Raw genomic sequence first — 115,343 nt, forward strand, 5'->3', positions numbered from 1 at the left:
TTGAAAGCAGGCTTGACCTTGATTTCAATCGGTGGATTTTTCTTGTCCTGACCCGTTGGCAAGTCCATTTGCTTCAATGAGCCTACAAGCTGTTTAAGATATTGTGGCTCATTCATGGTGTGGTAGTGCAACGTTTCTAGGAACAATTGCTTGTTTGAGGTGTCGTTATCAAATCTACGTTGATAGCTTTTCACACCGTCCAATTCAAATGGATAATACCTTGCACCACGCCCAATGAGTTGCGCTTCAACCATTGTGGCATTTTTGTTTGTCGCAGCTTCCTGCTCAATACGGACAATATCATAGAGGTTGAGAACATCCCATCCCTCGGTCAGTTTTGCGACCGCAAAAACCACACGATAGAGGTTGTTTGGGCTTTCGAGCGTGTTGAGTGCCTCATACTGCCCCTTTTCAAGCATATTTCCGCTTGTGTCATTAGCATTTAACACGTTTCTCGGGTCAAAGTCTTGCTTAATCTCACGGACGATTTTTGCAAGGTCATCTTCATTTTTGAGATAGTAATTGTAAGCCAGTTCCAAAGCTGAGCTGTCGTTGCTATCTAGGACTTGTTGGCGCTTGATAAATGCGAGCAAATCCGTAACGTTGAGATTTTGAATCAGCTCATTAAAGACCTTGTTGGCTTCCAGTGATACCGCAACTTTTGCGGACTTAAACATAATCACGGGCTTAAATGTTCCTGTGACACCCTCGGCATAAGCACAGTATTTTCTAAACTGCGAAAGCAAGACCGCGTTTAGCATTTTATCTTGGTCGCTTGCGGACGTTTCAATTCGCTTAACCTGCTTGGAATAGCCATCAAACATGAATTGATTCAACGGATAGCGGTAGACCACCTTATCCCGATACTTGTTATATATGACTTCTTTATCAAAATCGACTGTTGCCGTAAATTCAAGGAGGAGATTCTTTTGTTCCTTATCATCACGGGCACGCAAGATTTTGTTAATGGCTGATTCCCAAGTATTTTCAGCTTCCTTTTCAGACTTGGTGCTTGCGGAATAATGGTGTGCTTCATCCGCTAAGACTGCAACAGGTTGGTTTTCATAGTCTGAAAGCCCCATGGTATTTTCTTTCAAGACAAACAGGTCATCCGATACTTTTTGAACCGAAGATAGCTTAATGTAAATGGTGTTGTCTTGTTGAATCCGTGGGAAACGTTCGACTTGCTTAATGAAAATATGCTTGCCGTCGATTTCAATTTTGTCTTGGAACAGGTATTTTTCACTATTTTCGTTGACCAAGTTGTCCTTTGTTTTCATCAAGACTGAGTTGGTATTGACGGTAAACAAGAAGTTGCGATAGCCATGCTCTTGATAAAGGTAGAGGATAAGCCCTGCCATCAAGTCGGTTTTCCCTGAACCAGTCGCCATATTAAAAAGGACGTGTTGAGGGTTGGGCTTAATCTGCATTTGCGTATAGTGATAGTTTCGGATAGCTTCGTCCTGATAGTCGCGCAAAGTATGAATTAAGTTAGCATTGATGTATTCGGGAATTTCATAACCTTGGTGCTGACTGAACAAATCTTTTTCAGCTTGTTCCGCCTGATCCACAAGGGGAAATTGACGAGCGTTAGTAGGCGTTTTCTTTGCTTTTGCCATGCTAGTCACCACCCTCATAGAAAGTCTTGTTGAAGGTGTAGTCTTCATCAGAGATTAAGTCACGGACGTTCTTATCGTCAATTTCTGAGAAGTTGTAGTAAAGCCCGTTTTTATCAAGGAGTTTCACAAGTAGGCGTTTATTTTCGTCAAACCCCTGTAACCAATCAATTTTGGATAAATCAGCACGGAACGAAATATCGGCAGGTTCGGTCGTATCTGTTCCAGCAAGCATACGCTCATAGACTGACTTCAATTCATCAAGGTTTTTGGCATGGATAACATCTTGCAAGTAGCTCATATTTTTAGGGAATAATTCGGCGTAGACAAATGAACCACCACCTTGCCAATTAACGTCTTTTGATATTCCGCCTTGTTCGCCCTCAATGACTTTTTCAAGACGTGGAACTGCGACAGTATTGATATAGTCCATTTGTTCAATACCAATGAACCGGCGATTCATCTTCATTGCAACAGCTTGAGTAGTAGCAGAACCCATGAAGAAATCCAAAATCAAGTCATTTTCATCTGACCCAAGTGTCAAAATTCTTTGAATCAGCTTTTCAGGTTTTGGAGTTCCAAAAGAAGCAGTTCCTTCAAATAAGTTCTTTATTTCTTTTTTAGCATCTTGATTATGCCCAACTTCTTGATATGTCCATAGTGTCTGAGCAACAACCCCTGCATTCACTTCGCTAAGAAATCTTTTATATGATGGACTACTATTTCCATCCTTGCCAAAATAAACACGATTATCAGCAAGTAATTCTTCGTAACGTCTTTTTGAGTATAACCATGAACGCCCAGATGGAGGTAATACTTTTCTACCTGATGGAGTTGTAATTTCATAAATATTCTTTTCTACAGCTGGCCCTACGGAAAAATTATCTGCTTTGTAAACTCCTCGTGGGTCATTGTCAGGATTTTTATATGAAGCAACCATCTCAGCTTTTCGAGGTAACCTATTCAGTTCTTTTGCCCCAGAATTATTTTTTGCGTAAACCAAGATATAATCATGACTTTTCGAAAATGTCTTTTTCAGATTGATAGGTGCATACGCACGTTGCCACACAACCTCATCAAGGAAGTTATCCGCACCAAAAACACTGTCAGCCAGTACTTTCAAATAATGACTTTCATACCCATCAATCGAAATCCAAATTGTTCCATCATCAGACAACAACTCCCAAGCAATCTCCAACCTGTTCTTCATGAAAACTAACCAACTGGAGTGATTAAATTTATCATTGTAGTTAAATGAGTCTTTACCTGTGTTGTAAGGTGGGTCGATATAAATTTGACGAACTTTTCCTGCAAATTCATTTTTCAGCGTATGCAACGCCAACAGATTATTTCCTTTGATAATCAGATTGTCTTTCTCTTTATCAAAAGAAACAATCCCATTATCTACCTCTGTACTGTACTGTGCTGTGTTGTGCTGTGCTCCCTTATTATCGCCAAAGCGTTTGACATTTACAAACACTTTCTTGTCAAAAAGACGGTCAATCTCGTCTTTCTCGATAACCTCATTCAAGAAGGCATCATCGTAGCCTTCTTCGTTATTCTCCTTGGTCATGGAAGCAGTAAGCACACAATCTTTGAACGGAAAATCTAAGACAACATCTTGGCTGTCTTCTAAGAATTTTCCTTTTGAAGCCAAGCCAACACGATTTTCATATTTGGTGTAGCTTGTGTCCCAGTAATCGTTATAGAGAACGGCTTCTTCAAGTTGTTCAATTTGAAAGAGCTTTTGCCCTGCCACCTCCTTAATAAAATGATTCTTAATGAAATCTACTTCAAACAACTTGCTCAAAAGTGCTTCATCATAATTTCGTAAATCATCCGTGAGTTTGGAACGGTTCAATTCTTCTCCGACAAAATATTTGTCGCCAAAAGATACCAAAGCCGTTTTCAACTCGTCAAAAATTTTCGGTTCAATTTTTGCCATATGTGTCGTCTCCTTAATAGTTTATCTCTTAAATTATAGCATTGAACACCTTACACGTGTTAGCGAGAGCCAAAAAAAACCTCCCACCGACAACCATTCAGTGAGAGGATTTTTGGCGACAGTTTTGGAGACAATTCAAATCATTTTGTGTCTCCGAACCTCACTTGATTTTTAGCTAAATGCAGTAAAATCAACGTTTCTGGTGTTATAAAGTGTCACTATTTTATTCCCACTCTACAGTTGCAGGTGGTTTACTTGTAATATCGTAGACGATACGGTTAACGTGATCAACTTCGTTAACGATTCGAACAGAAATCTTTTGGAGAACCTCCCATGGAAGTTTCGCAAAGTCAGCTGTCATACCGTCAATTGAAGTGATAGCACGGATAGCAATAGTATAGTCGTAAGTTCGTCCGTCACCCATAACACCGACAGAACGTACGCCTGTGTTAACAGTGAAGTATTGCCATACATCACGGTCAAGACCAGCCTTAGCGATTTCCTCGCGAAGAATAGCATCAGACTCACGAACGGTTTCAAGTTTCTCTTCAGTGATTTCACCCATAACACGGATGGCAAGTCCTGGTCCTGGGAATGGTTGGCGCCAAACGACCTCGTCAGGCATTCCCAGTTCAGTACCAAGAGCGCGCACTTCATCTTTAAAGAGAGTGTTAAGTGGTTCAATCAATTCAAACTGCATGTCTTCTGGAAGACCACCAACGTTGTGGTGAGATTTGATTGTTTGCGCTGTTTCAGTACCTGATTCAATGATATCAGTGTAGAGTGTTCCTTGAGCTAGGAAGTCAACACCTTTAAGTTTGCTTGCTTCGTCATCAAAAACGTGAACAAATTCGTTACCGATGATTTTACGTTTTTTCTCAGGGTCATCAACACCAGCCAAGAGATCAAGGAAGCGTTTAGAAGCATCAACACGGATAATGTTAAGGCCAAATTTACCTCCCAGCATCTCCATAACCTGGTCGCCTTCACCTTTACGGAGAAGACCGTGGTCAACAAAGATACATGTCAATTGATCACCAATAGCTTTTTGCAAGAGCACACCGACAACAGATGAATCAACTCCACCTGATAGTCCAAGAAGGACTTTGCGGTCGCCAACTGTTTCACGAATCTGTGCAATTTGCATATCTACGAAGTTAGCCATTGACCAGTCACCTTTGGCACCACATATACTAAAAGCGAAGTTTTTCAAAATGTCGTTACCATATACAGTGTGACGAACTTCTGGGTGGAATTGGATACCATAAAAGTTTTTCTTAGTATCTTCCATCGCAGCGAATGGGCAATCCACTGAGTCACCAACAAGATGGAAACCTTCTGGAATTTCTGTAACAGCATCACCGTGGCTCATCAGAACGACTTGTTCTTCAGGAGTTCCAGCAAAGAGCTCTGATTGGGCACGAAGGCGAAGTGTTGATTGGCCATACTCACGGTTACCTGCTTCACCAGCCGGAACAACTTTACCACCGAGTTTGTGGGTCAAAAGTTGCATTCCGTAACAGATACCAAGAATTGGGATACCAAGCTCGAAAATTTCTTCGTCAATACCAAATGCATCTTCGGCATAAACAGAGTTGGGACCACCAGAAAGTATGATCCCGATGGGATTGATGGCACGTACTTCATCAGCAGTAATTTTATGGCTCTTCAATTCAGAGAAAACGCCAAATTCACGAATACGACGTGCAATCAGCTGATTGTATTGGCTACCATAGTCTAGAACAATGATTTTCTGCACATCATTCAAAGTAGAAATGTTAGTCATTATTACCCTTTCTTTTTGCATCACATGTAGATTCTTTCTTATGCAATCATTGTATCACAAATTCATGGACTTAGCACCTAGATTTATACGAGAAACTGTAAATCTCTTACTTATATTTACAATTTTGTCACTTTTTTTGTAAAATAGGGAAAAAGGAGGGGAATTGGATGTTACCAGCGTATATTCGCATACATGATAAGATTAAGGAAGATGTTGATGATGGTACTTGGAAAATTGGGCAACGTCTTCCTAGCGAGCGAGATCTTTGCGAGACTTTTGATGTGAGTCGGATGACTGTGCGCCAGGCGATAACACTTTTAGTGGATGAGGGGATTTTAGAACGCAAACCAGGCAGTGGAACCTTTGTTGCTAGTAGTCGAGTTAAGGAAAAGATGCGTGGAACTACGAGTTTTACTGAGATTGTCAAATCCCAAGGGAGGAAGCCATCTAGTGAGCTTATTTCGTATCAACGTCTACATCCAAATGAGTTTGAAATCAAGAATTTAGGTGTCTTGCCACAGTCCCATGTCATTCGTATGGAACGTGTTCGTTTTGCTGATGACATTCCGGTTGCCTATGAAATTGCCAGTATCCCTGAGAAAATTATCCGAGGTTTTAAGGAATCAGAAATTACCGAACATTTCTTCAAGACATTAACTGATAATGGCTATGAAATAGGAAAAAGTCAGCAGACAATATCAGCAAGTTTGGCCAATAGTAGTCTAGCCAAGCACCTCAAGGTTAAGACTGGTGATGCTCTTTTGAGTCTGACACAAATTTCCTTTCTCCAAGACGGGCAGGCTTTCGAATATGTACGAAGTTACTATGTTGGCGACCGTTTTGAATTTTATTTGGAGAACAATTAGAAGTCACTGCTTTTTTCTGCACAAGTATGGTGCTAACACCATGATTTTATGGTAAAATGTAGCTTATGGAAATTGAAAAAACCAATCGCATGAATGCCCTCTTTGAGTTCTATGCAGCTTTGTTAACAGATAAGCAGATGAACTATATTGAGCTATATTATGCGGATGATTATAGTTTGGCAGAAATTGCCGAGGAATTTGGTGTGAGTCGTCAGGCCGTATATGATAACATCAAGCGCACTGAGAAGATTTTAGAAGATTACGAGATGAAATTACATATGTATTCAGACTACATCGTCCGTAGCCAAATTTTTGATGATATCATGGAAAAATACGCAGACGATAGCTATCTCCAGGAACAAATTGCAATCCTGAGCAGCATTGATAATAGAGATTAGATTCAAGCAGAAAGTAAGAGAGGAAATGGCATATGGCTTTTGAAAGCTTAACGGAACGCTTGCAAGGCGTTTTCAAAAATTTAAGACGTAAAGGAAAACTTTCAGAGAAAGAAGTTCAAGAAGTCACTAAAGAGATTCGTTTGGCACTTCTTGAAGCAGACGTAGCTCTACCAGTTGTTAAGACATTTATCAAACGTGTTCGTGAACGTGCTGTAGGTCACGAAATCATTGATACTCTTGATGCTTCACAACAAATCATTAAGATTGTTAATGAAGAATTGACAGAAATTCTTGGATCTGAAACATCTGAGATTGAGAAATCTCCAAAGATTCCAACTATCATTATGATGGTTGGTCTTCAAGGGGCTGGTAAAACAACCTTTGCAGGTAAATTGGCTAATAAACTGATTAAAGAACAAGAAGCTCGTCCAATGATGATTGCTGCAGATATCTATCGTCCAGCAGCCATTGATCAGTTGAAAACTTTGGGACAACAAATCAATGTTCCTGTTTTTGATATGGGAACAGAGACACCAGCAGTTGAGATCGTCAGAAATGGTTTGGAACAAGCGCGTGCTAATAAAAATGACTATGTCTTGATTGATACGGCTGGTCGTTTGCAGATTGACGAAACCCTCATGAAAGAGTTGCGTGATATCAAAGATTTTGCTCATCCAAACGAGATTCTCTTGGTTGTAGATAGCATGATTGGTCAGGAAGCTGCTAACGTTGCCAAGGAGTTTAATGAACAACTAGATATCACAGGTGTCGTTCTTACTAAAATTGATGGTGATACACGTGGTGGTGCGGCTCTTTCAATTCGTGAGATCACTGGTAAGCCGATTAAATTTACAGGTACTGGTGAGAAAATTACGGATATCGAGACTTTCCACCCAGACCGTATGTCAAGCCGTATCTTAGGTATGGGTGACCTTCTTACCCTTATTGAAAAAGCTTCTCAGGAGTATGATGAGAAAAAATCTCTTGAGTTAGCTGAGAAGATGCGTGAAAACACCTTTGATTTCAATGATTTTATCGACCAATTAGACCAAGTGCAAAATATGGGTCCTATGGAGGATTTACTAAAGATGTTGCCAGGTATGGCTAACAATCCAGCCTTGGCTAATGTTAAAGTAGACGAAAAGCAGATTGCTCGCAAGCGTGCCATTGTATTATCAATGACACCAGAAGAACGTGAAAATCCAGATCTCTTGACTCCAAGTCGTCGTCGCCGTATTGCCAATGGTTCAGGGAATACCTTCATCGAAGTAAACAAGTTTATTAAAGACTTCAATCAAGCAAAACAAATGATGCAAGGCGTTATGTCTGGCGATATGGAGCAAATGATGCGTCAAATGGGTCTTAACCCAAATAATCTGTCCAAAAACATGCCAAATATGCCTGATATGGGGAATATGGACATGTCTGCTCTTGAAGGCATGATGGGTGGCACTGGTATGCCAGATCTTGCAAATATGGATCTAAGCCAAATGCTTGGTGGTGGTCTTAAAGGTAAGGTCGGTTCATTTGCCATGAAACATATGATGAAGCGTCAAGCTAACAAGATGAAGAAAGCTAAGAAAAAACGTAAATAAGAAAGGACTAGAGCTTATGGCTCTAGTTTTTTTATGGCATATTGACATATAGGTATATATAATGTAATATACTATTGTATATACAGAAAAAGGAGAAGATTATGAAGCCGAAAAAAAGAATTCAAGAAATGACCTTTGCAGCTTTGTTAACTGCGATTGCTATCCTTATCCCAAGTATTATGCCAATTAAACTAATCATTCCACCGGCTTCTTATACCTTAGGGAGTCACGTTCCATTATTTCTAGCTATGTTTATATCTCCCTGGGTGGCAGCTTTTGTTATCTTAGCGTCTAGTTTAGGCTTCTTTATGGCCGGCTATCCGATTGTTATTGTTTTTAGGGCATTCTCGCATATCATCTTTGGTTGTTTAGGAGCGCTTTATTTGAAAAGGTTTCCTCAAACAATAGAAAACCATAAATCATCTTTAATTTTTAACTTTGTTTTAGGGGTTATTCATGCTCTAGGTGAAGTTATTGCTTGTGTGATTTTTTATTCAGTAACGGGGGAGGACTTCCAAAAACTATTTTATATCTTGTTTGTTTTAGTTGGATTTGGTACTATTGTCCATAGTATGATAGACTACGTTATAGCATTAACGATTTTCAAAAGTATTCGAAAAATTCGATAGTTGTAAGAGGAGTTGTTTAGTCTATGACTTTAAATCGCAAGCAAGAATTATTGACCCTATTAAAGCAGTCTAAAGAAGCGATTAATGGGCAGAGTTTGGCAGAACATTTTGGTGTTACTCGTCAAATCATTGTCCAAGATATTGCACTTCTGCGAGCAGATGGTTCTCAAATTATCTCAACTAACAGGGGTTATATTTATAAGACTAGTGATGATAATTCTTATGCACATCGACTGTTTAAAGTGAATCATACGGTGAATAATATGGAAGAAGAGCTTCTAGCCATTGTCGATAATGGGGGACGTATTCAAAATATCATGATTGATCATCCAGCCTATGGTGAAATTCAAGCCTTGTTGAAGTTGACTTGTCGTCGAGATGTTAGACATTTTTTAGAACAAGCAGCGTCAAGTGACTTTCGACCACTATCTGAATTAACCAACGGTGTTCACTATCATCTTGTTGAAGCTGATAGTCAACAAGATTTAGATTATATTGAAGAGGCACTCGATAATCTTGGATTTTTAGTCAAAGATTAATACAAAAGAGAAATATAAAAGTAGTTAATTTCACTTGAAGTCAACTGCTTTTTTTGATACACTTATGTTAGTTTATTAACTTACGGAGGTAGCTATGTTTTCAGGACAAAGGCTTAAAGAGATTCGAGAAGCACAAGGAATGAGTCAAGCATCAGTAGCTAAGCATCTAGGGATTTCGCGCTCCTCTTATTTTAACTGGGAAAATGGTAAGACGAAACCAAATCAAAAGAATCTATCGGTACTGGCTGAACTATTTGGTGTAGCCGAGACCTATTTTCTGTCTGAACACGAGATTGTTGAAGTGTACTTGGAATTAACTGAGGAAAATCGTCAAGAAGCTTTGCGATTCACTAAAGCTCTTCTGGAGGAACAAGAAGCAGAAAAGAAGAAAGCACCCGTTATCCCACTTTACTCTTATAAAGTTTTCGAGCGTTTATCAGCCGGAACAGGTTATACTTATTTTGGTGATGGCAATTATGATGAAGTTTTCTACGATGAAGAAATAGATCATGATTTTGCATCATGGGTATTTGGAGACTCTATGGAACCTACCTACCTAAATGGTGAAGTCGTGCTGATCAAACAAACAGGTTTTGATTATGATGGCGATGTCTATGCTGTAGACTGGGATGGTCAAACCTATATCAAAAAGGTTTATCGTGAGGAGGATGGTCTTCGTTTGGTTTCTCTTAATAAACGGTATGGTGACAAATTTGCTCCTTATGATGAAGACCCTCGAATCATCGGTAAAATTGTTGGTAACTTCATGCCTATTGAGGCTTAGCCAAGTGATAACAATTGGGCATCCCAAACTAAATCTGTTATAATATAACTAAAGCAAAGCCAATGATTTGGCTTTTTTTAAAGATTTTAAATGATATTTTGCTAAGAATACAAAAGGAGAAGCATACATGGCTACTATTCAATGGTTTCCAGGTCACATGTCTAAGGCCCGTCGACAGGTTCAGGAAAATCTTAAGCATGTTGATTTTGTAACGATTTTGGTGGATGCACGTTTGCCACTTTCAAGTCAGAATCCTATGTTGACCAAAATTGTTGGCGATAAACCAAAGATTTTAATTCTCAATAAAGCTGATCTTGCTGACGATAATCGTACGAAAGAATGGCGTACCTATTTTGAGAGTCAAGGGATTAAAACCCTGGCCATTAATTCCAAGGAACAATCTACAGTTAAATTGGTAACAGATGCTGCTCAGAGTCTTATGACTGAAAAGATTCAACGACTACGTGAACGTGGTATTCAGAAAGAGACCTTGAGAACCATGATTATTGGGATTCCAAATGCAGGAAAATCTACCTTGATGAACCGCCTAGCTGGTAAAAAGATTGCTGTTGTGGGAAATAAGCCTGGCGTTACAAAAGGTCAACAGTGGTTGAAGTCTAATAAGGACTTAGAAATTCTTGATACTCCAGGGATTTTATGGCCTAAGTTTGAAGATGAATTGGTTGGATTGAAACTCGCTTTAACTGGTGCCATCAAGGACCAGTTATTACCAATGGATGAAGTCACGATTTTTGGTCTCAACTACTTTAAAACTTACTACCCAGAACGACTAGAGGAACACTTTAAAGGGATTGACCTTGAAGAAGAAGCACCAGAAATCATCATGGAAATGACTCGAAAACTTGGCTTTCGTGAAGATTATGACCGTTTTTACAATCTTTTTGTCAAAGATGTTCGTGATGGAAAACTAGGCCGTTATACTCTTGATATTGTTGGGGTCGATACTGATGGCGACAATTAAAGAAGTCAAGGAACAATTGGCTATTTTGAGGGATCTTGACGACCCTAGATGGGCAAGTTTTGAGGAAGATAGTCGGACTGGTGTACAAGCTGCCATTAGGCAACGCCGTAAGGCTATCCTCGCTGAACTTGCTGAGGAAGAACGTTTAGAAACGCTTCTTAATTATGAGAAATCACTCTATGCTCGAGGAATAGAACTCATCGCAGGTGTCGATGAAGTTGGACGTGGTCCTTTAGCTGGCCCAGTTGTAGCGGCTGCGGTCATTTTACCAAAGCTTTGCAAAATAAAAGGTCTAAATGACAGTAAAAAGATTCCAAAATCTAAACATGAAGCTATCTATAATCAGGTAATGAAGGAGGCAGTAGCTGTCGGTATTGGTATGAAGGATAATTATGTGATTGATGACGTCAATATTTATGAAGCTACCAAGTTAGCCATGATAGAAGCTATTGAAAAACTCAATCCCCAACCTGAACATTTGCTAATTGATGCCATGAATTTGGACTCACCTATAGAACAAACCTCAATCATAAAAGGGGATGCTAATTCTCTATCTATTGCAGCAGCTTCTATCATAGCAAAAGTAACTCGGGATAAGATGATGGCTGATTATGAGCAGGAGTTTCCTGGATACGCCTTTGCCAAAAATGCAGGCTATGGCACCAAAGAACATTTGTCTGGCATAGATAAGTTTGGTGTCACGCCAATTCATAGAAGAAGCTTTGAACCAATAAAGTCAATAATAAAAAAGTAGGTGAAGTGGAGTGATTTTAGCTATTGATATCGGAGGGACCTTTATCAAATTTGGATTAGTTGATGATGATTTTAGAATTAGCAGTCAATCTAAAGAGTCAACTCCAACGACAATTGACGACTTTTGGCGGATTTTAGAAAGCATAGTCTCATCATTTAAGAATGATATCTCTGGTATTGCCATTGCATGTCCAGGCAAAATTAATAGTAAACATGGCTTTGTTTTCAAGGGTGGCCTTATCCCTTATTTAACATCTATTCCTCTTGGGACACGCTTGTCCAAAATATTTCAACTGCCTGTAAAAGTTATTAATGATGCAGATGCGGCAGCTTTGGCTGAAGCAAGATATGGTAGTTTACAAGATTTAGATTGTGGTGCTGCCTTGGTTTTGGGTACTGGTGTTGGCTTAGGACTTGTCTCACAGGGAGCCTTGTTAACACCTCTGTCGGTTACCCAATATTTGCGTGCTCCAAGTCCCCAAAGCTTGGGTCAAACCGTTCTCCCTTCCAGTTGGGGCTATTTAAGCAAGCTCTATTTAGTCTTGTCGCTAATAAAGGTTCTGCGGTAGGTTTCGTTCATGAAGCTAGTCAAATACTTGGTTTAGAACAGGACGATGGTTTAGCTGTTTTCTCCGCTTTAGATGATAATCACTCTGGACAACTAAAACGTCTATTTAAGGACTATTGTCATGAAATTGCTGTTCTGATTCTTAATTTGCAGAGTTTCCTCAAGTTGGATAGAGTTGTTATTGGTGGAGGCATTAGCAGACAAAATTCTTTGATAGAAGGTCTTGTTAATGCTTATGAAGAGTCATTTAATGAAGATTCCGAATTAGGTTTTGATCCGATATCAATTCAATCTTGTCATTTCCATAACGATAGTAACCTCTTAGGAGCAGCATCATATTTTACTTCTGAAAATGCCTTATAGTCAAAAAAAGTTCCATAAAGGGACTTTTTTGGTTTTTTCTTGCGAATAATGAAATGGAGGTAGTTAGATGAATAACTTTGAACTTTTTAAACTAAAAGCTGCTGGATTGACGAATTTAAACATCCTTAACATTTTAGACTATCAAAAAAATCAAGATAAAAAATTGAGCTTACGTGATATGGCAGTGGTATCTAAGTCTAAAAATGCCGTTCTCTTTATGGAAAAATACAAGAATTTGGATGTTAAGCAGCTTAAGGAAGATTTTCAACGTTTTCCGACCTTATCAATTTTTGATAAGGAGTATCCCATTGAGCTGAAACATTCCTATAATCCTCCTGTTCTCCTCTTTTATCAAGGGAATATTGATTTGCTAAGTAAACCCAAGTTAGCAGTAGTTGGTGCCAGAAAGTGTTCTGAAACAGGCAAACAGTCTGTTCGAAAAATTGTTCATGAACTTGGGAATGCCTTTACTATTGTAAGTGGCTTGGCGCGTGGAATTGATACTTGTGCTCATATGGAGGCCTTAAAAAATAAAGGTAACACCATTGCAGTTATCGGGACTGGGCTAGACGTATATTATCCTAAAGAAAACAAAGCTTTACAGGACTATATGGCTAAAAATCATTTAGTTCTTACAGAATACGGACCGGGTGAACAGCCACTTAAATACCATTATCCTGAACGAAATCGGATAATTTCTGGATTGTGTCAAGGGGTTATGGTGGTTGAAGCCAAGCTTCGCTCGGGAAGTCTTATTACTTGTGAGCGTGCAATGGAAGAAGGAAGAGATGTTTTCGCCATACCAGGAAATATTTTAGATGGAAAATCGGATGGATGCCATCACCTCATTCAAGAGGGCGCAAAGTGCATTACTACAGGATTTGACATCATTTCAGAATTTTCATAAAAATCAAACTTCTCCTATAGAAAAAAAGTTTCTTATTGACAGTTAAAGAAAAGGACGGTATCATGTTAGTTGCTTGGTCCAAGATGTTTCATTTTTTAATGTCTTGTGACTATATTTTAGACAGATTAGTGGCGCAGCCAGTTTATAACATTATAAGGAAATAGTCTATGGCGACAGCAACGACAACAAAAACTAAAGCAAAGAAGAAAACAAAGGCTAAAAAGGCGACTAAAAAGAGAGCGACACCGAAGAAAAATTTGGTTATCGTGGAGTCTCCAGCCAAAGCGAAAACCATTGAGAAGTACCTTGGGCGCAACTATAAAGTTGTTGCTTCAGTAGGGCATATCCGTGATTTGAAAAAATCAAGTATGTCTATTGATTTTGAAAACAACTACGAACCACAGTATATCAATATTCGTGGTAAAGGACCCCTTATCAAAGAATTAAAGAAAGAAGCTAAGAAAGCCAAGAAAGTCTTTCTCGCAAGTGACCCGGACCGTGAAGGGGAAGCTATTTCATGGCATTTGTCACATATACTTGGATTAGAGCCAGAAGATAAGAATCGTGTAGTTTTTAACGAAATCACTAAAGACGCGGTGAAGAATGCCTTTGCAGAGCCACGCGCCATTGACATGGACTTAGTAGATGCTCAGCAAGCTCGTCGTGTTTTGGACCGAATTGTGGGTTACTCTATCTCACCACTTCTATGGAAGAAGGTTAAGAAAGGTCTTTCTGCAGGTCGAGTGCAATCGGTAGCTCTTAAGCTTATTATTGACCGTGAGAATGAAATCAAGGCTTTTAAACCAGAAGAATATTGGACAATTGATGGTGCCTTTAAGAAGGGTGCTAAGAAGTTTCAGGCTAGCTTCTATGGTCTTGATGGTAAAAAGCTCAAGCTCAACAATAATGACGATGTTAAAGACGTTCTCTCTCGTATCATAAGTGACGACTTTAACGTTGATAAGGTAGAGAAAAAAGAACGACGTCGTAATGCGCCATTGCCATATACAACATCATCACTACAACAGGATGCTGCTAATAAAATCAACTTCCGTACACGTAAGACTATGATGGTTGCACAACAGTTATACGAAGGGATTAATCTTGGTTCAGGCGCTCAAGGTTTGATTACCTATATGCGTACGGACTCAACACGTATCAGTCCAGTGGCTCAAAATCAAGCGGCTGAATTTATTACAGAACGCTTTGGCTCTAAGTATTCTAAACATGGAAGCAAGGTGAAAAATAGTTCAGCGGCGCAAGATGCTCACGAGGCTATCCGTCCTTCAAATGTTTTCCAAACACCAGAAAGTATTGCTAAGTATTTGGATAAGGATCAGCTTAAGCTCTATACCCTTATTTGGAATCGTTTTGTGGCTAGTCAGATGGCGGCTGCAGTATTTGATACGATGAAGGTGACCTTGTCTCAAAATGGTGTCATTTTCACTGCAAATGGTAGTCAAATCAAGTTTGACGGTTATATGGCCGTTTACAACGACTCTGATAAGAATAAAATGCTTCCTGAAATGGCTGAAGGTGATACGATTAAGAAGGTTGTGACAACGCCTGAACAACACTTTACGCAACCACCGGCACGCTACTCTGAAGCGACATTGATTAAGACTTTGGAAGAAAATGGCGTTGGTCGTCCGTCAACTTATGCACCAACGCTTGATGTTATTCAACGTCGCTACTATGTCAAATTGGTGGCTAAACGTTTTGAACCAACTGAACTCGGTGAAATCGTTAATAGCTTAATTGTAGAATTCTTTCCAGATATCGTGGATGTTAAATTCACTGCCGAGATGGAAGCCAAACTCGATAAAGTTGAAATCGGTAAGGAACAATGGCAGAAGGTTATTGATGAATTCTTCAAACCTTTCCAAAAAGAATTGGAAAAAGCTGAAGAAGGTATTGAAAAAATCCAAATCAAGGATGAACCTGCTGGTTTTGATTGTGACCTCTGCGGCCATCCAATGGTTATCAAGCTAGGTCGTTACGGTAAGTTTTATGCATGTAGTAACTTCCCAGACTGTCACAATACTAAGGCTATTACTAAAGAAATTGGTGTGACTTGTCCAACCTGTGGGCAAGGTCAGGTTATCGAGCGTAAGACAAAACGCAATCGTGTCTTTTATGGTTGTGATCGCTATCCAGACTGTGAATTTACCTCGTGGGATATCCCTATTGGACGTAACTGTCCTAAATCAGGCGATTACCTCGTGGAGAAGAAAGTACGTGGTGGTGGCAAGCAAGTTATCTGTAGTAAGGAAGAGTGTGACTACAAAGAATCTGTTATAAAATAAAGAAGAAAGCTATCCCAAGTTTTGACTTGGGATAGCTTTCTGTATTTTGTCAAAAAAACTGATACTTTCCTTAAATTTGTTTTTTATACTAAGAATGAAAAGAAAGGAGAGTTATTATGAAACGTTTAAGTTTATCAGGTTTCCAACTCAAATATATAGCCCTAATTACTATGGTATTCGACCACATTCATTATTTTTTTGATTATACAGGGAAAATCCCTATTTGGTTTGCTATGATTGGTAGATTAGCGGCCCCATTGTTCCTTTTTTGTGTGATTGAGGGTTTTATTCATACCCACAACCGGAAGAAATACTTCCTAAAGATTTATTCTTTAGCAATTGTGATGGGACTGATTCAATTTGGATTCTATAATTTTCTACATCCTCTAGTTAGACCAGATGGTTTCTTTCCACAAAATATGATGCTGTCGTCATTCGCAATTTTGCTCGTTGCTCTTCAAGGGATTGCATGGATTCAAGAAAAGAAATACCTTAAAGGGATACCAACTTTACTTTTTCCATTGTTGCTTCCATGGTTAATGGTGCCTTTTTATCTGCTAAGTGTGAACAAACCTATGTTTGGTTTTCTACTAAATTTACTCAATTTCACAGTATTGCCAGTCCATACATTTATCAATGATGGAGGAACGTGGTTGCTTTTGACCGGTATCGCTATGTATCTTTGTCATAGGAATCTTAAGAAAGAAGTGCTTGCTTTTATGAGTGTTAGTCTCGTTTGGCTGCTAATGGCGATTGTTTTAAGTAGACCTTCTTTTCACGATTTAATATTCAAATACTTTGAATGGATGGAAATATTTTCAGCACCTTTAATGCTTTCTTATAACGGTCAAAGAGGGAAAGGGTCAAAATATTTGTTCTATGTTTTTTACCCAACCCATATTTATCTACTTTACGCCTTGTCAGTTATCTTCTATAGATGATATGATAAAGATAACTTTGAAGGAAAGGAAAGGCTATGGCTCGAATACTTGTTATTGATGATCAAAAAGATATTGTTCAATTGGTTGTAAAGGCTTTAGAGCTCCAAAACCATAATGTGACAGGGCTTACAAGTGTTTTGGTTTTGGATAAGAACTCTTTACCTCGATTTGACCTGATTTTACTGGATATTATGATGCCTGATGTTGACGGTCTACAGTTTTGCCATGAGATTCGAAATCAGGTGGATTGCCCAATCCTCTTTATTACAGCTAAAACGCAAGAAGCAGACATTGTCCAAGGGTTGAGTTATGGTGCGGATGATTACATTTGCAAACCATTTGGGGTTAAAGAACTCCAAGCGCGTGTTGCAGCTCACTTGAGACGTGAACATCGTGAGCGTCACCAAAAGCTTTCACTTGGGGAGTTTCAGTTTGACTTGTCTGCTCAAGAGCTTTATATTGAGAATCAGTTGTTAGATTTGACAAAGTCGGAATATGGTATTTGCCAGTTTTTAGCTGAAAATAAGGGCCAAGTCTTTTCAAAAGAACAAATCTACACGCATTTGTACGGCTATGAGGATAAAGGCAGTCCGGCAGCAGTGGCTGAACATATCAAGAATATCCGTGCAAAGCTTAAAGAAGTTGGGCAAAATCCTATTGAAACAGTTTGGGGGATTGGTTACAAGTGGCACTAATAAAAAAACGAGAACACTCTTTAAGAACAATCTTGTTATCTTATGTCGTCAGTCTTACAATTCTCTCTGTAATCAGCAGTCTTCTTATTTTGTATTTATTCAGCTTGTCTTATCGTTTTGGAGTTGTGATTCCAGCAAATCAAGTTGAGAGTGATTTGTCTGCTGTGAGAAGTGATATTGAAACTTCTAAGGTCTTTAATCCCGAGATTTTACCTGATGGTACGAGTTATGTCTTTTTAACTAGGGATTTTAAGCTTAAAAAGTCTAACATGCCTGTTAACTTGCAAGAAGAATCCTTACTAAATTACCAATTCAAGAATGCTCACGGTGAGAAATACGGCTATTTTCAGTCTTTTGAACGATCAGATGGCATAGTCATTGTCAATTATCAACTATCACCTCGGTACCGTAATGAGTGGATGAACCAGCATTTCCCCAATGCTGATCTTATGATAATTAGTTCAATGTTTGTATCTATCTTAATCATATTTATTATTTTAACTTTTTATTATGCAAATAAATTGAGTCAGCAACTTAAACCTATATTAAGGGTTACTGAAAAAATTTCCCAACAAGATTTGGATTTTCAAACTTCTCAGTCTACAATTAAGGAATTTAATCAGGTTTTAAGTGGTTTGGATCATATGCGTATAGCACTTCGTGAGTCTTTGATGGAAAATTGGAAGGCAGAGCAAGATAAACAAAATCAGATTTCTGCCCTGACACATGACTTAAAGACGCCCCTAACAGTTGCTCGTGGAAATGCGGAACTCTTAGCTATGACGTCCTTGGATGAAAATCAAACGGAGTTGTTAGAGCATTTTCAAAAAGGTATTGCACAGGTTGATGCTTATGTAAAAGAGTTGTCAGAACTCAACAAAATGAGTTTGAAGAAGACCCTGACGCTTGAAGAAGTTCCAGTTAAGGAATTTGTTGAAGACATTTACGATCAAACCTTGTCATTAGCTCAAACGAAACAAATCAATGTGGTATTTGACAAGGAGGAAATTGCGAAAGAAAGCATAGGCAATTGGGATAAGCCCTTGTTGAATCGAGCTATTATGAATATTGTTTCAAATGCCGTAGAGCATACACCCAGTGGCAGTCAGTTGCTCCTGACCGCTAGGGTAGAAGAAGATGAATTCAAGTTTATATGCCTTGATTCTGGTCCTGGATTTTCCCTTGAATCTCTTGAAAACGCTACTCAGCTATTTTATCAAGAGGATAAAAGCAGACAGAGTCGCAATCATAGTGGCCTTGGTCTGACTATTGCCAATGATATTATTCGTTTACACTATGGTAGTCTTTCTCTTGCAAATGACAATGGCACGGGTAGTGCTAAAGTGACTATCATTTTACCCCTTTTAAATACAGATGACTCCTAGTCGCCAGATGAGGAGTTTTTTGCTATACTACTAAGAGTAAAAATGAAGAAAGATTTGTGGGAGCAGGATTTCATCTTGTTTCCGAAGAGGTATTAGTGTCATGTCTCAATCAAAAGCAGATTATATTAACGTGATTGGAGCTGGTTTGGCCGGATCCGAGGCGGCTTATCAGATTGCCAAACGTGGTATTCCAGTAAAACTTTATGAAATGCGTGGGGTCAAAGCAACACCACAGCATAAGACAACAAATTTTGCAGAATTGGTTTGCTCTAACTCTTTCCGTGGAGATAGCTTGACCAATGCTGTAGGGCTTCTAAAAGAAGAAATGCGTCGTTTGGACTCTATCATTATGCGTAATGGAGAAGCTCACCGTGTGCCAGCAGGTGGTGCCATGGCGGTGGACCGTGAAGGCTATGCAGAAGCAGTGACAGCTGAAATTGAAAGTCATCCCTTAATTGAAGTTATCCGTGAAGAAATCACAGAAATTCCTGATGATGCTATTACAGTTATTGCTTCAGGTCCCCTAACTTCTGATGCTTTAGCTGAAAAGATTCATGAGCTTAACGGTGGAGACGGGTTCTATTTCTATGATGCCGCTGCACCAATCGTTGATAAAGCAACTATCGACATGAACAAGGTTTACCTTAAGTCACGCTATGACAAGGGTGAAGCAGCTTATCTAAACTGTCCAATGACCAAGGAAGAGTTCATGGCCTTTCATGAGGCCTTGACTACAGCTGAAGAAGCTCCTTTGAATTCTTTTGAAAAAGAAAAGTATTTCGAAGGGTGTATGCCTATCGAGGTTATGGCTAAACGTGGTATTAAAACAATGCTCTACGGTCCTATGAAACCAGTTGGTTTGGAGTATCCTGAAGATTATATGGGTCCACGTGATGGTGACTTCAAGACACCTTATGCGGTTGTTCAGCTTCGTCAGGACAATGCGGCTGGTAGCCTCTACAATATCGTTGGTTTCCAAACCCACCTCAAATGGGGAGAGCAAAAACGTGTCTTCCAAATGATTCCAGGTCTTGAAAATGCAGAATTTGTTCGTTATGGGGTAATGCACCGTAACTCTTACATGGATTCGCCAAACTTGCTTAAACAGACCTTCCAATCAAAATCAAACCCTAATTTGTTCTTTGCTGGACAAATGACTGGTGTTGAAGGTTATGTTGAATCAGCTGCCTCAGGTTTGGTTGCTGGAATCAATGCAGCCCGTCTCTTTAAGGGTGAAGATGAAGTTATTTTCCCTCATACAACAGCAATCGGTAGCCTTCCATATTATGTGACACATGCTGAAAGCAAACATTTCCAACCAATGAATGTTAACTTTGGTATTATCAAAGAATTAGAAGGCCCACGTATTCGTGACAAGAAAGAGCGTTATGAAAAAATCGCAGAAAGAGCTCTTAAGGATTTGCAAACTTTTATAGATGCTTGATGCTAACATAAAAAGCCCTCACAAGAGTGAAGGCTTTTCGTTTTAGAGAGGAGCGAATAGAAATATCGATTAGCCAAAGAATTTCTTAGCGATGTCTTCGTAAGTTCCTTCAGCAGCAGAACGGCTTTCATAATTACCACGACAGTTGTGTGTCCAAAGCGTTAAACCAAGTTCGTGAGTATAGTCAACAACCTCGTTATTGATAGCAACAAATTCATCGGCCAATTCTGCCAAATCACCATTGCCGTCTGAGTAGAAACTTGCAGGGTTTGATGGGACAAAAAGTTCCCAGAGGCAGTCGTCAAATTGAACGATTTTACCACCAACAGCCTTGTATTCATCCAAGAATTCTTTATAGGCATTAATCAAACCTTTTTTGAGTTCTTCGTTTGTTTCATAGACTTGTCCAGGAACAGCCAATCGATCAAAGATAGCAAGTTCAGTGTAGGCATGAGCAGGTCCCCAGATAGTTTGTTTGGTATCTTCATCACCAGCTTCAGCCTTAACCAATTTGTAAATATCTAGGTAGTGGTGGTTTTTACCTGAGAGAGGCTCAGTGATACGAATACCGATATCTTTACGTGTTTCATATTGACCACCATCATGGTCTTTAAAAGTATAACCATGCTCAGCAATGTAGCGTTCAATACCTTTGAGTCCCCAGACAAAGTCCTAGTGCCACATAGAACGTCCAAACTCCCCATCGGTAAGGATGTCAATTCCGTTAGCTTTTTGGTCAGCCACAATTCGCTTAATATATGCAGTTTCAGTTTCTTGATAACCAGGAAGGGCATCATAGAAAGGATACTGGATGTCGTCACGATGCTCGATTTCGTCCTTGTATTTACGGAGATCCGCAGGACGAAGAAGAGAACCGACTAATTGGAATTTAGATTTTGTCATTAAATTTACCTCGAAATGTCTATTTACATCTATATTATTTCTTATGGGAACTAATGAAAAATTGTTAATTTCTTGCTGTGGATATAATTTTAGACTATATAAGGTTTAGCTCTGCAAAATGATACTTCTTATGATAAAATGGAAAGAAAACGATGAAGGTTGGGAATATGCAAAAAACATTCTTTATTATTAAACCAGATGCTGTTAAACGCCATCTAATTGGTCAAGTGCTTGATCGAATTGAGCGACGTGGCTTCGTTATTGAGCGTATGGAGATGCTGATGCTTGACGAAGAACGTCTTAAAGAACATTATGCCCAATTGGCTGATAAACCTTTTTTCCCTAGTATTTCTGAATTCATGATGAGTGGTCCAGCAGTTATTGGTATTATGTCCGGCCCAGGTGTTATTAAGTCATGGCGTGATATGATGGGAGCAACTAATCCTGGGGATGCTGCTCCTGGAACGATTCGTGGAGACTTTGCAACAGCACCAGATGGTGACATGATTCCAAATATCGTTCATGGCTCTGATTCAGAAGAATCTGCGGCTCGAGAAATTAAGATTTGGTTTGGTGAGTAGGATGGATATAGCACAGATTCAATCAGAATTAGCTCAGGATGGACTATTAATTGATGTCAGGACTCCAGAAGAATACGCAGAAGGTCATGTTAAGGATGCTTTATTAATACCTCACACGCAGTTTTTCACAGCTGACATTCCAGCTAAAAAAGACGATTCAATTTATCTTTATTGTAAAATGGGATCTCGTGCTGAATTTGCTGCAGGAGTACTGAAAGAACGAGGATATACTAAGGTGACTAATCTAGGTGGCTTGGACGATATGGAAGCACTAGGGTTTAAGTTTGAAAAATAATACACATAAGGTCACTAGTGGTGATCTTATTTGCTTTCAAAAAGCATGACAAATTATTAACAACGCTTTCATAAAGTGGTAAGATTCTAAATGAGTTAAGACAAAGCCTATGAAAATGACTTTGCCAGAACTTGACTAACTTAGCGTATTCCAATTGAGATAAGGCTTCTTACTAAGCTTGTGACTCCAATTGGTAGAGGGGGATTTCGTATGTCAAAAGTTGCTATTATTACAGGTGCAGGTCAAGGTATTGGTTTTGCGATTGCAAAACGTTTGGTTGAAGATGGTTTTAGAGTCGGAGTATTGGACTACAACGCTGAAACTGCAGAAAAAGCTGTTGCTGAATTGTCAGCAGATAAAGCATTTGCAGTTGTAGCTGATGTATCTAAACAAGCTGAAGTAGCAGCTGCTTTCCAAAAAGTAGTTGATCACTTTGGCGACTTGAATGTTGTTGTTAATAATGCTGGTGTGGCACCAACAAAACCCCTTGACACTATTACTGAAGAACAGTTTCAACTTACATTTAACATTAATGTTGGTGGAGTTATCTGAGGTGCACAAGCTGCCCAAGCACAATTTAAATCACTTGGTCATGGTGGTAAAATTATCAATGCAACTTCACAAGCAGGTGTCGTAGGGAACTCTAACTTAACTGTATATGGTAGAACTAAATTCGTAGTTCGTGGTATTACTCAAACTTTGGCGCGTGACTTGGCTGATTCAGGTATAACTGTAAATGCTTATGCACCAGGTATCGTTAAGACTCCAATGATGTTTGACATTGCCCACGAAGTTGGTAAAAATGCTGGTAAAGATGATGAGTGGGGTATGCAAACTTTTGCTAAAGATATTACCCTCAAACGTTTGTCAGAACCTGAAGATGTTGCAGCAGCAGCTAGCTTCCTAGCTGGACCTGACTCAAACTACATTACAGGTCAAACAATCATCGTTGATGGTGGTATGCAATTCCATTAAGGTTAAAAGGGAGAGCGAATGGCTCTCTTTTTTGCTTGATAAAACATAATGTTTCTGATAATATAGTTATAAATAATTATGTTTTTAAAGGTGGATTCCCATGTCAGACATCTTACACTATATTGCTGAGCACCCGTTTTTTAGTCTTATTCTATTGGGAATTATTGTACTAGCCTTTGGTTTAGCTCCATTTTCAAGTAGTTCAATAGAGAACAAGCGTTCAGCTATTATTAGTAAGCACTACAATGATAATTTTAAGAAATAAGAAGGACTAAATGCAGTCATAAAGCAGATATTAGAGATAGGCAAATGTCTGTCTTTTTTGTATAATAGGAGGTGACGGTTCGTTTTTTAACAATCACAAGTAAGAACTAGGAAAGAATAAAATGCCAAATATTGAAGAATTAAAACAAAGACAGGAGAAGATTCGCAACTTCTCGATTATTGCTCATATTGACCATGGTAAATCAACGCTTGCTGACCGTATCTTGGAAAAGACTGAAACTGTATCAAGTCGTGAGATGCAGGCACAACTCCTTGATAGTATGGATCTTGAGCGCGAACGTGGTATCACTATCAAACTGAATGCCATTGAGCTTAACTACAAAGCTAAAGACGGCGAGACTTATATTTTCCACCTTATCGACACACCGGGACATGTGGACTTTACTTATGAGGTGTCACGTTCCCTTGCCGCCTGTGAGGGTGCTATCTTGGTGGTAGATGCAGCTCAAGGGATTGAAGCACAAACACTTGCCAATGTTTACTTGGCACTTGATAATGACTTGGAAATCTTACCAGTTATCAATAAAATCGACCTTCCAGCGGCAGATCCTGAGCGTGTACGTACAGAGATTGAAGATGTTATCGGATTAGATGCCTCGGAAGCTGTGCTTGCATCAGCTAAGGCTGGCATTGGTATCGAAGAGATTCTCGAACAAATTGTTGAGAAAGTTCCTGCGCCCCAAGGTGATGTGGAAGCACCTCTCCAAGCCCTTATCTTTGACTCTGTTTATGATGCGTATCGTGGCGTCATACTCCAAGTGCGTGTGGTTAACGGAATGGTTAAAACGGGCGATAAGATTCAAATGATGTCTAATGGCAAGACCTTTGACGTTACTGAGGTTGGTATTTTCACTCCTAAAGCTGTTGGCCGTGACTACCTTGCGACTGGAGATGTTGGTTATGTAGCAGCTTCAATTAAGACAGTTGCGGATACTCGTGTCGGTGATACAGTGACACTTGCGGATAATCCAGCCGCAGAACCACTTCATGGTTATAAGCAAATGAACCCAATGGTCTTTGCTGGTCTTTATCCAATTGAGTCAAATAAATATAACGACTTGCGTGAGGCTCTTGAAAAGCTCCAATTGAATGATGCCAGTCTTCAATTTGAGCCTGAAACGTCTCAAGCCCTTGGTTTTGGTTTCCGTTGTGGTTTCTTGGGCCTTCTTCACATGGATGTTATCCAAGAGCGTTTGGAACGTGAGTTTAACATCGATCTCATCATGACTGCACCATCAGTAGTTTACCATGTTAACACTACTGACGGTGAAATGCTTGAAGTGTCCAACCCATCTGAATTTCCAGATCCTACACGTATTGATACCATTGAAGAGCCTTATGTCAAAGCTCAAATTATGGTTCCTCAAGAGTATGTTGGTGCTGTTATGGAGTTGGCGCAACGTAAACGTGGTGATTTTGAAACCATGGAATATATTGATGATAATCGTGTTAACGTTATCTATCAAATTCCACTTGCTGAAATCGTCTTTGACTTCTTTGATAAATTGAAGTCATCAACTCGTGGTTATGCAAGTTTTGACTATGAATTGTCAGAGTACCGTCGTTCACAATTGGTGAAAATGGATATTCTCCTTAATGGTGATAAGGTCGATGCCCTTAGCTTTATTGTCCATAGAGAATTTGCCTACGAACGTGGAAAACTTATCGTTGATAAACTTAAGAAAATTATTCCACGTCAACAATTTGAAGTTCCTATCCAAGCGGCTATTGGTCAAAAAATTGTTGCCCGTACAGATATCAAAGCTCTTCGTAAAAACGTCTTGGCTAAATGTTACGGTGGTGACGTTTCACGTAAACGTAAACTCCTCGAAAAACAAAAAGCTGGTAAGAAACGTATGAAAGCCATTGGTTCGGTGGAGGTACCACAAGAAGCCTTCTTGTCTGTGCTTTCAATGGACGAAGATGAGAAATAAGAATGATAGTCAGAATGTGATGTTCTGGCTATTTTTGTAAAAAGTTATGATAAAGAAGATTTTAAAATTTACCTTCTCAAAGTGTGGAAGGATTTATGCTACGATTATACTAAATACTTTTCTTTTTAGGGAAATGACGATACAAAGCATGTAGCAGAATTATAGACTGACCTAAAAGCAGATAAGGTAACTTCCAATGAGATTTTTGGTAGTCGTCAACAATATGTTGTACTTAGTCATGTAGAACACACTTACTACATTACGATAAACACTATAAAATCAGACTTTAGAGAATATAAAGAAGCTAGATAAGGATTCATGGGAGGTAGTCTTATCAGGAATCCCTTCGCAAGCATTTTTCTCAGCTTTAGGCTATAATATACAAAAGGAAAGTTGGGAGGGCCACTATGGATATCACAAATTTTATTCCTAGTCAGCGACAGGCTATGTTGGAACGTTTTCAGCAAGTGGATGCCTTAGGAATAGGTGCAGTTCGTATTGAGTTGAAGGTTGCTAATCCTGTTGGTATTATTTATGCGTGCTACATTATAGCTGGCGATAATTATTTTTCTGATCAAGCTGTGGTGTCTTTCCGTATTCTATACGAAAAGGACTTGGATAGGATTTCTTTGGACGTAGTGGACATCCCTGGGCGATCAAGTTTGTCAAATTACCTAAAGTTATTTGAAATTTTTGAAGGCTTACAAAATTATCTCAATCGAGAATTTGCAAAGGTAAAAAATAGTTAAACATCTGATAGCAATCAGGTGTTTCTTTTTAGGTTTGAAGTGCAAAAATTCACAATAGTCAACCTCCATTTGATAATAATTCCACCAATCGTTACGATTTTCGTCGAAGAAGTAACTAGTAGGAATATGTGCAAACGTCTCAGCAATTAACCGAATTTGCAAAGGGTTCAAAAAACCAACTGCTTGGAACCGCTTTAAATACATAAAATATCGTTTAGCGATTAGTTCTCCTGGCTCACCTGATACATTCTTACGTTCTTTGGCTAGTTTATGCCTTTTTTGCTTCATTTTTTTATGTTTCATAACTTTTTCCTTCCTAATTGACTGACCTATATTGACTTTTAATATCATATATGCTATAATTATATCAAATAATCCCTCAAAAGGGAAATAAATGAAAGAAAGGCCTTCCGCTCGTCGGAAAGGTAATGGTGTCCAATGGACAATACTAAGGATCTCTCAAATCCATAAACAGCAAGTAATAAAGCCCCCTCTAAACTAACCTTTATTTATTATGACGAAGACGAATTTGCAGCGTTTTTAGATTCCCTCCCCTTAACTGTAGCGTCAAAGGTTATCGCAAGGATACGAGAGGTTTCTGCTATCGGTATAGCAGAAGCCATGGCTCTAAAGTTAGTCAGAAAAGTAGATAGAAAAAAAGATATCTTTGAGCTTAGAATTAATACGGAAGGCATTTTCGCCCGTTCATTATTTTTCCGTTTAGAAAAAGCTAACGAAGAAGAAGACAATGTGGCTTCACCTACTTATATCATCACAAACTCCTTTAAGAAAAAAACAAATAAAACACCATCTAAGGAATTGAAGAAAGCTATCAAACGAAAATCGAACTATAAGAACAAGCGATGACACAAACTGGATTCTCGCAATCCAGTTTTAAGGGCTGAAAAAGATTCAACCTTTAAAACTGGACTGTAAAGTTTAGTATGGATATTGACTATATTTTATTAAGGAGAGATGCACATGAAGGAAATCAAACTTACACCACTTGATAAAGTGGATAGAAACGGGTTTCTTGCTTCATACTTGGCAGAAAGGAGTAAAAAGGAACCTGAAATTCTACAGCACTATAACAATGAAATCGAGTGTATAAAGCTATCGCATAAAATTAAACAATTAAGAGAGAATATCAATTTAACTCAGCAAGAACTTGCTGATCGTATGGGAAAAAGTCAGGCTAGTATCGGACGTATAGAGAATGGCACCACTAATCCAACATATAAAACATTGGAAGAAATTGCCGCTGCAACCAATACTAGATTAGTTGTTGACTTTGTTCCAATAAAGAACTAGTTTTTGTATACACTCAAAAAGCTCTATAATCTCTATAGTGGTTTTACCTATTACAGAAATCATAGAGTCTTTTTTATATTATACCCTTATTAGAGAACAACATCATACCTTAACTACACCACAAAAGTTAGACATCGAAAGTCTAACTTTTGTGGTGTCTTTATTTTCTATTTGTTTAGCCAACAGCAATTACAATAATGCTTTCAAAAATTAGAAGTAAGATAGCTAAAAAACTTTCTTTATTCATAGAAATTAACCTCCTATCTCACTATATGATATAATACTTTTAAGTTTATCTGGGAAATTCTCGTATATGCAAAAGAGGTGCTTTTTATGAAAGATTATGGAAAATTATTTAAGAAATTTAGAGAGTCTAGGGGATTAGTCTTAAAAGATATCGCAAAGTTAGGCGTATCAGTATCTCATATTTCCCGCTTTGAACGTGAAAATACAGATTTGACAATTAGTAAGTTTATGTCAGCTTTAAATGCGATAAATATGCCTATTGATGAGTTTATGTATGCAGCAAACGACTTTCAGAGAGATGAGTTTAATGAAATCTTAGAAAAGATTAGTTTATTTGTTTCAGCAAGGAACGTGTCAGGTATGGAAAAGTTATTAATCTCTCAAGTAGAAAAAATCGAAAAGCGTGAGACTTTTTATACTCTAAATACTATTTTAATAAAAATTCGTTTATAGGACTTATCAGACAAAAGTTACTATGATGAATCTGATATCCAATATTTATCAGACTACCTATTCTCTGTAGAATATTGGGGTTGTTACGAACTACTGTTATTTGCGAATACTGTAGATGTATTGAATCATCAAACAATGATGCTTTTATCAAGAGAAATGTGTAAACGTTCAGAATTTTACAAGGATTTACCAAACTACCGAAGGTTACACTCAACAATGCTATTAAATTGTTATATCATAAGTATTGAAAGAGATGAGTATATTGATGCGTTGTATTTTGAAAAACAGTTAAATCATAGTTGTTTTACGGAAACTGAGATTTACGAGAAATTAGTGTTTTATTATTCAAAAAATTTATATGAATTAAAGAAGAATAGGAGCAATAAAGCTATTCTAGAAATGAAGAAGTGTATTGCTGCAATGAAGCTGGCTAATAGTGAGAATTTAGCTATAAAATTTGAAAATCATTTATCTGGAGTGTTAAAAATGTAGTTGGATTTGTGTATATGGTATAAATTATCAGTGTCAAAATTAAATGATATATTATTGATATGAGAATTATTAAATTTCCTGAACAGATTTCAGAAGATATCATTCATTATACGTTTCTAGATGATATTATCTCTTATAATTGTGAAAAGTGTAGAGGATCTTGTTGTCATGTGAATAATTCTTTATTACTTGATGCAAAGACAGCAAGTTTTCTAAAACGCACGTATCTTAAAGATTTTATTGTTAGTGATGATAGTGTTTCATTGTTGAGTTGTGGTAAAAAGTGCTGGTTTCATTCTGAATTGGGTTGTACGATAAATGATTTAGGCTTGAACAAGCCATTAACTTGTGAATTATATCCTTTTCATATTAAGAAAATTCAGAACTTCTATATTGTTTCTTTTACTCCTTGTCCGACATTTCAACTGAACCTTGGTGAGGGGCAGAGGTACAAGGATATAGAGGATGTAGTTTTACGATATATTAAAACTGGGGTGCCAGTTTTTAGTCCGTCTTTGCATGTTTCAGAGGAAAGGCTGAAATATGAGATTGAGTATCAAAACAATTTTAAAAACACTTTATCAGAGTATTATCGAACAAAGACTGCCGATGGCACTACAGAGTTTAAAGAATATGAAAAATGGTATATATATTATTTAGATTTTAGATGGGGAAGTATACCCTTATCTTATACAAGTTCACAAGCAAATCAATTTTGGAATCTTTACAAGAGAGTTTGTGAAGATGTTTATAAAAAAATATCATATATACGAACAGATAACATATACTTTATTATTGCAAATCAGTTTAATAAGATAATTTCAAAGCATTTTCAGCTAAATTTTATAGATAAAGAATGATTTCTATGATTTGTTATGGGTACTTATTGATTCTTAAATAAATAATGGAGGATATTACGATGCAAGTTAGTGATGCTATTGCACAAATTGAATTAGAAGAAGAAGAAGTTGTTTCTAGCGGTCTATCTATTGACATTATGGAAATTAAACCTTCTGTTGCTACAGAGTTGATTGATGGACTCAAAGGTCGTTGCCCACCGTCTGTCTAATAGAACTGATTGTAGGATTAGAGTCTATTTCTAATCCTTTGGTTTTTATATTAATATTTTTGGAAGATTGCAGGGAATTAATATGACGAGCAATGTTTACTCGATTTTTTTTAATTGGTACAATAAGCAAGGAATACTCAGGAATAATAGGAATAATAAACTATTTTCATTAAATTTAGCTACATTTTTAGCTTTAAAATTTATGTACCAATTTTCATTGAAAAAGTTTTCTGATTCAAAGAGTCAGGTAATAAAAAATGTTATAGATTTTCTAAATAACAATGAAATATCACTCTCTAAGACCAACACTAAAATTGTTGAATTTTCAACGAAAATACCATTAAAAGTGATACAGATTGAGGTCACGAACAAATGTAACCTAAGATGTATGCATTGTTATTTACCTGATTATTCAAAGGAGCTCGATAGAAAGAAAATTTCAAGTATAGTATATGAAGCTAAGCAGCTAGGAGTAATGGATGTTGATTTCACTGGAGGCGAACCATTATTATTACAGGGATTAAGTGAAATTATCGAGGAAGTATTAAAAGAGGGAATGTGTACAACAATTTTTACAAATGCTGTATATATTCCTGAAGATTTTAAAATATTGATTCAAAGATATGATGGTATAAGACTAAAAGTTAGTTTAGATGGTTGGAATGAAACAATACATGATTCAATTAGAGGAAGAGGTACATTTAAGAGAACAATTAAGAATATTGAATATTTTAGGAGTTTAGGAGTACCTGTTACTGTTAATGTTGTTTTGAATAACAAGAATATTAGTGGAGTGAAGTATTTTTTGGAGTTGTTTGATCGATTAGATGTGAAATATGCTTTTGATAGGTTTTTACCTTTTGAAAGGAATAATCGACTATCAATTAGTGATGAAGAATTCAATAATGCTATTTTGTGTATTCCCAATATTCAAGCAAATTGTAATAATATATCCGAATCCACATTTGAATCATTTTATTGTGGTGCTGGCAATTCTTATGTGTTTATAAATTCGTCAGGTGATGTTGGATTTTGTCCGACATTATCCTCCACTAAATTTTGTGGAGGTAACATTAATGAAAAGACTTTAAATGATATTTGGATTAATTCGAAGTTCTTCAATCATATTCGAAATGTACGATGTAAGTATTATAATGAATGCCCTGCAAATTATGTTTGTCAAGGTGGGTGTAGAAGTCGAGCTCAGTTTTTCGGAGGTTCTATTGGGAGTCCCGATATACAGGAGTGCAAGTTAGCATATAATTTAACTGGGATTAAGCCAAAGTCAATGAGTTTATGAAAATATTATCTATTATTTATGATGGTGGAAGTAGAATTCCAGGAGCGAGATTTGCTCCCACAAAATATTATCAAGAAGCGATGTTATATGATAGGAAAGATTCTGATATAATTACAATTAATTTAGGTAATCAAGATTTATTTTCTATTGATTTAGAAAGTCTAAGTCGAACTATTGCTGAATCTAAAGTTCAGATTGCTTTAGGAGGAGATCATTCAGTTACTTATCTATTAGCAAAGGCCACTGTTCGAGAGGGAGCATATTTAATTGTTTTAGATGCTCATTTAGATTACTTCAAAGACTTTGAAAGTGTTGTAAAAAATTGGAATTTTTTAAGTTTTTTAACCGATATTTTTGAAAAAATAATTATCATTGGGGAAAGGAATTTTGAGTTTCCTAGTTCATTTGATAATAAAATAATCATCCTCTCAATGGAGGAGTATTGGTTAAATAAGAGTAGAGTTTTGAAAAAGTTAGATAGTTATATTGATGAGTCAAAAGATATTTACTTATCAATAGACATTGATGTTTTGGATCCATCTGTTTTTGATTCAGTATCATATCCTATTATTGGAGGATTTCAAATGAACGATTTTCTTGGAATAATTTCCAAAATTTTATGTTCTGATAAGGTATATTTTTGTGATATAGTTGAGTACAATCCGATGGTTGGAAGTGATAATGCTCACATTTTTTACCAAATGATTCAATTTGTTAAATCAAAATTAAGGAGGATATAGGAAATATTGAAAATAAAAAAATATGCAGCATTGAGTATTTATTTTAATCGTTTCTCATCGTTAATCTCAGAGTATGGTTATACTATCTTGATCAACATTCTATTGTCTAGAATTTCTGTGCAATTAGTTATGTATTTTTGGGTGGTAAAGTGTTTAGCTGCAATAGTTACAAATAGGATTAATATCTCAAATAGTAAACTGAGCAGAAAATACCTGCTTATTCTGTTAGAAATTACAAAGGCAATCTTACTTTTCTTACTAGGTTTTGGATTAAACCATATAATTGTCCTATTAGTTGTATTCATAATTGAGGTTGTCAATGTATTGTTTTCCAGTTTATTATATAGTTGTGTACCAATTATTATAGACAAGGATTCATTGATTAAGTTTAACGCTAGGTATACAAGCATTGGTTCAGTATCTTATTTTTTAGCACCGTTGTTTGTTGGTTTATTTATTAATAAAAGTCACTTTTTATTGTTTGCAGTTTATGCTCTTCTTTTGATAGTGGGAGCTACTAGTCTTTTATTTTTACCAAATATTTCGACTTTAAATTTGAAAGAAGAAAGAAAAAAACAAAATTTAAACATTACATTATTTAACATTCTGAGATCCAAAAAAATTGCATTAGTTCTATTATCTGGAGTTATTGTGGGATCAATTGGAGTTGTTTATGATACTTATGAAGTTGTTTATTTAACAAAGTATCTCGGTATTAGTGATTCTATGTATTCCTTTTCCTTATCATTTTTAGCAGTTTCATTCTTAGTAATGAGCTTCCTTCTTAGCTTCGTGAAACAAATAAGTTCTCATATGAAAGCTTTCGCCTTAGGTCTTTCATTTTATGTTCTATATCTACTTTTATTTAGTACATCTTCGAACATTTATACAGTACTAATGAGTTATGTTTTTCTAGCGATAGGTCAGACAATGATGGGGATAATCGAAACCAATTATTTTCAGTTGTCACTTAACATGAAAGAATTACAGAAACTATATATTTACTCGGAGACCTTACATTCTGTATTTTCAGGCATTGCTGTTTTAGTAATAGGAAGTTTTGCCTTTTTAAGTAGTCATCTTGTTTTAGTTTTCAGAAGTCTTGCTGTTTTTGCTCTGTTTATTCTTCTGTGTTATTGTGTGTTTGTAAACCTCAAAAAACTAAGCATTGATAAGTAATATTTATAAATCAGAAAACAAGCAAATGAGATAGTTAATTTATAAAGTAGACAAACGCTATTTTGAGTGTTTGTCTTTTTTAGTCACCTAGTCTGCCTTTTTTCACAAGATTGTCTGAAAACTGTGCTATAATGATAACAGAATTGTGAATTGATGAAAGTTTGTGAAAAAACGAGCAGACTTTGACACTTTGTGACTTATACTTGAAAGGAAAGTTGGCTCTACCATTTTAGGGCTAGAAGGACTGTGTTCATGTCAGAAGAAAAGCAATTGTATGGTGCAGATTTAGTGGTTGATAGTTTGATCAACCATGATGTTGAGTATGTCTTTGGGATTCCAGGCGCAAAAATCGATAGGGTTTTTGATACCTTGGAAGATAAGGGACCTGAATTGATTGTTGCCCGTCATGAGCAAAATGCTGCTTTTATGGCTCAAGGTGTTGGACGTATTACTGGGAAACCAGGTGTAGTATTGGTAACATCTGGTCCAGGTGTCTCCAATTTGGCTACTGGTTTGGTAACAGCGACGGATGAAGGAGACCCTGTTCTTGCTATTGGTGGTCAGGTTAAGCGTGCAGATCTCTTGAAACGTGCCCACCAATCAATGAATAACGTTGCTATGCTTGAGCCAATTACCAAATATGCTGCTGAAGTACATGATGCTAACACCCTTTCTGAAACGGTTGCTAATGCCTATCGTCACGCTAAGTCAGGGAAACCAGGTGCAAGCTTCATTTCAATTCCTCAAGACGTGACGGATGCTCCGGTCAGTGTTAAGGCTATTAAGCCTATGACAGATCCAAAACTTGGTTCAGCATCTGTTTCTGATATTAACTATCTAGCACAAGCCATTAAAAATGCAGTGTTGCCAGTCTTTCTTTTGGGAAATGGTGCCTCATCAGAAGCCGTAACTTACTCTATTCGCCAAATTTTGAAGCATGTTAAATTGCCAGTTGTTGAAACTTTCCAAGGTGCCGGTATCGTGTCACGTGACCTTGAAGAAGATACTTTCTTTGGTCGTGTAGGTCTTTTCCGTAACCAACCCGGAGACATGTTGCTTAAAAAATCCGACTTAGTTATTGCCATTGGTTATGACCCAATCGAATATGAAGCACGTAACTGGAATGCTGAAATTTCAGCACGTATCATCGTTATTGATGTTGAGCCGGCCGAGGTGGACACTTACTTCCAACCGGAACGTGAATTGATTGGTAATGTAGAAGCGAGCTTAAACTTGCTTTTGCCCGCTATTCAAGGTTATAAATTGCCTGAAGGTTCGGTTGAATATCTTAAAGGTTTGAAAAACAATGTTGTTGAGGATGTTAAGTTTGACCGTCAGCCTGATGAAGGTACGGTGCATCCGCTAGATTTAATCGAAGTTTTGCAAGAACAAACAGATGATGATATGACTGTTACGGTTGATGTTGGTAGTCACTATATTTGGATGGCACGTTATTTCAAATCGTATGAACCACGTCATTTGCTTTTCTCAAATGGGATGCAAACGCTAGGTGTTGCTCTTCCATGGGCTATCTCTGCAGCTTTGGTTCGTCCTAAGACAAAAGTGATTTCTGTTTCTGGTGATGGTGGTTTCCTCTTCTCAGCACAAGAATTGGAAACAGCAGTTCGTTTGAAATTGCCAATTGTCCATATTATCTGGAACGATGGTCATTACAATATGGTGGAATTCCAGGAAGAAATGAAGTACGGTCGTTCATCTGGGGTTGACTTTGGTCCTGTAGATTTTGTAAAATATGCTGAGAGCTTTGGAGCCAAAGGTTATCGTGCAACAAGTAAAGCAGCGTTTGCTAGCTTGCTTCAAGAGGCTTTGACTCAGGCTGTAGATGGACCAGTCCTTATTGATGTTCCAATTGACTATAAAGATAACATTAAACTCGGCGAAACTATTTTGCCAGATGAATTTTACTAAAAAGAGGGTGTAGACATGTCTGAAGCCATAAAATTATTTCAATATAATACTTTGGGAGCCTTGATGGCTGGGCTTTATGGAGGTACTTTAACCGTTGGAGAGTTGTTAGAGCATGGAGACTTGGGTCTCGGAACATTAGATTCTATCGATGGTGAGTTGATTGTTCTTGACGGTAAAGCCTATCAAGCTAAAGGCTCTGAAGGTAAAGTCGAAGTGGTAGAAGTTTCTCCAGATGAAAAAGTTCCCTATGCAGCAGTCGTACCTCACCAAGCTGAAGTTATCTTCCGTCAACGTTTTGAAATGACTGATAAAGAACTTGAGGATCGTATTGAATCTTACTATGATGGGGTTAATCTCTTCCGTTCCATCAAGATTAAAGGGCATTTTAAGCACATGCATGTCCGCATGATACCTAAGTCTACTCCTGATACGAAATTTGCTGAAGTTGCGACTCATCAACCAGAGTATGAATCTGATAATATTTCAGGTACAATCGTTGGTATCTGGACACCTGAAATGTTCCACGGTGTGAGTGTTGCTGGTTACCATCTCCATTTTATTTCAGATGACTTGACATTCGGTGGTCACGTTATGGATTTTGTTATCGAGAATGGTATTATTGAAGTTGGACCAGTTGACCAACTCGATCAACGCTTCCCAGTTCAAGACCGTCAATATCTCTTTGCTAAATTCAATGTTGATGAAATGCGTAAAGATATTACTAAGGCTGAATAAGCATATAAATAAGATACTGTCTCTTTGTCAACTGTAGTGGGTGACGAAAAGCTAACATCTAGAGAGGACCGGATAGGTCCTCTTTTTATGTATGTTCAGTGTGATGAAGACACGTTTCTTAAAGTTGATGAAGTTTCTAAAACCGAAGCCCAAGCGTTTAATGTCTTTAATTAACTTATTAGTAGCTTCCAGTTTTGCGTTTGAATAGTCTGTTTCTAGTGCATTTTGGATGTATTGCTTGTGTCTAAGAAAAGTCCTAAAGACCGTTTGAAAATAGTGATTGACCTTGCTTCTATTTTCCTCTATCAGGTCAAAGAACTCACCTACTCTCTTCTCCTGAAAGTGAAAAAGCAAAAGCTGATAAAGTGTATAGTAGTCAGTAAGCTCTTTTGAAAAGACTAGTGTCTTCTTAACAACTTCATGTGGTGCTAAAGTTTGGCGGAAAGTCTTTGAATAAAAAGAGTTGAGAGATAACTTACAGCTGTCCTTTTGGAAGAGTCGCCAGTGATTTTTCAAGGCTCGATAGGGTAGTGACTTTTTATCGAATTGGTTCATAATTGCAATTCTTGTCTTTAAAAAGGCACGTCCAAGGTGCTGGATGATGTGGAAACGATCAAGAACGATTTTTGCGTTTGGAAAGAGCTTGCGAGCCAGTGGAATATAAGCTCCAGACATATCCATCGTGATAAACTGTACCTGTTGTCGGACTTTCAATGGATACTTCAAAAAGTAGTTTCGTATAGTAGTTTGGCGGCGATTATCAAGGATGGTTATGAGTTCGTTTGTCTCATAATTCTGCGCCACAAAAGCCAATTCCCCTTTCTTGAACCCAAACTCATCCCAGGACATAACAGCAGGGAGTTTGTCATAATGTTCCTTGAAAGTAAACTGATCAAGCTTACAATAGACAGTGGACGTCGACACGCGAAGTCTTCTTGCAATATCAGTTAGTGACACTTTCTCAGTTAGGAGTTGTGTAACTTTTTGTCGGACTAGATTGGAGATTTGGCAGTTTTTCTCAACGATAGATGTCTCAGCTACCGTGACACTTCTACAATTTTTACACTGGAAACGACGTTTTTTCAGACGTAGTAGAGTTGGTGTTCCCGCTTGCTCGAGAAGAGGGATTTTAGAAGGCTTTTGAAAATCGTACTTGATCATCTTTCCATGGCAATGAGGACATGATGGTGCAGGGTAATCGAGTTTTGCTTGAATCTCGATACGAGTATCAGTTTCAAAAACAAGTGAAATCTTGATATTTTGGTCTTTAATTCCGATTAATTCTGTGGTATTCTTAATAAGCCTCATGAGTTTTTCCTAATGATGGTTTGGTTGCTTTTCATTATAGTTCTTATGGGACTTTTTGTGTACACTCAAAAAGCTCTATAATCTCTACAGTAGTTTTACCCACTACAGAAATTATAGAGCCAAGATACTCCCCTATTCGACATAGGGGAGTATCTTGTTTTAAAACGACGAAGTGGTCCTAACTCTTCCGTTTTATTTATTAAGTTATAGCATATCTCACTCAACAGATTTTAGAGCCTCGAGCATATTGACTTTCTTAAGGTGTTGGTTCACAAAGATACCCAGACCTGTCAGAATGATAATGATTACTAGTGTTGGAACAGCGTAGATGAGCCAGCCAAGATTTGGATTGAACATAATATTTTCAGGTGGGATAACATCTACCATGTATTGATGCAGTCCCAAACCAAGTCCGAATTCAACCAAGATACCAATGATAGAAAGATAAATTGTTTCTCGATAGATGTAGAGCGTCACTTCTTTATTAAAGAAACCTAGAACCTTAATGGTTGATAATTCGCGGATACGCTCTGCCACATTGATATTCGTTAAATTGAAGAGAACAACAAAAGCAAGAAGAATAGAAACACCAATCAAAACTCCCATAACACGGCTAAGTGAGTTGACGATGGTCTTAATTTGTGCCTTTAGAGTAGTATTTTGGACATCCCCTTTTACACCATCAAGAGACATAAATCGACTGGCTGTTTGCTCAACATTTTTGTCTGAATGATCTTTTAGTGTAAGTATCGTAGCATTTTGGCTAGCCTCTTTTCCGAAAGCATCCTTATAAGTAGATTCGTTCATAAAGATGAAGTGCCCCATGTACATCTCAGAAATACCAGCAACTTTGAGTTTGATGTCTTTGTCCTGGCTATTTTGAACGGTTACTTCATCACCTACAGAAATACCAGCTAGGTCCGCCAATTTCTCTGAGATAATAATGCCTTTTTCAGTCAAATCAAGCTTCTGACCAGTTTCACGATGATTGAGTTTGATGTAATTTTGAAGTGTTTTTTGATCTTTATCATTGACAACAAGTGTTGTGATATCTTGACGATCGTTATTACTTCCTACATCTAACAGGTGCTACGGACGGTATCGGTAAGCATCTAGCAAAGAAACCGTCTAGTGAAGGCTATCATATCATCCTCCACGGTCGCAATCCTCAAAAGCTGGAATTGGCTACTCAGGAGGTTCGGGCAGTCTCCTTGAGAGGCAGAGTGTCTAGCTACTTGGCTGATTTTTCAAAATTAGATAATGTTTATCGATTTGTGGAGGAAATCAAGCGAGACTTTCAAAGGATTGATATCTTATTTAACAATGCAGGTCTGTATGCAGGGAAAGAGCGAAAAGCGAGTGGTGAAAATGTCGAACTAACTTTCATGTTATCCGTTCTGGTTCCCTATATTTTTATAACAGAGCTAATCCCCTTGTTAGAAAAATTGCCTGATGGCCTTGTTATCAATACCTCTTCCTATATGCACCATTTTGCGAAAGTGAAGGATTTGGACTTTGGCTTTGAGAAAGAATACAATCCCGGTTTGGCCTACAATAATTCCAAGCTCTACACCATTTGGATGACACGCTATCTAGCAAGAGATTTCTTTTTAAAAGGTTCAAATACCACTATTAATGCCTACCATCCCGGCTTGATTTTAACCAACTTAGGGAATAATTCTAGTGATAAAAAGACGGAAAAGTCTCTCTTCGGACGCTTGATGAAGTCTCTTTCAAAAGATCTAGATCAGGGAATCGAAACAGGCTATTATCTCACCTTATCAGAGGAAGTCAGTGGCTTGACTGGCTACTACTTTGATGAAAAGAAAGTCAAGTCGGTATCTGAAAAAGTCTACTCATTTGAAAAAACACAGAAATTAATGAATTACTGCCAAGAAAAGGTCAAAATGTTTAAAGAAAAGCAGAATGTTTAATATCATAAATATAAGAAAAAAGCTCAAGTTTTCATTAATAAAACTTGATCTTTTCTTATACAAGAGTTAATAAAATCGTAATTACCAGAGCGATTCCGATCCGAATCAGGTAGTGGGCTACTAGATGGAAATTTCCTTTATGCTTGCCATTCCAATAGGCTCCGTAGCAAATCAAGCTAACTCCGATCAGCCAAAGGAATAAAGCAACAATTGGCAAAAGGAAGTAAAGGATGAGAGAAGGTCGCAAGGTTGCTTCCGATAAGGAGAAGCCGATTTCCTAGAGTATTCTTGTGCTTTCTTAATTCTGAAAGACTGGCCATTAAATGAAGAAGAGCAAAAGCAAGGGATAAGAAAGCTGTGAAAATACCAAGAAGAATGAGGAGGAGCATAGTTTTCCTTTCTATGATACATGATGTAAAGTCGCACCTTAGTTAGAAGCGACGTTTAAAATCTCCAAATAAAACTGGACTACTTCCTGCTCGCTGTAGGACTTGCCTTTTTTCAACCACCAGGTCAGGGTTTCAATGAAGTTGGTTACAACCAGGTGCTTGAGATATGAGTGAGGAATGTTGGGGTGTGATTGAATCAGTTCATCAGCTACCATTGGATAGACGTCATGTTCCAGTTCTTTTCGCAGCTGCCGGATAAAATAATCGTTTTTTGAAAGCAAGAGACTGGTTACATGGTCTTGATTTTTCTTGAAATGTTGAAAGATATGGGCCAGGTAGTCTTGTGGAGAGAGGTATTGAGTACGCTCAAACAAATGGTGAAAGAGCTTTTGGCAGAGCTCATCCAGTAGTAACTCTTTGCTCTCATAATGACTGTAAAAGGTCGAACGCCCCACATCAGCCAAGTCAATAATCTCCTGAACGGTGATGGCCTCATAATCTTTTTGGTTAAGTAAGTACAAGAAAGCTTGATAGATGGCTTTTCTAGTCTTGGTAATGCGACGATCTTGTGCAGTCATATGGACACTATGAACAAACTGTTCAGTAACGTACACAGCGAACGGTTTGCCCCTATCCTTTCTGTTGGTAGTATTGGATAATAGATATTGAATATGATGTTCGTGAATCTATTATACCAAAGGAAGGTAAAAAATGAGTTCAAAATATGCAGTCTGGATGGCTTTTTTCTTGAATCTAAGCTTTGCCATTGTTGAGTTTATTGCAGGGGGAATCTTTGTTTCCAGTGCTGTTCTCGCTGACTCTGTCCATGACTTGGGGGATGATCTAGCCATTGGCCTCTCGGCCTTTCTAGAAACAATCTCCAATCGTGAAGAAGATAGTCGCTATACCCTAGGCTACAAGCGTTTTAGCTTATTAGGGGCTTTGGTAACGGCAGTCATTCTGATGACAGGGTCTGGTATGGTGATTTTAGAAAATGTAAGCAAGATTTTCCACCCACAACCCGTCAATGACGAAGGGCTTCTTTGGTTGGGAATTATTGCTATCAGTGTCAATCTGCTGGCGAGTCTGGTCATTCGTAAGGGTCAGACCAAGAATGAGTCTATTCTCAGCCTGCATTTTTTGGAAGATACCTTAGGTTGGTTGGCTGTCATCCTGATGGCCATTGTCCTCCGATTTACGGACTGGTATATCCTAGATCCCCTCTTGTCTCTTGCTATTTCCTTCTTTATTCTGTCTAAAGCCATTCCACGTTTTTGGAGAACGCTCAAGATTTTCCTGGATGCTGTGCCAGAAGGGGTAGATATCAAGCAAGTTAAGAATGACTTAGAGCAGTTGGATAATGTTGCTAGTATCAATCAGCTTAATCTTTGGACCATGGACGGCTTGGAGAAAAATGCTATTGTCCATGTTTGTCTGGAGCATGTCAAACATATCGAGGTCTGTAAAGAGTCTATCCGAGACTTGCTCAAAGAGAGTGGCTTTCAAAATGTCACCATCGAAGTTGATGAAGACTTGGCAACCCACCAAGCTCACAAGCGAAATATCGAAGAGCTAGAAGCAGAAAGTGAGCAGCAACACCATCATTAAGGTTTGTTTTTAAACTCTTAGAGTCTACCTTTAAGAGTTATTTTGATACCAAGTTCCCTAAAGTGATCCTTTTCATGATAAAATAGAACAAATGTAGAACAAGGATTAATTATGAGTAAGAGAGCTGTGTTGATGATGACCTTTGGGTCACCAGAAGAGATTACCTATGAAGGAGTAGCGGAGTTTTTCACGAATATACGGCGTGGTGTTCGTCCTGAACCACATAAAATTCAGACTTTACATGACAATTACCTCCGAATTGGTGGAACTCCACTCCAAAGGATAACCAGAGAAGAGGTGGATTTGGTTGCTTCTGCTCTTGGAGAACAAGTGTCGGTTTACTTTGCCAATAAATTTTCACGACCTTTCATTACAGATGTGATTACACAGATGGAGAATGACGGAATTGAAGAATGTTTGTGCTTGATTTTAGAGCCCCATTATTCTTACTATTCTGTCATGGGATATGAGAAATTTTTAGAAAGTGAGCATATTAGGTTCCAAATTATCAAGGACTGGTACCGCGAACCTTCTCTTCTTCATTATTGGGCTGATGAAATCCAAAAGATTTTAGATCAGATTGGAGACGACAGTTATAAGGTGATTTTTTCAGCTCACAGTGTCCCAGTTTTGGCACTAGATTTTGGTGACCCTTATATCGACCAGATTTATGATAATAGTCGCTTGATTGCGGAGGATTTAGGACTTAGAGAAGAGCAGTACACTAATACTTGGCAGAGTGAGAGTGATATAGGTATTCCTTGGATTAAGCCTGATGTCTTAGAATATCTACGAGATGAGCGTGAACACCCAGACCACTATATTTTTGTCCCTATTGTCTTTATTAGTGAGCATATTGAGGTTCTTTTTGATAATGATGTGGAATGTAAGGAACTTTGCCAAGAGCTAGGTGTAGCCTATCACAGACCTCCCATGCCAAATCGCGATCCTCGTTTAATCAAGGCCCTTCTTTCGGCTATTCAGTCTCATATAGACGGTGACTATAGTTACTATCAACCTCAGCTTGAGACCTTTGATGAGCTGGAAACTCCTTCTAGCACAGGTCAGATTTTGGATGAGGAAAAGGATATTCAAATGCCCGATTTCGTCAAGAAATTGATTGCTAAAAAAGGTCTAGAAAATGTCAAGATGCCATATCTATTTAAGAAAATGCTTGAAAAGAAGTATGGAAAAAAATATGATTAGTTGCTATTGTTTGAAAGTAATTTGGAGGGCATGATGTGAGCTAAAGCTTGCCTAAAAGTGTATACTAACTATAACTAAAGAAATAGAGGTAGATATATGAAATCAGCAGTTTATACCAAAGCTGGACAAGTGGGGCTGGCAGAAATTGATCGCCCGCAAATCGTGGCAGCAGATGATGCCATTATCAAGATAGTACGTACTTGCGTTTGTGGATCTGACATTTGGAGTTACCGTAATCCGGAAATGGAAGAGGGACATAGAAATAGTGGTCATGAGGCTATCGGAATTGTCGAAGAAGTTGGTGAGCAAGTTACTACGGTAAAACCAGGAGACTTTGTCATTGCACCTTTCACACATGGGTGTGGTCAGTGTGATGCTTGTCGAGCTGGTTTTGACGGCTCTTGTGATAACCACTCAGGTAATAACTGGTCTGAGGGCGTGCAGGCTGAGTATATCCGTTTCCACTTTGCCAACTGGGCCCTTGTCAAAATTCTTGGGCAACCCTCAGATTATAGCGAAGGCATGCTCAAGTCACTTTTGACACTTGCTGATGTTATGCCGACGGGTTACCATGCTGCGCGTGTGGCTAATGTACAAAAGGGTGATAAGGTTGTCGTTATCGGAGATGGGGCTGTTGGTCAATGTGCTGTCATTGCATCTAAGATGCGTGGAGCTTCTCAAATTGTCCTTATGAGCCGTCACGAAGATCATCAAAAGATGGCTTTGGAGTCAGGTGCGACTGCGGTTGTAGCTGAGCGTGGCGAAAAAGGCATTGACAAAGTCCGTGAAATCCTTGGGGGAGGAGCAGATGCAGCTCTCGAATGTGTCGGTACTGAAGCAGCAGTAGAACAAGCTCTTGGTGTCCTCCATAACGGTGGTCGTATGGGATTTGTCGGTGTGCCTCATTATAATAACCGTTCCCTTGGTTCGACCTTTGCCCAAAATATTTTAGTGGCGGGAGGGGTAGCCTCTGTCACAACCTATGATAAACAAGTTTTGTTAAAAGCTGTTCTTGATGGTGACATCAATCCAGGCCGAGTCTTTACGACAAGTTATAAATTGGAAGATATTAATCAGGCTTATAAAGATATGGATGAACGCAAGTCTATTAAATCTATGATTGTTTTAGATTAGTTAAGTTATACAAAAGTCTTGGTAATGCAAGAGAGCTGTGTTTCCAAGCCTTTTTATATGTTGCAAAGGAGACAAAAAATGATTACAGTCGAAAGGGCTAGTCACACAGACCTTTATGACCAGGTGAACGTGATTCCGTTTGAAGAGATGAATCGTTTCATTAAGGAAAACATGTAAGATGAATGAGTTCGTAATCAGTATTGCAAGTAAAAAAGTTATGACCATTTAGCTCTTACATAAAGCAAATCAGAAAGGTATATATGAAGAAAAAACTCTTATTTTCAGTCTTTTAGCAATACTTGGTCTTGTTTGTGTAGGTGTTTGGTATTTTATTTCCCAAAACCAAGCGCAGGCCGTAAAAGCAGAAGCAAGAAAAACATTTATTCAATCAAGCCGTCCAACCATCTTTTTCCATGGTTGGGAGAGCTCAAGCAGTCATGCGGAAAGACACATGGCTAATGCAGCTAAAAAATCTGGCGTGACCCAAACCATTATCGAAGCCAATGTGGCTGAAGATGGGACCGTTACTCTGAAAGGGACTATTCAAAAAGATGCGGTCAATCCGATTGTCCTAGTCAATTTTGACAATAATTGAGGGGCCAGCACTCAGGACCAGAGCAACTATGCCTATGCTGTCGTCAAAGCTCTCCAGGATACCTACGAAATCACTGAGATGAACATGGTTGGTCACTCCTACGGCAATATAGCTATCGTCTATTATATGCTCCAGCATGGCAGTGATACCAGTCTGCCTAAACTAGTCAAACAAGTGGATATCGCCGGTCACTTTAACGGGATTATCGGCATGGATGAACCGGAAGAAAACTCTCTAGATGGCGAAGGAAAACCAACTAGCATGACCGGGTCATATGAGGAGCTCTTGTCTCTTGGAGACAACTATCCTCAAGGACAAGTTGAAGTCCTCAACATCTATGGCAATACAGGTAAAGAGAGTGATGAGCGCGTGACCAATCTATCCAGTCAATCCCTAGCCTATCTGCTTAAAGGTCATGTCAAATCCTACCAAGAAAAGAAAATCACAGGTCTTAACGGCCAACACAGTAAACTCCATGAAACAACCTTGGTCGATAAGCCTCTAAATGCTTTCTTGTGGGGAAAATGAGTTGATAAGAATATAAAAAAATCTAGTAGAGGCTGTCTACTAGATTTTTTTAATACAATGATTGGGTTGGCAGAGAAGAGAAGTAAAAGAACGAATCCAATTTCATCTGACATTTCATGTAAAGAATGTTAAATAAAGATAAGATAATGTAATCGTTTACTTTTGTTTCTCATAATATTTACAGCCTTGTTTTTGATGGAGTTCAGAAAGATGAAGTCTAGTGATTATAACAAGGTCAGAGGAGTTATTGTCGAGAATTGTAATAAAGTGGGTCTGCATGGTAAGGTTACTATCACTAAATTATATTGGACAGCCTTAGAAATACCAACTTACCACGTAACTTATACCTATTCTGATAAAACTAACGATGACCAGAAAGTAGTATTAGAGAAAATACGGCTATTCATGAAGAAGGATCAAGTGACTCTTATGGCAATGTTCCAGAATATAAGGAATCGTTTTTGAAGCAGAAATCTGTCCAAAAGGTTGAGAAGAAAATTAAAAAACAATTGAAGAAACAAAAACTCGGTCTTCCTATTAGTTCATTTAGTTTTCTATCTAACTTCAGTCATGATGAAAAGGAGAAAAATCTGGATACCTTATCCTCAGACAATCTCAAAGAAGGTAAGAAGGACTTTGCAGGTTACTATCAAATTTCATACCAAACCTTGATTGATAAAGAGTTGATTGAGATGGTCATTTATATCGATGAAAAGATAACAGTCAAATCACAAGATATGAAAGATGCGGCTAAAAAGTTAGATGCTAGTGATCTTCCGAATGGTGAATATAATTTCTTTTATTCCAATACCAAGGGTGAGAATCAAGATTAAATCAGTTATTCTTTTAAAGTAAAAGATGGGAAAGTCGTTTTTTATGAGGATGAGAATCTAGTACTAGAAGATGATGATTAAAGGTGAGGAGATGAAGAAAAGTTATAAATTCTATTTATTTGTTATTATCAAGAATCTTCATTCTCACAATCCTTTTAAAAACTGGATAGGAGAGATTATTTCAGAGTATCGTGCATAGGTTCTTAACATCAGAAGATTTCGTGAGACAATAAAAGATGATTGAAATAATCTTTCTTGAATAGAACACAAATAAGACATGTTTCTGACTAAAACAGATTCATGTCTTTTTTAGGTGTTATGATTTAATCATCTATTTTTCTTGATTATAAGCTAATAGATTTTATGAAATCATATAATCAGTTTAAATTTTTGATATAATAATTCTTAAAACTTAGGAGGCAACAGATGATACATAAACATGAAATCCCAATTTTAGAGTTTGATGATAGTCCTCAGGCTGTGATTATGCCGACACATGAGGACTTAGATTTAGACTTGCCGGCTAGGTGTATTTACGCCTTTTTAGAAGAAGAGATTGAACGCTATGCGAACGCTGTTGAGGCTGATAAAGTTGGAGAGTTTGTCTCCGCGACCAAAACTTATCCCATATTTGTTATGACTTACAATGGGGAGGAGATTTGCTTGGCTCAAGCTCCAGTTGGATCAGCTGCAGCTGCACAATTTCTTGATTGGTTAATTGGTTATGGCGTAAAACAAATCATTTCAACTGGAACTTGTGGCGTTTTGGTAAACATGAAGGAAAATGTTTTTTTGATTCCTACTAGAGCGTTGAGGGATGAAGGAGCGAGTTACCACTATATTGCGCCATCCCGCTATATAGACATGAATAAACAAGCTCTGGAAGCTATTGAGAAAACTTTAAAACAAAAGAAAATCCCCTATGAAGAGGTCATGACCTGGTCAACAGATGGTTTTTATAGAGAAACACCAGATAAGGTTTCCTATCGTATTGAAGAGGGCTGTAGTGTTGTAGAGATGGAATGTTCTGCACTTGCAGCAGTTGCTCAACTTCGAGGAGCTATTTGGGGATTACTACTCTTTACGGCAGATTCCCTTGCAGATATTGACAATTACGATCAACGAGATTGGGGCTCAGAGGCTTTTGATAAGGCTTTAGAGCTTTGTCTGGATATCATTGTCCAGATGTAATCCTAATTCAATAGAAAAAAGAGCATGACTATATAATCGTGCTCTTTTTAGATGTAAGTTATTATTTCAAAATATCCCAAAGTTCTTGGGTAGTCTCAGCTACAAAATCTGGATTTTCAGCTAATAAGGTTTCGTTAGTCCCGAATCCCCAGGTAACCGCTATTGTTTTGATGCCAACTGTTTTTCCACCAATCAAATCAAACTTGGTATCACCAACAATGACAGAACTGTCCTTATTCGCATTATTTTCAGTGATAGCACGCTGCAAGACGTCAGCCTTGTGGAAAGCAGTAGGTGTGGCCCCATAGATACCGTCAAAAAACTCAGTGATGCCAAGGTACTCGCACATTTCCAGAGCGGTAGGCTCATTTTTGGAAGTCGTAATATAGATTTTCTTATTTGGATCGTGACTCAGCTTTTCTAGAACCTCTTTTATACCGTCGTAGAGGTGAGCTTCAAACTGTCCTTTGGTCTCATAATAGTCACGATAAATTTTGACAGCTTGGGCAGCACCTTCTTCGCTAATTTCTTCTTTGAATGTCACTTCTAGAGGTGGTCCCATAAAGGTTCGAATTTTTTGGTCGCTAGGAACAGGTAGGCCCAGTCTTTCAAAGGTTTGGACAAAACCATTGTGGATGCCCTCGGAACTATCTATAAGAGTACCATCAAGGTCGAAGAAAATGTGTGTAAATGTCATATGATTCTCCAATACAATGTTATTTGTTTATTATATCATGATAGGACAAAATGCAAAGTCAAACAATATAAGTCAGACTTTCAAAGAGAAGACGATTGTGCTTGATTTTGATAGGGTGGAGTTGAAAAAAAGCTTCCAAACATATCGTTATCCTCGACCACCTCTATGGTGAAATTTTAGACCCATTAGATATAACTCCTATAAGGGGTGAGACAACCGGTCAAACTGGAAGTCAAGATTTTTCAACCCTTTTTAAGAAACAATACAAGAATAAAAAAGTGATTTCAGTGGGTTGGCAGGAAAATCCAGATTTAGAAAAGATTGTTGAGTTAGAACCTGATTTAATCCTTATGACAGGAGAGCGAAAGGATCTTTATGAAGATTTGTCTGAGATTGCACCAACTGTTGGCTATTTATAGCAACACAAATGAAAAGCAGACATCTTTGACAAACGTGATGAAATGAAGAAAGATCTCGATAGAGTTGATGCTAAGGAGGCTGTTTTTGCGGAAAATGTCAAAGCTAAATTTAGCTTCCAAAAACTTATGTATTTGAGCGTGACTGTCAATGAAATCCGTTACTATACTTACGGGCATCTTGGTTACCTGTATGATATTTATAAGTTCAATCGTGCGAAACCTATAATCCAGATGATATGTTCCAACTTAAAAACTCACCTATCTGGAGTAAGCTTAAAGCTGTTCAAAATAATAAGGCTATCTATGCAGATTATTTAACTTATATGCTTGGATTTAGCATTGTGTCGCAAGAAATAATTATGAAACAAATAGCTGATGAATGGGGATTGAATTAAACTAAAAAGGGATCTAGCTGACAAACAAACGTCTGGTGTGTTTCTCAAAGAAAAATAGAGCTGAATAGTCATAGGAATCCAAAGCAATGGTTCACAATCAGACCTAGAAATAAGACCAGCCAAGAAGGGACTTATCATATAGAGTAGGACACAAGCAATAATGGACCAAATGATAAAGACAAGGCATGACTGTTTCGACCCTTCAACAATACGTTTAAACTGTTGGGCTCCGAAATTCTGTGAGGTGAAGGTCGTCACCCAGCAGCAAGGGAGGTAAGGGTAGAACCGCAAAGGACATAATTCGTCTTGCTGCCACCTGAGCACTAATGATGAGAGGGCAGAAGCCATTAATGGCGTACTGTAAGGTCACAGTTCCAATAGAAACAATGGAATTCATGAGGCCCATGGCCATTCCTTGTCCAAAAAGGTCCAGATAAAGGCTTGAATCAAGAACAAAGTCAGACTTATGTAGTAGGAGAAAGGTCACCTTTTTCTTAATATAGTAAAGACAGACCCTGTGAGATAATAGTCGCTAAGCCTGCTGATTGTACGCCAAGATGGAGCTATGTAATAAAAAAGTCTAAAATGATATTAACTAAGGCTGAAAAAATCAGGAAATAGAGAGCTGTGAGGCTATCCCCAACCGCCCTAAGAAGCCCTGCGCACAGATTATAACCCAAGCTTACCCCAACACAAGACACAATCATAGAAATATACTGGTAGGACTGTCTAATGATAGAACTAGGAGTTCCTAAAAAGTTAGCAAAGGATAAAGACCAAAATGCCCTAAAAACATAACTAAGACACTTAAGCCTAGACCAATAACAAGTGTGGCAGCTACAGATTGACGAAGCTTATCATATTTTTGCGCACCATAATAACGTGCAATAACAACCCCCATACCATTTTCCAACACCAAGGGCAAATCCCGATTACCAAATCAAAAATAGAAGAGGAAGCCCCAACAGCAGCCCAGGCATCAGGTCCTATAAATCGTCCCACAATCATGACATCAGCAGTATTGTAGAGCTGCTGGAAAATATTAGAAACTAGAGTAGGCAGAGCAAAGATTAAAAGAGACCTCAAAATTGGGCCTCGTAAAAGATCAACTGACGAATTTTTTATAGTACTATTATAACAAGAGAGTAACTGTGAAACAATAATAAAAAGTCACCCTAGGATGACTTTTTCATAGACTTTAGATAGCGGTTGAGCTTTTGTGACATATGGATATAACCGGCCGCAATCATTGGAAGCTGTAAGTAAATATAGGGAGGAGTGTACTGGCTCTTGGTCTCAGAAATGAGATGGAATAGAAGCCCTCCAAAAAATAGAATGAGGAAAGAAAATGTCAAAAAATTCAAGGTTCAATGAAGATTTTAGTTATATCATGTTGATTATAAGACTACTAACAGTCTTTTCTTTGCTCTTTGTAAAACTTATATACTTAGTAGCATTAGCTTATTATAAAGTTATAACAAACTTGTTCTCAGAAAAAGTTAGCCAGTCTCAAGCTCAAAAGTTTAAATATTGGATGCGATTTCTTCCTGTAGGCTGATTTGTAGATATTAACAGTATTGATGACAACAAACGTATCAAACATGCTTCTGTTACTTTATCATTTTTACCAATAGCACTTCTTGTGTATTTAATTACTGTTCCATTAACTTATGATGCTTCTTCAGACTCAATAATATGGGTGATTTCATTTATTTTTCTGTGTTTTACAATAGGTAGTGTAATTGGATTTTACAAAAATTTTAAGTTTACAAAAAATACTCAAGATTATCACAAGAATATGTATTGAATAATAAATATAAAATAAACTACTAATATAATGAAAAAAAGGAACCTACTAAGTTCCTTTTTTATTACAATTAAACTAGCATTAACAACCACTAGGCATTACATAATGGTTGGTGGAATGTTCAATTTATTTCATTCGCATGCTGTCAATTTTTTCTTCAGTTGGTGTGACACGTAAGGTTTTTTGTCCCGTATAAGTCACAAATCCAGGCTTACCTGCTGTTGGTTTGTTGAGTTTCTTAACATCAATCATATCTACTTGAACCAAGTTTGATAGACGAGCCTTAGAGTAGTAGGCAGCTAGTTCTGCCGCATCAGTCTTGACTTCATCGGTTGGGTTAAGATTGTCCTTGATGACCACGTGACTACCTGGAATATCCTTGGCGTGGAACCAGAGCTCACCTTTTTTAGCCATCTTGAAGGTCAACTCCTCGTTTTGTAGGTTATTACGACCAACCATGATAATGGTCTTGCCATCAGAAGCTAGATAACGTTCAGGTTTCTTGCGTTTCTGACGTTTGTCAGTTGAACGACGCCTCATAAAGCCAGCTTGTACAAGCTCCTCACGAATGTCTTCGATCTCATCCATTTTAGCTTGAGAAAGACTGAACTCGACACTTTCCAAATAGTTAATGGTTTGCTTGGTTTCTTCAATTAAACCAGTTAAGTGCTTAACAGCTTCCTTGAGTTTCTGGTATTTCTTGAAGTAACGCTGAGCATTCTGGTTAGGCGTTAGAGCCACATTTAGAGGAATGGTAATCTTTTCGCCAGTATAGTAGTTGTCTAGTTCTACACTATCCTTGTCATTTGGCACCATGCTCAGAAAGGTTGTTAAAAGTTCACCTTTTTGACGGAACTCCTCAGCATTTTCAGTAGCAGCAAGCTCTTTTTCTTGTTTAACAAGTTTCTTCTTGTTTTTTTCCAGTTCATTTTGCACACGATGGATCAAATCACTAGCCTGTTGAGCCACACGGTCACGCGCCGCCTTGTCCAAGTAGTAGTAGTCCAAAAGCTCTGACAAGGTCTCAAACTCAGGTTGGTCCTGACTATCTGAGAATCTTACAGCTGAAAATGCCTTAGTCGTAAGATTAGGTTCGACCTCGCGATTAAAGAAGTCACGAAAATTCTTGAGTTTATCAGTCTCTAATAAAGCTGATAATTCATTAGCCGTATCACGCCCCAACCCTTGGAAGAGTTTTTGAAGGTTTTTAGCTGACAAATCCTCCGTCTGTAAGAGTTCAAAGAGATTTTCGTCTGAAATATCGAAAGGATTTCTAGCATCTGTCTTTGGCGGAGCAATGTAGGTAGAGCCAGGCAAAATAGTTCGGTAACTATTTTGCGAGAAACCAACGTGCTTGATAGACTCTATGATTTTGTTCTCGTTCTTGTCAATAAGGATAATGTTGGAGTGTTTCCCCATGATTTCCATAACAAGAGTAACCTTAACACTGTCACCGATTTCGTTTTTGTTAGACACGGAAATCTCAAGAACACGGTCATTTTCCAGCTGCTGGATATCCTCAATAACAGCTCCCTGAAGGTATTTACGCATAATCATGGTATAGGTGTTTGGATTCTGAGGATTTGGCAACTCTGCCTTGGTTGTCTGGATACGCCCAAAGACAGGGTGAGCCGAAAGCAAAAGCTTGTAATTCTGACGATTGTTACGAATGGTCAACACCAATTCACGCTCAAAAGGCTGATTAACCTTCTGGATACGCCCGTAAAGCACCTGCTCACGTAACTCGGCCGTCATATGATGAAGAAAAAAGCCGTCAAAAGACATGATGCACTTCCTTTCTTGTTAGTGGTAATGGTTGTTATTTTAATTGTGATAATATATAAAATGCTTAACCATTATAGCATAAATCCGGTAGAAATGTTTGGGGAGGGTCGAGAGTCTAAACTGATTATTTTAATTTATTATAAATTATCATAAAAAATGGTATGACATAAGTAGCTAAAACATATCAAAATTCTTCAAATATTCTTTTGAATTATATTCTAGTTATGGTATCATTTAATACGCTTAAAATTTAAGGAGTATTATAATGAATAATATTAGAAAGCTATGTAATGCGACTAATTTGAAATACCTAGCTATTGTACTTATGTGTTTTGGATCACATCCATCAGATGTTTGAGGGTATGGGAGTGCCACTATGGTTAACTATGTTAGGGCGTTTGGTTTTTCCTATCTTCCTTTTTCTAGCAGCTGATAGTTTCCATTATACTCATGATCGATTGGCCTACCTCAGACGTCTCCTCTACATGAGTTGGTTCATGACCATTGGCAACGCCATCATTCTCTTGCCAATTCTTTCATCTATTCCAGTTGTAGTCCTGGCAGGTATAAATGAAATACCACATGCAAACCCACTTGTTGTGCAAATTGTTGCCTCTATCTTGTCACTTGTGCCAAGTATTATCATGGTTGAAGGTGGCTTTGTGATGGTTATTCTTGGTTTGCTATTCTATATTTTCCGTACCAATCGTATCGCACAAATTATCGTATTAGCTATTATATCAGTGATTACCCATCTCTTTGATCCGACAACTGTGCAGTGGATGATGATCTTCGCTGTGATTCCTATGTATTTCTACAACGGTGAGCGTGGTAGTGGCAATAAGAATTTCTTCTACATATTCTATCCAGCCCATATTTATCTCTTGTGGATCTTAGCAAGTTTTTTCAGATAAGAAGACAAAGGCAGTCCTCATACTGTCTTTTTTCGTGCTCAAAGTCCAATTTTTATAATTTGTTTCCTGCTTCTAAAACTGCTATAATTTAAGGAGTAATAGAATCTTGTGATAACTAAATTGGAGGTATATCATGACAAAAGTAGCAGTAGTATTTGCGGACGGATTTGAAGAAATCGAAGCCTTGAGCCCAGTGGATGTCTTCCGCCGAGCTGGATTTGACTGTAGCATGTTAGGACTTGAAAGTGCATCAGTGACAGGCTCTCATGGGATTCAAGTCACTATGGATGGCGTATTTGATGGTAATCTAAATGAATATGATTTGGTGGTTCTCCCTGGCGGCATGCCTGGCTCAACTAAACTACGTGATCACCAAGCCTTGATTGCCTCTCTTCAAGAAGTTGCTAAAGCTGGAAAATATGTTGCTGCTATCTGTGCTGCACCAATTGTTCTCGAACGTGCAGGCCTGCTTGAAGGGCGAAAATTTACTTGTTTCCCAGGTGTAGAGGAACAAATTGCATCTGGTGATCATCAAACTGACGTAGTGGTCGTGGATGACAATATTGTGACTAGCCGTGGTGCCGGAACAGCATTAGCGTTTGCTTATGCATTGGTTGATTTGTTGGGCGGTGATGGTCAGCAGTTGGCTCATACTATGGTCTACGACAGACTGTTTCAATAAGATTGATAATAGAGCATGTATCAAACAAATGGCCTAGTTGTAGGCTGGAGAGACCTTAGCTTAGTTTTAAGAGCTTTGGTTTTTTCTTTTCTGCTTTGACATCTCGCTTGAAAATGGTTATAATAATCACAAAATAACCTTTAAATGAGTCCAGAGAGGCTTAAAAGGTCGGACAGATTGAAACAGCAGGTTTCTCCTGTGATTTTTTGTGCGACCTTGCCGTATGGTGAGGTTTTTTTGATGACATTTTGCAGTATAGAAAGGGTTGTCATGATTTTAATTGAAGATTTAACCATTGTGAGTCAGCGTGAGATTGCACCTCGTATTTTTGAGATGGTGCTTAAGGGGGAGATGGTTGCGGATATGCAGCTTGGTCAGTTTATCCACCTCAAAGTGCCAGACCCAAGCAAGCTTCTTCGTCGTCCGATTTCCATCTCAGAGATTGACTACAATAAAAAAGAGGCAACCATTGTCTATCGTGTGGAGCGTGAGGGAACAGCTATCCTTTCAAAGATGGTAGCCGGTCAAACTATTGATACCATGGGCCCTCAAGGAAATGGTTTTGATATTTCTATTATTGAGGCTGGGCAGAAAGCTCTCCTTGTTGGTGGTGGTATTGGCGTGCCACCTTTGGTTGAGACGGCTAAGCAGTTGAAGGCTAAGGGAGTGGAAGTCGTATCAGTAATTGGTTTCGCCAATAAGAATGCCGTTATTTTGGAGGATAAACTCAGGGCTTGTGGTGATGTTTATGTGACGACTGACGACGGTTCATACGGTATCAAGGGTTACGTTTCAACAGTCATTGATAACTTCGACTGGACACCAGATGCCGTTTACAGTTGCGGAGCTCCAGGTATGCTCAAATATGTTGACAGCAAGTTTGAAAATCATCCTCACGCCTATGTTTCTATGGAAGCTCGTATGGCTTGTGGAATGGGGGCGTGCTATGCCTGTGTAGTTCACGTTAAAGGAGAAACGGATACTAAAAATCTTCGTGTTTGCGAGGAGGGACCAGTCTTTCCTACCGGAAAAGTCATCGTCTAGGAGGTAACCATGTCAGAGATGAAATCAGAAAATCGTTTAGCTATTAGTCTTCCAGGGATCGATTTGAAAAATCCCATTATCCCAGCTTCTGGTTGCTTTGGTTTTGGTCAAGAGTATGCCAAGTACTATGATTTGAACAAACTAGGGTCGATCATGATTAAGGCAACAACTGCCAACCCGCGTTTTGGGAATCCAACACCCCGTGTGGCAGAGACACCATCAGGTATGCTTAATGCCATTGGATTGCAAAATCCGGGTGTTGATGCTATCTTGTCTGAAAAACTCCCATGGTTACAGGAACATTATCCTGAGTTGCCAATCATTGCGAATGTGGCTGGATTTTCTAACGAAGAATATGCAGAAGTCTCTCACAAGATTTCCAAAGCTAGTAACGTCAAGGCAATCGAGCTTAACATCTCCTGTCCAAACGTGGACCATGGCAATAACGGTCTTCTCATAGGACAAGTACCAGAACTTGCCTATGCAGCCGTAAAAGCCAGTGTTTCTCACTCTGATGTGCCCGTCTATGTCAAACTGACACCAAGCGTGGCTGACATTACAAGTGTTGCCAAGGCAGTCGAAGATGCCGGTGCGACAGGTTTCACCATGATTAACACCTTGGTTGGTACACGCTATGATTTGGCGACTCGCAAACCAATCATTGCCAATGGTCAAGGTGGTATGTCAGGACCAGCTGTCTTCCCAGTAGCCCTTAAACTCATCCGCCAAGTCGCTCTTGCATCAGACCTTCCAATCATCGGTATGGGGGGCGTAGACAGTGCCGAAGCAACTATCGAAATGTTTATCGCTGGTGCCTCAGCCATCGGTGTCGGAACAGCAAACTTCGCAGATCCCTATGCCTGCCCTAAAATCATTGATCGTCTCCCTGAAGTCATGGACAAGTATGGCATCACAACTCTTGAGGACTTGCGTGAGGAAGTTCGAACAGACTTGTTGGGAAAATAATATAGTGCTAATAGGTATATTTGCCTAGGAAAAAGTATTTTCAAAGAACGTACTCATATTCCCTTTTGACAATCCCATATAAAAGCGCTATAATAGAACAAATTGAACTGAACCTTTAATCGAGTCCAGAGAGGCGAGAAAGGTGTACTGAGATGCTACGGCATCACTAAAGGGTAGGGACTGCCCTATTTTCGTGCAACCTTCGCTGACTGGCGGAGGTTTTTTGTGTGAAAGGATATAAGAAATGAGAGAAAATCGTCCTGTTATTGCCCTTGATTTCCCGACTCTTGAGGATGTGAAGGCTTTCCTTGCTAAGTTTCCTGCTGATGAAAAGCTCTATGTGAAGATTGGTATGGAGCTTTACTATGCGGCTGGTCCTGAGATTGTACGCTACGTTAAAGAGCTTGGCCATAGTGTTTTCCTTGACCTTAAGCTTCACGATATTCCAAATACTGTCAAATCAGCTATGCGTGTCTTGTCTAACCTTGGCATTGATATGACAAATGTGCATGCGGCTGGTGGTGTGGAGATGATGAAAGCTGCGCGTGAAGGCTTGGGAGATGGACCAATCTTGATTGCTGTAACCCAGTTGACCTCTACGTCTGAAGAGCAGATGCGTGATTTTCAAAATATCCAAACCACACTTCAAGAATCAGTGGTTCATTATGCTCAGAAAACTGCTGAAGCAGGTCTCGATGGTGTTGTCTGTTCAGCACACGAAGTAGCCAAAATCAAAGAAGCAACTAACCAAGACTTCGTTTGTTTGACACCTGGTATTCGTCCAGCAGGAGCAGCGGTTGGTGACCAAAAACGGGTCATGACACCTGCTGATGCTCATCAAATTGGTTCAGACTACATTGTTGTCGGTCGCCCAATTACGCAAGCTGAAGATCCAGTGGCAGCTTATCACGACATCAAGGCCCAATGGAACGATCAATAAATTTTCAAAAATACCTGATTTCTTAAGAAAAATAGAAAGAATTGGGTTATAATAAACTATAGAAAACGCTTTACGGAGGAACATAATTATGACATTAGCATCACAAATTGCTTCAGACTTGCTAGATATCAAAGCGGTTTACCTTAAACCTGAAGAGCCATTTACATGGGCATCAGGAATTAAATCACCAATCTACACTGATAACCGTATCACTTTATCTTATCCTGAAACACGTACGCTTATTGAAAATGGGTTCGTGAAAAAGATTAAAGAAGAGTTTCCGGAAGTAGAAGTAATTGCTGGTACTGCAACTGCGGGTATTCCTCACGGTGCGATCATTGCAGACAAAATGAACCTTCCATTTGCTTACATCCGTAGCAAGCCAAAAGATCACGGTGCTGGTAACCAGATCGAAGGCCGTGTGGTTAAAGGCGAAAAAATGGTTGTTGTTGAAGACTTGATTTCAACTGGTGGGTCAGTACTTGATGCTGTCGCTGCTGCAGAGCGTGAAGGGGCTGATGTTATTGGTGTTGTGGCTATCTTCACTTACGAATTGCCAAAAGCTGAGAAAAACTTCGCAGAAGCTGGTGTGAAATTGGTCACTCTTTCAAACTACACTGAGTTGATTAAGGTTGCTAAAGTTAAAGGTTACATCACTGCAGACGGACTTCAACTCTTGAAGAAATTCAAAGAAAACCAAGAAACTTGGCAAGACTAATTATTATGATTTAAGGCGGAACGTTTTAGGCGTTTCGTTTTTTTTAGTATAATTTAGAAGATAATAGAAGCAGGAGATTATGAGATGACAATAAATGAGTGGTCAGATGTGACAGCAATGGCTGAAGCCGTGCAAAATAAGATGGTAAGCCCTCGAGAGCTAGTAAAGGATACTATAAGTGAAGCGGAGAGGACGAATACTAAAATCAATGCTATCGTCAGTCAACGTTACGAGAAAGCATTGGTAGAAGCAGAAAATCGAGATTTTTCTGATAAGCCTTTTTCAGGAGTACCAATTTTCCTGAAGGATTTAGGTCAGGAGCAAGCTGGGGAGCCTTCAACAGCAGATTCTCGCCTATTTACAAGTTACCATGCTAAAGAAACGGATAACTATGTCAAGAATCTTGAAGAACTGGGCTTCATTATTTTAGGGCGTTCTAGCACTCCTGAGTTTGGTTTCAAAAATATCAGTGATGCCCAGATTCATGGTTCTGTCAATCTGCCTGACGATGTGACACGGAATGCTGACGGGTCAAGTTGAAGCTGAAGATTTCTCTGATAAAGCTGCTGATAAGGCTAAAGAAGTTAATGAAAATGTTGACAAGGCTGCTGAAAAAAGTTGCTGACAAAGCCCGACGATGTGAAATAATTAAGCATAAAAAAAGCGCTCACAATATATGAGCGCTTTTTTTATGCAATTTATTCAACACCTTGCATCAAACCTTGAATACGCTTTGATAGGAAGACGAGAACAATACCAAGTACAACAGAACCTAATCCGAAGTAAGAGAAGTAAGCGACTTCAGATTTGGCGTTATACAACGTCACCAGTTGTGCGTTCAAAGCAGAACCTACCGCTGATGACAAGAACCACATTGACATCATTTGAGAATTAAAGGCTTTTGGTGCCAACTTAGTTGTGACGGATAGGCCGACAGGTGAAATTAACATTTCACCGAGGATAACAAGTGCCCATGAACCAACTAACCATAGTGGTGATACTTTACCACTTGTGCCATACAAAGCACCAGGAATGGCCATTATCAAGAAGCTTAAGCCGGCAAATATCAAACCAACGGCAAACTTTGTTGGTGATGATGGTTGGTTTTTCTTCCAGGCAGTCCATAGCCAAGCGAAGAATGGTGTGTAAAGCATGATGAACAGTGGGTTCAATGATTGGAACCATGAGACAGGGAACCAAGATGAATCAACACGTTCAGCAGCAAATGTTGCCAACACAACTGAGCCTTGTTCTTCAATCGCCCAGAACAAAACAGCGGCGATGAAGAGTGGAATGTATGATACAACACGCAAACGTTCTGTTGCCGTAACCTTGACTGAAGCAATCATCCAAACAAAATAGAAGACTGGAATTGCGATTGCCACAATTGTCAAAAGGTTAATATAAGCTGGTAGTGAGTTCCAACCAACAAGATTCATCACGACGATGACGGCAATAAAACCAGCGACCGCTAAGCCCACTTTAACAAGTAATGGCTTAACTTCTTCTGGTGCTAGTGGATCAGTTGGGCGCAAGTAACGCGGATCCAATGTTTTCTTACCACCGAAGTAATAAACCAGCAAACCAATAAACATACCGATTGCTGCCAATGAGAAGGCCACGTGGTAACCTGCAGCTTCTTGTGCAGCACCAACAATAAGTGGTGCAATGAACGCACCCAAGTTAATACCAAACACAAAGATTGAGAAACCAGCGTCACGACGACGATCATGTTCGTCATACAATGTCCCAACCAATGTTGAAACGTTTGGCTTCAAGAAACCAGTTCCGATAATAATTAAGATGATTGACCCAAACAATGCGCTTGCGCCAAAAGGCAAAGCGAGCACGATATGTCCAAGCATGATGAGAACACCACCCCAGAATACAGCTGGACGTGCTCCGATGATACGATCGGCTACGAAACCACCGATCGTACCAGAAAGGTAAACCATTGAAGCGTAAATTGCCATGATTGATGCGGCTGTTGCTCGTGTAATGTGTAGATCACCAGTACTGATGAGGAACCACATATAGTAAAGCAAGATGGCGCGCATACCATAGTATGAGAAACGCTCCCACATTTCAGTCATGAATAGTGTTGACAGTCCTAAAGGTTGCCCGAAAAATGTCTTTCCTTTGTCTTCCATAAAATCCCCCGATTGATTTTTGATACGTTATTATTGAATTAACAACGTTACAAACATATTTATTAAAAATATCCTTCTATTTTATGCTAAAATGGTGTAAAATACAAATTATTTACCCAATTTAGTATCAAAATAATATCATATTAGCCGTGCTTAACCGATAGGTTGACGTGAAGATATCGTAAAATAGGGCGAATTAGTGGTCAGACCGTGGATTTATCTGTACAATAGAGGGTGAACGAATTTAAGTTAAAGGAATGACGTACCCGTTGGGATGTCCAAAAGTATGGCAAAAGAAAAGTTTGACGCAGGGGAATTTATATCCTCACTATTCCACTATGCACATGATTTCAATTATAATCATATTGTTTTTGAGGCTAATCGGTATAAAGTATCGGTTAATTTGACACGTAGATCGGCAACCTATGGGAATGCTGACATGTTTTATGTGTCAGCAGATACGAAGTCGTTTGCACCCGTGATGTCTGCAATTAACGGTGCCATTGAAGTGGCGGAACTCGCTAGCAAGCAACAAGCCGTGGTAGAGACAGCTGCAATGTTTGATGGTACAGAAGGTGCTTTGGGCCGTTCGATGACACTTGAAGATATGGAGTTACTGACTTGGGCCATTTTTCAATCGGGTCAAAAGATTCCAGCCAAAGTTTATTCTAAAATACTAGCTCAGTGGGACCTGTATAGCTATCAGATGGCAGTCTTTCATGAGGCTTACGATATTCTTCTGACACCTACAGTTGCGGATGTGACACCTAAACACGGACAGTTTGCTCTATCTGAAAGCCTACAAAATCAACTCAAACAGATTGCTTATTTTGATTGGCCAAAGCAACAGGAACTTATTTGGGCCATGTTTGCGGATAGCCTAGATTGGACATCCTTTACGCAGCGAGCTAACTTGACGGGACAACCATCAATTTCTTTACCTATCTATCGTATTGCAGATGGACTATCGCTTGGACTTCAACTGACATCCGCCAAGGGAAGAGAGGACCTCTTGCTACTGTTAGCCAAGCAAATGGAAGAAAGTTCAATTTTATGTAAAACCCTTTCAAATAGTGTAGTTTAAGATTATAAGTTTTTAACTTAACTTTATTATTTGTTTTAAGGAGACATATAAAGATGAAAAAGAGTTTTTAGCCGTTTTCAGCCTAATCTTGGATGCGGTCTTTTTGGTTGCTTGCTCATCACAAAGTTCAGCTGACAAGAACTGGGAAAAGATTGAGAAGCGTGGCAGTATTAAGGTTGCGACTGCTGGAAGTCTTTACCCACAAACTTACCACGACGATGATAACAATTTGACTGGTTACGATGTTGAAATTCTTAAAGAAGTTGGGAAACGTCTTAAGTTAAAGATCGACTTCACTGAGATGGGCGTCGATGGTATGCTTACTTCTGTAAATAGTGGTCAAGTAGATATCGCTAACTACTCACTAGAAGATGAGAATAACAACATTAAAAAATTCTTGCGTTCTGAATCATATAAGTATTCATTCACTTCTATGGCGGTTCGTGAATCTGATAACCCAGGAATATCTCTTCATGGGAAGACCTCAAAGGTAAGAAAGCAGCGGGTGCTACAAGTACTAAATACATGAAGATTACTAAAAAAATGGGTGCCGAACTTGTTGTTTATGACAATGTTACCAATGATGTGTACATGCAAAACTTGGTAAATGGGCGTACAGACGTTATCGTTAACGATTACTATTTGCAAAAAATGGCAGTAGCCGCTATCAAGGATAAGTACCCTGTTAAAATCAACGATGGTATCTACAGTAACCCTTACTCAACAAGCTTTACTTTCTCATCGAAGAATAAAACTCTTCAAGAAAAAGTTAATAAAGCCATCAAAGACATGAAGGAAGATGGTGCCCTTACCAAGATTTCTGAGAAATTCTTTGCTGGTCAAGACGTTACAAAGAAAACAAAAGTTGACTACACTGAGATTGATATCTCTGATGTTGAATAATATAAGCGATCCAATTGGATCGCTTATTTGCTAAAGAAATGTTTAGGAAGATAGACTTATGATTATTGATTTTTCACTGATTTTAAAAAGTATTCCCTATGTCCTAACAGGTCTGCATACACCATAGGAATCTCAGTTTTGAGCTTTATCATTGGAAACTTTTTTGCTATTCTTCTTGCCTTTATGCGGATGTCACAAAAGCCTTGGTTAAAGTATCCAGCCCGTATCTACATTTCATTTATGCGTGGGATTCCTATGTTGGTCGTGCTCTTCATTCTTTACTTTGGCTTGCCTTATGTTGGCATTCAGATACCCGCCCTTCTATGTGCCATAATTGGTTTTTCTACCGTAAGTGCAGCCTATATGGCAGAGATTTTCCGTTCATCCATTTCTGCTGTAGATAAGGGACAAGTGGGAGGCTGCTCAATCTCTAGGACTTCCTCAAAAGCCAATTATTCGTCACATCATTTTACCTCAAGCCCTACGTATTGCAGTAGCACCACTTGCAATGTCATTATCGATATGGTTAAGAGTTCCTCATTGGCAGCTATGATTACAGTGCCTGACATTTTCCAAAACGCAAAAATTATTGGTGGGCGTGAGTATGACTACATGTCTATGTATATTCTAATTGCCTTTATTTACTGGGTACTTAGTTTCATTTTAGAGCTTCTTCAAGGGCAAGTCGAAAAACGTTTAACGGTATATTAAGAGTAAAACAGACCGAGAAAAGTATCTTGGTCTGTTTATCACAATATTTAGAATTATTTAATATTTCAACCGCTTACATACATATAATTATGATATAAATTAACGATATTCTTTTGAAAGTTTTTTTAGTGATGAAAAAGAAAACAATCGTTGCAACGACCCTATCGACCCTACTTGTATCAACAGCCATCTTGGCTAATGCTGTTAAGGCTGACGAAGTAGAAACTAGTGCAGCTGTTACAGCACCAAGTACAGAAGTAGTAACCACAGAGGCAACTACCGATATGACATCTACTGCAGCAACAACTGCGTCAAACGAGTCTGCAACACCTCTAGCTAGCTCAACCAACTTCAACAGCTGAAACTAGCGTAGCACCAGTTGCTACGGCCAATGAAACAGCAACTGCAGCTGCAAGCCCAGCAACACCAGCAGTTGTGACAAACGCTAGCGCAAGTGACAATAATGATACTGTAACTGTTCTTCACACTAACGACGTTCACGGTCGTATGGTAGAGAGTGACTATAACGGAGTCATTGGCGATGCACTCTTATCAGGTATCGCAAATGACACGCGGTCTAGTAGTAACAACACCTAACGGTAAAGTCTTCTTCGTTTCAACTTCAAACGAAACTCTTAAGGAAACTGAAAAAGTTACTGAAACTCCAAGCCAAACCGAAGAACTTCCAACAACAGGGGATAAAGCTTCACATGCAGGTCTTCTTGGACTGGACATGTTGCTTACGATGTTTGGACTTAGTGGCAAACACAAAGGTAAAGAGAAAAATTAAATAGCTTCTCTGCATAAATAATAAGAGTTAACCAATGGTTAACTCTTATTTGTTTTCTTGTTGCTATGTGTCTTCCTGTACTGGCTCGGTGTTTGAGCATAATAATGCTTAAATTGGCGGTTAAAGTTTGAAAGATTGTTAAAACCAACGCTCGTAGAAATTTCTAAAACTGGTTTTACGCTATTACGGAGTTCCTCACAAGCAGCATTCAGTCTAGCCTAAATAATAATAAATTCAGTGCAAGAGGTACCTGTATGTTGTTTAAATATGGTCATAAAATGCGTCTTACTATACCCCATGAGCTCGGACAATTGTTCAATAGTAAGCGTCTCGACATAATGCTTATTGATGTAATCAATGATTTCCCGAATTTTTTCATTTTTACGATAATGATCATCAGAAGTCTTTCTCTCTACCAAACGATAGTAGTAGAAAAGGTAGAAGAGTTCCTCCGATTTGGACTTAAGTAAAATCCCGTAGTGTCTCTCTTTTTGTCTAATGATCTTAAAAATTGCAAATAGGGTTCCCTTAATTTCAGAATACCCCTCATCAGTTGGTTTTAAACATTGTTTGAACTTAAAATTAGAATTTTGTAATGGTTGAAGATAACGGAGACTAAGAGGATCCACTAGAGATTGTCCTAACATATCTAAATGAAAATGAAGAGTGTCAGTATGGTGCGACAGATTATCAATAGGATGGACAGAATGGAGTCCATTAGGACGAATTAGAAAGATATCTCCAGCCTGACTATCAAAATAGTCATAATCAATGTGATAGCGAGCAGTCCCTTCATAGACGTATTAGATTTCAAGTTCTGGGTGCCAATGAAAAAGAATGTCAGGTCGTCCATTGTCAACCTTAGTTTCAGTTAGTCTAAAAGGGAGAAGATTATCATCAAAATCTATAAAATGTTTAAAATCAGTATCAGTAGTTTGTTGGCCCATCATTAACCTTTCAAAATCATAGGATAGTACCATGACAGCATTTTCTTTTTCGAAAAGCATGGCAAAATCATTTTAAGGTATAAATTTATTATATTTAACATAATTATATTTCTGTAATAACTTAATTTAAAATAAAAAGATAGCAATCTATCTTTTTACATAAATTAAGTTATGTCTATTTACCGAGACAGAACTGACTAAAGAGTTGAGTAATAAGCTCATCCGGTGCGGCGTCACCAGTAATTTCGCCAAGAATTTCCCATGTGCGAGTCATATCAACTTGTAATAGGTCAACAGGCATACCTAATTCAAGACCTTGATTAACGGCTTCGAGACTTTCAAGCGCCTTTTCAATGAGTGAGATATGGCGTGCATTTGAAAGATAAGTAGCATCTTTTTCTACTAAACCAGCATTATCAAAGAAGAGTTGGTTGATACGATCTTCGATTTTGTCAATGTTTTCATTTTTGAGGACTGAAATTGGGATAAGGTCCTCAGGAAGCTCTTCAGTCTGGATAGCTTGTGGAAGGTCCGTCTTATTTAAGAGAATGATTCGGTTGCTATTTTGGCTGATGTCAAGCAGTGTACGGTCTTGGTCGGTAAGTGATTCAGAGCTATTAAGCACAAGAAGGACCAAATCGGCCTCTTCAAGAGCTTTTTTAGAACGCTCAACACCAATTTTTTCGACAACATCATCTGTGTCACGAATACCAGCGGTATCGATTAACTTAAGAGGAACACCCTTGATATTAACGTATTCTTCAATAACATCACGGGTAGTCCCTTCAATATCAGTGACGATGGCTTTCTCCTCACGTAGGAGATTGTTGAGAAGACTAGATTTTCCGACATTAGGACGGCCTATGATTGCCGTCGAAAGACCTTCTCGTAGGATTTTTCCTCGTTTAGCAGTTGCAAGAAGATTTTCCAAGAGAGTCTGGAACTCTTGAGTTTTCTCACGGACTAGATTTGTGGTAACTTCTTCAACATCATCATACTCTGGGTAATCAATATTGACTTCGACTTGTGCCAAAGTATTAAGGATTTCTTGGCGTGTGTTGTTAATGAGATTTTTAAGCGAACCATCTAACTGAGAGACGGCAACAGTCATAGCCTTATCAGTTTTGGCACGAATCAAATCCATGACAGCTTCAGCCTGGGTCAAATCTATCCGTCCATTTAAGAAGGCACGTTTGGTAAATTCCCCTGGTTCGGCCATACGAGCACCAGAACGGATCAGGAGTTGAAGGATTTCATTGGTAACTGCGACACCACCATGTGTATTGATTTCTACGACATCCTCACGTGTAAAGGTTTTTGGTGCACGCATAACACTGACCATGACTTCATCAATAATTTCATTATTTTCGACAATATGGCCGTAGTTGATAGTATGAGAATCAACGGTTTCAAGATTTTTACCTTTGAAAACCTTATTAGCAATAGCAATAGCATCGGTACCAGACAAGCGGACGATACCGATAGCACCTTCACCTAAGGGAGTTGAGATAGCAGTGATAGTATCGAATTCTTTGGTAATTGACATAGTTTTTCCTTTGGATTTTTTTCTTTACAAGTTTTAAAATGATTTAATTTCATTGTAACTCAAATGAGCAGTAGTAGCAAGGATTGGTTACCTTTAAAGGCAAGAAAAAAGAGCCTGAGCTCTTTTCCTTATTTATGACGTTCAAAATATGATTTAGACTCTTTGAGAATAATTGGTGAAAGGACTAGGAGGGCAATCAAGTTAGGCAATGCCATCAAGCCATTTACGATATCCGCAATTTTCCAAACAACCTCAAGTGTTAGGTAGCCACCAAGAGCGACCATAACTACAAAGATAAGACGATAAAATGAGAGGAATTTGGTAGATTTGAAAATAAATTCGAAACAACGTTCCCCATAATATGACCAACCGAGAACAGTCGTAAAGGCAAACAAGACTAAAGAAAGTGTTAGAGCAAGTTCTCCAAAAGTTCCAAAAATAGAAGAGAAGGCCGCTTGTGTCATTGGTGCACCTTCTAAGCTACCAGACCATTGTCCAGTTACGAGAATAGCAAGTCCAGTAAGCGTACAAATGATAATAGTATCGATGAAGGTACCTGTCATAGAAATCAAACCTTGTTCAACAGGCTCTTCAGTCTTGGCAGCAGCAGCAGCAATAGGGGCAGAACCAAGACCTGATTCATTAGAAAATACCCCACGCGCAATACCAAGTCGCATAGCAGCCATGACAGTTGCTCCAGCAAAACCTCCGACAGCAGCTTTACCAGTAAATGCTGATTGGAAAACCATCTCAAGCACAGGGAGCAGCTGATTGAAATTAGCAAAAATGACAATAAGTGCGGCAATGATGTAAAGACCAGCCATAAATGGCACAACTTTTTCGGATACTTTTGAAATAGATTGAATACCACCGAAAATGATAGCAGCAGTAATAAGAGCTAAGATAACACTAACAATTTTTGGTGACCAACCAAAGCTGTTTTGAAGAGATGATGTGATTGAGTTAACTTGCGAGAAGGTACCAATACCCAACCATGCGACAAGAACGCCAGCAAAAGCGAAGAAGTAGGCTAAAGGCTTAGCGATTATTTGCCATTTTCCACTAAAACCGTGTGTGATGTAATACATTGGTCCACCAGAGACATTTCCTTGGTCATCAAGCGTACGGAATTTAATGGCTAAGAGACCTTCAGCATATTTGGTTGCCATACCAAAGAAAGCAGCAATCCACATCCAGAAAAGAGCACCAGGCCCACCAGTCTTAATGGCTGTCGCAACACCAACAATGTTACCAGTACCAACAGTTGCAGCAAGTGCTGTGGCAAGGGCTGCAAAACTAGAAATATCACCCTCTCCTTTATCTTCAGCAAAGATAAGTTTAAAGGCTTTAGGCAGACGAATGATTTGCAAAAGTCCAAGACGGATTGTAAGGTAGATACCAGTTCCTACAAGAAGGACAAGAAGGGGAGGTCCCCATACAAAGTCATCAATGGAAGTGAAAAAGTCTAACATGCGTTTAAAATCTCCTTAGACCGAGACATCAAAAAGAGGTTTGGCTTAACCAGACCTCTGAAAGTACAAAGCTATTACTGAAAGTTAAAAACATTCAATGCTTTCTGTCCTTTTACCTGAGAGTTTCGGGTCTTATCCCTTGCCCCTTCGGTGTCTTGTCTACAGCATAAGCCGTTTCAAGATCTCTCCAGAAGTCCGTCAATCACCAGTCATCCTGATGACATCACTCGGTTATTATTTTATTGCGGTTCCATCATATCGAAAAAACCGAACGCTGTCAACATATAATTTTATTATATACGTAAAAAAATCCGAATATTGAGCTTTCAATTTATCGTTATCTATAGTTTTCAATCTCTCAAAAAGCACGTAATGTCACCCTTTTTATTAAGCTGAGACCCTAGCAAAAACAAACAGTTTTTCACTCAATTATTTTTTTCTATTACGAATAGACTCTGCATTTTCATCTAAAAAATGATAAAATAGTAGAGCTTATTTTTGAGAATGGAGAATATGATGAACCCATTATTAACTGGTATGAATGATCAACAGGCCGAAGCAGTCCAAACGACTGAAGGCCCTCTTTTGATTATGGCTGGTGCTGGATCAGGTAAGACTCGTGTCCTTACCCATCGCATTGCCTACCTTATCGACGAAAAAATGATCAATCCTTGGAATATTTTGGCCATTACCTTTACCAATAAGGCTGCCCGTGAAATGCGTGAACGTGCAGTGGCTTTAAATCCCGCAACTTCAGAAACCTTTATTGCGACCTTCCATAGCATGTGTGTACGAATCCTTCGTCGTGAAGCGGATCATATTGGCTACAACAGAAACTTTACTATTGTAGATCCAGGAGAACAACGTACTTTGATGAAACGTATTCTCAAGAATCTGAATTTAGATCCTAAAAAGTGGAATGAACGTGCCATTTTAGGGACCATTTCTAACGCCAAAAACGACCTCTTAGATGAGATAGCTTATGAGCATCAAGCTGGTGACATGTATACGCAAATCGTAGCCAAATGTTACAAGGCCTATCAAGAAGAACTTCGTCGTAGTGAGGCCATGGATTTCGACGATTTGATTATGATGACTCTTCGTCTCTTTGACAAAAATCCCGATGTCCTCGCTTATTATCAGCAACGTTATCAGTACATTCACGTAGATGAGTATCAAGATACCAACCATGCTCAATACCAATTGGTGAAACTCCTAGCTTCACGCTTTAAGAATATCTGTGTCGTGGGTGATGCTGACCAATCAATCTATGGATGGCGTGGAGCTGATATGCAGAACATTCTTGATTTTGAGAAGGATTATCCTGAAGCTAAGGTTGTCCTTCTGGAAGAAAACTACCGTTCAACCAAGAAAATTCTTCAAGCGGCTAACGAAGTCATCAAGAACAACCGCAACCGCCGTCCTAAGAAACTTTGGACTCAAAATGATGAAGGTGAACAGATTGTTTATTACCGTGCTAACGACGAGCATGATGAAGCTGTATTCGTAGCTTCAACAATCGATAATATCGTCCGTGAAAAAGTCAAGAATTTCAAAGACTTCGCTGTTCTTTACCGTACCAATGCTCAGTCTCGTACCATTGAGGAAGCCTTGCTCAAGTCTAATATTCCATATACAATGGTTGGTGGGACAAAATTCTACAGCCGTAAAGAGATTCGTGATGTTATTTCTTATTTGAACTTGATTGCCAACACTTCGGATAACATTAGTTTTGAACGTGTCGTCAATGAACCTAAACGTGGAGTTGGGCCTGGCACACTTGAAAAGCTTCGGAACTTTGCCTATGAGCAAAACATGAGTCTCCTAGATGCTTCAGCTAATATCATGTTGTCTCCTATTAAAGGGAAAGCAGCTCAAAGTGTTTACGATTTCGCTAACATGATTCTGAACCTACGTGATCAGTTGGATGGGCTAAGCATTACCGATACTGTAGAAGCTATTTTAGACAAGTCTGGTTATCTGGATGCTCTGTCCATGCAACAAACGCTTGAAAGCCAATCACGCATTGAAAATATCGAAGAGTTCATGTCTGTAACAAAGAATTTCGACGAGACTAATACAGATGGAACTGAAGATGAGACAGGCATTGACCGTTTAGGCCGTTTCTTGAATGATTTGGCTTTGATTGCTGACACGGACGATGGTGAGGCTGAGGCAGCAGAAGTAACCTTAATGACCCTCCACGCCGCCAAAGGGCTTGAATTCTCAGTTGTCTTCCTAATTGGTATGGAAGAAGGAGTCTTCCCTTTGTCACGTGCTTCAGAAGAGCCAGATGAACTCGAAGAAGAGCGTCGTTTGGCTTACGTAGGTATCACTCGTGCGGAAGAGATTCTTTTCCTTACCAACGCTAATACGCGTACGCTTTTTGGTAAGACTAGCTATAATCGTCCTAGCCGTTTCTTACGTGAAATTTCAGATGATTTATTACAATATCAAGGTCTAGCACGTCCAGCCAATTCATCATTTGGTGTTCGTTTTACAAAGGAAGAGCCGATACAATTTGGTCAGGGCATGAGTTTACAACAAGCGCTTCAGACCAGAAAAGCAAATGCACAGCCGCAAAAACATACTGGTGGCGCTCAGCCATTTTCAAAAGCTACTGGGGGACTACCTTTTAGTAAGGCTTCAGACTCTGGAAACTCAGCTACAGATTGGGAAATCGGAGATATCGCTCACCACAAGAAATGGGGAGATGGTACCGTCCTAGAAGTAACTGGAAGTGGCAAGACACAGGAACTTAAGATAAAATTTCCAGAAGTTGGACTTAAAAAAGTCTTGGCAAGCGTAGCACCTATTGTGAAGAAATAGAAAGGGACCGAAAGGTCCTTTTTATAAGCCCTCCCTATCACATTGATAAAAAATTTCTATTAGACAGCTAGCTTTTCTAGGTGTAGAATGAAGGCAACTTTTGTTTTGGAGGACACTCATATGTCACGAGAATTTTCATTTGAAACCTTACAATTACACGCTGGACAAACACCTGACAAGGAAACAAAATCACGTGCTGTTCCAATTTACCAAACCACTTCATATGTTTTTGACGACGCTCAAGAAGGTGAAGATCTCTTTGCCCTTAGAAAGCCTGGTAATATCTACACACGTATTACTAATCCAACAGTAGCAGTACTTGAAGAACGTATTGCAGCCCTCGAAGGTGGTGTTGGGGCCCTGGCTACGGCATCAGGTATGGCTGCAATCACCTATGCTATCCTTGGTTTGGCACATGCTGGCGATCATGTTGTTGCCGCAACAACCCTCTATGGTGGGACATTCAATCTCTTAAAAGAAACTCTTCCACGCTATGGTATCACAACAACTTTTGTAGATGTTGACAATCCTGAAGAAATTGAAGCTGCTATCAAAGATAATACCAAGCTTGTCTTGATTGAGTCTTTGGGAAATCCGCTTATTAATATTCCTGATTTTGAAAAAATTGCTGAGATTGCTCACAGTCATAAGATTCCGTTGGTTGCTGACAATACTTTTGGAACTCCATATCTCATCAATGTTATCTCCCATGGTGTAGATATCGTGGTTCATTCTGCAACTAAGTTTATCGGTGGACATGGAACAACTATTGGAGGTCTTATCGTCGATTCTGGTAAATTTGACTGGGAAGCTTCAGGCAAATTCCCACAGTTGGTTGACGAGGACCCATCTTACCACAATATCAGCTATACGCGTGATGTTGGTCCAGCAGCATTTGTAACTGCCCTTCGTACACAACTTTTGCGTGACACAGGGGCTGCCTTGGCACCTTTCAATGCTTTCTTGCTCTTGCAAGGACTTGAAACACTTTCACTTCGTGTCGAACGCCACGTCGAAAATACTAAAAAAATCGTAGACTTTTTGGAAGATCATCCAAAAGTTGAAAAAGTTAACTATCCTGGATTACCATCAAGTCCTTACTATGATTTGGCACAAAAATACTTCTCTAAAGGACCAGGTTCTATTTTCACTTTCCACGTTAAAGGTGGACAAGACGAAGCACGTACCGTTATAGATAATCTTGAAATCTTCTCAGATTTAGCTAACGTTGCTGATGCAAAATCTTTGGTGGTGCATCCTGCAACAACAACTCACCAACAATTGGCAGAAGCTGATTTACTAGCTTGTGGTGTCACTCCAAATCAAATTCGTATCTCAGTTGGTTTGGAAAACGCAGATGATTTGATTGAAGATTTAAAACTAGCTCTTGATAAAATCTAAGTATTTCAATACAAAATGATTTAGCCAGCTCTTTAGTTGGTTTTTTGTTATACTATCCCTATGAAATTTGTTTTTGATTTGGATGGAACCCTATGTTTTGATGGTATGACCATGTCAAAAGACCTACAAAAGGTTCTTTTAACTGCACCAAAATGCGGGCATGAAATTATTTTTGCAACAGCACGCTCTTACAGAGACTGTCTTAGTATTTTAGAAGGAGAATTGAGAAAGCTGACAGTAGTTGGCTTAAACGGTGGTGAAGTCTTTCAAAATGAACGCTTAGTATCACAATACACAATACCTTCTTCTGCTCTAAGAACGATTGTTAGCTACTGTGATATTTATAATCCCCCTTATTTTATTGATGATACCTTTAATTATGCTATTCAAAATTCTGAGCAAATCCCTTTTCTTTCAAATGTTGATCCATTAAACAAAGCAAGGATTTTGCCTGTTCATGAACTTAATGAGCCCATCAAAGTTGTTATTCCACTTGTAGAGCATGAAGATATACGTGAAGACCTTATCTTTAATCTAAACAAACTGGAATGTTTAGACCTTAGTTATCATGATGTCGAAAGGTGTCTTTACATTAATCCTAAAGGTGTGACCAAGGCTAGTACTGTTTTAAACCACTTTGGTAAAGACTTTGTAGCTTTTGGAAATGATCAAAATGATATTTCTCTTCTCAAAAATGCTATATATGGAGTGCAAATTGGTGATTATCCCTACCTAAATAACTTTGTGGATGAGGTTATTCCTGCAATTAATGCAGTTATTGCTGAAAAAATTAGACTACTGTTTGAAAAATTCTAAACAAATGCTTAGGCTTATCCCTATATTTACAGTACAATAGTTAAAAAAGTATTGGAGGACTAACATGCCAACATTTATTGGAAAACCAGTTACAGTAGCTGAAGACAAGCAACTTCAAGTTGGAGATATCTTGCGTGACTTTAACTTGACAGCCACAGATTTGAGTCAAAAAACACTTTCAGAATTCGACGGTAAGAAAAAAGTTATCTCTATCCTTCCATCCATTGATACAGGTATCTGTTCAACTCAAACACGTACCTTTAACAAGGAATTGTCAGAACTAGATGATATAGTGGTAATTACTATTTCAGTGGACCTACCATTTGCACAAGCTCGTTGGTGTGGTGCTGAAGGTCTTGAAAATGCTATCATGCTTTCTGACTACTATGACAATAGTTTCGGAAAAGAATATGGTGTCCTTATCGAAGAATGGCACTTGTTAGCTCGTGCAGTTTTAGTTGCAGATGCTGACAACAAGATTACCTATGTTGAGTATTTGGACAATATCAATTCAGATCCAAACTATGAAGCAGCAGTGACAGCTGTTAAAAGTTTATAATTAAGAGACTTAGGTCTCTTTTTTTGCCTTTATTACAGTTTTCACTTGCAAAAGTATTAGCTTCTTGCTATTATTGTATAGCAATACTCATTACGGATACTAGAATATAAAAAGGAAATCCAATGTCTGAAAAAGAAAGACCTCAACTTATTATCGATTACGAAGCTAATACAGATAAACTCGTTCGTTTAGGAGATGTTGTCGATCAATTTAAAGGAAAAGCCGTTCCTGCTAAGGCAGAACCAGGAGAGTTTGCAGTTATTAACCTATCGGATATGACAAGCAACGGCATTGCCTACGATAACCTAAAGACGTTTTCTGAAGAACGCCGAAAATTATTACGCTTTCTTTTAGAAGATGGTGATGTCCTTATTGCTTCTAAGGGAACGGTTCAGAAAGTTGCTGTTTTCGAAGATCAAGGCAAGCGTGAAGTAGTCGCTTCATCAAACATAACAGTGCTTCGTCCCAAAGAGAAACTTCGTGGTTTCTACATCAAATTCTTTCTTGAAACTGAGATTGGGCGTGCCTATTTAGACTATGCTGATAAGGGTAAGGCTGTCCTAAATTTGTCGACAGCTGACCTCTTGGATATTAAAATTCCTGAGATACCGATTGTTAAGCAAGATTATCAAATTGCTGCTTACTTACGTGGGCGTGCCGATTACCACCGTAAGATGGTTCGTGCAGAGCAGGAGTGGGAAAATATCCAGCAAAACGTTACAGAAGCCCTATTTGGGAATTAACAAAGCCAACAAACTAAGATTTGTTGGTCTTTTTTTCATTCTTCTCGTGTATAATGGAAGTAGTAAATATGTTATTAGGAGGTCATTATGACTACCAACACTATAGATTTATCACAACCTGTTGCAACAATCATAAAAGAGCATCCAGAGGTCAAGGAATTACTGATTAATCTTGGTTTCAAGCCCTTGTCCAACCCAGCTATGCTAAATACTGTCGGTAAGGTAACAAGTTTAAAAGCTGGCTCTAAGTTATCAAATATTCCCTTATCTAAAATTAAGCGAACCTTACTGTTCAATGGTTATGATGTCATCGGAGACTAATATGGAAAACAATCGTATTCAAATACTTAAAGAAATTCTCCTTGATTTACATCATAGAGCTAGTCCCGAAAGTGTTCAAGAGCGTTTCAATCAACACTTCAAGGGAGTATCTGCACTTGAAATATCTATGATGGAGCATGAATTGATGGCATCTGAAGATGGGGTTACCTTTGAAGATGTAATGAGTCTCTGTAATGTCCATGCCAACTTATTCAAGGGAGCAATTGCAGATGTCGAAGTAGCAGATGCTGATCAAGAAGGTCATCCTGTCTATGTTTTCAAGCAAGAAAATCTAGCTCTACGTTCAGCTATACTTCGTATCCGTCGTATCATAGAAAACATCAGTAAGCCTGAAAATGAGCCCTTTAAATCTGATTTATTAAACGGTCTTAAGCATCAGATGACTTTACTTGGGCAATTCCATAATCATTATACGCGTAAAGAAAAGTTTTTCTTTTCCCATTATGGAGCGTTATGGTCACGATTCACCTCCAAAGGTTATGCGGGGAGTAGATGGCGATATCCGAAAACTCTTTCGAGATGCAGAGTCTAAACTCCAAGAACTTTCGAACTCTGATGTTGATATTGAAGAATTCTCAAAAGCATTCGAAACATTTTCGGAAGAATTTGAAGCTATGATCTTCAAAGAAGAGGCTATCTTACTTATGATTCTGCTTGAAACCTTCACACAGGATGATTGGCTTTCAATTGCCGAGGAAAGCGATGCCTACGGCTATGCAATTATAAAACCCTCAGCTGTCTGGAAACCTAAGCGTGAGAGTTTTGAAGAGGACAATACGAAGACTCCTCAAAAACAGTCTAGGACAAGGACTGAGGAAAATACCGAAAATACTCGAATCATCGACACTCCTGAGGGTCAATTCACTATCACCTTCACGCCAAAACCAAAAAATGAATCTGTCGCAAACAGAGAAACCACTCAGCCATTTGGTAATGGTTACCTTTCTGTTGAACAGGCTAATCTCATTCTTAATCATCTCCCTTTGGAAATCACTTTTGTTAATAAAGATGATGTTTTCCAATACTACAATGAATAATGTCCCGGCAGATGAGATGGTCTTTAAACGAACACCTAGCCAAATTGGACGAAATGTTGAACTTTGTCATCCACCCAAAGTACTTGATAAGGTCAAGAAAATCTTTAACTTACTCAGAAGTGGGGAACGTGACCAAGTTCCAATGTGGTTCAAGTCTGAACGTTTAGGAAAATTCGTCTATGTAACTTATGCTGCTGTCAGGGATGACCAGGGGCATTTTCAAGGTGTCTTAGAGTATGTGCAAGATATTCAACCTTTCTTTGAATTGGAAAGTGATCTAAATAGAGATATCGATTAAAATGAACAAGTAGTCCTGTGATATCTTCTCATTATAAAAGTTAGGAGGTTAGAGATGTTGTTCTCTGCCTCTTTATGTTTCTACCTAGCTCTTTAGGATTGCTTTTGATATAATTAAAAGTATGATTTCAGGAATTATTAATCTAAAAAAAGAGGCTGGAATGACCAGTCATGATGCTGTTTTTAAACTACGCAAAATATTACATGAGAAAAAAATTGGGCACGGCGGAACTCTTGATCCAGATGTTACTGGTGTTCTACCTATAGCGGTTGGAAAAGCTACTCGTGTTATTGAATACATGACTGAAGCGGGTAAAGTCTATGAAGGCGAAATCACCATTGGATTTTCGACAACTACCGAAGATGCTAGTGGAGAAGTCGTCCAAACAACTCCAATAACAGAGCTAGATGGAGCAACTGTCGATCAGGCGATGGCTAGTTTTGAGGGAGAAATCACACAAATTCCTCCTATGTATTCAGCGGTTAAGATCAACGGAAAGAAACTTTATGAGTACGCCCGAGCTGGAGAAGAAGTTGAACGTCCCCAACGTCAGGTAAAAATTACCGAGTTTGTCCGAACCTCACCTATTGAGCTAGAAAACGGTACCGCAAGATTCACCTTCCGTGTTGCTTGTAGTAAAGGAACTTATGTCCGCACCTTATCTGTTGATTTGGGTGTAAAACTAGGCTTTGCCAGCCATATGTCTGCTCTGCGTCGAACAGCTTCTGCAGGTTTAACATTAGATTCATCCCTAAGCCTGTCACAAATTTCTGAAATGGTAGAAGCAGGAGACCAGTCCTTCCTACTCCCTATCGAATTTGGCGTTCAGGACCTGCCAGCCGTACAAGTCACTGAAGATGATGCCAAAGAAATCTCATTTGGTCGCTTTATTTCAATTAATAGTCAAGAGCCTTTGGTTGCTGCCTTTTTGGGCGATAAAGTTCTAGCTATTATGGAAAAGCGAGGTCAAGTCTATAAACCTAGAAAAGTATTAAGTCAATGAAAGTAACGCCGATAACCGATTATAAAGATATCCATCAGGATAAGGAAACCGTCTTGGTCTTAGGGTATTTCGATGCTCTTCATCGTGGTCACAAGGTCCTTTTTGATAAGGCACGCCAGATTGCTGATGAAAAACAGCTTGAAGTAGCTGTCCTTACCTTTAACGAGAGCCCTCAACTGACTTTCCAACGCTATACAGATGATCTCCTTCTGCATATCACAGCACCTCAGAGACGTTGTGATCTTTTTAAAGCCTATGGCACAGATCAACTTTACTTAACAGATTTTAATAGTGATTTTGCTCGAACAAGTTCTGACGACTTCATTACACGTTATATTAACCGTCTAAAAGCTCAAGAGATTGTAGTTGGGTTCGACTATAAATTCGGACACCATCGCACTGATACGGACTATTTAGACCGTAATTTTTCTGGTACTGTTCATGTCATTGAGGAACAGCAAAGTGGTGGCGAAAAGATTTCATCAACGCGTGTTCGTCAATTAATCCGAGAAGGCAATGTGAAAGAGGCCAATAATCTCTTAGGACATGAATTCTCTACGCGAGGGATCGTGGTACATGGTGATGCGCGTGGTCGGACTATTGGTTTTCCAACAGCAAATCTAGCACCTATCGATAGGACTATTCTACCAGCAGATGGTGTCTATGTCGCAGATGTCGTAATTGATGGTAAGCGCTATCGTTCCATGACTAGTCTAGGAAAAAACGTCACTTTTGGTGGTACAGAGTTACGTCTTGAAGCCAATATCTTTGATTTTGAAGGTGATATATATGGAAAAACAATCGAAGTCTTCTGGTTAGATTATATCCGTGATATGATAAAGTTCAATAATATAGACGAGCTATGTGACCAACTGAAAGCGGATAAAAAAATTGCGGAAAAACTTTAAGAAAGCGTAGCCAAAACTAAGAAAATAATGTATAATATTTTTGGAAAGTTAATGTGAAAGGGGTGTTTGCATGGTAATTTTATTTTTATCACCTAGCTTCACCAGCTGTAGAAAGGCACGAGCATGGTTGATCAATCATGAAGTTGCTTTTGACGAACGCAATATCATCACGAGCCCATTAACTCACGATGAATTGATGAATATTTTGTCTCATACGGAAAATGGTACTGATGATATCATTTCAACTCGTTCTAAAGTCTTTCAGAAGTTGAATATTGATGTGGATAATTTGACAATTGAGGAGCTCATTCAATTGATTTCTGAATATCCAAATCTTCTTCGTCGACCAATCATTATGGATAACAAACATATGCAAATTGGTTTTAACGAAGATGAGATTCGTGCCTTTTTGTCTCGTGACTATAGAAAGCAAGAATTGCGTCAAGCGACTATTAGTGCTGAAATTAAGGGTAATAATGACTAAAGGAAATTATTCCTACCCACTCGATCCATCATGGAGCACTGAGGAAATTACCACAGTGCTTCATTTTTTGAGTCAGGTAGAAAAAGCATATGAGAGTAAGGTTGACCGTGATCAGCTCTTGGAGGCTTATAAGGCGTTTAAAACAGTTGTTCCAGGAAAAGCACCTGAAAAGCAACTAGACAAGGCCTTCCAAGAAGCAAGCGGTTTTTCAACCTACCAAGCTGTCAGAGCTGCTAAAGCAAAAGAAAAAGGATTTGTAACACTTGGAAAATAAACTTGTTTTTGCTAAAGAAATCATCAAGGAAGCTGGGGCGTTTATTAAAAAAAGTTTGAGTAAAACAATCACGGTAGAGGAAAAGTCTGCTTTTGATGATTTAGTAACTAATATTGATAAACAAACGCAAGATTTACTGGTAGCACGCATTAAATCAGCTTTCCCAACAGACAATATTTTGGCTGAAGAAAATAACATGGTTCATAATATCAAAGATGGAAACGTCTGGGTCTTGGATCCTATTGATGGGACAGTCAATTTTATCGTCCAACAGGATAATTTCTGTGTCATGATTGCCTATTACGAAAAGGGACAGGGAAAATTTGGCCTAATATACAACGTTATGGCTGATCAGCTTTTCTATGGTGGGGGTCAGTTTGACGTATACTGCAACGATAAATTGCTTTCACCATATAAGAGACGTCCTCTGGATCGTTGTCTAGTAGGTAGTAACGCTGCTATGTACGCTAAAAATTACCATGGCATAAAAGGATTCATTGACAAAACTTTGGGTGTTCGAGTGTATGGTGGTGCTGGTCTAAGTATGTCCAAGGTCCTTTCTGGTCAAATTTTAGCTTACTTTTCAGTTATTTACCCATGGGATTATGCTGCAGCAAGTATTATGGGAAAAAAATTGGACTACCAACTTGAAACCATTACTGGAGAGCTACTTGATTATTCTAGTCGCCAAGCTGTGATGCTTGTTCCCAAAGATAGACTTGAAGAAATCAGAGATATTCTTAACTCAGAAAATTAACTTTAAAAATATATACTATTCTGGACAAATCAGAATAGCAAGTTCTCTTGGGTGGTCCAGTTTTTTGATAGAAAGGAAACTATGAAATTTCCATCAGATTTTATAGAAAAATATAAAGACTTACTTGGTGCTGAAGCGGAGGAATTCTTTACATCTTTTGATCAAGAAGCCGTGTCTGCCTACCGCATTAACCCTCTTAAAAAGCAGCAGAAGGACTATCCTGATCCTATTCCTGGAACACCTTGGGGCCATTACGGTAAAATTTCAGGAAAATCTTCTGACCACGCGACTGGTTTAGTTTATTCTCAAGAACCAGCTGCTCAAATGGTTGCTCAAGTGGCAGCTCCATCAAAAGGAAGCCGTGTTCTAGACTTAGCCGCAGCACCAGGCGGAAAATCCACGCATCTCCTAAGCTATCTGGATAATACAGGTTTACTCGTCAGCAACGAAATCAATTTCAAACGTAGCAAGGTTCTAGTTGAGAATATTGAGCGATTTGGTGCTAAAAATGTTGTTGTGACTAATACGTCAGCTGATAAACTAGCCAAAGTTTTTAAAAATTATTTTGATATGATTGTCTTTGATGGACCATGTTCTGGAGAAGGAATGTTTCGCAAGGACCCTGATGCAATCCAGTATTGGCACAAGGACTATCCTAGTGAACTGGCACAATTGCAGAAGGACATCCTAGCAGATGGTTTGAAGATGTTAGCCCCAGGAGGACAATTAGTTTACTCAACATGTACCTGGTCTCCTGAGGAAAATGAAGGTGTTGTTGCTTGGATTTTAGAGAATTACCCTGACCTTGAATTGGTGGCAATCCCTAAATTGAACGGGATGAGCGATGGGATTGATTTTCCAGAAACGGCTCGAATGTATCCACACCATTTCAAGGGGGAAGGTCAGTTTGTGGCAAAATTCCAGGATAAGCGCATGCCTGAGCAGTCATGCATCAAAGAGGGGAAAACAAACCTCAATAAGGAGCAAAAACAGCTCTGGGATGATTTTGTTAAAAAACACCTTAAGCTACCTCTAGACGGTTTACTACAAGTCTTTGGCGACAACCTCTATCTACTTCCTAGGGGACTACCAGATCTTTCCAAAGTTAAAATCGCACGCAATGGCTTGCATCTTGGCATCTTCAAGAAAAAACGTTTTGAGCCAAGTTTTGCACTTGGAATTGCTTTAACATCGGATGAAGTAGTCTCAAGTATAGAGTTAACTCAAGAACAATTTGCACAGTATGCCTCTGGTAATGTGGTTACACTTGACCAAACGTTAGAAAACGGTTGGTATCAACTTTTGGTAGATGGTAATGGATTTGGCTTTGCTAAGGTTATTGGAAATACTTTAAAAAACTACTATCCTAAGGGTTTAAGATTCCATATTTGAAGCCTGTAATCAAACTTTAACATGACATAATTAACCTAGACTTGGTATAATTAATTTAATGTCTTTTAACAGTATATATTGAAGGCATTGGTTAAATTTTGTGACAACATATCGGAGGATAGAAATGAAAAAAACAAAAGGCCTTGCAGTGATTTTATCACTGGCAATGGCCATGCTAGTCTTAACTGGTTGTGCCTCTTGGATTGACCGTGGTCAGTCCATTAAAGCAGTTGGTTCTACGGCTCTTCAACCCTTAGTAGAAGCAGCATCATATGGTTTCGCTGAAAAGAATCCTGAAATTGTGGTTAACGTCCAAGGGGGCGGTTCTGGTACTGGACTTTCCCAAGTGCAATCAGGTGCTGTTGAAATTGGGAATAGTGACCTTTTCGCTGAGGAAAAATCTGGAATCGATGCCAGTAAGCTCGTAGACTTTCAAGTTGCAGTTGCAGGTATTGCAGTTATCACTAATCAGAAAGTATCCGTTGATAATTTGACAACAGAACAACTTCGTAAAATCTTCACTGGAAAAATCACAAACTGGAAACAGCTTGGTGGACAGGATTTGGAAATTACAATCATTAACCGCGCAGCTAGCTCAGGAACACGCGCAACTTTCGATGCTGTGATTATGGATGGCAAATCACCAATCCGTACCCAGGAGCAAGATTCTAACGGAATGGTTAAGTCAATTGTCGCTCAGACACCAGGTGCTATTTCATACCTATCATTTGCTTACCTTGATGATTCAGTTAAAACATTGAAACTAAATGGATTTGAACCTAATGCGAAAAATGTTGCAACTAACGATTGGCCTATTTGGTCCTACGAGCATATGTATACTAAAGGGAAACCTAATAGCTACACCAAACAATTTTTAGACTACATGTTTAGTGACGAGGTTCAAGAAAATATCGTTAAAAAAATGGGATACATTCCAATTCATACTATGAAAGTTACTAAGGATGCTGACGGCAAGGTTACAAAGAAGAGTGAGGAGTAATCATGAAAAATGAAAAATTGATGAAACAACTAACTTCACCCTCTAAAAATTCACGCCTTGAGAAATTTGGTAAAACAATCACTTTCCTTTGCTTGGCCTTGATTGTTTTCATCGTAGCATTGATTTTACTTTTCGTTGCTCAAAAAGGCTTGGCGACTTTCTTTGTTAATAAAGTCAGCTTAGTCGAGTTTCTCTTTAGTGGCGATTGGTCACCGTCTGAAGGCAAATTCGGGGCTCTGCCAATGATTATAGGGTCATTTTTGGTTACCTTACTTTCAGCCTTGATTGCAACGCCATTTGCCATTGGTGCAGCTATCTTTATGACTGAGATTTCTCCTAAGGGAGCTAAATTCCTACAACCCGCTATTGAACTCTTAGTAGGAATTCCATCTGTTGTTTACGGATTCATTGGTCTGCAAGTCGTGGTTCCATTTGTTCGCTTCATTTTTGGTGGAACAGGGTTTGGTATCCTTTCAGGTACCTTTGTCTTATTCGTCATGATTCTACCAACCGTAACCTTTATGACAACAGATGCACTTCGTGCAGTGCCACGTCATTATCGTGAAGCTAGTCTTGCCATGGGAGCTACTCGCTGGCAAACAATTTGGCGTGTGACACTTAATGCGGCTAAACCGGGTATTTTCACTGCCGTTATCTTTGGTATGGCCCGTGCCTTTGGTGAGGCTCTTGCCGTTCAGATGGTTGTTGGAAATTCCGCAGTTATTCCTACGTCTTTAACGACACCAGCAGCAACGTTGACCTCTGTATTGACTATGGGAATCGGAAATACAGTCATGGGAACTGTTTCAAATAATGTCCTTTGGTCACTTGCCTTGGTGCTCTTATTGATGAGTCTTGGTTTCAATATGTTGGTGAAATTTATCACTCGTGAGAGAAAGAGAAATTATGAACGCTAAAAAAGTCGATAAAATTGCTATCAGCACGCTCTATGTGATTGCTGGCATTATTGTAACAATCCTAGCAGCCTTGATTCTCTATATCTTGGTTCGCGGGATTCCACACATCAGTTGGTCATTCTTGACTAGTATGTCATCATCTCACAAAGCTGGCGGAGGAATTGGAGTTCAACTATACAATTCATTATTTCTGTTGGTTATTACTTTAATTATTTCTGTTCCTCTTTCAATGGGAGCTGGTATCTTCCTATCAGAATATGCCAAAAAAGGCCGGCTCAGCAACTTTGTCCGTACCTGTATTGAAATCCTTTCATCACTGCCTTCAGTGGTGGTCGGACTCTTTGGTTATTTAATTTTTGTTGTACAATTCCAGTACGGATTTTCAATCCTTTCAGGTGCCTTGGCATTGACTGTCTTTAACTTGCCTCAAATGACTCGTACCATTGAAGATAGTTTACGCACAGTTCACCACACTCAACGCGAAGCTGGACTTGCCTTAGGCTTGTCTAGATGGGAAACTATATGTCACGTTGTCATTCCTGAAGCTTTGCCTGGTATTGTGACTGGAATAGTACTTTCCTCTGGACGTATTTTTGGGGAAGCAGCAGCACTTATTTACACAGCAGGACAATCTGCACCAGCGCTTAACTGGAGCAACTGGAATCCGCTTAGCATATCTAGTCCAATATCAATTTTCCGTCAAGCTGAGACACTTGCTGTTCACATCTGGAAGGTCAACTCAGAAGGTACGACACCTGACGCCACTGCAGTGTCTGCTGGTTCAGCAGCAGTGCTTATGATTTTCATCTTGATTTTCAACTTTGGTGCACGTCGTTTAGGAGCTTACCTCCATAAGAAATTAACATCCGCTTAAAGGAGATTTCATGACAAAATACAATTGGGACGAGCGTCATATTATCACCTTCCCAGAGAAGAAGCTCGCTCTTGAAACCAAGGATTTGCATGTCTACTATGGTCAAAAAGAAGCCATCAATGGTATTGATATGCAATTCGAAAAAAATAAAATCACTGCACTCATCGGTCCCTCAGGATGTGGGAAATCAACCTTTCTTCGTAGCCTAAACCGCATGAATGATACTATTGATGTTGCCAAGGTTACTGGACAAATCCTTTATGAAGGAGTTGATGTCAATGCAAGTAATATCAATGTTTATGAAATGCGCAAACACATTGGGATGGTCTTTCAACGTCCAAACCCATTTGCCAAGTCTATCTATAAAAACATCACCTTTGCCCATGAATGTAATGGTGTGAAAGATAAGCAAACTTTGGATGAGATTGTTGAAACATCACTTAAGCAAGCGGGACTTTGGGAACAAGTAAAAGATGACCTTCATAAGTCAGCTTTTACACTCTCTGGTGGTCAGCAACAACGTCTTTGTATCGCAAGGGCTATCGCCGTTAAACCACAGATTCTTCTTATGGATGAGCCAGCAGCTTCATTAGATCCTGTAGCTACTATGCAGCTAGAAGAAACCATGTTTGAGCTGAAAGAAAATTATTCCATTATTATCGTCACACACAATATGCAACAAGCGGCGCGTGCCAGTGATTATACAGCATTTTTCTACCTTGGTGATCTTATCGAATATGATGAAACCAAGAAAATCTTCCAAGATGCTGCTCTACAGTCAACCAGTGACTATGTATCAGGACGCTTTGGATAGAAAGGAGTACTTATGACTGAACCAATCATTTCAATCAATGATTTATCGGTGTATTTCAATAAGAAAAAAGCCATTAATAATGTGACTATGGATTTCTATCCAAATGAAATCACAGCCCTTATCGGGCCATCTGGATCAGGAAAATCAACCTTGCTTCGTTCTATCAACAGAATGGGGGACTTAAACCCTGAATGCACAGTTACTGGTGCAGTTTCCTACAATGGCCACAATGTCTACAGTCCTCGAACAGATACTGTTGAACTCCGTAAGGAAATTGGTATGGTCTTCCAACAACCCAATCCCTTCCCTATGTCTATATATGAGAACGTAGTCTATGGCCTTCGTATCAATGGTATCAAAGATAAGGCAGTTCTTGACAAAGCAGTAGAAGAATCTCTAAAAGGAGCTTCAATCTGGGAGGAGGTTAAGGACCGACTTCATGACTCAGCACTTGGTCTTTCAGGTGGGCAACAACAACGAGTTTGTGTTGCACGGGTACTTGCCACCTCACCAAAGGTGATTCTTCTTGACGAACCAACATCTGCCCTAGACCCTATTTCCGCTGGTAAGATTGAAGAAACACTCTATAAGCTTAAAGATCAATATACATTGTTACTTGTCACACGTTCTATGCAACAGGCAAGCCGTATATCTCAACGAACAGCCTTTTTCCTCGATGGAGAACTTATTGAGTATTCATCAACTAAAGACATGTTCCTTAATCCACAACACAAAGAAACCGAAGATTACATTACCGGTAAGTTAGGTTAAGAAAGGACGGAGTCATTAACAATTATGATGTTACGAACACCCTTTGAAGAAGAATTAGAAAAGCTTCACAACCAATTTTATGCCATGGGTACTGAAGTTGCTGCACAGCTCAAAAAATCTCTGCGTGCCTTTATTAGTCATGACCTTGAATTAGCCAAGGAAGTTATCGAAAACGACGAAATCGTCAATAACTACGAAACCAAACTTGAGAAAAAATCACTTGAACTTATTGCGCTCCAGCAACCTGTATCAAGTGATTTACGTACTGTAATCACTGCATTAAAAGCATCTAGTGACGTCGAACGTATGGGTGACCATGCGGTGGCCATCGCTAAAGCAACCATCCGTATTAAGGGTGAAAGCAGAATGACAGATATTGAAACTGAAATCAAGAAAATGGGAAAAGCCGTCCGCCACATGGTCGAAGAAGCTCTCGAAGTTTACTTGAATGGTGACGAAGAACGTGCTTATGAAATCGCAGCTTCAGACGAGATTATTGATAATTATTTCCGTGATATCCAAGCTATGACAGTAGAAGGTGTCCGCGAAAATCCAGATGCAGCATTTGCTGCCAAAGAGTATATCCAAGTACTCGTGTACCTAGAACGTATTGGTGATTATGCCCGTAATCTTTGTGAATGGGTTGTCTACCTCAAGTCTGGAAAAATCATTGAATTATAGGCAAAGATTAAAATCTATGTTATAATGAGCCTGTATTGAATAATTCAGGCTCATTTCTTTTGTTAAAGTACCTGATATCGAAACAAATATCGGTCTGTTTCGATACGAAAAGTTAGATTAGGAGTATTTATATATGACAGCATCTGTTGCTCGTTTTATCGAAAGTTTCATCCCTGAAAATTACAATCTTTTCTTGGACATTAATCGTTCTGAAAAGACCTTTACAGGGAATGTTGCCATTACAGGTGAAGCCATTGATAATCACATCTCTCTTCACCAAAAAGACCTTACCATTAATTCAGTTCTCTTGGATAATGAATCCTTGAACTTCCAAATGGATGATGCCAATGAGGCTTTTCATATTGAACTTCCAGAAACTGGGGTTCTAACAATTTTCATAGAATTTTCTGGCCGCATCACAGATAATATGACTGGTATTTATCCATCATATTACACTTACAATGGTGAAAAGAAGGAAATTATTTCAACACAGTTTGAATCTCATTTCGCCCGTGAAGCTTTTCCTTCTGTTGATGAACCAGAAGCAAAAGCAACTTTTGATCTTTCATTGAAATTTGACGCTGAAGAGGGCGATACTGCCTTGTCAAACATGCCAGAAATCAATAGCCATTTGCGTGAAGAAACTGGAGTTTGGACATTCGAGACAACACCTCGCATGTCTACATACCTTCTCGCCTTTGGTTTCGGTGCTCTTCATGGTAAAACAGCTAAAACAAAAAATGGCACTGAAGTTGGTGTCTTCGCTACAGTTGCACAAGCAGAAAATAGCGTCGACTTCGCTCTTGATATTGCCGTTCGTGTCATCGAATTCTATGAAGACTACTTCCAAGTCAAGTATCCTATTCCATTATCATACCACCTTGCTCTTCCTGACTTTTCAGCGGGTGCCATGGAAAACTGGGGTCTTGTTACCTATCGTGAAGTTTACCTCCTTGTAGATGAAAATAGCTCAGCTGCAAGCCGTCAACAAGTTGCCCTTGTTGTTGCTCACGAATTAGCTCACCAATGGTTCGGTAACCTTGTTACCATGAAATGGTGGGATGATTTATGGCTTAACGAAAGTTTCGCCAACATGATGGAGTATGTTTCAGTGAATGCTATTGAACCAAGCTGGAACATCTTTGAAGATTTCCAAACAACTGGTGTACCTAATGCTCTTCAACGTGACGCAACAGACGGCGTACAGTCTGTCCACATGGAAGTCAATCATCCAGACGAGATTAACACCCTCTTTGATAGTGCTATTGTTTATGCCAAGGGTAGCCGTCTTATGCATATGCTCCGCCGTTGGTTAGGTGATGAATCCTTTGCCAAAGGGCTTAAAGCTTACTTTGAAAAACACCAATATAACAATACTGTTGGACGTGACCTTTGGAATGCTCTTTCAGATGCATCAGGTAAGGATGTCTCTAGCTTCATGGACACATGGTTAGAGCAACCAGGATACCCAGTGGTTAGTGCAGAAGTTGTTGATGATACGCTTATCCTTAGTCAAAAACAATTCTTCATTGGTGAACATGAAGACAAAGGGCGCCTTTGGGAGATTCCATTGAATACAAACTGGAATGGGCTTCCAGATACACTTTCAGAAGAGCGTATTGAGATTCCAAATTATAGCCAGCTTGCTACTGAAAATAATGGAGTTCTCCGTCTTAATACAGCTAATACAGCACATTACATCACAGACTATCAAGGACAACTCTTGGACAATATCTTAGAAGATTTTGCAAACCTTGATACTGTAAGTAAACTTCAAATCTTACAAGAACGTCGTCTTCTAGCGGAAAGTGGACGTATCTCGTATGCAAGCCTAGTTGGTCTTCTTGATCTTGTCGAAAAAGAAGAAAGCTTCTTGATTTCTCAAGCTAAATCTCAAATCCTTGCTGGTTTGAAACGCTTTATCGATGAAGATACAGAAGCCGAAGTGCATTATAAAGCCTTGGTACGTCGTCAATTCCAAAATGACTTTGAACGCCTTGGTTTCGATGCCAAAGAAGGGGAGTCTGATGAAGATGAAATGGTCCGTCAAACAGCTCTTAGCTACTTGATTGAAGCAGACTATCAACCAACAGTTCTTGCAGCCGCAAATGTTTTCCAAGCCCATAAAGAAAACATAGAAAGCATTCCAGCAAGTATCCGTGGCCTTGTCCTCATCAACCAAATGAAACAAGAAAACAGTCTTTCTCTTGTTGAAGAGTATATTAATGCATACGTGGCAACAAACGACAGTAACTTCCGTCGTCAATTGACCCAAGCACTTTCATATCTTAAAAATCAAGAAGGTCTTGACTACGTACTAGGTCAGCTAAAAGATAAAAACGTTGTTAAACCGCAAGATTTGTATCTCTGGTATATGAACTTCCTCAGCAAATCTTTTGCTCAAGAGACCGTTTGGGACTGGGCTAAAGAAAACTGGGAATGGATTAAAGCAGCTCTTGGTGGCGATATGAGCTTTGATAGTTTTGTTAATATCCCAGCAGGAATCTTTAAAAATCAAGAACGTCTTGACCAATATATTGCATTTTTCGAGCCACAAACAAGTGACAAAGCTTTGGAACGTAATATTTTGATGGGAATTAAAACAATTGCTGCACGCGTAGACTTAATTGAAAAAGAAAAAGCTGCGGTTGAATCAGCTCTTAAAGATTATTAATATAAAAACAAGCTTTCCATGAAGGAGAGTTTGTTTTTATTTACATAATTTTAGTTCTGCTAACAATCGTAAATAAAATTATCATCACATAATTAAATTTATGTATAATAAAAATAATCAACCTAAATCGGAATGGTTTTGATTGGTTAATTATAAATTATCTAGAGCATTTTTTTGCTCATCATTTACAATATGGGTGTAAAGATCAGTGACCTGAGTGGAAGCATGACCAAGTTGATGACTAACTAAAACTTGAGACTTAGTAGCATCATAAAGACGTGTTGCCAAAGTATGACGTAGTTTGTGGGGAGTGACACGAATCTTGAAATCCTGAGAATACTTAGCAACCATTTTTTCGATACTTGAAGCATCAATACGGTTGGGAACGCCTCGATATTCTGTTAAAAATAGAGCAACATCTTGCTTTTCAGCCTTATAGCGTTTATTACGTATGCTAAGATAGTTTTCAAGATAGGGTCTTGCAAAACTCGCCACATTAACTGAGTCCCGTTGACCACCTTTTCGAGTAACGTCAATAACCATCATTTTTAAATTGATATCTTTAAGGTCCAGATTTACAGCCTCAGAGAGTCGAACGCCTGAAGACAGCAGCAGGGCAATGATGGCTAAATCTCGCTCTTTATTCTTATAAAACGAAGATTTCGCACGATTTGAGAGCTTGACTTCGTATTCATTTTCTACATAATCAAGGAACTTCATGGTTTCATCGCCTAGAAAAAGTTTTTGTTTGATATTCTCAGCACGTGCAGCCAAGGTCTCTTTCTTTTTCTTAGTCGAAATTTTTTTCATGACGTTACGATAGAAATATGGTTCACCATCAGGTCCCTCGACCTCCTCAGTTAAATACTTATAGAGACTAGATAGAGCTGAAAGCGTACGATTAATAGTTGTTTGAGAGACACCCTGTTTCTTTGAATAGGTATTTAAAGATGGACGTTCACGTAGATAGAGGACAAACGATTCCATATCTTTTTTAGTTAGATTCTCCAAGGTTTTGATATGAATTGAGGCAATATCATCAGTATCTGAAATACCTGAGTCAATTAACCAGTTAAAAAAGCGTTTATATTCCTTGAGATATTCATATAAGGTCGTGAAAGAATACGGTACCGCTAGTTTAGATTGATAATACTCCAAAACAAACCAAGGCATAAGAGATTTGTATTCTTCAATTTTTTCTAGTAAGAGTTCACGTTTCATTAATCTTATTCTCCATAATTACTTAAATTACTTAATAGAAGTATATCACACCCTTATATTTCTTTCAAGAAAATTACAGTTTTTCAGAAAGATGTTACGAGGTGTTCTTCTCTTATGGGCTTTTTAGGTTTGCTGCCCTATGCTATTAAAAACTTACTAATCAACTACAATAATTTACGCATACAAAAACAACCTGGAGTTTACCAGATTGTTTTAAACAATGATTAAGCTACGATAGCTTTTGCAACCTCCTCAGTTGTCATGCGTGAGAAATAAAGCGTTGTGTCAATGGTTTTGAGTTTTGCCAGGACATATTCGTACTCGTAAGGTACACCGACCAAAAGTTCTTCAATATCAGATACATCGCCAATACCAAAGAAATCTCCGTAAATCTTAACAGATTTAATAATTGAATTTTCAACATTTGCATAGGTAGAAATCTTACCAGCTGGGTAACGGACATCACGTTCTACCGTGTATTCTGGAGATTGGCCATATGTCCAGTCCCATGTATTGAATTGTTTCTCATAAGACTCTTGAATCTTAGCCAAATCGTCTTCAGAAAGGACATATTCGGTCATTTCTGGGTAGAATTCTTTCATTTTTTCCAAGATCTTATCTGAGAATTCATTTACAGTGCATTTTTCTGGCAATTCGTCTACAATGTTAGTCACACGAGCACGTACAGACTTAACGCCTTTAGATTCAACTTTGTCTTTGCTGACTTTAAGGGCTTGACCAAGAACGGACATATCAACGTCAAAGAGTAAGCAACCATGGTGCATCATACGACCTTTATAGTAGGCTTGGGCATTTCCGCAAAATTTTTTACCATCGATCTCAAGATCGTTACGGCCAGTAAATTCAGCCTTAACGCCCAAATCAGCAAGTGTTGCGATTACCGGTTGAGAGAATGTCTTAAAGTCAAATGCGCCTTCATCTGCCTTATTTGAGATGATAGTATAGTTGAGGTTGTTCAAATCGTGATAAACAGCACCACCACCAGATAAACGACGAACGACCTTAATATCATGAGCATCAGTATATTCTTTGTTAATCTCTTGAATGGTATTTTGGTGTTTACCAACAATGATAGCTGGACGGTTAATCCAGAGAATGAACAATTCATCTTCATCTACCAATTCACGAAAGGCATAGGCTTCCAAAGCAATATTATAGGCAGGATCATTTGATGTGTTTACGATATATTTCATGATGTCTCCTCTTGTAATGTGGTACCTATATTATAATGGAAAACGGTGACAAAGTACACGAAGATGGCTTGAGAGCAATTATTTTCATGATATAATAGTAAAAACATGGGAGTTAGGGATGATAAAGTAATTTTGTAGGTTTTGTAGGTATTGTAAAAGACTGAAAATCATACTAGCGCTTCTTCTTATGGCTTGTATAGGTCTTCTTCTTTTTAACGGTTACAATAGAGCTTTTAGACCTTATCTCTATGATAAGAGCAATTACTATTACAAGGCTTATCATTACAAGGTCAAGAAGATAAAACCTCAAAAGAAAATTGTCAAAGATATAGAGATTGAAGTTCTACACTTTGGAAAAGACGATTTCCCTGATAATCTCTCTACATATAAGGACAGCCATTATACTGACAAAGGAATTGATCCGAGAAGGCTTTTTTTTGCATATCACTTTTACAGATAATACCAATATGACTTTACCATTTGGACAGGTGACTTCCACTGAAAACTATTCTGAACGTTATGAAAACAATTTCGATTATAAAGTTTTTGAAGTCGGTCTAGGCTTTGATAAAGAATGGTTTTCTAATGCAGAGAATTACAAACAAATGATTCAGCGTTTCCCTGGATTACATGATAAAACAATAGATACCGACTTCGAATTGTACCTAAGAGATTTTCTCTTTTTGATAGTCCCTGGAGAGATTTTCTCTTTTTGATAGTCCCTGGCGATACCCTATATCAAACTGGAGCTGTAAAAGATGGTGTAAGTGAATACAACTTTCAGTTGAAAAATCCTAAGTCAGAAAAAATGAAAAGTTATATTATCTATGGAAATGAAGGAGACATTTCAATATGGGATTGGGAGGCTTCCCTTTGTTACCTTTGATAAGGATGATGCTAGTAAAGAAAGAACTAAAGAAAGAATTCAGGACTTCTTCGATGACTACGATATTAGAGAATATGGTAATCTTTGGGATGAAAGATACAATATAACAACATTTCCTCGCTTAAATGATTTTAGAGGAGATGGCTATAATTTTTATAAGATGGTCTTTTACTCAGATGAATTTACATATTTTCCACTTAGTCTTGATTTAACAGGTAAGAGCGAGAATTTTAAGATTACTATTACGGATTCTTACCTAGAAGAAGAATCTAGAACAACAAAAGACGAAATCCATTATCTAAAATACTCTAAGTCTAATACTTACGATTCATCAAATAAAGAAGCATATATTAATGATATACTAAATTATCATGCGAAATAACATAATCTTATTTATGTAAACACGGTTAATTATCCTATTGGCTGTGTTTTTTCATGCAAAAAAACAAGACCATTTCTGATCTTGTTTTCCTTCTATGCAACTAGGCTAATATTTTGTGTGCCAGATATCTTTGTCATATTGTTCGATTGTACGGTCAGATGAGAAGAATCCTGCTTTAGCAATGTTGTAAACAACTTTCTTGTTCCATGCATCTTGATCTTCGTAAGCTGCGTATACTTCTTCTTTCTTCTCGATGTATTCGGCCAAGTCAATCAATGTCATGAACCAGTCTTTAGAGATAAGTTCTTTGTAAAGACGTTCCAAACGTTCTTTATCCCCAACTTTTACAAGGTCCTCGCTTACGATAAAATCAACAGCTGCTTTGATGTTAGCATCATTTTCGTAGTAATCACGTGATACGTAACCTTCTTTTTTATAAAGGTCAATGATTGTATCAGAGTCTTTACCGAATATGAAGATGTTTTCTGGTCCTACCAATTTAGCAATCTCAACGTTGGCACCATCCATTGTACCAAGTGTAAGGGCACCATTAAGCATTAATTTCATGTTACCTGTACCTGAAGCTTCTTTAGAAGCCAATGAGATTTGTTCTGAAATATCTGTCGCTGGGATAAGGTGTTCAGCAACTGTTACGTTGTAGTTCTCAACCAAGTGGACGTTGAGGTATTTGCTTACTTTTGGATCATTATTAATGAGTTCAGAAAGTGATAAGATCAAGTGAATGATGTCTTGAGCAATAACATAGGCAGGAGCTGCTTTACCACCAAAGATGATTGTGATTTTACGTTTTGGAAGGTTTCCTTTTTTGATTTCCAAGTATTTGTGGATGACATACAAAGCGTTCATTTGTTGACGTTTGTATTCGTGGAAACGTTTGATTTGTGTATCGATGATTGAATTTTCGTCAAGATCAATACCTTTATTGGATTTAAGATAACGTTTAAGAGCTAATTTGTTATCATATTTGATTTGAGACAAACGTTTGTGTACTGCAGGATCATCTGCAAAGGCAGCTAATTTCTCCAATTGAGTGGCATCAGTAAGGTAATCATCACCAATTAACTCTTTTATGTAATCAGCAAGTTCTTGGTTAGCGAATTCCAACCAACGACGGAATGAAATACCGTTTGTTTTGTTGTTGAAACGTTCTGGGTAAAGGTCGTAGAAAGGTTTCAACTCTGATGTCTTAAGGATTTCTGTGTGAAGCTTTGCAACACCGTTTACGCTTGTAGAGAAGTGGATATCCATGCGGGCCATGTGAACACGGTTGTGTTCGTCAATAATTTGAACACGTGGATCATCGAATTTGCCACGAACGATGGCATCCAATTTCTTGATGATAACAACAAGGTGTGGAACAACTTCTTCAAGATAGTCAAGAGGCCATTTTTCAAGAGCTTCAGCCAAGATAGTGTGGTTTGTGTAACCTACCATTTTGCTCACGATTGCTACTGCTTCATCAAATTCAAATCCATGTTTTTCTGTCAAAAGACGAATCAATTCAGGGATAACCATTGATGGGTGAGTATCGTTGATTTGTACGAAAGCGTAATCTGGAAGATCGTGAAGGTTAGAACCACGTTCGATAGCTTCGTCAATCAAAAGTTGAGCAGCGTTTGACACCATGAAGTATTGTTGGTAGATACGCAAGAGCTCACCTTTACGAGTTGAATCATCTGGGTAAAGGAAGAGTGTCAAGTTCTTTTGAATTTCATCTTGATCAAAAGTGATTCCTTTTTCAATTAAACCATAGTCCAAACCATTGATATCGAAGAGGTTAAGGTAGTTCTTAGTTTCTTTCTTGTAACCCAAGACATCCAAACGGTCCAAACGAGATTTCAAAGTGAAGTTTTTGAATGGGACATCGTAAGAGATGTCAGTTGGAACCAACCATGATTGATCTTCAATCCAGTAATCTGGTTCAGCATATTGTTTGTTATCTTTGAAGACTTGTTTGAAAAGACCACAGTGGTATTTAAGACCGACACCTTCACCGTTAATGCCAAGTGTTGACATAGAATCTATGAAACATGCAGCCAAGCGTCCCAAACCACCGTTACCAAGAGATGGTTCTGGTTCAATATCTTCGATTTCACTGATTGATTTTCCGGCAGCAGCTAATTCAGCTTTCACATCTTTATAGATACCCAAGTTAATCAAGTTATTAGACAAAAGTTTACCAATCAAGAACTCAGCTGAGATGTAGTAAACTTTACGTTTACTATCATTTTTAGGTTTTGAAGCAGCTGCTTCTTTTACAAATTCTAACAAAAGGTAGTAGATTTCTTCGTTTGAAAGTTCTTTAAGGTTTTTATTTTTCGCTTCAACGTAATTTGTAAATGTAGACATTTTATTTATTTCCTCGATTTCCTCGATTATATCTTTCTGTAATATCAGTCAAAAATTCTTTTTTATCAACGGTGATTTCACCTGGAAGCATACGCCATCTCCAGTTTCCTCCAACTGTGTTAGGGATGTTTTTACGGCTATTTTCATTTTTATCAAGAATATCTTGCATAGTCACAATAGCTGTGTTACTTACTGTTGCGAAGAGTGTGCGAAGAAGGGCACGTGTGATTGGTTCACCTTGACGACGGTTGATATAAGCATCAGTGTAATCACGTTGCTCTTGTGTCAAGTTATTATACCAACCATTAGTAACTTCATTATCATGTGTACCAGTGTAAGCCACTGAGTGTTGTGTGTATGCGTGTGGAACATAAATGCTGTTACCAGTGGTATCATAGAAACCAAAGTGAAGAATCTTCATTCCTGGGTAACCACAGTCTGCAAGAAGTTTACGTGTCTTATCATCAATATTACCAAGGTCTTCGGCAATAATCTTAAGATCACCCAACTCTTCTTTAACCACTTTGAAGAGGTCATAACCAGGTCCTGGAACCCATTTACCATTTTCAGCAGTTTCATCTCCAGCAGGAATTTCCCAGAAATCAGAGAAACCTTTGAAGTGGTCGATACGCAAGCAATCAAAAAGTTTGAATGATTTTTGAATACGGAAGACCCACCAAGCATAGTTTTCTGCTTTGTGTTTATTCCAATCATAAATTGGATTCCCCCAAAGTTGTCCTGTTGGTGAGAAGTTATCTGGTGGAACTCCGGCAATGTAACGTGGCTTACATTCAGCATCTAATTTGAAGAGGTGTGGTTGAGTCCAGACTTCCACACTATCAGCTGAAACGTAGATTGGCATATCACCAATAATTTGAATACCGTTCTTATTAGCATAGGCTTTCAACTCTGCCCATTGGCTAAAGAAGAGGTATTGCACAACTTGATGGTATGTGATAACACCAGTAAGTTCTTTGCGAAGCTTTTCAAGAGTTGCTTCATCACGTTTAATCGCTTTTTTATCATCCCAATCTTGAAGGGCTTTGTTACCAAAGTATTCTTTGATAGCCATGAAGTCAGCATAATCTGCCAACCAGTTAGCATTTTCAGCTTTGAAAGTTTCAAACTTCTTAGCTTCGTTTTCATCTGCCAAGATTGCTTTGACTGCTTTTTCAAGAAGTGGGCGTCGTGCTTCGTAAACTTTAGCGTAGTCGATAAACTCTGGATCTGAACCAAAATCAGAACCTTCAACATCTGCTTCAGTCAGGAATCCGTCACGAATAAGGAAATCCAAATCGATAAAGTGAGTATTTCCCGCTATTGCTGAGAATGATTGGTAAGGTGAATCTCCATAACTTGTAGTAGTCAATGGCAAAATTTGCCAGTATGTTTGCTTTGTTTCTTTCAAGAAATCAACAAAGTCGTAGGCTGCTTGACCGAAAGATCCGATTCCGTAGTCACCTGGAAGTGATGTGATGTGCATTAAAACACCGCTTGCTCGTATGTTCATAAAGTTTACCTCAAATTATTTTTTATACTAGCGATTATAATGCAAACGGTTGCACGTGTCAAGAATTTAGTGCTCTGGATTTTCTGAAAAACGATTGTCGATTTTCTGAAAAACGATTGTCTAGGTAATAAAAAATGGTTGGTAACTTAAGTTACCAACCAAAGTTACCAACCAAAAGTAAATATTTAAACCTTTTTTATCCCATTGAGACACTTTCTCTTTCAATGAGTCTAAATGGAACTGTTATTTTCTGTGCCTTAGTTTGAGGATTTTTAAGAAGATCCAATAGCCTTTGGACGCTTTCCTTACCCAATTCTTTAATATTAATGTCATAGGTAGTTAGGAAAGGGTGCATGATTTCAGCAAAAATTGAATTATTGAAAGAGATAATGGCGTAATCTTCTGGAATTCTGATTCCCTGATTATTTAACCAGTGTATGAACCGTAGGGCAATCAAGTTATCTTTAACTATTAAGGCAGTCAGCAGTCAGTTGATAAGATTGCAAGCTCTCTTTCAATGAATCAATGACTCTAGATGAAAAAACAAGTTCTGGATAAGTTTCTAAATTAAATTCGTTAGTCGCTTCAATATATCCTTGATAATGTTCTTGACCTACTTGACCAAAAAGATCATCTGTTACAAAACTAATTTTTTGGTGACCTTTAGCCCTTAAAAAATTAACAGCTTCTTGTCCAAGTTCTTTATTATCATTATCGATATAGGTTACTTTATCATTGTTATCAACTACTGCTCCAACAACTACAGAAGGAACTTTTTCTTTCAATAGGTAGTCTTTAACCGGATCGTTTGTTTCTGAATAGAGAATAATAAAGCCATCAGCTCGTTTTTGACGATACATGAGCTCGACCTGTTTAACTAATTCTTCAAGTGTGGACCCGTAGCAATACTAACAACTTGAGAGTTAGAACTAGCTTCTTCATTAATGGCTGTTATAATCTCCATATAGAAGGGTTGGCTAATATTTTCACGGTCTGTTAAAGGAGGAAGAACAACACCTAAACTATGTGTTAAGCCTGTTGCCAATATTTGTGCTGCTGAGTTTGGTACATAACCTAATTCATCCATAGCCGCTCTTACTTTAGCTTTAGTTTCTTTTGATATAGACGGATTATCCTTTAAGGTCCTGCTTACTGTTGATGGGCTGACACCAGCCCTCCTGGCAACATCTTTAATTGTAGCCATCATTTCCCTCTCATTCTCATAAATATTTCTTTATAGTCGTAAAATACAAGAATAATTATAAAAAAATAATTATAAACAAAATACTTGATATATTATGATAACGGTTTCATAATGTATGCCATAAAATAAATTTCTGGAGGGAATAGAGATGAAAAAATGGCAAAAGGTATTACTTGGTAGTGCTGGACTTCTTGTGGCTGGTTCGCTTTTAGTAGCGTGTGGCTCAAGCTCAAGCAAGAACTCAAGTTCGAATAGTAAGACTTTGAAACTTTGGATTCCAACTGGTGCCAAGAAATCTTATTCAGATACAGTAGCATAATTTGAAAAGAAATCTGGCTACAAAGTTGACATGGTTGAAATGGCAGATTCAAACGCTCAAGAAAACCTGACTAAAGATGCTTCTACTGCTGCAGATGTCTTCTCACTTCCACATGACCAACTCGGTAAGTTGGTAGATGCTGGAGCTATCCAAGAAATTTCAGAGAAATACTCAAAAGAAATTGCTGAGCAAGATACTGAGCAAGCTGCTTTAGGTGCTCAATACAAAGGTAAAACTTACGCCTTCCCATATGGTATCGAAACACAAGTTACTTACTACAACAAGTCTAAGCTTAATGAAGAAGATGTTAAATCATATGAAACAATCACTAAAGAAGTTGATCCTTATGTAACTGCTCCTCTCTTCCTTTCAGTTGGCAACACACTCTTTGGTCCAAAGGGTGAAGATCCAAAAGAGACTAACTGGGGTAACGAGGCTGGTGTCAACGTTCTTAAATTCATCGCAGCTCAAAAAGACAGCAAAGGATTCGTAAATGTCGATTCATCTAACATGATGGCTAAATTCGGAGATGGTTCAGTTGATGCATTCCAATCAGGACCATGGGACTACGCAGCTGCTGCTAAAGTTGTTGGTAAAGACAATCTTGGTATCGCTGTGTATCCAACAGTTAACATCGGTAGCCAAGATGTTCAACAAAAAGCCTTCTTGGGTGTAAAACTTTACGCAGTAAACCAAACACCATCTAATGGTAACGTTGAACGTATCGTTGCTTCTTACCAATTGGCACAAGCTTTGACAAGCAAAGACAGTCAATCTAACCAATTCACTAATCATGACCGTCACATCATCCCTGCTAATAAAGAAGTTCAAGCTTCTGAAGCAGTTCAAAATGATGCACTTGCACAAGCTGTAATTACTATGGGTTCATCTGAGAAATACACAACTGTTATGCCTAAACTTCGTCAAATGTCAGTCTTCTGGACTGAAAGTGCTCCTCTTATGAGTGACGCTTATAACGGTAAAATCAAGGAAAACCAATTCCTTACTAGATTACAACAATTTGATAAAGCTTTGGCAGCAGCTAAATAAGAATCCTAACATTAAAAGGTAAAGAGGCAGTTAAAGTTTCTAACCTCTTTCTATTTTATTTGTAGACAAAATAGAAACCATCACTAATCACACATTTATCTGAGGAGATATCTATATCACAAACAATCTACGACACAACTCCTATGCGTCAGGTCTTCAAAGAAGGTACATGGGATGTTAAATTATCCTTTCTGGTAATGGGAATGGCAAACTTGGTCAACAAACAGTTTACCAAGGGATTGCTCTTCCTCCTTTCTGAGATTGCCTTTTTAGCGGCATTTGTTATCCAAATTATTCCTGCACTTCAAGGGATGATTAGCTTAGGAACTAAAGAACAGGGTGAGGCTGTTAAGGAAGTTAATGGTGTTAAACTTACTGTTCAGGTTGCTGGAGACAACTCTATGTTCTTGTTGATTTTTGGACTTGCGTCATTAATCTTCTGTGCTGTCTTCGTTTATATTTACTGGTGTAACCTTAAGAGTGCTCGACATCTCATGGCTCTTAAACAATCGGGTCGCAAGGTGCCGAACTTTATCGAGGACTTCAAGACCTTGGCTGACGGTCGTTTTCACATGGGGCTTATGACTGTCCCTTTGATTGGGGTTTTGTTCTTCACAATCTTGCCTTTGATCTATATGCTAAAGGTGTTCTCAATGGCGTTACATCTGGTTTTGTTCTTCACAATCTTGCCTTTGATCTATATGGTCTGTTTGGCCTTTACTAACTTTGACCACAATCACCCAGCCCCTAAATCACTCTTCGACTGGGTTGGCTTCGCAACTTTTGGTCAAGTTTTAGAAGGTCGTATGGCTGGTACTTTCTTCCTACTTTTGACTTGGACCTTGATTTGGGCAGTTGCCGCAACAGCAACTACTTTCTTCTTTGGTATTGTCCTTGCCCTCTTGATTAATACTAAGGGGCTTAAATTCAAGAAAGTATGGCTTACTCTATTCGTTATTACTATCGCCGTTCCTCAATTTGTATCACTACTTTTGATGCGTAACTTCCTTAACGACGATGGCCCTTTGAATGGTGTACTTCAAACCTTTCATATCACTAATGGACCTCTTCCATTCTTGACTGACCCATTGTGGGCTAAGTTCTCTATTATCTTTGTTAATATGTGGATTGGTATTCCATTTACAATGTTGGTCGCAACTGGTATCATCATGAACTTTCCAACTGAGCAAATTGAAGCAGCTGAAATTGATGGAGCAAGTAAATTCCAAATTTTCAAGAATATCACTTTCCCACAAATTCTCTTGATTATGACTCCTTCTTTGATTCAACAATTCATCGGTAATATCAATAACTTCAACGTAATCTACTTCCTTACTGGTGGTGGACCTACTAACTCTGATTACTATGGCTCTATAATTTCTGTAGTGGGTAAAACTACTGTAGGGATTATAGAGCTTTTTGAGTGTACACAAAAAGTCCCATAAGAACTATAATGAAAAGCAACCAAACCATCATTAGGAAGAACTTATGAGACTTATTAAGAATAACACAGAATTAATCGGAATCAAAGACCAAAATATCAAGATTTCACTTGTTTTTGAAACTGACACTCATATCGAGATTCAAGCAAAACTTGATTACCCTGCACCATCATGTCCTCACTGCCAAGGAAAGATGATCAAATATGACTTTCAAAAAAACTCTAAAATCCCTCTTCTCGAGCAAGCGGGAACGCCAACTCTACTACGTCTGAAAAAACGTCATTTCCAGTGTAAAAATTGTAGGAGAGTCACGGTAGCTGAGACATCTATCGTTGAGAAAAACTGCTAAATCTCCAATCTAGTCCGACAAAAAGTTACACAACTCCTAACTGAGAAGGTGTCACTAACTGATATTGCAAGAAGACTTCGCGTGTCGACGTCCACTGTCTATCGTAAGCTTGATCAGTTTACTTTCAAGGAACATTATGACAAACTCCCTGCTGTTATGTCCTGGGATGAGTTTGGGTTCAAGAAAGGGGAATTGGCTTTTGTGGCGCAGAATTATGAGATAAACGAACCCATAACCATCCTTGATAATCGCCACCAAACTACTATACGAAACTACTTTTTGAAATATCCATTGAAAGTCCGACAACAGGTACAGTTTATCACGATGGATATGTCTGGAGCTTATATTCCACTGGATCGCAAGCTCTTTCCAAACGCAAAAATCGTTCTTGATCGTTTCCACATCATCCAGCACCTTGGACGTGCCTTTTTAAAGACAAGAATTGCAATTATGAACCAGTTCGATAAAAAGTCACTACCCTATCGAGCCTTGAAAAATCACTGGCGACTCTTCCAAAAGGACAGCCGTAAACTATCTCTCAACTCTTTTTATTCAAAGACTTTCCGTCAAACTTTAGCACCACATGAAGTCGTTGCGAAGACACTAGTCTTTTCAAAAGAGCTTACTGACTACTATACACTTTATCAGCTTTTGCTTTTTCACTTTCAGGAGAAGAGAGTAGATGAGTTCTTTGACCTGATAGAGGAAAATAGAAGCAAGGTCAATCACTATTTTCAAACGGTCTTTAGGACTTTTCTTAGACACAAGCAATACATCCAAAATGCACTAGAAACAGACTATTTAAACGCAAAACTGGAAGCTACTAATAAGTTGATCAAAGACATCAAACGCTTGGGCTTCGGTTTTAGAAACTTTATCAACTTTAAGAAGCGTGTCTTCATCACACTGAACATACATAAAAAAAGGACCTATCCGGTCCTCTCTAGATGTTAGCTTTTCGTCACCCACTACAGTTGACAAAGAGCCCTGATTTTTTGTTATGATCGCAATACATTCTAACGTTTACCTCCTTACAGTTATTAAAGATATCTCTATCAAACTAGGATATAATATCCCTTGGCACCTCGGAACCGCCTACGAAGGGAGGTGAGATTGCCTATGATGGATTTACTATTCAAAACTATCATAGGCCCCATTGTGGTCAGTATTATCCTTCGTCTGGTAGACAAATGGCTAAACAGGGATAGATACTGCTAAAAAAACCCGAGCTTATCTGGAAGTTAGCCCGAGGTCTTTTCTTGCCTATAATGTAGACTTACTATTCAATACAAGTGTATTATGTCATAAAAGATTAGAATTGTCAAGAAACTTGAAGATGTTCACTAAGTAGAGACCCTAGTCTTTAGTTTTGTCTTCTTCGTCTTTTTTATCATGATCAGTCTTATTTACGGCTGCTTTAAACTCGGCTAGCATTTTACCGATAGATTGACCGAGTTCTGGCAAGCGTTTAGGACCAAAGATGAGGAGGGCTCCTAGGACAATGATGATAAGTCCTGGAGCTCCGATATCACGTAGAATTCCCATGAGATTTCCTTTCTATTTATCTTTATATTTTCTTTGTTTACGTTTATAAATAAGCTTACTAAGAGTTAAGCTAACTTCATAAAGCAAGATTAAAGGAGCAGTCATGGCCAAGTCGCTAATAAAGTCAGCTGGTGTCAGAATCACCGCCAAAACCAAGAGAACAAAGTAAGCATAGCGTCTATAGCGTGTCAAAAATACTGGTGTCAATATACCAATAGAGGTTAGGAAACTAACAACTACAGGAAATTCAAAGAGAACAGCCAAAGGCACTGTCGTATGCAGTAAGAAAGTAAGGTAGTTTTGTGCTGTAATTTGTGTATTAAAGAGTCCTTCACCTAGTTTCAAAAGCACTTCCAAGATAGCTGGACTCACAAAATAATAGCCAAAGGCCAAACCCAAAACAAAACAGACAAAAGTTGCTGGAATATAGGCAAAGATAGCACGCGCTTCATTGTCCCTCAAACCTGGTTTCACAAACTGCCAAATCTGGTAGGTGGTAAAAGGCAAGGTGACCGTAAAAGCCATGAGACTGGCTAAGTTAATATAAATCCAGAGAACATCGTTAGGTCCTAGAACCAATAAGGACTTTTCAAATCCTCTGGTCAGATAAGCATAGATCTCCCCAGCAAACAACAAGGTAATACAAAAAACTAGGAAAAAGCATAACACTACTGCAATGAATCGTCTCCGAAACTCCACTAGATGTTCAACAATGGTCATCTCATCTCTACTTCTTGCCATGCTGCTTCACCGTCACAAAGGCAATTATAACAATAAAGATAAGTTGTGGTATCAAGACTTCCCAGCTTGGATAGATACCAGCACAATCAATGGTTGGGAAACCACTAATCAAATGATTAGACATCATATTAGTCAACTGAAGGGCATGAATACTGACACCGAGCATCTTGAAGGCTAGAGCATAAATCAACCAAGTCAAAATAAAGAAGATGCGGTGCGGTTTAATATAGTGACTAGCTTTAGTCATAGCTACAGCAATGATAACAAGAACTGCAATGGCTGAACCAATACCAATCAAAAAATTAGCTGTCGTGATACGTGGGATAATACCAACATAGAAAAGAATAGTCTCGGCACCTTCACGGAAGACAGCCAAGAAACTGAGGGCAAACATGGATACAAAACTTCCAGTGGCTGTCACTGTTTTCATCTGATGGTCCATAAAGTCATTCCACTGTTTGACTGAAGACTTGCTGTGGAGCCAGATACCGATAAGAATCATCATCGCAACTGCAAAGATACCAACGCCACCTTCAATAATTTCACGGTTAGCCCCTGAGGTCACAGCTGGAAAGACAACTTGTAAGACAACAGCGATTACTGCGCTGGCAAGAACACCAGCAATAGCTCCGCCATAAACCCATTTGAGTCCTTTACGCATCTTAGCTGCCTTAAGAGTTGTCACAAGGGCCATGACGATGAGGAGGGCTTCAACCCCTTCACGCAAGAGAATCAACATGGCATCAAAGGCATTATAAGAAGCGCTGGTATCGATAGCAGATAGGTCTGTAATCAAGGCTTGCATTTTGTCTCGATAAGCTTTTTCTTTTCCCTTTACCATGATAACAGGCGTTTCGCTCTCCACGCTCGCATAGAGGCTAGGGTTAGTCGTGCTCACGTCATCTTCAATGGTTGGCCAGATAGTGATGAACTTCTTCATAGATGCCGCAGCCGTTTTTTCATCACCTGCTTGGAATTGACTTAGAGCCTTTTCCAAGAGTTTAATACCATCTTTTAGGGTTAAACTTGAGCTTGTACTATCAAGAGGAACACCCTTGATAAAGTCATCAATCCCACCCTTAAGATCATCATATGACGACTGGATGCTGGTGAAATCAGTAGGCTCCGTCTCAATACTGCTTCGCAAAAGTGAAATAGCCGTCTCAATCTTGCCGTAGTAGGCAGTACTATGGTCACGGACAACAGCTTCATTTCGCGTCCAAGCATTATTCAATTCGCCGTAAGTTTTGCGGGTCTCAGCTAAGTCTTTAGCAGTAATGGCATCCTGTAAGTTCTTGAAATAAGGATTGAAGTGGGTCTCAAGTTTTTCCTTTTCGGCATCCAAGTCAACAGGATTTTGCTCTTTCTCAAATTTAAGGAGGGCTGACGAGATAGAGGTTAGGTCCTCTTCTGTCACGTCACCATTAATATCAAGAGCCTTGCTAACTTTTTTACCAGCCTTGGAATCGTGATTTTCCTTTGTTTCGAAATCAGTCTTAATCTCAGCAACCAATTCCTTAGCTTTTGCTTGATCCTTGTTTTGAACAGCTGTTGTTGCATCTGTGATTTTGATATAGAGATCACTATAGGATTCAGCAGCTACTGGATAGGTCCAGAATAAAGCTAGAAGCCCAAGCAAAACGAGGAGTTTATTCAAAGAGTGCTTGACCAAGGTAGCCTCCTTTCTCCACGCCAGCAAAACAAGCAAAGAGCCCGCTTCCGATATGGGTGATATACTCATTCATCTTGTCTACAGCTCCAAGATTGGTCTGTATTTTGACAAAACGGTCTGGGTCCTTCTGGTAGGCAATGAATATCAAACCTGCATCAAACTGACCCGTTCTTTCATCAATGCCATCTGAATAGGAATAGGAACGACGTAAGATAGGAAGATTTACTTCTTTGGCCAAACGCACATGGGAATCTACGGGAAGTTTAGATAAATCTACTTCATCAAACTCATCTTTCTTACCAAAAGGAGCGCCTGATTCCTTGTAACGACCAAAGGTATTTTCCTGTTCCTGCAAATTGGTACGATCCCAAGTTTCCAAGTGCATCTGGACCAGGCGAAGAGCCATATAAGAACCACCCTTCATCCAATCCTTACTATCAGCCCAGACAACCTTGTCGAATTCCTTTTCCTTCGTTACATTAGCAGTTCCATCCTTGAAACCAAAGAGATTGCGAGGCGTTTCCTTACGGTCACCAATAGCTGCAAAACCTGACTTGCTCCACTTCATAGTGATTTTATTACGACCTTTGCGAATCAGATTGCGGACAGCATGGAAGGCTACTTGTTCATCATCTGCACAGGCTTGAATGACGATATCTCCACCCGTATACTTGTCCTGCAACTGCTCCTTTGGAAATGGAGGTAAATCACGGAAGAGCTTAGGACGCTTGGATTCTAGGCCAAGCTTTTTAAGAAAATCAGCCGAAACTCCAAAAGTCAGGCTAAGGCGATAGGGATTGAGTCCCACGGTTTCGCCTGTATCCGTAGGAGGCAAGAGGGCATTAGAACCGTCTTTTTTGACTAACTCTCCTTCGACCAATTTACTACTATAATCGGTCCAGTCTTTAAAAAGCTGGATGACTTCTTTTTTATCGGTTGTATGAAGATCTAGCACCACCAAGTAGCAAGCCTTCTGCATGGGAGTCGTAATCCCAGCCTGGTGCTTACCAAAAAAGCTAATATCTTCATCCCCATCTAGGGCTTTTTTACTTGAACGATCCTGATTAGCAAAAAAAGCAGATGCACCAGAAAGACCAAGTGCAAGCCCAGCCCCTCCAATACCTGATTTTTTAAGAAATTCACGACGGTCCATTTTTTGGTCTAAAAATTTTTTATCAGTCATTTTTCTTATTTCCCATCTAGGATAACACCCATTTGTGATAATGGTTCACCAAGTTTAGTTACAGCTTCGGCCAATTCCTTAGTATCTGCCTCACTCAAATCTGTATAAGACTTATAGTTTTTCTCATCAATCATGTGTTTGTCCAAAAGACCATTGACATTCTTGAATTCTGTTTCCAAAGTCTTAACAAGCTTAGCATCTTTCTTCTGGATCAATGGCTTGAAGAGTTCAAAGATTTTTTCTGCCCCTTCAATATTGGCACGGAAGTCGTAGAGGTCAGTGTGTGAGAAGACTTCTTCTTCACCTGTAATCTTTTGAGTGGCCACTTCGTTAAGAAGGTCTACTGCTCCTGTCAACATGATATCTGGAGTGACTTTAACAGTTGCGATTTTAGCCTTGAGTTCTTTAATATCGTTAACCAATTGATCTGCATAGGCATAGGCAGTTGTACCCTCTGTCGTGTTGTCTTGCCACATGATGCGTTCAATACGGTGGAACCCTAACCAGCCGTCTTCTGATTTATTTTCGTCCATGTAATCAACCAAACGGTAGTCGATTTTCACGTCAGACTCACCAAAGCTTTCTGCAATTGGCTCTGAACGTTCGTAAGCCATACGGATCAATGGGTATTGCTTCCTGGCTTCTTCAAGATTTCCTGACTTGAGGGTCTCACTGAATCCTTCGGTATCTTTCAAAAGCTGATCGATTTCGCCTTCCACGAAAGTTTTGTAATCACTTGTGGCCTGCTTCAATAGCTTTTGCTCACTAGCTGTGAGTTTTGAGCTAGTTGAGCTTGAATGACTTGAATTGCCAGATTTGGCACAAGCCGTCAATAAAAGTCCTGATGCTAAAAGAATAACACCAAGTTTGCTAAGTTTTTTCATGAATGTCTCCTATTTTCAAGATAGTGTTCGACATTTGTCGTTATATATGTGAATCGTCGTTTTATCATTAATAATGAACGAACGATGGTAAGTCAATTATGATCTCTCGTATGTAAGAGAACATAATCTAAAATAACAGCAGAAACCAGCGCTGTCAACGGTTTTAGGCTATTTAAGAACTATTCTAAAGAGCAGATAAAAATGATTCTAAATAAAAGAAAAACAACAGGAAATAACCTGTTGCTACTTATTATTTCGTACGACGTTTTCTAAGGAAGCCTAGGCTAAGAATGCTTAGAAGACCTGCCAAAAAGAGTCCACGATTTGTCTTTTCACCAGTAGATGGCAGTTGCTTATCAGTTTGATGACTAGCTTCAGTTTTAGCCTAACCATTGTCACGATTAACAAGTTCAGCATCTCCAACAAGGTCCTCTTTACCTGAAGCCTTGGCAGTTGTTTTAGTTGCCTCAGTATCTTTTCCACCAAATGAATTGATCTTTTCTGAAGGCTGATCTACTGCCTCAGTTGGCATCTGAGCATTAGTCAAACGAATAAATTTCGCTGTTAATGGATCCAAGGTCAAGATGTGATTGTTGATTGCAACATCTGATAAGTCACTAATTCCAGATAGATTGACCTGATTTCCATCCGCCAAAACTATATAGGATAGACCATTTGTAATCTTGCTCAAATCAAACTGACGAGACTTGCTATCAGCATTGACATAGACAAGGTAATGGTCACCATTGAAAGCAACAGTTTAGTATCTCAATACCAAATCTTCTTGAGTGACATTGTTCGTACCTGGAACTGTCAATAGCGTCACACGTGCATCCACATCTGCTTTTGATTTAAAGTTGAAAGCATCTGTAGTCTTACGTAGGGCGATTAAACCTTTGGCAAAGGCACGTGTTTTCGTATTTTCTGGGAATGACTTAGTATCAGTCGCCTTAGTACAGTCAAAATGGTTAATGGCGTCACTAAAATCATAAGAATCATGGATAAAGTACGGATAATCAAACGGATTTCCTTTTTCATCAACTAAAAGATGAGCCTTATTCGGCACCTTGTCCTCAGAAACCGGATAACGATAGGCAGGATCGCGGAACTGTTTCGTACGAGCATATTCCTGACCAGAATGAATAAAGGATGTTCCTTGAGCAGTCAAGACCATGAGGTTTTCTAGACGCAACCGACGATGAATTACAGCATTATTCTCAGGCTTGCTTGGATCCTTCTTGATTGATTGGGCGATGATATCAAAAAGGGTCAAATTATCGTGAGCAGCAATATACTGGATAACGTCACCTGGGGAATCAGCCTCAAAGTTAGTTGGTTACGCCTTGATATTGTCAAAAACCTTATTAATATCACGTTTTCCACCTGTGATGAAGGCAGGTGTCCCCTCATTTGGATAACCTGATTTGAGGATATTTCGAATATCATCTGAAAATACAGCTACGGTATCTGTATTCTTCATCCAAGACTGATCGGCAGGCTGAACAGGACTATTTTCATCGCCAGCATAAGTCACCCAGCCCTCACCAAGCATAATGAGGTTTGGATTTAGAGCGCTTGCAGCAAGGTAAGCCTTCTCGATACTTTCAGCATCATGGTCACCCATCATATCAAAATGGAAACCATCAACCTTGTATTCCTTAGTAAGATAAGCAATCGAATCCACCAAGACACGACGACTCATATAGTGAGTCGTGCCTAGACGGACCACCTCCAAAACTCGAACGTGGTGTGCCATCAGCATCCATAAAGTGATAGTAATTTGGCTCAAGGTCTTCAAAAATAGCTGTCTTGGCTGTGTGATTGTAGACTACATCCAAGATAACATCCATACCGTGGGCATGAATAGCAGAAACTAAATTCTTGAATTCTTCGATACGTTTAGCTGGATCACTTGGCTTTTCAGAATACATACCCGTCAAAGAGAAATAGTTTTGTGGGTCATAACCCCAGTTATAGTTACTGTTACTTGATGCATGGGCATCCAAACGCTTCCCATTTTGCATTTCATTGACAAAATAGTAGCTTAATACTGGCAAAAGCTGAATATGGGTTACGCCAAGGTCTTTAAGATAATCCAAACGCTCCGGCAAAGGCTGCAAAAGTCCCAAACTGGTGTTTCAATTCAGCTGAAATAGCCTTATCAGAGGTAAAATCACGGACATGATCCTCATAAATGATGGCATCTTCTCGAGATTTAAAGTTTGGAATCTTAGCGTAGTCAAGATCTTTTGGTCCATAATTAGCAAGATCTACAAAGGCAGCCTTGGCAATCTTGTGTTCAGGTCCCTGGCTGACATTGTCACTATTCCAAGCGGCCAAAGACTTCGCATACGGATCCAAAACGATTACAGACTGATCACCACGTTTGATGCGGTATTGATAGAAATAACCGGTTAAGTTTTCCAAACCAAAATCAGTCGCAAGCAAGTCATCTTGCCAAGTACCTCGAAGTCCTTTGCTTAGAGTATGTTCAGCAAGCACCTTATCTTGATTATTCTTATCATAGACAATGATATCTACTTGATCAGCACTTGGTGACCAAAGGGTCACATGTGCCTTAGTACCATTCTCTTCTAGACGAGCACCCAATTCGCCATCGTAACTGTAGAGGGCAACCTTCAATCGCCAACTATCAGATGTTTTAAAACTATCATTGCCAAAAGTGACCTTGTAAGGCAGATTTTTCGCAACAAAATCACCAGTTAATGTAGCTTTTTTGAACTTAGTATCCAACTCAAGCTGTTTAAGAATCACACTGTTACCATCCTTATACGTAACCTTGAGGTCTTTGAGAATGTCTTCAGATGAGACCTCGTCTAAGTTGGTGAAACTAAGTTCTATTTGGCTTGGACTAAGCTGCTGAGCCCCAGTCAAACGCACATCCTTGACAAAGTAAGGGTTGGTGTAGACTGTCGGATCAGTATCTACATAAACGTGAGTCGTATAGCTGCCGATAAGATTCGTATGATTAACAGTCGAAACATTGATTTCAGTGTGTGAGCCAGTAGGTGCTGTATTGTACCAAGAAAGGTTGCCTTAGTTGCTTTCTGACCATACAGCTACACGGATATTCTGAATCTGACGACCTTGTGGCGCTTGATCAACTACTACTGTAAAAACTACCTGCTTCTGAATTAACATTAGTGATATAGGTTTGCGTTTTTGTCTTAGCATTACGGAATTCAACTGTTGTCGTTGTCCCTCCTACACCAACTCGTGACCCATCATTTAAAATGTAGTACAAATGAATATTGTACAAGCCTATTGAGTTTTTATGACTAGTAGCTTGAACATTTACCGTATAAGTGCCATTAGCTTGTCGTGTGGCTTCATACCAACGAATGTCATCTTGGCCATCTTTTTCAGACCAAATAGGTACTTGAACAGTACGAACACCTTTAGAACTATAGACATCACTGATAATGACATCAAAAGTACCAGTATCTTTATTGTTATTAACTACTGAAATGGCACTTACTGGTTTATTATGTTTTACATCTACAATAGTTTCAGTGACATAATGACGTTGGTTGGCATTATCTACGATGTAAACGTCAGCACGGTAATTTCCTAGAGAATTCTTATGCTCGCTAGTCTTAATAGTAACACGGTAGCAACCGTCAGATTGATGACTAGCCTTATGCCAAACGAGATCATCTTGTCTATTAACGAGACTCCATGAAGGAACTAAGACTTCCATAACCCCATTTGGTGCTACGATATTGCGGATAACAGCGTCAAAAGTGCCTAAATCAGCATTATTCTCAATAACGAGACTTGCACTAGGGCGAGTTTGAGTAACTTCTACCACTTTTTCAGTAATGTAGAAACGCTTATTAGAGTCATCTACGATGTAGGCATCAGCACGGTAATTTCCTAGAGAATTCTTATGATCTGTTGCTTTGATAGTCACTCGGTAAGAACCGTCGGCTTGACGAGTTGCCTTATACCAGATAATGTCATCTTGACCATTAATTTCTGACCAAATTGGAACAGAGACTGTTTCAACGCCATTTGGTGCTTTGACATTAGAGATGACAACATCAAAGCTACCAAGAGTTGGATTGTTATTGACAATAGAAATGGTTCCACTCAAATTGCCTTGAGTGGCATCAACCTCAGCACTGGCATTTGCGGTGAAACCGTTCTGTATAGTCTATAGTCCACGCTATGGTCAAAGACATGTTTACCTGGCAAGAGATTAGCCGTAGCTGAAAACTGCCATGCACCAGTTTTGGCATTAAAGCACATGTTTTTGGCACTTGTTGCTGTAAGAGTTGATGATGGGTACTGTGCAACCCAGAAATTCTCAATCCCAAATTGAGAGGTTGAGACAGGGCCGCGGTAGCCTAGATTGTTCTCATTCAACCAGCTGGCACTTGTTAGAACATCAGGTTGTTATATCCATGCTTACGCATTTCGTTAACCCAAGCTTGGGTGTTACGGTTGATATTATAAAGCATCTTAGAGTCTTCGAAATCATTAACCATAACAGTACTCTTTGGAAGGTTCAGTTTTTGTGCAGCTTGGATGTAGAAACGAGCTTCTGCACGTGCTTCTTCCTCAGTTGTGTATCGAGAAAAATGATAGGTTGATACTTGAAGACCAGCAATTTGAGCATTGCGAACTTGTGAGGGTGCTTTAGGGTTGTTGTACCAAGTGTCCTCAGTCAACTTGACAACGACACCACCCACACCTTGTGCAAGAGCACGATAGTCATCTACACTGATTTCACCATTATGGCTGCTGACATCGATAAAAGTCTTTGGTTGCACCTTAAGTGTTGGCGAAGGAACATCTGTAGAATTCGTTAATTTAGCAGGTGTTGCTACAGTGCTGTTTGATGTTTCAGAATTTGTCGCACTTGTAGAAACTGTTGCACTTTCTGAACTAACAACTGAAGATATTACTAAAGTTGATGCCGTTGCAGCCTCGGAACTCTGTGAAGCAGGAGACCGTAGATACCGCTGGAGAACTAGCTTTTGCCACTTTACTTGTAGCCGCAGGTTGACAATGATTTCCTTCAGTAACGGAAGGCGTTTGTGTCGCCACTTCGTCTGCTTGAGCAACCTGTGTTGTGACAGCCAAGAGAACAGCCGCACTATCATAGTAGATAAAATCTTTCGTTCGCATTTAACTTTCCTTTTGCATTTTTATAATGCTTTAACCATTCTACCATAGAAAAACTCTCATGGAAAAGTCATTATTGAAAATTTTCTAAATAAGACAGAAACATTATAAAATTCTAAACGCTAGTAAAATTGCGATTTATCTTATTTGAAAACCCTTTAACTACCTATTCGTATTTAATACTAAAAATGAAAAGAATTTTACGAGATTTAGCTGAATATGAAAATGTGTGACAAAAGAAAAAATCCTCAAACACCTGTCCGAGAATTTAATTTATCTTATTTACGTTTTGGTAGGTTATGAACAGCTTCTCCAAGTACATCAGCAAAAGCCTCATACATATTTTCAGAGAAAGTTGGGTGACCATGGATAGATTGCAAGAGTTCATCTACAGTCAGTTCATTTTCCATAATAGTTGCTGCTTCGTTAATCAACTCAGCAGCAGCCGGACCAATAATGTGAACTCCAAGGATTTCATGGTATTTCGCATCCGCAACGACTTTAACAAAGCCATGAGCTTCATTTGAGGCGATAGCACGTCCATTCCCAGCAAAGCTTGATTTACCAATGAGAACATCACCATATTTAGCGCGTGCATCTTCTTCAGTTAGACCACACATTGCTACCTCTGGGTGGGTGTAAACTGCCGCTGGTGTATAATCAAGGTGTGCCTTACGGACATTACCATGCATAGCATTTTCGGCTGCTACTTCACCCATACGGTAAGCAGCGTGAGCAAGCATCTTAGTTCCGTTTACATCACCAGGGGCGTAAATACCAGGGATAGAAGTTTCTTGGTATTCATTTACTTTGATACGGCCACGGTCGAGCTCAAGGTTAAGATTTTCAAGACCGTTCAATTGTGGCACACGCCCGATTGATAGAAGGGCACGTTCAGCCACAATCTCTTCGCCATTATTGAGTTTAAGTGTTAATTGGTTATTGCCTTCAACAATTTCAGAAACACCAACAGATGTCATAATCTTCATACCCTTCTTAGAAAGGATTTTTTGAAGCTCAAGTGACACTTCTTTATCCATAGCAGGTATGATACGATCAGCCATCTCTACAACTGTTACGTCAACGCCGTATGAAGCATAAACAAGACCAAGCTCGATACCAACGACACCACCACCCATAACAGCAAGTGATTTAGGCAATTCACGCAAATCAAGAATATCATCTGATGTCATCACAAGTTGTGAATCGATTCCAGGGATATCAATACGTGATACTTTTGATCCAGTTGCAAGGATGATGTTACGTCCCTTGATTGTTTCTGAGCCAATAGTGACAGTCTTATCAGGGTTAACTTGACCAAGACCATTGAAAATAGTTACCTTATTAGCTTTCAAAAGACCTTGCACACCACCAGTAAGGGTCTTAACAACAGAGTTTTTAAAGTCAACCGTCTTATCCATATCGATGGTGTAGTTTGTTGATGCTAGGTTGATACCACGACCTGCTGCAATTTTAAGTCCATCAAGGATTTCTGCGTTTTTAAGGTAGGTCTTAGTTGGGATACATCCCTTATTCAAACATGTTCCACCAAATTCTGATTTTTCAACGATGGCAACCTTACCGCCAAGTTGTGCTCCACGGATGGCTGCATAGTAACCAGCTGGACCACCACCAACAACAACGATATCATATTCGTTATCAGCAAGGGCTGCTTTTTCTGCTGTCGCTGGAGATGGTTGAGATGGAGCTTTAGGGACTTCAAGCCCAGCCGCTTCCAATTGAGCAGTTGCTTCTGCAGCTGGTGCGCTTGTAGAATTATCAGCCACAACTTCTCCTTCAGCTCCGATATAACCAATCACCTCAGTAACTGGTACTGTTTCACCAGCTTGACGGGTAATCTTCAAAAGAACACCTGAGTCTTCTGCTTCAAGTTCCATGTTTGTCTTATCTGACATGATTTCAAGAAGGATATCTCCCTCATTAACCACGTCTCCCTCTTGTTTTTTCCACTCAATGATTTCACCTTCCTGCATATCAACACCGAGCTTAGGCATAATAATCTCAAAAGCCATTTATAAGATACCAAGAGCGACCAGAAAGCGACTGAAAATTAGGTGCCCGGCACGTCAGCCTGCTGGCGTAGACGGACGGTTTATTTTCCAAGCTTTCCGCTCGGGTTCAGTTAAACCCTATGGTTCGCTCTCTCCTTTCTATTTAAAACTTCAGTTTTTAGATATTTTTCTTAAATCAACAATTCCATTGGATTTTCAAGCAAATGCTTTAAATCAACCATGAATTTAGCACCATTCATACCATCAACAATACGGTGGTCAATAGTCAAGCAAAGACCCATGATTGGCCGCACGACAACTTCACCATCAACAACAACCGGTGTTTGAATAGTTGCTGAAACACCAAGGATAGCTGAGTTAGGTTGATTAATGATTGGATTGAATGACTTGGTTCCAAACATTCCCAAGTTAGTAATAGAGAAAGTAGAACCTGACATTTCTGCCGCCTTCAATTTACCAGCCTGAGCTTTTTTGATGACATCCTTAGAGGCCACCACAAAGTCAGACAAACTCATCTTATCAGCACCATGAACGACTGGTACAACCAAGCCATCATCTAGACCAACTGCAATACCAAGATTAACAAATTTGTGTAATTCGATATTTTGTGCATCATTAATCAAGGATGCATTGAGGTAACGGTGTTCCTCTTTCATAAGGGTACGCACAACTGCCAAACCAATCAAATCAGTGAAGGTCACCTTCATACCAGTCTTATTCATGATTGGATCAAGAACTTGCTTACGAAGAGCTATAAGGTTAGTCATGTCCACATCATGGTTAAGAGTAAATGTTGGTGCAGTCAAGTATGAGTGCGTCATTCCCTTAGAAATAGCCTTACGCATAGCAGACATCGGAATGACTTCCACACCTTCTGGCAAGACTTTTTCAGGTTTAGCTTCAACCGCAGGTGCGGCTGCAGCCACCTTAACTTGTGCTGGAGCACTGATTGCAAGAATATCTTCCTTAGTAATCTTACCACCAAATCCTGTTCCAGATACGGTAGCTAAATCAATATCGAGGTCTGCTGCAATCTTGCGAGCCAATGGTGTTGCCTTAGGTTGAGCGCCCTTAAAGTTCTCAACATCATCTGCATGAATACGCCCTTTTGCCCCAGTTCCGAGAACTTGAGCGATGTCAATCCCCATCTCACGTGCCACTTTACGTGCTTTAGGTGTCGCGCGTATTTTGCCACCTTCATGAACAATAGCTACCTGTGGCTGAGGCTTAGCAGCAGGCGTTTCCACATCAGCAACTTTTTCAACTTGTGGCGCAGCTTCTGCAGCTGGTGCGATTGCAGCATTATCAGCCACAACTTCTCCTTCAGCTCCGATATAACCAATCACCTCAGTAACTGGTACTGTTTCACCAGCTTGACGGGTAATCTTCAAAAGAACACCTGAGTCTTCTGCTTCAAGTTCCATGTTTGTCTTATCTGACATGATTTCAAGAAGGATATCTCCCTCATTAACCACGTCTCCCTCTTGTTTTTTCCACTCGATGATTTCACCTTCCTGCATGTCTACACCGAGCTTAGGCATAATAATCTCAAAAGCCATTTATAAGATACCCAAGAGCGACCAGAAAGCGACTGAAAATTAGGCGTCTGGTTCACCCTCTCCTTTCAACATTAAATTATAATTTTCGATACCCCCACAGTTAAAACAAGAAATATATTTTACTAACGAGAAATATCACTTAACCGTCGCTAGATAGTTAGTTTCCTTTATTAGCCATCTTGATAATAGCAGCCTTAATCTTTTCAACATCTGGAAGAACCGCTTGTTCCAAGACACGCGCATAAGGTACAGGCACATCTTCACTTGCCAAACGTACAATTGGGTGGTCAAGGTAATCAAATGCTTCACTTTCAGTAACCATAGCAGCAATCTCACCGATGAAGCCACCTGTTTTATAAGCGTCATTGACCAACATAAGTTTTCCAGTCTTCTTAACTGATTCAAAAATCAATTCTTTATCAAGTGGAACGAGAGTACGAGGATCAACTACCTCAACATTAATACCTTGTTCAGCTACTTCTTCAGCCGCCTTAAGAACACGTTCCAACATACGACCATACGTGACAATAGTAAGGTCAGTTCCTTCGCGTTTGATTTCACCTTTTCCAAGTGGAATATAGAAATCAGGATCTTGTGTAACTTCTTCTTTTTTGCCATAAAGAGCTTTTGGTTCCATGAAGATAACAATGTTATTGTCCTGAATAGAAGATTTCAAAAGACCTTTAGCATCGTTTGCATTACCAGGAGCAACAACTTTGATCCCTGGAATATGAGTCAACCATGACTCAAGAGATTGTGAGTGTTGCGCTGCAGATCCGATACCTGAACCAGAAGCTACACGGAAAGTTACAGGAGTCTTTAAACCACCACCAAACATGTAGTTGTTTTTAGCACCATTATTAACGATAGCATCAAGGGCAATAGTGATGAAGTCCATGAAAGTCAAATCAACGATTGGACGAAGACCTGTAATAGCAGCACCCACGGCTGCACCAGCAATTGCTGCTTCTGAAATTGGTGTATCTTTAACACGTTTTTCACCAAATTCCGCCAACATACCAACTGATGTACCGAAGTCACCACCATAGATCCCGACATCTTCACCCATAAGGAAGATGTCGGGATCTTTACGCATTTCCTCGCTCATAGCAAGGTTTACTGCCTCACGCAAGGCCATCAATTTTGTTTCACTCATACTTGTATTACTCATCCTTTCTCTTTAGTCTACCCATACATCTTCAAAGGCAACTGAAAGTTCTGGATCTGGGCTATTTTGGGCGAACTCATAAGCCGCATCAACCTGTGCCTTAACTTGGCTTTGGATAGCATCTAACTCTTCCACACTTGCGATATTTTCAGAAACAAGATAGTCGCGGTATCTAATAATTGGGTCGTTGTTGTTCTTCCACTCGTCAACTTCTTCCTTAGTACGGTAAACACCCGCATCGGCCGTAGAGTGACCAAACCAACGGTATGATTTAACTTCAACAATAGCAGGACCATTTCCACCACGAACATGGTCAACAGCCTTACCCATTGTATCATATACAGCCATTACATCGTTACCATCTTCGCAGTAGAATCCAGGAATACCATAGGCTTCTGCACGTGTATACAAGTGAGGAGTGTTGGTAGCTCTACGAATATCCATTGAGATACCATAACGGTTATTAATAATGAAGAAGATAACAGGTAATTTCCAAGTAGCTGCCATATTGA

91 protein-coding genes, 19 pseudogenes and 1 riboswitch (2 of these 111 running past the window's edge) are annotated in these 115,343 nt (G+C 38.9%); of the genes and pseudogenes, 77 read left to right on the forward strand and 33 right to left on the reverse strand.

Going from position 1 to position 115,343, the window contains the following annotated elements; genetic code table 11:
• The 3 genes from E3C75_RS07335 to guaA form a co-directional block, all read right to left on the reverse strand.
• Positions 1-1,619 carry the 5' portion of a DEAD/DEAH box helicase family protein gene (locus E3C75_RS07335; protein WP_111679584.1) on the reverse strand. 1,168 nt of this gene lie to the left of the window's left edge, so only the first 1,619 of its 2,787 coding nucleotides appear in the window; it begins with the start codon at positions 1,617-1,619; the stop codon falls past the left edge of the window.
• A gap of 1 nt (position 1,620) precedes the next feature.
• Positions 1,621-3,561 carry a DNA methyltransferase gene (locus tag E3C75_RS07340; RefSeq protein WP_111679585.1) on the reverse strand — a complete coding sequence of 647 codons (1,941 nt, stop codon included), beginning with the start codon at positions 3,559-3,561 and terminating at the stop codon, positions 1,621-1,623.
• A gap of 223 nt (positions 3,562-3,784) precedes the next feature.
• Entirely contained in the window at positions 3,785-5,347 is a 1,563-nt protein-coding gene (guaA, locus tag E3C75_RS07345; RefSeq protein WP_024704090.1) for a glutamine-hydrolyzing GMP synthase, read from the reverse strand.
• A 167-nt stretch (positions 5,348-5,514) separates the two neighbouring features.
• On the opposite strand from guaA, the gene E3C75_RS07350 reads away from it, so the two are divergent.
• The 15 genes and pseudogenes from E3C75_RS07350 (at position 5,515) to trmFO (ending at position 20,502) form a co-directional block, all read left to right on the forward strand.
• A complete protein-coding gene (locus E3C75_RS07350) occupies positions 5,515-6,213 on the forward strand; it encodes a GntR family transcriptional regulator (RefSeq protein ID WP_011681080.1) in 699 nt (232 codons plus the stop codon).
• 65 nt (positions 6,214-6,278) lie between these two features.
• Entirely contained in the window at positions 6,279-6,611 is a 333-nt protein-coding gene (locus tag E3C75_RS07355) for a putative DNA-binding protein (protein ID WP_002950594.1), read from the forward strand.
• A gap of 32 nt (positions 6,612-6,643) precedes the next feature.
• A complete protein-coding gene (gene ffh, locus E3C75_RS07360) occupies positions 6,644-8,206 on the forward strand; it encodes a signal recognition particle protein (protein ID WP_100262430.1) in 1,563 nt (520 codons plus the stop codon).
• 101 nt (positions 8,207-8,307) lie between these two features.
• The gene (locus tag E3C75_RS07365; RefSeq protein ID WP_041827017.1) at positions 8,308-8,835 is read left to right on the forward strand and encodes an ECF transporter S component; all 528 of its coding nucleotides are present in this window, start codon (positions 8,308-8,310) and stop codon (positions 8,833-8,835) included.
• 23 nt (positions 8,836-8,858) lie between these two features.
• Positions 8,859-9,374: a transcription repressor NadR gene (locus E3C75_RS07370; RefSeq protein WP_011225884.1), complete on the forward strand. Its 516-nt coding sequence runs from the start codon at positions 8,859-8,861 to the stop codon at positions 9,372-9,374.
• A 94-nt stretch (positions 9,375-9,468) separates the two neighbouring features.
• Positions 9,469-10,158 (forward strand): XRE family transcriptional regulator, encoded by a 690-nt coding sequence (locus E3C75_RS07375; RefSeq protein WP_046206437.1) that lies wholly within the window; start codon positions 9,469-9,471, stop codon positions 10,156-10,158.
• A 127-nt stretch (positions 10,159-10,285) separates the two neighbouring features.
• On the forward strand, positions 10,286-11,140 hold the full coding sequence (gene ylqF / locus E3C75_RS07380; RefSeq protein WP_084828773.1) for a ribosome biogenesis GTPase YlqF: 855 nt from the start codon (positions 10,286-10,288) through the stop codon (positions 11,138-11,140).
• Positions 11,127-11,894 (forward strand): ribonuclease HII, encoded by a 768-nt coding sequence (locus E3C75_RS07385; RefSeq protein WP_084825950.1) that lies wholly within the window; start codon positions 11,127-11,129, stop codon positions 11,892-11,894. Before ylqF ends, E3C75_RS07385 begins: the two co-directional genes overlap by 14 nt.
• A gap of 10 nt (positions 11,895-11,904) precedes the next feature.
• A pseudogene (locus E3C75_RS12140) lies at positions 11,905-12,824 on the forward strand (ROK family protein).
• Positions 12,825-12,891: 67 nt separating this feature from the next.
• A complete protein-coding gene (gene dprA / locus E3C75_RS07395; RefSeq protein ID WP_011225887.1) occupies positions 12,892-13,731 on the forward strand; it encodes a DNA-processing protein DprA in 840 nt (279 codons plus the stop codon).
• A 167-nt stretch (positions 13,732-13,898) separates the two neighbouring features.
• The gene (topA, locus tag E3C75_RS07400; RefSeq protein ID WP_084825951.1) at positions 13,899-16,037 is read left to right on the forward strand and encodes a type I DNA topoisomerase; all 2,139 of its coding nucleotides are present in this window, start codon (positions 13,899-13,901) and stop codon (positions 16,035-16,037) included.
• Between the two features lie 116 nt (positions 16,038-16,153).
• Positions 16,154-16,978: a TraX family protein gene (locus E3C75_RS07405; RefSeq protein ID WP_011681087.1), complete on the forward strand. Its 825-nt coding sequence runs from the start codon at positions 16,154-16,156 to the stop codon at positions 16,976-16,978.
• Between the two features lie 35 nt (positions 16,979-17,013).
• On the forward strand, positions 17,014-17,673 hold the full coding sequence (locus tag E3C75_RS07410; protein ID WP_084825952.1) for a response regulator transcription factor: 660 nt from the start codon (positions 17,014-17,016) through the stop codon (positions 17,671-17,673).
• Positions 17,674-17,762: 89 nt separating this feature from the next.
• The gene (locus E3C75_RS07415) at positions 17,763-19,058 is read left to right on the forward strand and encodes a sensor histidine kinase (protein WP_111679777.1); all 1,296 of its coding nucleotides are present in this window, start codon (positions 17,763-17,765) and stop codon (positions 19,056-19,058) included.
• 100 nt (positions 19,059-19,158) lie between these two features.
• Positions 19,159-20,502 carry a methylenetetrahydrofolate--tRNA-(uracil(54)-C(5))-methyltransferase (FADH(2)-oxidizing) TrmFO gene (trmFO, locus tag E3C75_RS07420; RefSeq protein ID WP_024009878.1) on the forward strand — a complete coding sequence of 448 codons (1,344 nt, stop codon included), beginning with the start codon at positions 19,159-19,161 and terminating at the stop codon, positions 20,500-20,502.
• A 78-nt stretch (positions 20,503-20,580) separates the two neighbouring features.
• Here trmFO and E3C75_RS07425 read toward each other — a convergent pair.
• Positions 20,581-21,405 (reverse strand): annotated as a pseudogene (locus E3C75_RS07425) (uroporphyrinogen decarboxylase/cobalamine-independent methonine synthase family protein); the annotation flags it as partial.
• A gap of 167 nt (positions 21,406-21,572) precedes the next feature.
• On the opposite strand from E3C75_RS07425, the gene ndk reads away from it, so the two are divergent.
• The 16 genes and pseudogenes from ndk (at position 21,573) to budA (ending at position 35,678) form a co-directional block, all read left to right on the forward strand.
• The gene (gene ndk / locus E3C75_RS07430; protein ID WP_002947909.1) at positions 21,573-21,986 is read left to right on the forward strand and encodes a nucleoside-diphosphate kinase; all 414 of its coding nucleotides are present in this window, start codon (positions 21,573-21,575) and stop codon (positions 21,984-21,986) included.
• Between the two features lies 1 nt (position 21,987).
• A complete protein-coding gene (locus tag E3C75_RS07435) occupies positions 21,988-22,281 on the forward strand; it encodes a rhodanese-like domain-containing protein (RefSeq protein WP_111679587.1) in 294 nt (97 codons plus the stop codon).
• 210 nt (positions 22,282-22,491) lie between these two features.
• Positions 22,492-23,256: pseudogene (locus E3C75_RS11690) on the forward strand ((S)-acetoin forming diacetyl reductase).
• Positions 23,257-23,356: 100 nt separating this feature from the next.
• Positions 23,357-23,521: a hypothetical protein gene (locus tag E3C75_RS11175; RefSeq protein WP_167740665.1), complete on the forward strand. Its 165-nt coding sequence runs from the start codon at positions 23,357-23,359 to the stop codon at positions 23,519-23,521.
• A gap of 121 nt (positions 23,522-23,642) precedes the next feature.
• On the forward strand, positions 23,643-25,475 hold the full coding sequence (lepA, locus tag E3C75_RS07445) for a translation elongation factor 4 (RefSeq protein ID WP_002950637.1): 1,833 nt from the start codon (positions 23,643-23,645) through the stop codon (positions 25,473-25,475).
• A 407-nt stretch (positions 25,476-25,882) separates the two neighbouring features.
• Positions 25,883-26,224, forward strand: a complete 342-nt coding sequence (locus E3C75_RS07450; RefSeq protein WP_111679588.1) for a hypothetical protein — start codon at positions 25,883-25,885, stop codon at positions 26,222-26,224.
• Between the two features lie 585 nt (positions 26,225-26,809).
• Positions 26,810-27,091, forward strand: coding sequence for a type II toxin-antitoxin system RelE/ParE family toxin (locus E3C75_RS07455; RefSeq protein ID WP_231907530.1), 282 nt, complete (start codon positions 26,810-26,812; stop codon positions 27,089-27,091).
• Between the two features lie 114 nt (positions 27,092-27,205).
• The gene (locus tag E3C75_RS07460; protein ID WP_002947901.1) at positions 27,206-27,535 is read left to right on the forward strand and encodes a helix-turn-helix domain-containing protein; all 330 of its coding nucleotides are present in this window, start codon (positions 27,206-27,208) and stop codon (positions 27,533-27,535) included.
• Between the two features lie 333 nt (positions 27,536-27,868).
• Positions 27,869-28,726 (forward strand): annotated as a pseudogene (locus E3C75_RS07465) (Rgg/GadR/MutR family transcriptional regulator).
• A gap of 59 nt (positions 28,727-28,785) precedes the next feature.
• The gene (locus E3C75_RS07470) at positions 28,786-29,586 is read left to right on the forward strand and encodes a Fe-S oxidoreductase (RefSeq protein ID WP_084828783.1); all 801 of its coding nucleotides are present in this window, start codon (positions 28,786-28,788) and stop codon (positions 29,584-29,586) included.
• Positions 29,587-29,645: 59 nt separating this feature from the next.
• The gene (locus E3C75_RS11180; protein ID WP_167740666.1) at positions 29,646-29,795 is read left to right on the forward strand and encodes a KGR family RaS-RiPP peptide; all 150 of its coding nucleotides are present in this window, start codon (positions 29,646-29,648) and stop codon (positions 29,793-29,795) included.
• A gap of 82 nt (positions 29,796-29,877) precedes the next feature.
• Complete coding sequence (locus E3C75_RS07475) at positions 29,878-31,095, forward strand: radical SAM/SPASM domain-containing protein (protein WP_014727516.1); 1,218 nt, start codon at positions 29,878-29,880, stop codon at positions 31,093-31,095.
• On the forward strand, positions 31,092-31,835 hold the full coding sequence (locus E3C75_RS07480; RefSeq protein WP_011225905.1) for an arginase family protein: 744 nt from the start codon (positions 31,092-31,094) through the stop codon (positions 31,833-31,835). Before E3C75_RS07475 ends, E3C75_RS07480 begins: the two co-directional genes overlap by 4 nt.
• A gap of 6 nt (positions 31,836-31,841) precedes the next feature.
• Positions 31,842-33,014, forward strand: a complete 1,173-nt coding sequence (locus E3C75_RS07485) for an MFS transporter (protein WP_011681092.1) — start codon at positions 31,842-31,844, stop codon at positions 33,012-33,014.
• Positions 33,015-33,266: 252 nt separating this feature from the next.
• A complete protein-coding gene (alsS, locus tag E3C75_RS07490) occupies positions 33,267-34,943 on the forward strand; it encodes an acetolactate synthase AlsS (RefSeq protein ID WP_002950643.1) in 1,677 nt (558 codons plus the stop codon).
• A gap of 15 nt (positions 34,944-34,958) precedes the next feature.
• On the forward strand, positions 34,959-35,678 hold the full coding sequence (gene budA / locus E3C75_RS07495; RefSeq protein ID WP_084828786.1) for an acetolactate decarboxylase: 720 nt from the start codon (positions 34,959-34,961) through the stop codon (positions 35,676-35,678).
• A 58-nt stretch (positions 35,679-35,736) separates the two neighbouring features.
• Here the strand turns inward: budA and E3C75_RS07500 are convergent.
• Both E3C75_RS07500 and E3C75_RS07505 read right to left on the reverse strand, forming a co-directional pair.
• Positions 35,737-36,986 (reverse strand): annotated as a pseudogene (locus E3C75_RS07500) (ISL3 family transposase).
• Positions 36,987-37,202: 216 nt separating this feature from the next.
• On the reverse strand, positions 37,203-37,946 hold the full coding sequence (locus E3C75_RS07505) for an ABC transporter permease (protein ID WP_096811970.1): 744 nt from the start codon (positions 37,944-37,946) through the stop codon (positions 37,203-37,205).
• Positions 37,947-38,086: 140 nt separating this feature from the next.
• Here E3C75_RS07505 and E3C75_RS07510 point away from each other — a divergent pair, with 140 nt between their 5' ends.
• A complete protein-coding gene (locus E3C75_RS07510) occupies positions 38,087-38,920 on the forward strand; it encodes an SDR family NAD(P)-dependent oxidoreductase (RefSeq protein WP_100273396.1) in 834 nt (277 codons plus the stop codon).
• Positions 38,921-38,975: 55 nt separating this feature from the next.
• On the opposite strand, the pseudogene E3C75_RS12145 reads toward E3C75_RS07510, so the two are convergent.
• Positions 38,976-39,309: pseudogene (locus E3C75_RS12145) on the reverse strand (glucuronide permease).
• A 38-nt stretch (positions 39,310-39,347) separates the two neighbouring features.
• A complete protein-coding gene (locus tag E3C75_RS07520; RefSeq protein ID WP_002944663.1) occupies positions 39,348-39,887 on the reverse strand; it encodes a TetR/AcrR family transcriptional regulator in 540 nt (179 codons plus the stop codon).
• A gap of 133 nt (positions 39,888-40,020) precedes the next feature.
• Between E3C75_RS07520 and E3C75_RS07525 the strand changes: the two genes are divergently transcribed.
• The 6 genes and pseudogenes from E3C75_RS07525 to E3C75_RS07560 all read left to right on the forward strand — a co-directional run bounded on the left by E3C75_RS07525 (position 40,021) and on the right by E3C75_RS07560 (position 46,404).
• On the forward strand, positions 40,021-40,917 hold the full coding sequence (locus E3C75_RS07525) for a cation diffusion facilitator family transporter (RefSeq protein WP_111679590.1): 897 nt from the start codon (positions 40,021-40,023) through the stop codon (positions 40,915-40,917).
• Between the two features lie 111 nt (positions 40,918-41,028).
• The gene (gene hemH / locus E3C75_RS07530) at positions 41,029-42,123 is read left to right on the forward strand and encodes a ferrochelatase (RefSeq protein ID WP_111679591.1); all 1,095 of its coding nucleotides are present in this window, start codon (positions 41,029-41,031) and stop codon (positions 42,121-42,123) included.
• Positions 42,124-42,219: 96 nt separating this feature from the next.
• Complete coding sequence (locus E3C75_RS07535; protein WP_111679592.1) at positions 42,220-43,257, forward strand: alcohol dehydrogenase catalytic domain-containing protein; 1,038 nt, start codon at positions 42,220-42,222, stop codon at positions 43,255-43,257.
• A 256-nt stretch (positions 43,258-43,513) separates the two neighbouring features.
• Positions 43,514-44,380 (forward strand): annotated as a pseudogene (locus E3C75_RS11695) (alpha/beta hydrolase).
• Positions 44,381-44,841: 461 nt separating this feature from the next.
• On the forward strand, positions 44,842-45,213 hold the full coding sequence (locus E3C75_RS07555) for a hypothetical protein (protein ID WP_011681097.1): 372 nt from the start codon (positions 44,842-44,844) through the stop codon (positions 45,211-45,213).
• 426 nt (positions 45,214-45,639) lie between these two features.
• A complete protein-coding gene (locus tag E3C75_RS07560; protein ID WP_111679593.1) occupies positions 45,640-46,404 on the forward strand; it encodes a nucleoside phosphorylase in 765 nt (254 codons plus the stop codon).
• 61 nt (positions 46,405-46,465) lie between these two features.
• Here the strand turns inward: E3C75_RS07560 and E3C75_RS07565 are convergent, their stop codons facing one another.
• Entirely contained in the window at positions 46,466-47,101 is a 636-nt protein-coding gene (locus E3C75_RS07565; RefSeq protein WP_011681099.1) for an HAD hydrolase-like protein, read from the reverse strand.
• Between the two features lie 200 nt (positions 47,102-47,301).
• Here E3C75_RS07565 and E3C75_RS11700 point away from each other — a divergent pair, with 200 nt between their 5' ends.
• Positions 47,302-47,520: an ABC transporter substrate-binding protein gene (locus tag E3C75_RS11700; RefSeq protein WP_231907531.1), complete on the forward strand. Its 219-nt coding sequence runs from the start codon at positions 47,302-47,304 to the stop codon at positions 47,518-47,520.
• A gap of 314 nt (positions 47,521-47,834) precedes the next feature.
• Here E3C75_RS11700 and E3C75_RS07575 read toward each other — a convergent pair.
• Both E3C75_RS07575 and E3C75_RS07585 read right to left on the reverse strand, forming a co-directional pair.
• Positions 47,835-49,040: pseudogene (locus E3C75_RS07575) on the reverse strand (MATE family efflux transporter).
• Between the two features lie 808 nt (positions 49,041-49,848).
• Complete coding sequence (locus E3C75_RS07585) at positions 49,849-51,507, reverse strand: Rqc2 family fibronectin-binding protein (RefSeq protein ID WP_084828795.1); 1,659 nt, start codon at positions 51,505-51,507, stop codon at positions 49,849-49,851.
• Positions 51,508-51,772: 265 nt separating this feature from the next.
• Between E3C75_RS07585 and E3C75_RS07590 the strand changes: the two are divergent.
• The 7 genes and pseudogenes from E3C75_RS07590 to E3C75_RS07625 form a co-directional block, all read left to right on the forward strand.
• A pseudogene (locus E3C75_RS07590) lies at positions 51,773-52,421 on the forward strand (TraX family protein).
• 133 nt (positions 52,422-52,554) lie between these two features.
• Entirely contained in the window at positions 52,555-53,103 is a 549-nt protein-coding gene (locus tag E3C75_RS07595) for a DJ-1 family glyoxalase III (RefSeq protein ID WP_084828797.1), read from the forward strand.
• A gap of 270 nt (positions 53,104-53,373) precedes the next feature.
• Positions 53,374-54,147 (forward strand): dihydroorotate dehydrogenase electron transfer subunit, encoded by a 774-nt coding sequence (locus E3C75_RS07605; protein WP_231907510.1) that lies wholly within the window; start codon positions 53,374-53,376, stop codon positions 54,145-54,147.
• Positions 54,148-54,156: 9 nt separating this feature from the next.
• On the forward strand, positions 54,157-55,113 hold the full coding sequence (locus E3C75_RS07610) for a dihydroorotate dehydrogenase (RefSeq protein ID WP_171815035.1): 957 nt from the start codon (positions 54,157-54,159) through the stop codon (positions 55,111-55,113).
• A gap of 244 nt (positions 55,114-55,357) precedes the next feature.
• Positions 55,358-56,053: an orotidine-5'-phosphate decarboxylase gene (pyrF, locus tag E3C75_RS07615; protein ID WP_084828799.1), complete on the forward strand. Its 696-nt coding sequence runs from the start codon at positions 55,358-55,360 to the stop codon at positions 56,051-56,053.
• Positions 56,054-56,141: 88 nt separating this feature from the next.
• Positions 56,142-56,771 (forward strand): orotate phosphoribosyltransferase, encoded by a 630-nt coding sequence (pyrE, locus tag E3C75_RS07620; RefSeq protein ID WP_011681117.1) that lies wholly within the window; start codon positions 56,142-56,144, stop codon positions 56,769-56,771.
• Between the two features lie 84 nt (positions 56,772-56,855).
• Positions 56,856-57,308: pseudogene (locus E3C75_RS07625) on the forward strand (amidase family protein); the annotation flags it as partial.
• A gap of 161 nt (positions 57,309-57,469) precedes the next feature.
• Here E3C75_RS07625 and E3C75_RS07635 read toward each other — a convergent pair.
• Positions 57,470-58,921, reverse strand: coding sequence for a peptide MFS transporter (locus E3C75_RS07635; RefSeq protein ID WP_084828800.1), 1,452 nt, complete (start codon positions 58,919-58,921; stop codon positions 57,470-57,472).
• Between the two features lie 541 nt (positions 58,922-59,462).
• On the opposite strand from E3C75_RS07635, the pseudogene E3C75_RS07640 reads away from it, so the two are divergent.
• From E3C75_RS07640 to E3C75_RS07660, 5 genes and pseudogenes are all read left to right on the forward strand, one after another.
• Positions 59,463-60,005 (forward strand): annotated as a pseudogene (locus E3C75_RS07640) (amidase family protein); the annotation flags it as partial.
• A 28-nt stretch (positions 60,006-60,033) separates the two neighbouring features.
• Positions 60,034-60,908, forward strand: a pseudogene (locus E3C75_RS07645) (transporter substrate-binding domain-containing protein).
• 138 nt (positions 60,909-61,046) lie between these two features.
• Entirely contained in the window at positions 61,047-61,619 is a 573-nt protein-coding gene (locus tag E3C75_RS07650) for an amino acid ABC transporter permease (protein WP_231907511.1), read from the forward strand.
• Between the two features lie 131 nt (positions 61,620-61,750).
• Positions 61,751-61,981 carry a hypothetical protein gene (locus E3C75_RS11705; RefSeq protein WP_111679596.1) on the forward strand — a complete coding sequence of 77 codons (231 nt, stop codon included), beginning with the start codon at positions 61,751-61,753 and terminating at the stop codon, positions 61,979-61,981.
• A 155-nt stretch (positions 61,982-62,136) separates the two neighbouring features.
• Positions 62,137-62,409: an LPXTG cell wall anchor domain-containing protein gene (locus E3C75_RS07660; RefSeq protein WP_227972279.1), complete on the forward strand. Its 273-nt coding sequence runs from the start codon at positions 62,137-62,139 to the stop codon at positions 62,407-62,409.
• Positions 62,410-62,447: 38 nt separating this feature from the next.
• On the opposite strand, the pseudogene E3C75_RS07665 reads toward E3C75_RS07660, so the two are convergent.
• The 3 genes and pseudogenes from E3C75_RS07665 to E3C75_RS07675 form a co-directional block, all read right to left on the reverse strand.
• Positions 62,448-63,356, reverse strand: a pseudogene (locus tag E3C75_RS07665) (helix-turn-helix domain-containing protein).
• Between the two features lie 175 nt (positions 63,357-63,531).
• The gene (gene mnmE, locus E3C75_RS07670; RefSeq protein ID WP_084828802.1) at positions 63,532-64,902 is read right to left on the reverse strand and encodes a tRNA uridine-5-carboxymethylaminomethyl(34) synthesis GTPase MnmE; all 1,371 of its coding nucleotides are present in this window, start codon (positions 64,900-64,902) and stop codon (positions 63,532-63,534) included.
• Between the two features lie 128 nt (positions 64,903-65,030).
• Entirely contained in the window at positions 65,031-66,374 is a 1,344-nt protein-coding gene (locus E3C75_RS07675) for an alanine/glycine:cation symporter family protein (protein WP_084830629.1), read from the reverse strand.
• A gap of 94 nt (positions 66,375-66,468) precedes the next feature.
• A riboswitch (glycine riboswitch) is annotated at positions 66,469-66,575 on the reverse strand.
• Positions 66,576-66,890: 315 nt separating this feature from the next.
• On the opposite strand from E3C75_RS07675, the gene pcrA reads away from it, so the two are divergent.
• The 20 genes and pseudogenes from pcrA (at position 66,891) to E3C75_RS07775 (ending at position 86,948) form a co-directional block, all read left to right on the forward strand.
• Entirely contained in the window at positions 66,891-69,203 is a 2,313-nt protein-coding gene (gene pcrA / locus E3C75_RS07680; protein WP_100262483.1) for a DNA helicase PcrA, read from the forward strand.
• Between the two features lie 120 nt (positions 69,204-69,323).
• A complete protein-coding gene (locus E3C75_RS07685) occupies positions 69,324-70,604 on the forward strand; it encodes an O-acetylhomoserine aminocarboxypropyltransferase/cysteine synthase family protein (RefSeq protein ID WP_100262485.1) in 1,281 nt (426 codons plus the stop codon).
• A 60-nt stretch (positions 70,605-70,664) separates the two neighbouring features.
• Entirely contained in the window at positions 70,665-71,420 is a 756-nt protein-coding gene (locus E3C75_RS07690) for an HAD-IIB family hydrolase (RefSeq protein WP_084828805.1), read from the forward strand.
• Between the two features lie 64 nt (positions 71,421-71,484).
• Positions 71,485-71,979 (forward strand): thiol peroxidase, encoded by a 495-nt coding sequence (tpx, locus tag E3C75_RS07695; protein ID WP_084828806.1) that lies wholly within the window; start codon positions 71,485-71,487, stop codon positions 71,977-71,979.
• Positions 71,980-72,101: 122 nt separating this feature from the next.
• Positions 72,102-72,722, forward strand: a complete 621-nt coding sequence (locus E3C75_RS07700; protein ID WP_011225961.1) for a restriction endonuclease subunit S — start codon at positions 72,102-72,104, stop codon at positions 72,720-72,722.
• 87 nt (positions 72,723-72,809) lie between these two features.
• On the forward strand, positions 72,810-73,043 hold the full coding sequence (locus E3C75_RS07705) for a DUF1858 domain-containing protein (protein ID WP_084828808.1): 234 nt from the start codon (positions 72,810-72,812) through the stop codon (positions 73,041-73,043).
• A gap of 1 nt (position 73,044) precedes the next feature.
• A pseudogene (locus E3C75_RS07710) lies at positions 73,045-74,399 on the forward strand (DUF438 domain-containing protein).
• A gap of 121 nt (positions 74,400-74,520) precedes the next feature.
• The gene (gene truB / locus E3C75_RS07715) at positions 74,521-75,402 is read left to right on the forward strand and encodes a tRNA pseudouridine(55) synthase TruB (RefSeq protein WP_004197018.1); all 882 of its coding nucleotides are present in this window, start codon (positions 74,521-74,523) and stop codon (positions 75,400-75,402) included.
• A complete protein-coding gene (locus E3C75_RS07720; protein WP_100262481.1) occupies positions 75,399-76,310 on the forward strand; it encodes a bifunctional riboflavin kinase/FAD synthetase in 912 nt (303 codons plus the stop codon). The genes truB and E3C75_RS07720 overlap by 4 nt, the downstream gene beginning before the upstream one ends.
• Positions 76,311-76,380: 70 nt before the next feature.
• The gene (locus tag E3C75_RS07725) at positions 76,381-76,794 is read left to right on the forward strand and encodes a Spx/MgsR family RNA polymerase-binding regulatory protein (RefSeq protein ID WP_111679597.1); all 414 of its coding nucleotides are present in this window, start codon (positions 76,381-76,383) and stop codon (positions 76,792-76,794) included.
• On the forward strand, positions 76,787-77,068 hold the full coding sequence (locus E3C75_RS07730; RefSeq protein WP_071417432.1) for a UPF0223 family protein: 282 nt from the start codon (positions 76,787-76,789) through the stop codon (positions 77,066-77,068). The genes E3C75_RS07725 and E3C75_RS07730 overlap by 8 nt, the downstream gene beginning before the upstream one ends.
• Positions 77,058-77,825 carry an inositol monophosphatase family protein gene (locus E3C75_RS07735; RefSeq protein WP_071417433.1) on the forward strand — a complete coding sequence of 256 codons (768 nt, stop codon included), beginning with the start codon at positions 77,058-77,060 and terminating at the stop codon, positions 77,823-77,825. The genes E3C75_RS07730 and E3C75_RS07735 overlap by 11 nt, the downstream gene beginning before the upstream one ends.
• An 81-nt stretch (positions 77,826-77,906) precedes the next feature.
• Positions 77,907-79,217: an RsmF rRNA methyltransferase first C-terminal domain-containing protein gene (locus E3C75_RS07740; RefSeq protein ID WP_014608296.1), complete on the forward strand. Its 1,311-nt coding sequence runs from the start codon at positions 77,907-77,909 to the stop codon at positions 79,215-79,217.
• 124 nt (positions 79,218-79,341) lie between these two features.
• Complete coding sequence (locus tag E3C75_RS07745; protein ID WP_133264059.1) at positions 79,342-80,217, forward strand: phosphate ABC transporter substrate-binding protein PstS family protein; 876 nt, start codon at positions 79,342-79,344, stop codon at positions 80,215-80,217.
• A gap of 2 nt (positions 80,218-80,219) precedes the next feature.
• Positions 80,220-81,134, forward strand: a complete 915-nt coding sequence (gene pstC / locus E3C75_RS07750; protein WP_011225969.1) for a phosphate ABC transporter permease subunit PstC — start codon at positions 80,220-80,222, stop codon at positions 81,132-81,134.
• Positions 81,124-82,008 (forward strand): phosphate ABC transporter permease PstA, encoded by an 885-nt coding sequence (pstA, locus tag E3C75_RS07755; protein WP_084828813.1) that lies wholly within the window; start codon positions 81,124-81,126, stop codon positions 82,006-82,008. Before pstC ends, pstA begins: the two co-directional genes overlap by 11 nt.
• 10 nt (positions 82,009-82,018) lie before the next feature.
• Complete coding sequence (pstB, locus tag E3C75_RS07760; RefSeq protein WP_011681132.1) at positions 82,019-82,822, forward strand: phosphate ABC transporter ATP-binding protein PstB; 804 nt, start codon at positions 82,019-82,021, stop codon at positions 82,820-82,822.
• A gap of 12 nt (positions 82,823-82,834) precedes the next feature.
• A complete protein-coding gene (pstB, locus tag E3C75_RS07765; protein WP_011681133.1) occupies positions 82,835-83,593 on the forward strand; it encodes a phosphate ABC transporter ATP-binding protein PstB in 759 nt (252 codons plus the stop codon).
• A 27-nt stretch (positions 83,594-83,620) separates the two neighbouring features.
• Positions 83,621-84,274, forward strand: a complete 654-nt coding sequence (gene phoU, locus E3C75_RS07770) for a phosphate signaling complex protein PhoU (RefSeq protein ID WP_002950747.1) — start codon at positions 83,621-83,623, stop codon at positions 84,272-84,274.
• Positions 84,275-84,407: 133 nt separating this feature from the next.
• On the forward strand, positions 84,408-86,948 hold the full coding sequence (locus tag E3C75_RS07775; RefSeq protein ID WP_100273638.1) for a M1 family metallopeptidase: 2,541 nt from the start codon (positions 84,408-84,410) through the stop codon (positions 86,946-86,948).
• Between the two features lie 150 nt (positions 86,949-87,098).
• Here the strand turns inward: E3C75_RS07775 and xerS are convergent, their stop codons facing one another.
• Both xerS and lplA read right to left on the reverse strand, forming a co-directional pair.
• Positions 87,099-88,169: a tyrosine recombinase XerS gene (gene xerS, locus E3C75_RS07780; protein WP_100262476.1), complete on the reverse strand. Its 1,071-nt coding sequence runs from the start codon at positions 88,167-88,169 to the stop codon at positions 87,099-87,101.
• Positions 88,170-88,393: 224 nt separating this feature from the next.
• Positions 88,394-89,383, reverse strand: a complete 990-nt coding sequence (lplA, locus tag E3C75_RS07785; RefSeq protein ID WP_111679598.1) for a lipoate--protein ligase — start codon at positions 89,381-89,383, stop codon at positions 88,394-88,396.
• A 437-nt stretch (positions 89,384-89,820) separates the two neighbouring features.
• Here lplA and E3C75_RS11710 point away from each other — a divergent pair, with 437 nt between their 5' ends.
• Together E3C75_RS11710 and E3C75_RS07795 are read left to right on the forward strand one after the other, a co-directional pair.
• The gene (locus tag E3C75_RS11710; protein WP_227972278.1) at positions 89,821-90,099 is read left to right on the forward strand and encodes a hypothetical protein; all 279 of its coding nucleotides are present in this window, start codon (positions 89,821-89,823) and stop codon (positions 90,097-90,099) included.
• Between the two features lie 111 nt (positions 90,100-90,210).
• Entirely contained in the window at positions 90,211-90,651 is a 441-nt protein-coding gene (locus tag E3C75_RS07795; RefSeq protein ID WP_223899653.1) for a hypothetical protein, read from the forward strand.
• Between the two features lie 105 nt (positions 90,652-90,756).
• Here E3C75_RS07795 and glgP read toward each other — a convergent pair whose 3' ends face one another.
• From glgP to E3C75_RS11715, 3 genes and pseudogenes are all read right to left on the reverse strand, one after another.
• On the reverse strand, positions 90,757-93,021 hold the full coding sequence (gene glgP, locus E3C75_RS07800) for a glycogen/starch/alpha-glucan family phosphorylase (protein WP_014608303.1): 2,265 nt from the start codon (positions 93,019-93,021) through the stop codon (positions 90,757-90,759).
• 1 nt (position 93,022) lies between these two features.
• Complete coding sequence (gene malQ, locus E3C75_RS07805) at positions 93,023-94,531, reverse strand: 4-alpha-glucanotransferase (RefSeq protein WP_084828817.1); 1,509 nt, start codon at positions 94,529-94,531, stop codon at positions 93,023-93,025.
• Between the two features lie 196 nt (positions 94,532-94,727).
• Positions 94,728-95,735 (reverse strand): annotated as a pseudogene (locus tag E3C75_RS11715) (LacI family DNA-binding transcriptional regulator).
• Between the two features lie 148 nt (positions 95,736-95,883).
• Between E3C75_RS11715 and E3C75_RS07820 the strand changes: the two are divergent.
• The 4 genes and pseudogenes from E3C75_RS07820 to E3C75_RS07835 all read left to right on the forward strand — a co-directional run bounded on the left by E3C75_RS07820 (position 95,884) and on the right by E3C75_RS07835 (position 100,113).
• Positions 95,884-97,104, forward strand: a pseudogene (locus tag E3C75_RS07820) (extracellular solute-binding protein).
• A 143-nt stretch (positions 97,105-97,247) separates the two neighbouring features.
• Positions 97,248-98,472 (forward strand): annotated as a pseudogene (locus E3C75_RS07825) (carbohydrate ABC transporter permease); the annotation flags it as partial.
• A 120-nt stretch (positions 98,473-98,592) separates the two neighbouring features.
• Positions 98,593-99,842, forward strand: a pseudogene (locus E3C75_RS07830) (ISL3 family transposase).
• A gap of 175 nt (positions 99,843-100,017) precedes the next feature.
• A complete protein-coding gene (locus tag E3C75_RS07835) occupies positions 100,018-100,113 on the forward strand; it encodes a type I toxin-antitoxin system Fst family toxin (RefSeq protein WP_223899709.1) in 96 nt (31 codons plus the stop codon).
• Between the two features lie 138 nt (positions 100,114-100,251).
• On the opposite strand, the gene E3C75_RS07840 is transcribed toward E3C75_RS07835, so the two are convergent.
• The 13 genes and pseudogenes from E3C75_RS07840 to E3C75_RS07915 form a co-directional block, all read right to left on the reverse strand.
• Positions 100,252-100,440, reverse strand: coding sequence for a twin-arginine translocase TatA/TatE family subunit (locus E3C75_RS07840; RefSeq protein ID WP_002947363.1), 189 nt, complete (start codon positions 100,438-100,440; stop codon positions 100,252-100,254).
• 12 nt (positions 100,441-100,452) lie between these two features.
• Complete coding sequence (gene tatC, locus E3C75_RS07845; protein ID WP_024009901.1) at positions 100,453-101,181, reverse strand: twin-arginine translocase subunit TatC; 729 nt, start codon at positions 101,179-101,181, stop codon at positions 100,453-100,455.
• Positions 101,168-102,853 (reverse strand): FTR1 family iron permease, encoded by a 1,686-nt coding sequence (locus tag E3C75_RS07850; RefSeq protein WP_111679599.1) that lies wholly within the window; start codon positions 102,851-102,853, stop codon positions 101,168-101,170. Before E3C75_RS07850 ends, tatC begins: the two co-directional genes overlap by 14 nt.
• Positions 102,831-104,036, reverse strand: coding sequence for an iron uptake transporter deferrochelatase/peroxidase subunit (gene efeB, locus E3C75_RS07855; protein ID WP_014608310.1), 1,206 nt, complete (start codon positions 104,034-104,036; stop codon positions 102,831-102,833). Before efeB ends, E3C75_RS07850 begins: the two co-directional genes overlap by 23 nt.
• 5 nt (positions 104,037-104,041) lie before the next feature.
• On the reverse strand, positions 104,042-104,920 hold the full coding sequence (efeO, locus tag E3C75_RS07860; RefSeq protein ID WP_011681144.1) for an iron uptake system protein EfeO: 879 nt from the start codon (positions 104,918-104,920) through the stop codon (positions 104,042-104,044).
• Between the two features lie 250 nt (positions 104,921-105,170).
• A pseudogene (locus E3C75_RS11720) lies at positions 105,171-109,010 on the reverse strand (pullulanase); the annotation flags it as partial.
• Positions 109,011-109,033: 23 nt separating this feature from the next.
• Complete coding sequence (locus E3C75_RS12285; protein ID WP_014621590.1) at positions 109,034-109,309, reverse strand: glycoside hydrolase family 25 domain-containing protein; 276 nt, start codon at positions 109,307-109,309, stop codon at positions 109,034-109,036.
• Positions 109,310-109,323: 14 nt separating this feature from the next.
• Positions 109,324-109,716: a GH25 family lysozyme gene (locus tag E3C75_RS12290; protein WP_023909659.1), complete on the reverse strand. Its 393-nt coding sequence runs from the start codon at positions 109,714-109,716 to the stop codon at positions 109,324-109,326.
• Positions 109,717-109,831: 115 nt separating this feature from the next.
• Positions 109,832-110,074 (reverse strand): hypothetical protein, encoded by a 243-nt coding sequence (locus E3C75_RS12295; protein WP_014621592.1) that lies wholly within the window; start codon positions 110,072-110,074, stop codon positions 109,832-109,834.
• Between the two features lie 275 nt (positions 110,075-110,349).
• Positions 110,350-112,104 carry a dihydrolipoyl dehydrogenase gene (gene lpdA / locus E3C75_RS07900; protein WP_084830641.1) on the reverse strand — a complete coding sequence of 585 codons (1,755 nt, stop codon included), beginning with the start codon at positions 112,102-112,104 and terminating at the stop codon, positions 110,350-110,352.
• Between the two features lie 170 nt (positions 112,105-112,274).
• A complete protein-coding gene (locus E3C75_RS07905) occupies positions 112,275-113,663 on the reverse strand; it encodes a dihydrolipoamide acetyltransferase (protein ID WP_084828823.1) in 1,389 nt (462 codons plus the stop codon).
• Positions 113,664-113,820: 157 nt separating this feature from the next.
• Entirely contained in the window at positions 113,821-114,819 is a 999-nt protein-coding gene (locus E3C75_RS07910; protein ID WP_002950819.1) for an alpha-ketoacid dehydrogenase subunit beta, read from the reverse strand.
• 24 nt (positions 114,820-114,843) lie between these two features.
• Positions 114,844-115,343 carry the 3' portion of a thiamine pyrophosphate-dependent dehydrogenase E1 component subunit alpha gene (locus tag E3C75_RS07915; protein WP_023909664.1) on the reverse strand. It continues 472 nt past the right edge of the window, so the window shows 500 of its 972 coding nt (coding positions 473-972); the start codon falls outside the window, past its right edge; the stop codon is at positions 114,844-114,846.

The sequence above is a fragment of the Streptococcus thermophilus genome, from assembly GCF_010120595.1.
In the GTDB taxonomy this organism is placed as follows: Bacteria; Bacillota; Bacilli; order Lactobacillales; family Streptococcaceae; genus Streptococcus; species Streptococcus thermophilus.

Coding starts and splice junctions, on each gene's coding strand:
- phoU (WP_002950747.1), top strand. CDS start 83,621: ATGTTACGAACACCCTTTGAAGAAGAATTAGAAAAGCTTCACAACCAA.
- ffh (WP_100262430.1), top strand. CDS start 6,644: ATGGCTTTTGAAAGCTTAACGGAACGCTTGCAAGGCGTTTTCAAAAAT.
- E3C75_RS07535 (WP_111679592.1), top strand. CDS start 42,220: ATGAAATCAGCAGTTTATACCAAAGCTGGACAAGTGGGGCTGGCAGAA.
- mnmE (WP_084828802.1), bottom strand. CDS start 64,902: ATGTCAATTACCAAAGAATTCGATACTATCACTGCTATCTCAACTCCC.
- pstB (WP_011681132.1), top strand. CDS start 82,019: ATGACAAAATACAATTGGGACGAGCGTCATATTATCACCTTCCCAGAG.
- E3C75_RS07700 (WP_011225961.1), top strand. CDS start 72,102: ATGTCTGAAAAAGAAAGACCTCAACTTATTATCGATTACGAAGCTAAT.
- topA (WP_084825951.1), top strand. CDS start 13,899: ATGGCGACAGCAACGACAACAAAAACTAAAGCAAAGAAGAAAACAAAG.
- E3C75_RS07365 (WP_041827017.1), top strand. CDS start 8,308: ATGAAGCCGAAAAAAAGAATTCAAGAAATGACCTTTGCAGCTTTGTTA.
- lplA (WP_111679598.1), bottom strand. CDS start 89,383: ATGAAATATATCGTAAACACATCAAATGATCCTGCCTATAATATTGCT.
- guaA (WP_024704090.1), bottom strand. CDS start 5,347: ATGACTAACATTTCTACTTTGAATGATGTGCAGAAAATCATTGTTCTA.
- tatC (WP_024009901.1), bottom strand. CDS start 101,181: ATGGCAAGAAGTAGAGATGAGATGACCATTGTTGAACATCTAGTGGAG.
- E3C75_RS07355 (WP_002950594.1), top strand. CDS start 6,279: ATGGAAATTGAAAAAACCAATCGCATGAATGCCCTCTTTGAGTTCTAT.
- E3C75_RS07450 (WP_111679588.1), top strand. CDS start 25,883: ATGGATATCACAAATTTTATTCCTAGTCAGCGACAGGCTATGTTGGAA.
- E3C75_RS07690 (WP_084828805.1), top strand. CDS start 70,665: ATGAAATTTGTTTTTGATTTGGATGGAACCCTATGTTTTGATGGTATG.
- E3C75_RS11175 (WP_167740665.1), top strand. CDS start 23,357: ATGTCAGACATCTTACACTATATTGCTGAGCACCCGTTTTTTAGTCTT.
- E3C75_RS07560 (WP_111679593.1), top strand. CDS start 45,640: ATGATACATAAACATGAAATCCCAATTTTAGAGTTTGATGATAGTCCT.
- xerS (WP_100262476.1), bottom strand. CDS start 88,169: ATGAAACGTGAACTCTTACTAGAAAAAATTGAAGAATACAAATCTCTT.
- E3C75_RS07605 (WP_231907510.1), top strand. CDS start 53,374: ATGATTTTAATTGAAGATTTAACCATTGTGAGTCAGCGTGAGATTGCA.
- E3C75_RS07585 (WP_084828795.1), bottom strand. CDS start 51,507: ATGTCTTTTGACGGCTTTTTTCTTCATCATATGACGGCCGAGTTACGT.
- E3C75_RS07730 (WP_071417432.1), top strand. CDS start 76,787: ATGACTAAAGGAAATTATTCCTACCCACTCGATCCATCATGGAGCACT.
- E3C75_RS07405 (WP_011681087.1), top strand. CDS start 16,154: ATGAAACGTTTAAGTTTATCAGGTTTCCAACTCAAATATATAGCCCTA.
- truB (WP_004197018.1), top strand. CDS start 74,521: ATGATTTCAGGAATTATTAATCTAAAAAAAGAGGCTGGAATGACCAGT.
- E3C75_RS07475 (WP_014727516.1), top strand. CDS start 29,878: ATGACGAGCAATGTTTACTCGATTTTTTTTAATTGGTACAATAAGCAA.
- E3C75_RS07740 (WP_014608296.1), top strand. CDS start 77,907: ATGAAATTTCCATCAGATTTTATAGAAAAATATAAAGACTTACTTGGT.
- E3C75_RS07525 (WP_111679590.1), top strand. CDS start 40,021: ATGAGTTCAAAATATGCAGTCTGGATGGCTTTTTTCTTGAATCTAAGC.
- E3C75_RS07375 (WP_046206437.1), top strand. CDS start 9,469: ATGTTTTCAGGACAAAGGCTTAAAGAGATTCGAGAAGCACAAGGAATG.
- lpdA (WP_084830641.1), bottom strand. CDS start 112,104: ATGGCTTTTGAGATTATTATGCCTAAGCTCGGTGTTGATATGCAGGAA.
- efeO (WP_011681144.1), bottom strand. CDS start 104,920: ATGAAAAAACTTAGCAAACTTGGTGTTATTCTTTTAGCATCAGGACTT.
- E3C75_RS07520 (WP_002944663.1), bottom strand. CDS start 39,887: ATGACTGCACAAGATCGTCGCATTACCAAGACTAGAAAAGCCATCTAT.
- pyrE (WP_011681117.1), top strand. CDS start 56,142: ATGACATTAGCATCACAAATTGCTTCAGACTTGCTAGATATCAAAGCG.
- E3C75_RS07350 (WP_011681080.1), top strand. CDS start 5,515: ATGTTACCAGCGTATATTCGCATACATGATAAGATTAAGGAAGATGTT.
- E3C75_RS07370 (WP_011225884.1), top strand. CDS start 8,859: ATGACTTTAAATCGCAAGCAAGAATTATTGACCCTATTAAAGCAGTCT.
- E3C75_RS07480 (WP_011225905.1), top strand. CDS start 31,092: ATGAAAATATTATCTATTATTTATGATGGTGGAAGTAGAATTCCAGGA.
- E3C75_RS07705 (WP_084828808.1), top strand. CDS start 72,810: ATGACTACCAACACTATAGATTTATCACAACCTGTTGCAACAATCATA.
- E3C75_RS07635 (WP_084828800.1), bottom strand. CDS start 58,921: ATGGAAGACAAAGGAAAGACATTTTTCGGGCAACCTTTAGGACTGTCA.
- pstB (WP_011681133.1), top strand. CDS start 82,835: ATGACTGAACCAATCATTTCAATCAATGATTTATCGGTGTATTTCAAT.
- E3C75_RS07565 (WP_011681099.1), bottom strand. CDS start 47,101: ATGACATTTACACACATTTTCTTCGACCTTGATGGTACTCTTATAGAT.
- E3C75_RS07470 (WP_084828783.1), top strand. CDS start 28,786: ATGAGAATTATTAAATTTCCTGAACAGATTTCAGAAGATATCATTCAT.
- E3C75_RS07840 (WP_002947363.1), bottom strand. CDS start 100,440: ATGGGAATTCTACGTGATATCGGAGCTCCAGGACTTATCATCATTGTC.
- tpx (WP_084828806.1), top strand. CDS start 71,485: ATGCCAACATTTATTGGAAAACCAGTTACAGTAGCTGAAGACAAGCAA.
- alsS (WP_002950643.1), top strand. CDS start 33,267: ATGTCAGAAGAAAAGCAATTGTATGGTGCAGATTTAGTGGTTGATAGT.
- E3C75_RS07725 (WP_111679597.1), top strand. CDS start 76,381: ATGGTAATTTTATTTTTATCACCTAGCTTCACCAGCTGTAGAAAGGCA.
- E3C75_RS07385 (WP_084825950.1), top strand. CDS start 11,127: ATGGCGACAATTAAAGAAGTCAAGGAACAATTGGCTATTTTGAGGGAT.
- efeB (WP_014608310.1), bottom strand. CDS start 104,036: ATGACTGATAAAAAATTTTTAGACCAAAAAATGGACCGTCGTGAATTT.
- pcrA (WP_100262483.1), top strand. CDS start 66,891: ATGAACCCATTATTAACTGGTATGAATGATCAACAGGCCGAAGCAGTC.
- E3C75_RS07610 (WP_171815035.1), top strand. CDS start 54,157: ATGTCAGAGATGAAATCAGAAAATCGTTTAGCTATTAGTCTTCCAGGG.
- pstA (WP_084828813.1), top strand. CDS start 81,124: ATGAACGCTAAAAAAGTCGATAAAATTGCTATCAGCACGCTCTATGTG.
- E3C75_RS07775 (WP_100273638.1), top strand. CDS start 84,408: ATGACAGCATCTGTTGCTCGTTTTATCGAAAGTTTCATCCCTGAAAAT.
- trmFO (WP_024009878.1), top strand. CDS start 19,159: ATGTCTCAATCAAAAGCAGATTATATTAACGTGATTGGAGCTGGTTTG.
- pyrF (WP_084828799.1), top strand. CDS start 55,358: ATGAGAGAAAATCGTCCTGTTATTGCCCTTGATTTCCCGACTCTTGAG.
- E3C75_RS07460 (WP_002947901.1), top strand. CDS start 27,206: ATGAAGGAAATCAAACTTACACCACTTGATAAAGTGGATAGAAACGGG.
- lepA (WP_002950637.1), top strand. CDS start 23,643: ATGCCAAATATTGAAGAATTAAAACAAAGACAGGAGAAGATTCGCAAC.
- pstC (WP_011225969.1), top strand. CDS start 80,220: ATGAAAAATGAAAAATTGATGAAACAACTAACTTCACCCTCTAAAAAT.
- E3C75_RS12295 (WP_014621592.1), bottom strand. CDS start 110,074: ATGCGAACGAAAGATTTTATCTACTATGATAGTGCGGCTGTTCTCTTG.
- ylqF (WP_084828773.1), top strand. CDS start 10,286: ATGGCTACTATTCAATGGTTTCCAGGTCACATGTCTAAGGCCCGTCGA.
- E3C75_RS07685 (WP_100262485.1), top strand. CDS start 69,324: ATGTCACGAGAATTTTCATTTGAAACCTTACAATTACACGCTGGACAA.
- E3C75_RS07435 (WP_111679587.1), top strand. CDS start 21,988: ATGGATATAGCACAGATTCAATCAGAATTAGCTCAGGATGGACTATTA.
- E3C75_RS07340 (WP_111679585.1), bottom strand. CDS start 3,561: ATGGCAAAAATTGAACCGAAAATTTTTGACGAGTTGAAAACGGCTTTG.
- E3C75_RS07835 (WP_223899709.1), top strand. CDS start 100,018: ATGGATTTACTATTCAAAACTATCATAGGCCCCATTGTGGTCAGTATT.
- E3C75_RS07720 (WP_100262481.1), top strand. CDS start 75,399: ATGAAAGTAACGCCGATAACCGATTATAAAGATATCCATCAGGATAAG.
- hemH (WP_111679591.1), top strand. CDS start 41,029: ATGAGTAAGAGAGCTGTGTTGATGATGACCTTTGGGTCACCAGAAGAG.
- E3C75_RS07795 (WP_223899653.1), top strand. CDS start 90,211: ATGGAAATGAAGGAGACATTTCAATATGGGATTGGGAGGCTTCCCTTT.
- E3C75_RS07745 (WP_133264059.1), top strand. CDS start 79,342: ATGAAAAAAACAAAAGGCCTTGCAGTGATTTTATCACTGGCAATGGCC.
- E3C75_RS07595 (WP_084828797.1), top strand. CDS start 52,555: ATGACAAAAGTAGCAGTAGTATTTGCGGACGGATTTGAAGAAATCGAA.
- malQ (WP_084828817.1), bottom strand. CDS start 94,531: ATGAACATACGAGCAAGCGGTGTTTTAATGCACATCACATCACTTCCA.
- E3C75_RS07675 (WP_084830629.1), bottom strand. CDS start 66,374: ATGTTAGACTTTTTCACTTCCATTGATGACTTTGTATGGGGACCTCCC.
- E3C75_RS11705 (WP_111679596.1), top strand. CDS start 61,751: ATGAAAAAGAAAACAATCGTTGCAACGACCCTATCGACCCTACTTGTA.
- E3C75_RS07410 (WP_084825952.1), top strand. CDS start 17,014: ATGGCTCGAATACTTGTTATTGATGATCAAAAAGATATTGTTCAATTG.
- E3C75_RS07905 (WP_084828823.1), bottom strand. CDS start 113,663: ATGGCTTTTGAGATTATTATGCCTAAGCTCGGTGTAGACATGCAGGAA.
- glgP (WP_014608303.1), bottom strand. CDS start 93,021: ATGTCTACATTTACAAATTACGTTGAAGCGAAAAATAAAAACCTTAAA.
- E3C75_RS07910 (WP_002950819.1), bottom strand. CDS start 114,819: ATGAGTGAAACAAAATTGATGGCCTTGCGTGAGGCAGTAAACCTTGCT.
- budA (WP_084828786.1), top strand. CDS start 34,959: ATGTCTGAAGCCATAAAATTATTTCAATATAATACTTTGGGAGCCTTG.
- dprA (WP_011225887.1), top strand. CDS start 12,892: ATGAATAACTTTGAACTTTTTAAACTAAAAGCTGCTGGATTGACGAAT.
- ndk (WP_002947909.1), top strand. CDS start 21,573: ATGCAAAAAACATTCTTTATTATTAAACCAGATGCTGTTAAACGCCAT.
- E3C75_RS11180 (WP_167740666.1), top strand. CDS start 29,646: ATGCAAGTTAGTGATGCTATTGCACAAATTGAATTAGAAGAAGAAGAA.